This is a genomic window from Pseudescherichia sp., assembly GCF_031987975.1.
GTDB lineage: Bacteria > Pseudomonadota > Gammaproteobacteria > Enterobacterales > Enterobacteriaceae > Pseudescherichia.
In genome coordinates, this window is the sequence record NZ_DALZYX010000006.1 from 115343 (window position 1) to 228982 (window position 113640).

The 113640-nt window shown below is 55.5% G+C and carries 106 protein-coding genes, 1 tRNA gene, 2 pseudogenes and 1 riboswitch (1 of these 110 running past the window's edge); of the genes and pseudogenes, 60 read left to right on the plus strand and 49 right to left on the minus strand.

The window, feature by feature from the left end:
* Window positions 1-23: 23 nt before the first annotated feature.
* Together RTN40_RS12185 and RTN40_RS12190 are read right to left on the minus strand one after the other, a co-directional pair.
* On the minus strand, window positions 24-1001 hold the full coding sequence (locus RTN40_RS12185) for a 5'-nucleotidase (RefSeq protein WP_312228693.1): 978 nt from the start codon (window positions 999-1001) through the stop codon (window positions 24-26).
* Window positions 1002-1057: 56 nt separating this feature from the next.
* Window positions 1058-2035 (minus strand): HrgA protein, encoded by a 978-nt coding sequence (locus RTN40_RS12190; protein ID WP_312228694.1) that lies wholly within the window; start codon window positions 2033-2035, stop codon window positions 1058-1060.
* Window positions 2036-3288: 1253 nt separating this feature from the next.
* Between RTN40_RS12190 and RTN40_RS12195 the strand changes: the two genes are divergently transcribed.
* From RTN40_RS12195 to RTN40_RS12205, 3 genes are read left to right on the plus strand one after another with little or no spacing between them, the layout of a single operon-like run.
* A complete protein-coding gene (locus RTN40_RS12195) occupies window positions 3289-4602 on the plus strand; it encodes a hypothetical protein (protein ID WP_312228695.1) in 1314 nt (437 codons plus the stop codon).
* A 15-nt stretch (window positions 4603-4617) separates the two neighbouring features.
* Window positions 4618-5574 carry a glycosyltransferase gene (locus RTN40_RS12200; protein WP_312228696.1) on the plus strand — a complete coding sequence of 319 codons (957 nt, stop codon included), beginning with the start codon at window positions 4618-4620 and terminating at the stop codon, window positions 5572-5574.
* A complete protein-coding gene (locus RTN40_RS12205) occupies window positions 5571-5972 on the plus strand; it encodes a GtrA family protein (RefSeq protein ID WP_312228697.1) in 402 nt (133 codons plus the stop codon). The genes RTN40_RS12200 and RTN40_RS12205 overlap by 4 nt, the downstream gene beginning before the upstream one ends.
* Window positions 5973-6031: 59 nt before the next feature.
* Here RTN40_RS12205 and RTN40_RS12210 read toward each other — a convergent pair whose 3' ends face one another.
* A complete protein-coding gene (locus RTN40_RS12210; RefSeq protein ID WP_312228698.1) occupies window positions 6032-6457 on the minus strand; it encodes a DcrB-related protein in 426 nt (141 codons plus the stop codon).
* 360 nt (window positions 6458-6817) lie between these two features.
* Between RTN40_RS12210 and RTN40_RS12215 the strand changes: the two genes are divergently transcribed.
* From RTN40_RS12215 to RTN40_RS12235, 5 genes are all read left to right on the plus strand, one after another.
* Window positions 6818-7360 (plus strand): hypothetical protein, encoded by a 543-nt coding sequence (locus tag RTN40_RS12215; RefSeq protein ID WP_312228699.1) that lies wholly within the window; start codon window positions 6818-6820, stop codon window positions 7358-7360.
* 73 nt (window positions 7361-7433) lie between these two features.
* Window positions 7434-8159, plus strand: coding sequence for a molecular chaperone (locus RTN40_RS12220; protein ID WP_312228700.1), 726 nt, complete (start codon window positions 7434-7436; stop codon window positions 8157-8159).
* Between the two features lie 62 nt (window positions 8160-8221).
* Complete coding sequence (locus tag RTN40_RS12225) at window positions 8222-10654, plus strand: fimbria/pilus outer membrane usher protein (RefSeq protein ID WP_312228701.1); 2433 nt, start codon at window positions 8222-8224, stop codon at window positions 10652-10654.
* Window positions 10629-11549 carry a fimbrial protein gene (locus tag RTN40_RS12230; RefSeq protein WP_312228702.1) on the plus strand — a complete coding sequence of 307 codons (921 nt, stop codon included), beginning with the start codon at window positions 10629-10631 and terminating at the stop codon, window positions 11547-11549. The genes RTN40_RS12225 and RTN40_RS12230 overlap by 26 nt, the downstream gene beginning before the upstream one ends.
* Before the next feature lie 271 nt (window positions 11550-11820).
* A complete protein-coding gene (locus RTN40_RS12235) occupies window positions 11821-12510 on the plus strand; it encodes a helix-turn-helix domain-containing protein (protein WP_312228703.1) in 690 nt (229 codons plus the stop codon).
* 486 nt (window positions 12511-12996) lie between these two features.
* Here RTN40_RS12235 and RTN40_RS12240 read toward each other — a convergent pair whose 3' ends face one another.
* Window positions 12997-14034 carry a hypothetical protein gene (locus tag RTN40_RS12240; RefSeq protein ID WP_312228704.1) on the minus strand — a complete coding sequence of 346 codons (1038 nt, stop codon included), beginning with the start codon at window positions 14032-14034 and terminating at the stop codon, window positions 12997-12999.
* Between the two features lie 163 nt (window positions 14035-14197).
* Between RTN40_RS12240 and yghU the strand changes: the two genes are divergently transcribed.
* The gene (gene yghU, locus RTN40_RS12245; protein WP_312228705.1) at window positions 14198-15064 is read left to right on the plus strand and encodes a glutathione-dependent disulfide-bond oxidoreductase; all 867 of its coding nucleotides are present in this window, start codon (window positions 14198-14200) and stop codon (window positions 15062-15064) included.
* Between the two features lie 130 nt (window positions 15065-15194).
* Window positions 15195-16172 (plus strand): sensor domain-containing diguanylate cyclase, encoded by a 978-nt coding sequence (locus RTN40_RS12250; protein ID WP_312228706.1) that lies wholly within the window; start codon window positions 15195-15197, stop codon window positions 16170-16172.
* Here RTN40_RS12250 and RTN40_RS12255 read toward each other — a convergent pair.
* The 3 genes from RTN40_RS12255 to RTN40_RS12265 form a co-directional block, all read right to left on the minus strand.
* Complete coding sequence (locus tag RTN40_RS12255) at window positions 16169-17809, minus strand: methyl-accepting chemotaxis protein (RefSeq protein WP_312228707.1); 1641 nt, start codon at window positions 17807-17809, stop codon at window positions 16169-16171. The genes RTN40_RS12250 and RTN40_RS12255 overlap by 4 nt on opposite strands.
* Before the next feature lie 683 nt (window positions 17810-18492).
* Complete coding sequence (gene yghX / locus RTN40_RS12260; protein ID WP_312228708.1) at window positions 18493-19389, minus strand: YghX family hydrolase; 897 nt, start codon at window positions 19387-19389, stop codon at window positions 18493-18495.
* A 71-nt stretch (window positions 19390-19460) separates the two neighbouring features.
* Window positions 19461-19982 (minus strand): ESA_00282 family adhesion-associated protein, encoded by a 522-nt coding sequence (locus RTN40_RS12265; protein ID WP_312228709.1) that lies wholly within the window; start codon window positions 19980-19982, stop codon window positions 19461-19463.
* Window positions 19983-20085: 103 nt separating this feature from the next.
* Between RTN40_RS12265 and RTN40_RS12270 the strand changes: the two genes are divergently transcribed.
* From RTN40_RS12270 to RTN40_RS12280, 3 genes are read left to right on the plus strand one after another with little or no spacing between them, the layout of a single operon-like run.
* A complete protein-coding gene (locus tag RTN40_RS12270; protein ID WP_312228710.1) occupies window positions 20086-20499 on the plus strand; it encodes a hypothetical protein in 414 nt (137 codons plus the stop codon).
* The gene (locus RTN40_RS12275) at window positions 20483-20944 is read left to right on the plus strand and encodes a cytoplasmic protein (protein WP_312228711.1); all 462 of its coding nucleotides are present in this window, start codon (window positions 20483-20485) and stop codon (window positions 20942-20944) included. The genes RTN40_RS12270 and RTN40_RS12275 overlap by 17 nt, the downstream gene beginning before the upstream one ends.
* Window positions 20945-20987: 43 nt before the next feature.
* Window positions 20988-21884: an SDR family oxidoreductase gene (locus RTN40_RS12280; protein ID WP_312228712.1), complete on the plus strand. Its 897-nt coding sequence runs from the start codon at window positions 20988-20990 to the stop codon at window positions 21882-21884.
* A gap of 59 nt (window positions 21885-21943) precedes the next feature.
* On the opposite strand, the gene exbD is transcribed toward RTN40_RS12280, so the two are convergent.
* From exbD to RTN40_RS12300, 4 genes are all read right to left on the minus strand, one after another.
* The gene (exbD, locus tag RTN40_RS12285; RefSeq protein WP_312212107.1) at window positions 21944-22369 is read right to left on the minus strand and encodes a TonB system transport protein ExbD; all 426 of its coding nucleotides are present in this window, start codon (window positions 22367-22369) and stop codon (window positions 21944-21946) included.
* Between the two features lie 6 nt (window positions 22370-22375).
* Complete coding sequence (exbB, locus tag RTN40_RS12290) at window positions 22376-23110, minus strand: tol-pal system-associated acyl-CoA thioesterase (protein ID WP_312228713.1); 735 nt, start codon at window positions 23108-23110, stop codon at window positions 22376-22378.
* Between the two features lie 161 nt (window positions 23111-23271).
* On the minus strand, window positions 23272-24801 hold the full coding sequence (locus RTN40_RS12295; RefSeq protein WP_312228714.1) for a glycoside hydrolase 43 family protein: 1530 nt from the start codon (window positions 24799-24801) through the stop codon (window positions 23272-23274).
* Between the two features lie 12 nt (window positions 24802-24813).
* Window positions 24814-26193 carry a glycoside-pentoside-hexuronide (GPH):cation symporter gene (locus RTN40_RS12300; RefSeq protein WP_409418530.1) on the minus strand — a complete coding sequence of 460 codons (1380 nt, stop codon included), beginning with the start codon at window positions 26191-26193 and terminating at the stop codon, window positions 24814-24816.
* 331 nt (window positions 26194-26524) lie between these two features.
* Between RTN40_RS12300 and metC the strand changes: the two genes are divergently transcribed.
* Both metC and yghB read left to right on the plus strand, forming a co-directional pair.
* Window positions 26525-27712 (plus strand): cystathionine beta-lyase, encoded by a 1188-nt coding sequence (gene metC / locus RTN40_RS12305; RefSeq protein ID WP_312228716.1) that lies wholly within the window; start codon window positions 26525-26527, stop codon window positions 27710-27712.
* Between the two features lie 131 nt (window positions 27713-27843).
* Window positions 27844-28503: a DedA family general envelope maintenance protein YghB gene (gene yghB, locus RTN40_RS12310; protein ID WP_312228717.1), complete on the plus strand. Its 660-nt coding sequence runs from the start codon at window positions 27844-27846 to the stop codon at window positions 28501-28503.
* A 55-nt stretch (window positions 28504-28558) separates the two neighbouring features.
* On the opposite strand, the gene RTN40_RS12315 is transcribed toward yghB, so the two are convergent.
* Window positions 28559-29449, minus strand: coding sequence for an AraC family transcriptional regulator (locus tag RTN40_RS12315; protein ID WP_312228718.1), 891 nt, complete (start codon window positions 29447-29449; stop codon window positions 28559-28561).
* 193 nt (window positions 29450-29642) lie between these two features.
* On the opposite strand from RTN40_RS12315, the gene yqhD reads away from it, so the two are divergent.
* From yqhD to RTN40_RS12330, 3 genes are all read left to right on the plus strand, one after another.
* Entirely contained in the window at window positions 29643-30806 is a 1164-nt protein-coding gene (yqhD, locus tag RTN40_RS12320; protein WP_312228719.1) for an alcohol dehydrogenase, read from the plus strand.
* A 104-nt stretch (window positions 30807-30910) separates the two neighbouring features.
* Window positions 30911-31738 (plus strand): 2,5-didehydrogluconate reductase DkgA, encoded by an 828-nt coding sequence (gene dkgA / locus RTN40_RS12325; RefSeq protein ID WP_312228720.1) that lies wholly within the window; start codon window positions 30911-30913, stop codon window positions 31736-31738.
* A gap of 192 nt (window positions 31739-31930) precedes the next feature.
* Window positions 31931-33403, plus strand: coding sequence for a DASS family sodium-coupled anion symporter (locus RTN40_RS12330; protein WP_312228721.1), 1473 nt, complete (start codon window positions 31931-31933; stop codon window positions 33401-33403).
* A 2-nt stretch (window positions 33404-33405) separates the two neighbouring features.
* Here the strand turns inward: RTN40_RS12330 and RTN40_RS12335 are convergent.
* The 5 genes and pseudogenes from RTN40_RS12335 to RTN40_RS12355 form a co-directional block, all read right to left on the minus strand.
* Window positions 33406-35644: pseudogene (locus RTN40_RS12335) on the minus strand (YgiQ family radical SAM protein); the annotation flags it as partial.
* A 62-nt stretch (window positions 35645-35706) separates the two neighbouring features.
* On the minus strand, window positions 35707-37119 hold the full coding sequence (gene ftsP, locus RTN40_RS12340; RefSeq protein WP_312228723.1) for a cell division protein FtsP: 1413 nt from the start codon (window positions 37117-37119) through the stop codon (window positions 35707-35709).
* 51 nt (window positions 37120-37170) lie between these two features.
* Window positions 37171-37908, minus strand: coding sequence for a 1-acylglycerol-3-phosphate O-acyltransferase (locus RTN40_RS12345; protein ID WP_312228724.1), 738 nt, complete (start codon window positions 37906-37908; stop codon window positions 37171-37173).
* Window positions 37909-38090: 182 nt separating this feature from the next.
* Window positions 38091-40349: a DNA topoisomerase IV subunit A gene (gene parC, locus RTN40_RS12350; RefSeq protein ID WP_312228725.1), complete on the minus strand. Its 2259-nt coding sequence runs from the start codon at window positions 40347-40349 to the stop codon at window positions 38091-38093.
* Window positions 40350-40467: 118 nt separating this feature from the next.
* A complete protein-coding gene (locus RTN40_RS12355; protein WP_312228726.1) occupies window positions 40468-40875 on the minus strand; it encodes a NirD/YgiW/YdeI family stress tolerance protein in 408 nt (135 codons plus the stop codon).
* Window positions 40876-41024: 149 nt separating this feature from the next.
* On the opposite strand from RTN40_RS12355, the gene qseB reads away from it, so the two are divergent.
* From qseB to RTN40_RS12375, 4 genes are all read left to right on the plus strand, one after another.
* Entirely contained in the window at window positions 41025-41684 is a 660-nt protein-coding gene (qseB, locus tag RTN40_RS12360) for a quorum sensing response regulator transcription factor QseB (protein WP_312228727.1), read from the plus strand.
* A complete protein-coding gene (qseC, locus tag RTN40_RS12365) occupies window positions 41681-43030 on the plus strand; it encodes a quorum sensing histidine kinase QseC (protein ID WP_312228728.1) in 1350 nt (449 codons plus the stop codon). Before qseB ends, qseC begins: the two co-directional genes overlap by 4 nt.
* 107 nt (window positions 43031-43137) lie before the next feature.
* A complete protein-coding gene (locus RTN40_RS12370; protein WP_312228729.1) occupies window positions 43138-43719 on the plus strand; it encodes an NAD(P)H-dependent oxidoreductase in 582 nt (193 codons plus the stop codon).
* Window positions 43720-43749: 30 nt separating this feature from the next.
* Window positions 43750-44064, plus strand: coding sequence for a putative quinol monooxygenase (locus tag RTN40_RS12375; RefSeq protein WP_312228730.1), 315 nt, complete (start codon window positions 43750-43752; stop codon window positions 44062-44064).
* A 42-nt stretch (window positions 44065-44106) separates the two neighbouring features.
* Here the strand turns inward: RTN40_RS12375 and RTN40_RS12380 are convergent, their stop codons facing one another.
* From RTN40_RS12380 to RTN40_RS12390, 3 genes are read right to left on the minus strand one after another with little or no spacing between them, the layout of a single operon-like run.
* The gene (locus RTN40_RS12380; RefSeq protein WP_312228731.1) at window positions 44107-45294 is read right to left on the minus strand and encodes a glycoside hydrolase family 88 protein; all 1188 of its coding nucleotides are present in this window, start codon (window positions 45292-45294) and stop codon (window positions 44107-44109) included.
* Window positions 45295-45326: 32 nt separating this feature from the next.
* Complete coding sequence (locus RTN40_RS12385) at window positions 45327-46580, minus strand: oligosaccharide MFS transporter (RefSeq protein ID WP_312228732.1); 1254 nt, start codon at window positions 46578-46580, stop codon at window positions 45327-45329.
* A gap of 43 nt (window positions 46581-46623) precedes the next feature.
* Window positions 46624-48435, minus strand: coding sequence for a DUF2264 domain-containing protein (locus RTN40_RS12390; protein ID WP_312228733.1), 1812 nt, complete (start codon window positions 48433-48435; stop codon window positions 46624-46626).
* Window positions 48436-48603: 168 nt separating this feature from the next.
* Here RTN40_RS12390 and RTN40_RS12395 point away from each other — a divergent pair.
* Window positions 48604-49421 (plus strand): annotated as a pseudogene (locus RTN40_RS12395) (AraC family transcriptional regulator).
* A gap of 5 nt (window positions 49422-49426) precedes the next feature.
* On the opposite strand, the gene RTN40_RS12400 reads toward RTN40_RS12395, so the two are convergent.
* The 7 genes from RTN40_RS12400 to nudF form a co-directional block, all read right to left on the minus strand.
* On the minus strand, window positions 49427-49765 hold the full coding sequence (locus RTN40_RS12400; RefSeq protein ID WP_312228734.1) for a DUF1869 domain-containing protein: 339 nt from the start codon (window positions 49763-49765) through the stop codon (window positions 49427-49429).
* A 10-nt stretch (window positions 49766-49775) separates the two neighbouring features.
* Window positions 49776-50108, minus strand: a complete 333-nt coding sequence (locus RTN40_RS12405) for a DUF1971 domain-containing protein (protein WP_312228735.1) — start codon at window positions 50106-50108, stop codon at window positions 49776-49778.
* 135 nt (window positions 50109-50243) lie between these two features.
* Window positions 50244-52136, minus strand: a complete 1893-nt coding sequence (gene parE, locus RTN40_RS12410; protein WP_312212082.1) for a DNA topoisomerase IV subunit B — start codon at window positions 52134-52136, stop codon at window positions 50244-50246.
* Between the two features lie 41 nt (window positions 52137-52177).
* A complete protein-coding gene (gene yqiA, locus RTN40_RS12415; protein ID WP_103820782.1) occupies window positions 52178-52753 on the minus strand; it encodes an esterase YqiA in 576 nt (191 codons plus the stop codon).
* On the minus strand, window positions 52753-53580 hold the full coding sequence (cpdA, locus tag RTN40_RS12420) for a 3',5'-cyclic-AMP phosphodiesterase (RefSeq protein ID WP_312212080.1): 828 nt from the start codon (window positions 53578-53580) through the stop codon (window positions 52753-52755). The genes yqiA and cpdA overlap by 1 nt, the downstream gene beginning before the upstream one ends.
* A gap of 28 nt (window positions 53581-53608) precedes the next feature.
* Window positions 53609-54031 (minus strand): DUF1249 family protein, encoded by a 423-nt coding sequence (locus tag RTN40_RS12425; protein ID WP_312212219.1) that lies wholly within the window; start codon window positions 54029-54031, stop codon window positions 53609-53611.
* Window positions 54028-54660 carry an ADP-ribose diphosphatase gene (gene nudF / locus RTN40_RS12430; protein ID WP_312212079.1) on the minus strand — a complete coding sequence of 211 codons (633 nt, stop codon included), beginning with the start codon at window positions 54658-54660 and terminating at the stop codon, window positions 54028-54030. The genes RTN40_RS12425 and nudF overlap by 4 nt, the downstream gene beginning before the upstream one ends.
* A 204-nt stretch (window positions 54661-54864) precedes the next feature.
* Between nudF and tolC the strand changes: the two genes are divergently transcribed.
* The 3 genes from tolC to RTN40_RS12445 all read left to right on the plus strand — a co-directional run bounded on the left by tolC (window position 54865) and on the right by RTN40_RS12445 (window position 58350).
* Entirely contained in the window at window positions 54865-56328 is a 1464-nt protein-coding gene (tolC, locus tag RTN40_RS12435; protein WP_409418528.1) for an outer membrane channel protein TolC, read from the plus strand.
* 181 nt (window positions 56329-56509) lie between these two features.
* Entirely contained in the window at window positions 56510-57184 is a 675-nt protein-coding gene (locus RTN40_RS12440) for a DUF1190 family protein (protein ID WP_312228736.1), read from the plus strand.
* Between the two features lie 5 nt (window positions 57185-57189).
* Window positions 57190-58350 carry a glutathionylspermidine synthase family protein gene (locus RTN40_RS12445; protein ID WP_312228737.1) on the plus strand — a complete coding sequence of 387 codons (1161 nt, stop codon included), beginning with the start codon at window positions 57190-57192 and terminating at the stop codon, window positions 58348-58350.
* A gap of 47 nt (window positions 58351-58397) precedes the next feature.
* Here RTN40_RS12445 and ygiD read toward each other — a convergent pair whose 3' ends face one another.
* Entirely contained in the window at window positions 58398-59186 is a 789-nt protein-coding gene (ygiD, locus tag RTN40_RS12450; protein WP_312228738.1) for a 4,5-DOPA dioxygenase extradiol, read from the minus strand.
* Window positions 59187-59382: 196 nt separating this feature from the next.
* On the opposite strand from ygiD, the gene zupT reads away from it, so the two are divergent.
* Window positions 59383-60159, plus strand: a complete 777-nt coding sequence (gene zupT, locus RTN40_RS12455; RefSeq protein WP_312212074.1) for a zinc transporter ZupT — start codon at window positions 59383-59385, stop codon at window positions 60157-60159.
* Window positions 60160-60212: 53 nt separating this feature from the next.
* Here zupT and ribB read toward each other — a convergent pair whose 3' ends face one another.
* Entirely contained in the window at window positions 60213-60866 is a 654-nt protein-coding gene (gene ribB, locus RTN40_RS12460; protein ID WP_312228739.1) for a 3,4-dihydroxy-2-butanone-4-phosphate synthase, read from the minus strand.
* 105 nt (window positions 60867-60971) lie between these two features.
* A riboswitch (FMN riboswitch) is annotated at window positions 60972-61132 on the minus strand.
* 134 nt (window positions 61133-61266) lie between these two features.
* On the opposite strand from ribB, the gene ubiK reads away from it, so the two are divergent.
* Complete coding sequence (gene ubiK / locus RTN40_RS12465) at window positions 61267-61599, plus strand: ubiquinone biosynthesis accessory factor UbiK (RefSeq protein ID WP_312228740.1); 333 nt, start codon at window positions 61267-61269, stop codon at window positions 61597-61599.
* A 51-nt stretch (window positions 61600-61650) separates the two neighbouring features.
* Here the strand turns inward: ubiK and hldE are convergent, their stop codons facing one another.
* The 3 genes from hldE to RTN40_RS12480 are packed head-to-tail and all read right to left on the minus strand — an operon-like array spanning window position 61651 to window position 67297.
* A complete protein-coding gene (gene hldE / locus RTN40_RS12470; RefSeq protein ID WP_312228741.1) occupies window positions 61651-63075 on the minus strand; it encodes a bifunctional D-glycero-beta-D-manno-heptose-7-phosphate kinase/D-glycero-beta-D-manno-heptose 1-phosphate adenylyltransferase HldE in 1425 nt (474 codons plus the stop codon).
* A gap of 46 nt (window positions 63076-63121) precedes the next feature.
* Window positions 63122-65974: a bifunctional [glutamate--ammonia ligase]-adenylyl-L-tyrosine phosphorylase/[glutamate--ammonia-ligase] adenylyltransferase gene (glnE, locus tag RTN40_RS12475; protein ID WP_312228742.1), complete on the minus strand. Its 2853-nt coding sequence runs from the start codon at window positions 65972-65974 to the stop codon at window positions 63122-63124.
* Window positions 65975-65995: 21 nt separating this feature from the next.
* Window positions 65996-67297 (minus strand): inorganic triphosphatase, encoded by a 1302-nt coding sequence (locus RTN40_RS12480; protein WP_312228743.1) that lies wholly within the window; start codon window positions 67295-67297, stop codon window positions 65996-65998.
* A 209-nt stretch (window positions 67298-67506) separates the two neighbouring features.
* On the opposite strand from RTN40_RS12480, the gene RTN40_RS12485 reads away from it, so the two are divergent.
* Entirely contained in the window at window positions 67507-68124 is a 618-nt protein-coding gene (locus tag RTN40_RS12485) for a TIGR04211 family SH3 domain-containing protein (protein ID WP_312228744.1), read from the plus strand.
* A gap of 67 nt (window positions 68125-68191) precedes the next feature.
* Complete coding sequence (locus RTN40_RS12490) at window positions 68192-69433, plus strand: multifunctional CCA addition/repair protein (protein ID WP_312228745.1); 1242 nt, start codon at window positions 68192-68194, stop codon at window positions 69431-69433.
* A gap of 18 nt (window positions 69434-69451) precedes the next feature.
* Here RTN40_RS12490 and bacA read toward each other — a convergent pair whose 3' ends face one another.
* Entirely contained in the window at window positions 69452-70270 is an 819-nt protein-coding gene (bacA, locus tag RTN40_RS12495) for an undecaprenyl-diphosphate phosphatase (protein WP_312228746.1), read from the minus strand.
* A gap of 107 nt (window positions 70271-70377) precedes the next feature.
* Window positions 70378-70746 carry a bifunctional dihydroneopterin aldolase/7,8-dihydroneopterin epimerase gene (gene folB / locus RTN40_RS12500; protein WP_312212066.1) on the minus strand — a complete coding sequence of 123 codons (369 nt, stop codon included), beginning with the start codon at window positions 70744-70746 and terminating at the stop codon, window positions 70378-70380.
* 107 nt (window positions 70747-70853) lie between these two features.
* Between folB and plsY the strand changes: the two genes are divergently transcribed.
* Window positions 70854-71486, plus strand: a complete 633-nt coding sequence (gene plsY / locus RTN40_RS12505; RefSeq protein ID WP_312228747.1) for a glycerol-3-phosphate 1-O-acyltransferase PlsY — start codon at window positions 70854-70856, stop codon at window positions 71484-71486.
* Window positions 71487-71522: 36 nt separating this feature from the next.
* On the opposite strand, the gene tsaD is transcribed toward plsY, so the two are convergent.
* Window positions 71523-72536: a tRNA (adenosine(37)-N6)-threonylcarbamoyltransferase complex transferase subunit TsaD gene (gene tsaD / locus RTN40_RS12510; protein WP_312228748.1), complete on the minus strand. Its 1014-nt coding sequence runs from the start codon at window positions 72534-72536 to the stop codon at window positions 71523-71525.
* A gap of 240 nt (window positions 72537-72776) precedes the next feature.
* Here tsaD and rpsU point away from each other — a divergent pair, with 240 nt between their 5' ends.
* The 3 genes from rpsU to rpoD all read left to right on the plus strand — a co-directional run bounded on the left by rpsU (window position 72777) and on the right by rpoD (window position 76871).
* Window positions 72777-72992 (plus strand): 30S ribosomal protein S21, encoded by a 216-nt coding sequence (gene rpsU, locus RTN40_RS12515; protein WP_001144069.1) that lies wholly within the window; start codon window positions 72777-72779, stop codon window positions 72990-72992.
* A 136-nt stretch (window positions 72993-73128) separates the two neighbouring features.
* On the plus strand, window positions 73129-74874 hold the full coding sequence (dnaG, locus tag RTN40_RS12520) for a DNA primase (protein WP_312228749.1): 1746 nt from the start codon (window positions 73129-73131) through the stop codon (window positions 74872-74874).
* A gap of 149 nt (window positions 74875-75023) precedes the next feature.
* On the plus strand, window positions 75024-76871 hold the full coding sequence (gene rpoD / locus RTN40_RS12525; RefSeq protein ID WP_312228750.1) for an RNA polymerase sigma factor RpoD: 1848 nt from the start codon (window positions 75024-75026) through the stop codon (window positions 76869-76871).
* A gap of 60 nt (window positions 76872-76931) precedes the next feature.
* On the opposite strand, the gene mug is transcribed toward rpoD, so the two are convergent.
* Window positions 76932-77438, minus strand: a complete 507-nt coding sequence (mug, locus tag RTN40_RS12530; protein ID WP_312228751.1) for a G/U mismatch-specific DNA glycosylase — start codon at window positions 77436-77438, stop codon at window positions 76932-76934.
* Window positions 77439-77563: 125 nt separating this feature from the next.
* Here mug and RTN40_RS12535 point away from each other — a divergent pair.
* A tRNA-Ile gene (locus RTN40_RS12535) sits at window positions 77564-77639 on the plus strand.
* Between the two features lie 132 nt (window positions 77640-77771).
* Here the strand turns inward: RTN40_RS12535 and tssD are convergent.
* Genes tssD through RTN40_RS12550 form a run of 3 tightly spaced genes read right to left on the minus strand, consistent with a single transcriptional unit; the run spans window position 77772 to window position 79128 of the window.
* Window positions 77772-78269, minus strand: a complete 498-nt coding sequence (gene tssD, locus RTN40_RS12540) for a type VI secretion system tube protein TssD (RefSeq protein WP_312228752.1) — start codon at window positions 78267-78269, stop codon at window positions 77772-77774.
* A 2-nt stretch (window positions 78270-78271) separates the two neighbouring features.
* Window positions 78272-78757 (minus strand): hypothetical protein, encoded by a 486-nt coding sequence (locus RTN40_RS12545; RefSeq protein ID WP_312228753.1) that lies wholly within the window; start codon window positions 78755-78757, stop codon window positions 78272-78274.
* A gap of 8 nt (window positions 78758-78765) precedes the next feature.
* Window positions 78766-79128: a tlde1 domain-containing protein gene (locus RTN40_RS12550; RefSeq protein WP_312228754.1), complete on the minus strand. Its 363-nt coding sequence runs from the start codon at window positions 79126-79128 to the stop codon at window positions 78766-78768.
* A 632-nt stretch (window positions 79129-79760) separates the two neighbouring features.
* Between RTN40_RS12550 and RTN40_RS12555 the strand changes: the two genes are divergently transcribed.
* On the plus strand, window positions 79761-80075 hold the full coding sequence (locus RTN40_RS12555; RefSeq protein ID WP_312228755.1) for a hypothetical protein: 315 nt from the start codon (window positions 79761-79763) through the stop codon (window positions 80073-80075).
* Here RTN40_RS12555 and RTN40_RS12560 read toward each other — a convergent pair.
* Entirely contained in the window at window positions 80072-80452 is a 381-nt protein-coding gene (locus RTN40_RS12560; RefSeq protein WP_312228756.1) for a helix-turn-helix domain-containing protein, read from the minus strand. The two genes, RTN40_RS12555 and RTN40_RS12560, sit on opposite strands and share 4 nt — an antisense overlap.
* A 111-nt stretch (window positions 80453-80563) precedes the next feature.
* Here RTN40_RS12560 and RTN40_RS12565 point away from each other — a divergent pair, with 111 nt between their 5' ends.
* From RTN40_RS12565 to RTN40_RS12575, 3 genes are all read left to right on the plus strand, one after another.
* A complete protein-coding gene (locus RTN40_RS12565) occupies window positions 80564-81613 on the plus strand; it encodes an NAD(P)-dependent alcohol dehydrogenase (RefSeq protein ID WP_312228757.1) in 1050 nt (349 codons plus the stop codon).
* Between the two features lie 111 nt (window positions 81614-81724).
* Window positions 81725-82015 (plus strand): DUF6516 family protein, encoded by a 291-nt coding sequence (locus RTN40_RS12570; RefSeq protein WP_312212054.1) that lies wholly within the window; start codon window positions 81725-81727, stop codon window positions 82013-82015.
* Window position 82016: 1 nt separating this feature from the next.
* A complete protein-coding gene (locus RTN40_RS12575) occupies window positions 82017-82376 on the plus strand; it encodes a glycosyl transferase family 1 (protein WP_312228758.1) in 360 nt (119 codons plus the stop codon).
* A gap of 63 nt (window positions 82377-82439) precedes the next feature.
* On the opposite strand, the gene RTN40_RS12580 is transcribed toward RTN40_RS12575, so the two are convergent.
* Window positions 82440-83489, minus strand: a complete 1050-nt coding sequence (locus tag RTN40_RS12580) for an NAD(P)-dependent alcohol dehydrogenase (protein WP_312228759.1) — start codon at window positions 83487-83489, stop codon at window positions 82440-82442.
* A gap of 130 nt (window positions 83490-83619) precedes the next feature.
* On the opposite strand from RTN40_RS12580, the gene RTN40_RS12585 reads away from it, so the two are divergent.
* From RTN40_RS12585 to RTN40_RS12595, 3 genes are all read left to right on the plus strand, one after another.
* Window positions 83620-84381, plus strand: coding sequence for a PD-(D/E)XK nuclease family protein (locus RTN40_RS12585; protein WP_312228760.1), 762 nt, complete (start codon window positions 83620-83622; stop codon window positions 84379-84381).
* An 11-nt stretch (window positions 84382-84392) separates the two neighbouring features.
* Window positions 84393-85034, plus strand: a complete 642-nt coding sequence (locus RTN40_RS12590) for a hypothetical protein (protein WP_312228761.1) — start codon at window positions 84393-84395, stop codon at window positions 85032-85034.
* A gap of 75 nt (window positions 85035-85109) precedes the next feature.
* Complete coding sequence (locus RTN40_RS12595) at window positions 85110-86279, plus strand: DNA repair protein (RefSeq protein ID WP_312228762.1); 1170 nt, start codon at window positions 85110-85112, stop codon at window positions 86277-86279.
* A gap of 5 nt (window positions 86280-86284) precedes the next feature.
* On the opposite strand, the gene RTN40_RS12600 is transcribed toward RTN40_RS12595, so the two are convergent.
* Window positions 86285-87055, minus strand: a complete 771-nt coding sequence (locus RTN40_RS12600; protein WP_312228763.1) for a siderophore-interacting protein — start codon at window positions 87053-87055, stop codon at window positions 86285-86287.
* Between the two features lie 171 nt (window positions 87056-87226).
* Between RTN40_RS12600 and RTN40_RS12605 the strand changes: the two genes are divergently transcribed.
* On the plus strand, window positions 87227-87745 hold the full coding sequence (locus tag RTN40_RS12605; RefSeq protein WP_312228764.1) for a PadR family transcriptional regulator: 519 nt from the start codon (window positions 87227-87229) through the stop codon (window positions 87743-87745).
* Here RTN40_RS12605 and RTN40_RS12610 read toward each other — a convergent pair.
* Window positions 87742-89304 (minus strand): methyl-accepting chemotaxis protein, encoded by a 1563-nt coding sequence (locus tag RTN40_RS12610; RefSeq protein WP_312228765.1) that lies wholly within the window; start codon window positions 89302-89304, stop codon window positions 87742-87744. The two genes, RTN40_RS12605 and RTN40_RS12610, sit on opposite strands and share 4 nt — an antisense overlap.
* Window positions 89305-89557: 253 nt before the next feature.
* A complete protein-coding gene (locus tag RTN40_RS12615) occupies window positions 89558-91078 on the minus strand; it encodes a methyl-accepting chemotaxis protein (RefSeq protein WP_312228766.1) in 1521 nt (506 codons plus the stop codon).
* Window positions 91079-91511: 433 nt separating this feature from the next.
* Between RTN40_RS12615 and ygjG the strand changes: the two genes are divergently transcribed.
* Together ygjG and RTN40_RS12625 are read left to right on the plus strand one after the other, a co-directional pair.
* Window positions 91512-92891: a putrescine aminotransferase gene (gene ygjG / locus RTN40_RS12620; RefSeq protein ID WP_312228767.1), complete on the plus strand. Its 1380-nt coding sequence runs from the start codon at window positions 91512-91514 to the stop codon at window positions 92889-92891.
* 148 nt (window positions 92892-93039) lie between these two features.
* Window positions 93040-95058, plus strand: a complete 2019-nt coding sequence (locus RTN40_RS12625; RefSeq protein WP_312228768.1) for an NADPH-dependent 2,4-dienoyl-CoA reductase — start codon at window positions 93040-93042, stop codon at window positions 95056-95058.
* 44 nt (window positions 95059-95102) lie between these two features.
* Here the strand turns inward: RTN40_RS12625 and rlmG are convergent, their stop codons facing one another.
* The gene (gene rlmG, locus RTN40_RS12630; protein WP_312228769.1) at window positions 95103-96239 is read right to left on the minus strand and encodes a 23S rRNA (guanine(1835)-N(2))-methyltransferase RlmG; all 1137 of its coding nucleotides are present in this window, start codon (window positions 96237-96239) and stop codon (window positions 95103-95105) included.
* 86 nt (window positions 96240-96325) lie between these two features.
* Between rlmG and RTN40_RS12635 the strand changes: the two genes are divergently transcribed.
* From RTN40_RS12635 to sstT, 4 genes are all read left to right on the plus strand, one after another.
* A complete protein-coding gene (locus RTN40_RS12635) occupies window positions 96326-96829 on the plus strand; it encodes a YgjP-like metallopeptidase domain-containing protein (RefSeq protein WP_268109169.1) in 504 nt (167 codons plus the stop codon).
* Window positions 96830-96896: 67 nt separating this feature from the next.
* The gene (locus RTN40_RS12640) at window positions 96897-97898 is read left to right on the plus strand and encodes a Gfo/Idh/MocA family oxidoreductase (protein WP_312228770.1); all 1002 of its coding nucleotides are present in this window, start codon (window positions 96897-96899) and stop codon (window positions 97896-97898) included.
* Between the two features lie 249 nt (window positions 97899-98147).
* Entirely contained in the window at window positions 98148-99116 is a 969-nt protein-coding gene (locus RTN40_RS12645; protein WP_312212040.1) for a TerC family protein, read from the plus strand.
* Window positions 99117-99324: 208 nt separating this feature from the next.
* Window positions 99325-100566 carry a serine/threonine transporter SstT gene (sstT, locus tag RTN40_RS12650; protein ID WP_312228771.1) on the plus strand — a complete coding sequence of 414 codons (1242 nt, stop codon included), beginning with the start codon at window positions 99325-99327 and terminating at the stop codon, window positions 100564-100566.
* A 119-nt stretch (window positions 100567-100685) separates the two neighbouring features.
* Here the strand turns inward: sstT and RTN40_RS12655 are convergent, their stop codons facing one another.
* Together RTN40_RS12655 and uxaC are read right to left on the minus strand one after the other, a co-directional pair.
* On the minus strand, window positions 100686-102173 hold the full coding sequence (locus RTN40_RS12655; protein WP_312228772.1) for an altronate dehydratase family protein: 1488 nt from the start codon (window positions 102171-102173) through the stop codon (window positions 100686-100688).
* A 17-nt stretch (window positions 102174-102190) separates the two neighbouring features.
* Entirely contained in the window at window positions 102191-103603 is a 1413-nt protein-coding gene (gene uxaC / locus RTN40_RS12660; protein WP_312212037.1) for a glucuronate isomerase, read from the minus strand.
* 468 nt (window positions 103604-104071) lie between these two features.
* On the opposite strand from uxaC, the gene RTN40_RS12665 reads away from it, so the two are divergent.
* The 10 genes from RTN40_RS12665 to RTN40_RS12710 all read left to right on the plus strand — a co-directional run bounded on the left by RTN40_RS12665 (window position 104072) and on the right by RTN40_RS12710 (window position 110821).
* Window positions 104072-105376, plus strand: a complete 1305-nt coding sequence (locus tag RTN40_RS12665; RefSeq protein ID WP_312228773.1) for an MFS transporter — start codon at window positions 104072-104074, stop codon at window positions 105374-105376.
* Between the two features lie 135 nt (window positions 105377-105511).
* Window positions 105512-106288 (plus strand): transcriptional regulator ExuR, encoded by a 777-nt coding sequence (gene exuR, locus RTN40_RS12670; protein ID WP_312212035.1) that lies wholly within the window; start codon window positions 105512-105514, stop codon window positions 106286-106288.
* A 252-nt stretch (window positions 106289-106540) separates the two neighbouring features.
* Window positions 106541-107203 carry a DedA family general envelope maintenance protein YqjA gene (gene yqjA, locus RTN40_RS12675; RefSeq protein WP_312212034.1) on the plus strand — a complete coding sequence of 221 codons (663 nt, stop codon included), beginning with the start codon at window positions 106541-106543 and terminating at the stop codon, window positions 107201-107203.
* Between the two features lie 22 nt (window positions 107204-107225).
* Window positions 107226-107588 (plus strand): EnvZ/OmpR regulon moderator MzrA, encoded by a 363-nt coding sequence (gene mzrA, locus RTN40_RS12680; RefSeq protein WP_312228885.1) that lies wholly within the window; start codon window positions 107226-107228, stop codon window positions 107586-107588.
* Between the two features lie 151 nt (window positions 107589-107739).
* Window positions 107740-108108, plus strand: coding sequence for a DUF1090 domain-containing protein (locus RTN40_RS12685; protein WP_312228774.1), 369 nt, complete (start codon window positions 107740-107742; stop codon window positions 108106-108108).
* A 32-nt stretch (window positions 108109-108140) separates the two neighbouring features.
* A complete protein-coding gene (locus RTN40_RS12690) occupies window positions 108141-108452 on the plus strand; it encodes a YqjD family protein (RefSeq protein WP_103821300.1) in 312 nt (103 codons plus the stop codon).
* A 2-nt stretch (window positions 108453-108454) separates the two neighbouring features.
* Window positions 108455-108853, plus strand: coding sequence for a phage holin family protein (locus RTN40_RS12695; RefSeq protein ID WP_312212032.1), 399 nt, complete (start codon window positions 108455-108457; stop codon window positions 108851-108853).
* Window positions 108854-108888: 35 nt separating this feature from the next.
* Window positions 108889-109149: a YqjK-like family protein gene (locus RTN40_RS12700; protein ID WP_103821416.1), complete on the plus strand. Its 261-nt coding sequence runs from the start codon at window positions 108889-108891 to the stop codon at window positions 109147-109149.
* Window positions 109150-109364: 215 nt separating this feature from the next.
* The gene (locus RTN40_RS12705) at window positions 109365-109757 is read left to right on the plus strand and encodes a DoxX family protein (protein ID WP_312228775.1); all 393 of its coding nucleotides are present in this window, start codon (window positions 109365-109367) and stop codon (window positions 109755-109757) included.
* A gap of 77 nt (window positions 109758-109834) precedes the next feature.
* The gene (locus RTN40_RS12710; protein ID WP_312228776.1) at window positions 109835-110821 is read left to right on the plus strand and encodes a glutathione S-transferase family protein; all 987 of its coding nucleotides are present in this window, start codon (window positions 109835-109837) and stop codon (window positions 110819-110821) included.
* A gap of 15 nt (window positions 110822-110836) precedes the next feature.
* On the opposite strand, the gene RTN40_RS12715 is transcribed toward RTN40_RS12710, so the two are convergent.
* Window positions 110837-111754: a LysR family transcriptional regulator gene (locus RTN40_RS12715; RefSeq protein ID WP_312228777.1), complete on the minus strand. Its 918-nt coding sequence runs from the start codon at window positions 111752-111754 to the stop codon at window positions 110837-110839.
* Window positions 111755-111858: 104 nt separating this feature from the next.
* On the opposite strand from RTN40_RS12715, the gene RTN40_RS12720 reads away from it, so the two are divergent.
* On the plus strand, window positions 111859-112557 hold the full coding sequence (locus RTN40_RS12720; protein ID WP_312228778.1) for a pirin family protein: 699 nt from the start codon (window positions 111859-111861) through the stop codon (window positions 112555-112557).
* A 44-nt stretch (window positions 112558-112601) separates the two neighbouring features.
* Here the strand turns inward: RTN40_RS12720 and RTN40_RS12725 are convergent, their stop codons facing one another.
* On the minus strand, window positions 112602-113640 hold the 3' portion of the coding sequence (locus RTN40_RS12725) for an L-serine ammonia-lyase, iron-sulfur-dependent, subunit alpha (protein ID WP_312228779.1). Its footprint extends 266 nt past the window's final position; only the last 1039 of its 1305 coding nucleotides appear in the window; its start codon lies off the right edge, out of view; the stop codon is at window positions 112602-112604.

The window sequence follows — 113640 nt, forward strand, 5'->3', positions numbered from 1 at the left end:
CGGGGCAATGACATTGACATAAATTAAGCTGGTTTGACTGACAATATTTGCTGATATAATGGCGAGCGAGAAGCATAAGGTACTCGACCTGAAGGGACATATACTGATGCTGGCTCAAGGTGGACATCTTGATCATCAAAAAATATATGAGGATTGAAAGCTTTAAGTATTTTTGTTTTCTCAACCCCACCTAGAAAGAATGCCTCATCAACATTTATCCCCCAAGCTCTTAATGTTTTTATAACTCGTAGCTCGGATGGGCTATTTCTTGCTGTAACAAGAGCAATTCTTATCGGTGAATAATCTACTCTTGCAGGTAATCGGTCTTGTAATCTCGCTATTTTTTTTAGCAGCATTGCATAAGGACCTTCCGCCAATGGTTCATTTTGCTTAGCATTTTCTTGTGCATGGAAACTGTTTATTCCTTTCGTTTTATAAACAATCTCACTGGACTCATCGAATAAGACAGCATCACCATCAAAGGCAATTCTTACCTGATCTTGCGGATATTTTATAGATTCTTTTGGCGGTTCCTTTAAAATAGCTACTGCACAGGCGTTTGAGTCGATAACACGCTGTGCATCATCAATACTGGTTGTAAGAAAAAGATCCACATTGAAAGCCTCAAGATAATCAACCACCGTTTCGCCACCTGTGAATACTGACCTTGTTATATCTACTCCTTTTTTTCTTATATTGTTCAATATCATAAGTCCTGTATCAGGACTATTTCTTGACATAACCACCACTTCAACAAGAGGAGATTTGTCAACTTCTTTTTTATACTTATTTAGCCCCAGCAAAGCCTCTACCAAGGGAAATCCAGTTCCAGGAAGCAACTCATCATTCTCATGCAAAAGCATGTAGTCTCTGTATTGCTCAATTGCTTTTTCTGGATTGTTGGAACAGAATTCCTTAAAAAGATTATCTGATTCCTGCATATCAAAAAGTGCTGTTGAGCTAATGCCAATGACCAGTGTATTAGTCAAATCATAAGCCATAACAATCTCCTAAGACCTTTATTAGTTAACATTTACAATTGATTAATAGAAAAAATCTATTCATATTCAATACCCCATTCGTTTATTTTTAATTTTTTGTTTAACGAGAATTGGTTTATCAAATCAATATATTCTTTAAAGTCTGAATTCAATTCAATAAGGCGATTAATAGTTTGCCAATCTAAAGTTATTTTTTCTTTTGCTTGAAGAAGGACCTGACTTTCAGACGGATTATGTACATCGAGGAGGATAACGCCAATACCGTGTGCCGCATTCAGAACAGTTAACTCATCAATACAGTTATTCTCAATGCTTGCAGCTACAAGATAACCATAGTGAGACCATGACGAGTTAGAAACGGTCTGAAAGTATGCCTCTCTCACATTCGAAATAACTAAAGATTTTTTTACTTCAAAAGACCAAAGAAAAGCACGTTTACCACCAAGAATTGAAACCGCATCCTTAGCCAAGGACGACCAATTATGACCAACATCCTGGATCCCAATAACATCTGGATGTATCCACTTATTACTCTTGAAGGCTCCTTTTTTGGATTTCTTTTCATCTACACGACGAACATGCACGTTCAATGAACTCGAAGTATACTCGCTTAAAAGAGGATATAATTCATGCTCAGAATAAAATTCGCCATGGGGGTCAGAAACGTCAGCATCATCCGTGACAAAGATATCTTTATTTAATTGTATGCCCTTTGCCTCATCATCTGACCAAAGATACTTTCTAGGTTTTCCTGCAGTCACATTAATATGAGCATTTCTCTTAATCAGAGAAGGTCTTTGGGCACCTATCTCTGCCGCTACCTGGGAGATCAGGTCTTCATCACTCAAAAGATGTTCTGATGAAGCAAGTTTCTTTTCTGCGTATTCAGGAAAGCTTTCGCATACCTTGATTGCCAACTGCCTGACGGTAAACGGAACATTAGGTCTTGCCTTAAGTACGTACAAAGTCATACCAATCAATGATTTAAATTTATGATTAACAAGAAAATCTAAGTCAGCTTTTATTTTGTTCACACCTTATCCTTTTGTACTTCAATGAGACCAAGAGCTTGGAACAGCAGAAGTCTTCTCCATTTTCTCCAACTATATCAAAATTACTCTACGCAGTAGTAACCTTAGTTACTGTAATTGCTTTAAGTGAGGTTTACCGTGACTATCTCAAACTTTCAATATGTTCACGATCTAGCCTATGTCATGAAATATCAAGAGCTTTCGAATAAAACAAACTTATCTTAGTTAACCTTAACCTGAGGACGTCAGCTGTTGCAGCTCATAACTAGCAGAATCAGCCTAGATATCTCTGAAGAGCTAATTGCTTTAACTTGCTCATGATGAAGTTCTCTCACCTAACGCAATATAGCTGATAGAACTTGGATACGAAGGTGGGCCATTTTAAACCATGGCAATTTGATGGTAGGAGTATGGTAGCTTCGAAACGCTGTGTTTGAACCTCATCTAAGGCTTGTAGCACCAAACTTAAACATTTTTTCTCAAGGTAAACCAGTAAAAAACTGTTAGTGCTGATGGATCGTTTGGCCTCTTTTAAAGGGATTGAAAATCCCCGTGTCCTTGGTTCGATTCCGAGTCCGGGCACCACTCTTTCTTAACCCTCGCCTTCGGCGGGGGTTTTTTCGTTCTGGAAAACGGACTCTTCATCGAACTCCGTTCGATTACTCGTCGCATCCCTGCGACTCGCCCTGCGGGCCAGCGCAAGCGCTGTGCAAAAACGCTCCCGGCGTTTTTGTCCGAGTCCGGGCACCACTCTTTCTTAACCCTCGCCTTCGGCGGGGGTTTTTTCGTTCTGGAAAACGGACTCTTCATCACACTGCGTTTTGGTACTTGTCACATCCCTGCGAGTCACCGTGCCCTGGCTCCAGTAAATCATTCTGGTTCTGCTTATCCATAATGAAAATTATATTACGATAATATTTATCAGTTCACACACATCACAGCGAAGAGCGTTTTACAGAATTTATTAATACGCCAATATTACAGCAAAGCATCTTTCCAACCTCCTCACTTATAACGCCATTAGCATTACAAGATTATGAAATATTCGCTTTCTTTAATCTTTTTCAGTTAATATCATCTATTTCTTTATGAATCTTTTCCTGGCACTGAGGCTATAGGTAACTTGTTGCGGAAATTACCCCCGGGAGAGCGATACTACCAACTTTACCAGGCTGCAAAATGCTTGCCTGAATGGCTCGCCTATGGGATGATATGCAGCCTTAAGCTCCCGACATTCCTCAAGATTAGATAACCCCATGCCAATTTCAAAAAGTTGTATAAAAGCAGCGATTCCACAAGTTGTTTTGGCCGCGCTAGGACTGATAATCACCTTACGGGCATTCTTTCCTGGATTAGTCAGCAGCGACGCGTTGGATCAATACCAGCAAGCAACAAGTTTTATTTTCAATGATTGGCACCCGCCGATCATGGGTTTTATCTGGGCCATCACTAATGACTGGATACCCGGACCATTTGGGATGCTGTTACTTGAATGTTTTTTGTATTGGGGAGCTTTGTTACTCCTGTCCCTCTCCATCCCGCAGGCCCATAGAAAGCTCTCAATAGCTGTTCTTATCGTTGGCTTTATGCCGTTTACCGTCGGTACACTTGGCCATATCTGGAAAGATGTACTTCATGGAGTCACCTGGCTCTGTGCCGTAGGGCTTATTGCCGTGGCCGATGCCCGAAAGGAAGGAAAACAGAAAAAGCTTCTGCTTCTGGCTGGATTTTTACTCCTGATTGGCAGCATGACCCGCTTCAACGCCGTATTTGGTCTGTTACCACTGGTGTGGTTGCTTTTCAATAAAAGCAAAATAGCCGTAGCGAAAAAGTGGGCCGTCATTTTTTTCATTTTCCCAGCATTTACGGTTCTCTCAACTACGGCATTTAACTACGGTTTTTTAAATTCTGCGAAATCTCATGTCTACCAGTCACTGATCGTTTTCGATATTGGCGGGATTTCCCACTTTACTGAGAAAGACTATTTCAAAGAAGACTGGAAGAGCGATGAAAAAAGCGAGTTCCTTTCAACCTGCTACCATGCTAGCGCATGGGACGGTTACGCCTGGGGGCCTTGCGGTTTTGTTCTCCAGAAATTACACACTTCCGGATCCTGGACTGACGGCTCGTTAATGAAAAAGTGGCTTAGCGCCATTTATGAGGAACCGGGTGCCTACCTGCAGCACCGATTCGGAAATTACATGAGGCTGTTATGGCATCCAAATTCCGTATTGGAAGACCAGACGGCAAATAATACGCTGGGCTTTAAGTATGAAAAAACAGGTCTGTTCAGAGTGCTTCAGACAACGACGAACTTACTTAAACATACGCCCTTCTTCAAACCTGGATTCTGGCTTATCGCCTCCTTGCTATTTACGCTGTATGGCCTGTATGCCCGTAAAAGTTTTTCCAGAGATATTTTTCTTGCATTGAACATGTCAAGCTTCTTATATCTTCTTGCGTACCTTGTTGTCGGGGTTGCCTCAGATTTTAGATATGCATACTGGTCAATTCTGGCAACGTCGGCAAGCGTGCCGTTTATCTTACTGTACAAAAAAACAACGAAATAATCTAATGAGGTTAGCATGTATTACCGTGGTCAGCATGTGGCGTTAATCGTTCCCTGTTACAACGAAGAAGCAGCAATCGAAACAGTCGTTCATGGATTTCGTAATGCCATGCCAGAGATTGATGTCTACGTTTTTGATAACAACTCGACGGATCGAACAGCTCAGGTTGCGACAAATGCCGGAGCCAAAGTCGTTTCTGTGCAGCTGGCAGGTAAAGGAAATGTTGTACGCCGCATGTTTGCCGATGTCGATGCTGACATTTATGTCATGGTCGATGGAGATGCTACGTATGATGCAGGAGCAGTTCGTAGCCTTGTCGATAAGCTACTGGATCACCATCTTGATATGGTGGTCGGCTGCAGAGAAACTAAAGAAGAAATTGCAGGTGAGGCTTACAGACACGGCCATCAGTGGGGCAACTATGTCCTGACGAAAAGCGTTGTTAAGATGTTCGGCGGTAATTTCACCGACATGCTCTCTGGCTACCGGGCTTTCACGCGGAGATATGCAAAATCATTCCCTGCCCTTTCCAATGGTTTTGAAATTGAAACTGAGCTAACCGTGCACGCTCTGGAACTTCGCATGCCGTATGGCGAGATAATGACCGCCTACGGAGCGCGTCCGGAAGGATCTGTCAGCAAGCTGTCTACCTACCGGGACGGCTGGAGAATATTAAAAACGATCGGCAAGCTCTATGTTAGCGAACGCCCTTTTGCCTTTTTTGGGATTTGTGGCTTGGTTCTGGCATTGATATCGATACTGCTTGGGGTCCCGTTGCTGATGGAATATCTGCGTATTGGACTTGTGCCACGGTTACCAACGGCCGTACTGGCAGCATCGATTATGATGTCTGCGGCGTTATCATTCGTCTGCGGATTAATCCTGGACAATGTGACCCGGGGTCGGCATGAGATGAAACGACTGGTCTATCTCGGGATCCCCTTACCCCGCGTGGATGCAGAGAAAAAATGAGAATTCTGAGAGAATTTTTTTTCTTCGGGATTAGTGGCGTCATCGGTTTCTTAGTTGATACCGCGGTGCTTTACCTGTTACGCGACTATTGCGGGCCATTCATCGCACGTGGTTTCTCATTTTTCGCGGCAGTTTTCGTGACCTGGCTTTTCAATCGCGCTATTACGTTCAAACAAAAGCGCTCAGGGATGAAGCCGAAAAACGAATTTTTTTCATATCTATTTCTTATGCTGGGCGGGGGCGTAGTGAATTATGGCGTCTACAGTTGGCTTATCACCGCATACAAAATAGCGCTGGAAAACCCAATTATTGGTGTTGCAGCAGGGAGTATCGCTGGCATGGTGGTCAATATCGCGACGTCAAAATTTATCTTGTTTCGCAAAGATATCGACTCGTAACCTGTCCAGCAGCCGCCGTCGCTAAGCAGACGGCGGCCTTACTCAAGCGTTCCTCTACGTTATTCCAGATCTAGCGTCGCCTTCACGCACTGCCAGAAGATTTCATCCTCCAGACTAAATGCCCGCTGCATGACGCAGGTCACTATGACGATCCGATTTCCGGACAGCAGCACGGCCACCTGCCGCTGATGACAGACGCCATCCTGGTGAGGATAGAGTGCAGAGGTTTCCCTTACAGGGCAGCCCGGCAGATGGGGTAACGTCGTGCTGACGGGCTCTGTCTGTTCAAAATGCGCGATCTTCGTCGCCAGCATGGCATACTCTGCTGCTAGCTCTTCATCGAAAGTACGCCCGTTCGATACGCGCCCACGGGTCACCACCAGAGAAGCGGATCTGTGCGCGTTTTTTATAACGTGCATGGTGCGGTCAGACCATCCTTCCCCTTTGAGCACAAACCGGCCATCATTCATCTGATAAATTGTCATGATGATTTACCTCCTGTTAATTGCTCGGGAAAAGAGCATAATAGTGAGCGTTAATGATTACGTTCTCTCCCGGTGTGAAGTGCTAGCTAGCCAAACATACCATTCAGTTAAAGGATAAGCGCTAAAACGCCTTCTCGATCAACAAAAGAAAATGTCTTAAAAAGGACAATAATTAAGTTCAAAGATGGCATTTTTTATTTAAACCGTCGCGTCAAAATATGTATTTAAAACTGAAATTAAATTAACCACCATTGACTCCTCCCCCCTGTACTTTTGAGTACATTCAAAATGCTTTCGTGAAAATGGGGATGAAGATATCCTCACCCGGCTATATTTTACGTGTATCTTGATGAGGGATTTATGAAACAAAAAATAATTTCTATGTTAATTGGCTCAGCTGCCATCTTATCTTCTGCATCTTCTTTCGCGGATAGCGGAACCGCTAATATTCATTTTAAAGGCACGGTAGCTAACATGAGCTGCACAGTTCAGGTTAATAACGCATCCGGAGATGCCTCTCTGGAAATGGGAACGATTGACATATCTAAAGTAGCCGTAGGGGGTGCCAGCGATCCTTATGCATTTGAAGTTGAGCTAACGGGTTGCCCATCAAGCATGCAAGGTGCTGAAGTTACCTTTATGGGTACGCCATCTACGGATAATCAATATTTCTCCGTGAATGGTACTGATGATAGTCTTGGCCTGGCCATATCAGATACAACCAGTGGAGAAAGTGCAACTACCGCCCCAGTTTTACCCAACGTATTGGATCCGTACGGCATGCGTAAAGATGGTACAAACGGCTTTAAAGGAACTTATACTGCACAGCTAGTTAAATTGAAAGAGGGTGTTACCAATACATCCTTTGATGTCTCCACCTCAGTTAACATTGCCTATATGTAATATTTTTATTTGAGTGGCGTGTTTATAGGACAAATACGCCACTTTTTTACATACTACAGTTGCGAAAAATTTTATGATTACCTTTAGTAAAATTCTGGCGCTTCCTCGCCATCTTTTCACGTTATCTATTCTATTTATACCAATGCTTGGCCAGGCATCCGTTACGTTGGGAAGCACCAGGCTGGTATACCATGAGTCAGACGACAGTATTACTCTTCAGCTCAATAACTATGATAACCAGCCCTATCTGCTTCAGTCCTGGGTAGCGCTTACGCCTGATAACCTCTCTTCAACGCAGACGGCAAACCAAAATGTACCGTTTATCGTTACGCCTCCCCTTTTCAGGATGAATGGCGGAGACAAGAATGAACTCAATATTGTAAAAACCTCCGTATCATTACCGAGCGATCGCGAGTCGATTTTTTATCTTAATGTAAAAGCTATCCCGGGGCATTCAGACAAAGCTGGCAACAGCCTGATGATTGCTGTCAAATCCACGCTCAAGCTATTTTATCGTCCGGCCTCTCTCTCCGATGAAGGAGTTGAAGCAGCATGGGGCCAACTGGTTTTCGTACAAAACGGTGGGCAGCTAACGGTCTCTAACCCCTCCCCCTACTTCATTACGTTTTATTCCCTTACGGCAAATGACGCCCCGATTAAGGTGGGTAAAAATGCCATGATCCCCCCTTTTGCTCATCAGACCTATGCCCTGACGGCTCACCACGTCAGTAACGTTTCCTGGCAGACAATCGGTGATTTAGCGCAGGTATCAAAAACTTATACTCAGGCGCTGCCCTGAAACGGGTTTTGGTCGCTATTGTGATGAGAGCGAATACCGTTACGTTTTATGCCGGATTCCTGATGCTGTTCATCCCATTTTCCGCCCGCCCGGCAAACTACACGTTTAGTGCTGATGAACTGGAAAACACCTCACAAACCACGGTCAAAAATATCGATGTCGCCCAATTCAATCACGTTACCTGGCTGCCAGGCATCTATTACGTTTCCGTGAGACGCAACGGGCAGGCATACAACAAAATGAAGATCAAATTTATCGCGAAAGAGAAGGGTTTGACACCACTGTTAACGCCCCGCCAGTGCCAGCTCCTCGCGCTGGATCTCACGCTTGCTAAAGGCCCTAAAATAGCTTCTGCCGATTTGCTGGACATAACCACGCGTTTTCCTGGCAGCAGTGCGCAGCTTGATCTTAGTAAGCTGCAGTTAGCTATTAATATTCCGCAAATTTATCTGATACAAAACGATGATGCCGATTTTAATGTGCCACCGCTGCAATGGGACGAAGGGATTAATGCTCTGCTGTTAAACTATGACGTGAGCGGCAGCCAGGTCAGTACAGACGACAGCGCGTTCCACGCCGGGGATCGCTTTTTGAAGCTCAACGGAGGGCTGAACCTGGGTGCCTGGCATATCAGAAGCCAGGGTACGCTTGATAAGCCTGAAAATGGGAAAACAAGCTGGGATGCGAATGATAGCTGGCTTCAGCGTGATATCGCAGCCATTCGTAGCACGTTATATATCGGAAACCGCTCAAGTGACGCCACGCTATTTGATGGCTTCTCGTTTACCGGTGTGTCGCTCTCGTCAACGGACAATATGCTTTCCGATAAGTTACAGGGTTATGCCCCCGTCGTCCGCGGAATTGCCAGAACGGCAAATGCCCGAGTTCGCATAAGCCAGAACGGCAGCGTGATCTATCAAAGCTACGTGCCTGCCGGTGCATTTGAGATTAAGGATATCTATCCGCAGTCGGGCGCCGGAGAACTACTGGTTAGCATTAAAGAGACCGATGGCAGCGAGCATCACTTTTATCAGCCCTGGGGAAGTGTGTCGGTTATGCAGCGGCCAGGGCATTTGAAATACTCCCTGGAAATGGGCCGCTATGATAACAGTGGGCAGTCGGAACATCCCCGGTTTTATCAATCTGCTCTGTTCTATGGTCTGCCCTACTCCATGACGCTGTTTGGCGGTATTCAGCTTGCTGAAGAGTATACTGCCGTCGATCCTGGGTATGCTGTAAGCGTGGGAAAATTAGGCGCGCTCTCTTTAGATGCGACGATGATGGAAAACCGTCTGTCCAGAAACCGGATAACGCATGGCAAAAGCTACCGGCTGCAGTATGCCGCCAGCCTGGTTCCCACCCGCAGTGATATTACCTTGTCCTGGGCCTTCTCTCCTGATGAAGGTTATCTCTCCTATACCAACGCCTTGCAAAATCGGAATGACGATAGCGCAACCTATTCCAGCCAGAAAAGCAAAATACAATTAGCCGTTAATCAGCCGATCTTCGACTCCGCCTCCCTGACGCTCAGCCTGTGGAAAACAGAGTATTGGCATAACTCTGCGGATAAAAATCTGTCGCTGGGTTACAACCAGACCTGGCACAATCTGACCATTAGCGCTGGCTGGAGCTGGACGCAGAACGAGGATGGCAGTTCCGATCAGCAGCTGGTGGCTAACGTGCAAATCCCGCTCTCTGCGCTATCGGATAGCGCATGGCTGAATACCGGTATCAGCGTTCAGCGGCCGGGCGCGCCCTCGCAAAGCCTGGCGGTGAACGGGGATAACACACTTGATGATAATGACCTGGCGTGGAATATAGGTGCCTCCCAGGGTAATAGCGAAAGCCGCAGTTTCAACGCCAGCGGTGATTATAAGTCCCGCCACGGTGAGTATCAGGCCAGCTATAGCGACAGCGCCGACAGCCAGAAACTGACCTGGCGCGCACAAGGCTCGTTTCTGGCATCGGCCTATGGCATTACCGCAGGTCAACCCTTTGATAGCACAGACACGTTGGCGCTTATTAGCGCTCCTGATACTGAAGGATTAAAAGTTGCAGGCAGCCCCGGCGTGGCTACCGATGGCTCGGGTCTGGCCATGGTATCAGGGCTTCAGCCCTACCGGGATAATACCCTCACACTTGAACAAGAAGGAATCGCTGGCGATACCACCCTCGACAACACGGGTGTCCATTTGACGCCTACGGATGGTGCAGTCGTTCTGGCGCAGTTTACTGCCCATACGGGAAAAAAGCTGCTTGTTACCCTACGCCGGCCTGATGGCACGCTGGTGCCGTTCGGTGCCACTGCCACTGCGGGTGGGCAAAGTAATGAAGGCATCGTTGACGATCGCGGTCAGCTCTTTTTGTCCGGCGCCCCCGTCAAGGGCGAGATTGTCGTGAGCTGGGGCGATCCGCATCAGCAGTGCCGCGCGGGTTACCAACTCCATCTACAAAAAGGGAGGCATCTCTATGAACTTAATCTGGTTTGTGCGTAGCTTAGCCGGAACAGCCATGGCCATTCTGTTCTGGTCATCCTGTGCTATCGCAGAGTGCGAAGTGACTCAAACCAACGTGATGCGATTCACTCTGCCCACTATCAGCCTGTCTGGCGGAGAGAGTAACGGCAGCATTCTGGCTCAGGTGACCCAGCAGATCCCTGCCGATCCCGTTAAATCTGGGGTTTCCTGTCATTCCGGCGGGACGATGCGAGTGTTTGCTACCCGGCCGCTGGTAATGGATAACGAAACCTTTGCTACAGGCGTGCCCGGGATTGGCTACAGGTTATTTATCGATAACCAGCCGGTACCGTGGAAACATTCTATAGCCTGCGAAGGAGAAGCATGTCAGCCGAGCTGGCCGACGTCGTCTCAAGTGGAATTGCAGCTGGTACGGACGGCTTCTCATGCCGCTGCTGCGGGTCGCATCAGACCTGGCATCTACGGTATTGTTCGTGGCGACAGGGGTAAGCCTGCCCTATTAATTACTCTTGCTCAAGGTATCGTTATTGAAAACTCGGGATGTAATCCCCGGGTTCAAACGGTAAATTTAGGTACCGTCGGTACCAAATCTTTCCCTTCTTTGCTTACATCATCGAATCGGGTACCGTTTCGGGTGGAGTTCAACTGCCCACTTCCTCTGCATCTGGGTGCAATATGGGAAGGAGAGAGGGATCGGTTTGGGTTATTAAAACCGTTAGCAGGCAGAGGACGGGCCGAGGGCATAGGTATTCGTTTACGAGATGATAGCGGCGCTTCTATAACCCTTGCGCATCCGCTGACTGCTCAACAGCATGATAAGGCACTCAATTTCAGCGCTGAAATGGTGCGCACTGGAGAGGTATCGTCTGGCAAAGTTGACGCTATCGCAACATTACATCTCATTTACAAATAGCAGCGAGTTATGTATTAAATTTTATTAATCTTTCTCGTTATTTTCAGATCCCCCGGCTTATTACAATGCCTGTATAATCTCTTAAGCTCATGATAAAAAGTATTGCCATAGAACTTTAAATAGGGATTTCCTTATAAATAACAGTAACAGGAATTATTACCCACTCTCAATTATCTGCTTTTTTCACTAGCAACTCATATTGTGTAAGATTGACAAAAGCACAACGTTCTATATTATCTGAACACGTACCACCCTAATAAATGGAGTCTCGATGAAAACGCAGATAACTGACAATGATGTCTTTGACCACTACTTTAGTTTCGCAGTTAAATCAAAGCCAATGAAGGCTATTGAAACAATTTTTTCACACGTACTACCCTATGGAAAAAAGATATTATTAAAAAAAGGCAAGCATTACCGGCTTAATGAAGAAGATGAGGGTGTAGGGGTTATACTCATTACTGACGGACTGGTTTCTGCTATCAACGCTGACTCCGGCCATTTTATTTCTACTCTCTACCCTCCCACTATCATCGGCTTAAGCCACGGATACGGTGCATATTATAACGTCCCGGGAACGATACGAAGCACCTTGCATGCAGAAACAGACGCCACTTTATATTTCGTTCCATTGCAACTGTTTGTTAATACAGCAGATAGAAAAGAGCTATGGCATCATGTCGCCAGAATTTTAGCACATCGGATAATAGCCATGGTCAATAAAGAAAGATCTTATATCGGCATGGATTCCTATAGCATTATAAAATCCGTGATTCAGGAGGTATGGCTTTATCCAGACACCTATCGTTCGCAAATAAGCCTGCCAAAGTTCATTCAAAAAAGATCGGGTCTTTCACGCAGTAGAATTATGAAAATTCTTTTTGATCTCAAACTTGGCGGCTATATAAACATTACGAATGGGAAACTCCTTTTTGTCGGCAAACTCCCTTCATCCTATTAAGGTATTCTGATACCCTATCTCCCCTCAGGATTTAAGAGGTTTTCTGGTAGAGTTCATTCCGCGATGGCGTTCTCTCTGTGCTTAATGGAACTAATATAGTGTATAAAAAAACAAACTGCTCTAAATTGCACTATTAGCGGACCCTGCACACGGCACCCGCCAAAATAACATTACGTTTTTATGACTGACTCAGAAATTAGCCGATCGGTTGTCTGATATACAACGCTATATCCAAACTCTCATCTGCTGGCAGAGCACCCTTTATCAGCTCTTTGTCCTGATGCTGCGCCACTGGGGGATGATCACATGATATCAATATTAGTATCTACCCCAATGTTACCCGGCACATAAAAATAGGAATAAAAATAAATTGTTTATCATAAAAGTAAGTCAGGCCCAAATAAAACCGCCAGCAAAACAATAAAACATGCTGGCGGTTAAAATCGACGCGTAAATAACTCATAATTACATAAAATCAAGCTATATCTAACTAACGCTCACAATCTCAGGTGGGCATTCATTCACCAGGGCAACACCGCTGTTTCCAAACTGATCGTAGAAATATATTTTCACCGATCCGTTATGATCCTGCCCACTGTCGTCTCCCTGCAAATCGTAGTAACTGGCAATAAAGCTAATGTCCCCCTCTTGCTGATCTACGCTAACCGTCGCTTCGATCATTGGCGTTCCGCTGCCCGCCCCTTCACGAAAGTTGATTTCAACGTCATAGCTGCTTTTGCCCGGCGATACTGAAGGAAAATGTGTGTTTTGAATCTGGTCATATTCTGGTTTTTCCTTGACCATATAGTAGGACAATGGCTCCAGAGCAGTACTGTCTGCCGCATGCTGACCATCAAAAGCTATGATTTTAAAGTAATCATCATCAATATAAAGAGCATACAAATCAGAATGAAAACCAGAGCCACTTGATTGGTTATGATTTACATGAACGGGAACAGAGTTTAACCTCTCAATTATATTTAGCGCCGTCCGCCGTCCGCCATGATTGCCATACAGCCTTTCCGGATAGCAGCAGATTTGCACATTCGTTTTTATACCTGAACCGAGCCTCGACGTTTCATAAACCACCGTTTGTGGGGATTTGTTTCTATATGAAATATAATCTAAACGTAACGCTACGCTTTCGGACCAGCCGCCCACGTTTATGCTACGGTCAGATTGCAGATAAAATGAATAGGTGTAATCATAAATCCCATTATCAACAGACGCACCACTTCCAGAGGATGATTGGAGGGAAGGATCGAACACCGAATTGTATTGTCCCTTATCTACCTCCGCCAGATATTTTAGGCTTCCGCTATCTGTATTATTAATCAACTGGAGGACGCTCAGCACCTCATCGCTATCGGGACCGGGTTGCGCTGCATCGAGAAGCGTAAAAGAGAGGCCTACAGTGAGTAAAACCTGATGCCGGCCATTCACAAACAGGTGGGCTTGGGTACTATTCGAATACTCAGACCATATTTTTATATTGCTGATTGAATCAACGTTTTCCCATGACATAATTTCCTACCTCATTAAGTGATAAAACACACTGTTGCCTTTTATGCTAAGCATAGGCATCGCGTTATTTGCGTAAAGTGTCTGTTTTACACAGTACCAACCAAAATCCCGGCAGCCTCATGCCTGCTACACTGCTTATCACATCAATGAAAGGGGAATCGCTATGTCAGACAACAGCTATCAGCCACCGAAAGTGTGGACGTGGGATAAATCCGGCGGCGGCGCGTTTGCCAATATTAACCGTCCGGTCTCCGGCTCGACGCATGAAAAAACGCTGCCGGTGGGCAAACACCCTCTGCAGCTCTACTCTCTTGGCACGCCGAACGGCCAGAAGGTCACCATTCTGCTGGAAGAGCTGCTGGAGAGAGGTGTCAGCGAGGCGGAGTACGATGCCTGGCTGATCCGCATCGGCGAGGGGGACCAGTTCTCCAGCGGCTTTGTTGAGGTAAACCCGAACTCAAAGATCCCGGCCCTGCGCGACCACAGCACCACGCCGCCAACCCGCGTCTTTGAGTCCGGTTCGATTCTGCTCTATCTGGCGGAAAAGTTTGGCCACTTCCTGCCAACAGATCCGGCAGGCCGCGCCGAAACCTTGAACTGGCTCTTCTGGCTGCAAGGGTCTGCGCCATTCCTCGGCGGCGGTTTCGGCCATTTCTATAGCTATGCGCCGGTAAAAATTGAGTACGCTATTAACCGTTTCACCATGGAGGCTAAGCGCCAGCTCGACGTGCTTGATAAGCAGCTTGCACAACACACATTTATTGCGGGAGACGAGTATACCATTGCCGATATGGCTATCTGGCCGTGGTACGGCAACGTCGTGCTCGGTAACGTTTACGACGCGGCAGAGTTTCTTGATGCCAGCAGCTATACCAACGTGCTGCGCTGGGCAAAAGAAGTGGCTAAGCGTCCCGGCGTACAGCGTGGCCGCATCGTTAATCGTACCAACGGACCGCTTAACGAACAGCTGCATGAACGCCACGATGCCAGCGACTTCACCAATAATACGGAAGATAAACGCCAGAGCTAATGCTTACCGACCGGGCATATCCCGCCCGGTCATCTTTTTGGCTCGATTAATCTTCTCTTTTTCACCTACTGTATTTACAACAAAAAAATAACTAGTAAGAATGCTTTTTATTTATACCTAATCGGTGGGTATGTCTGAACTCGCGCTTAAGCAGCAGATCCAGAATCTGAAGAAGCACAATGCCCGTCTGGTGCGGCTGGCGCGTGACGCTCGCAGCAAGCTCAGCGCAGCGCTGGACGGTACTGGTCTCTGTCTGTGGCAGCTGGACGTGCCCAGCGGCAAGCTTATTATCTATAACCGTCGCTGGGGTTCGATGCTAGGCTACCAGCCGAAAGAGTTGAGTGCGCACTTTGAGGTCTGGAAAGAGCATCTTCACCCCGACGACAGAGATCGGGTGCTGGATGCCTTCTACGGCCATCTGCACGGCAAAACCCCCTTTTATGAAGCGCTACACCGGATGCAGCATAAAAATGGCACCGTCACCTGGGTGCTGGATCGGGGACGCGTCAGCGAGTGGGACGACAGTGGCCAGCCGCTGAAGGTCACCGGCACGCATATCGACATGACCAAAGAGAAACAGTACGAGGAGCAACTCGCCCTGCTGGCAAACCACGATCCCCTTACCGGCCTTGCCAACCGCCATGCTCTGATCCAGCATTTCGAGGCGTTGAAAATAGCGGGCGCGCTCTGCGTGGCGTTTATCGACCTTGATGATTTTAAGACCGTGAATGACACCTTCGGCCACCGTAGCGGGGATGAACTGCTGATGCAGCTTAGCCAGCGTCTGCGTGAGACCTGCCCATCGGGAACGATTGTCGGGCGGCTTGGCGGGGATGAGTTTGTGCTGCTGCTGCCCTTTACGCTGAGTGATATCCAGGTGAGCAATGCCGCACGCGACTGTTTACAGGCAGCACTGACGCCGTTTGAACTGGATAACGGCACCGCAAACGTCGGCGCCTCGATCGGCATTGAGCAGGCACTGCCGCAGGATGATTTTGTCAGCGCGCTGGTTCGCGCCGACCAGGCGATGTATCAAATTAAGCATGCCGGTAAAAACGGCGCGGCACTGGGTGCCACACCGCTCGCGGGGTCTACTAAAAGCGTTTAGAACGCGACCCACTCATCTTCTGCCGGAGCCGCCACTGCCGCACGACGCATCGCAGGCGCGTTTACTGGCGCTGCCGCCATTTCCCGATCGTTAGCAGAGAGACGGAACCGCTGTACCGAACGCTGCAGCTCTTCGGTCTGACGCTCAAGGGCTGCTGCTGCTGCAGAAACCTCCTCCACCAGCGAGGCATTTTGCTGCGTTACGCTATCCATCTCGGTAATGGCAACACCTACCTGGGAGATGCCTTTGCTCTGCTCGGCAGACGCGCTGGCAATCTGCTTCATAATAGTGGTCACTTCCGTTACCGCCCGCAGAATGCCCTCCATCGTGGTGCCAGCGTCATTAACCAGCTGCGCCCCCCTATCGACCCGGCTGACAGAGTCGTTTATCAGCGACTCAATCTCCTTCGCCGCATCGGCGCTGCGGCTGGCAAGATTACGCACTTCACCCGCTACCACGGCAAAGCCACGTCCCTGTTCGCCCGCTCGTGCCGCCTCCACCGCCGCATTGAGCGCCAGAATATTGGTCTGAAAAGCGATGCTATTGATGACCGTGGTGATCTCAGCAATCTTCTTCGAGCTATCCGAGATGTCGTTCATCGTGCCGATCACCTCATCGACCAGCGCGCCACCTTTGCTTGCTCGCGTTGAGGCAACGTCCGCAAGCTCGCTGGCCTGACGTGCGTTGTCGGCATTCAGTTTAACCGTCGCGGTCAGCTGCTCCATGCTGGCTGCCGTCTCTTCCAGCGCCGCCGCCTGCTCTTCCGTACGGGAAGAGAGATCGTTATTGCCACTGGAAATTTCAGTCGCCCCACGCCAGATATTGTCGCTGCCCTGGCGAATAGAGCTGACAGCCTCACGCAGACTATCCTGCATCGCGCGCAACAGTGGTACCAGCTGACCCACACAGTTGCGGCCCAGATCCTGTACCGGCTGGCTGAGATCGCCCTGGGCAATAATGCGGAAGTGCTCACGGATGGTTGCCAGCGGTTTCACCAGCATGGCGACCAGATAGCGATCGGTGAAGAGTAGGATCAGCAGGCCGAGGATCACCGCTGCCAGAATCAGGGTGCGGGTCACGTTAGTCTGTCCGTCTACCATGACCCGGGTATCATCAAGCCTTGCGCTGGCGGCAGCGTTAAAGGCTTCTGCCGCCGCACCAAACGCGCGGCTTAGCGCTGGCGTCACGTTACTCGACTGCTGGCGATACGCCTCCAGCGCCCCCTGCTGTGCCAGCTGAACCTGCGGCGTCACGCCCTGATCCAGCAGCGCCTGCCAGCTGGCAAGCGTCTGAGCAGAAACCTTCGGATCCATCGGTCCCGGTGAGATGGCTTTCAGCGCCTCCAGCTTCGTTTTCATGTTATCCAGCGCCACTTGCACCTGTGAGAAATCCGCGCTGCCACCGGCGGCTTTCGTCTCCAGCACGCGTGACAGGCGAGTGACCACGCGGAAGTACTGATCGTTGCCCTGGCTCAGCAGCGTCATCTGGGTAACCAGCTGGCGATCAATGTCATTTCCTTCAGCGACTTTCGAGAGCGAGAAAACGCTATACAGTCCGACACCCGACCATAGCAGGCAAAAGACGCCGAGGATAACCAGCAACACCAAACGAATGGTGAAGTTTTGCAGCATACGCATAATTAATTCCTTGCCGATAAGGGGGATACTTATTGTCGCAAGCGACGTAGCAGGGTTATCGGCATGTTAATGACAATATGTATAGTGACACGTAATTTTTTTGATCAAAAAACGTGCTGTGGATTGCCTTGCTTAAAACAAGGTTTAACGGAGCATAATAGTTTACGCTCTGCGTTTACGCTTATAAATTTAAAAGAAAAAACGCATCATTAAGAATAATCTTAATTGCAACGCACTGAAAAATAAGCACAAAAAAATGATGCCTTTGATATCTTTTTTGTCATGACTTTATTCAGCAATGCTGCAATTATATTTATGACCATAAATCTTTATAAGCTTTAGTCAAAAAAAATGCATACCTTCAAATAGCATTAATCCTTTCGCTTCATATCGCATAACATATTTAAAAAATGATTCTTTGTTATTTCCTTTCTTTTTTAATAAAGCGAATAAATTCATCTTTTATTGTTCGCTGCTGCGTCAAAAAGCCAAACCAATCCTCATCAGACCGCGCCAGTCCTGACTTTATGCCTGCAGGCAAAACTTCTCTTAACCAACTGGAATCTATCCGCGCTAATGAGCAAATCTTAAACACGCTATTTTCGCCAGCAAACGATTTTGCTGGCGAAGCAGGAAACGATCACAAACCATACTATTTTAGCGGCGCTAAACTGTTACTTAACTTAACTATTATCTGTCAGGTATAATTTAAACCAGTCAAGGGTACGCTGCCACGCCAGCTCCGCGGCAGGCTGGTCATAGCGCGGCGTGGAGTCATTATGGAATCCATGGTTAACGCCAGGGTAGATATAAGCCTTATAGACCTTATTGTTCGCTTTTAGTGCCTGTTCATAGGCCGGCCAGCCTTCGTTGATGCGCGTGTCTAGTTGAGCGTAGTGCAGTAAAACAGGTGCGTTGATTTTTGGAACATCGGCAATCGGAGCCTGTCGGCCATAGAAAGGCACGGCGCAGGCCAGTTCCGGATAGGCCACCGCCGCCGCGTTCGCCACACCACCGCCGTAGCAAAAACCGGTAATGCCAACCTTACCGGTGGCGTCAGGGTGCCGCTGCATAAACTCCACCGCTGCAAAGAAGTCATTCATCAGCTTAGTGGGATCCACCTTCTGCTGAAGCTCCCGGCCTTCGTCATCGTTACCCGGATAACCCCCTACGGAGCTGAGACCATCCGGAGCCAGCGCAATATATCCCGCTTTGGCAACGCGACGCGCTACGTCCTCAATATAGGGATTCAGGCCCCGGTTCTCATGTACCACCACCACGGCAGGCGCTTTACCTTCCACTTTAGTCGGCTTGACCAGATAACCGCGCACTTCACCATGCCCGTTCGGTGAGGGATAGTGAATATACTCCGGTAAAATATCCGGATCGGTAAACTCTACCTGGGTGGCCAGCGCATAGTTCGGCTTGAGCAGATTGAACAACGCCAGCGCGGTCATGCCGCCTACCGCGTAGCGGGTCGCCAGCTGTAAAAACTCGCGTTTGGAAATCTTGCCGTGGGCGTAGTAGTCGTAGTAATCGAGCAGTTCCTGCGGGAAGTCTTTGGCGGTCAGACGCGTCATCGTTGCTCTCCGATAAGTGAATGCTTTTTAAGCAAAGCATAATGCAACGCGTTTGTCAGTCACCAGAAAGATTACTCTGCAGGAAAGGTTTTCACCTCAGTGGGATCAATTTCCGGCCGTTGATATTCGGGCCATACCAGTACCACCAGCCCCGGGTAGGCCTCGAGGCTAAACTCACGAAAGCACTGGCGTAAATTAAGCACCTCCAGATCGGCATGGGAAACCTTCTCCCCGTTGAGGCAGCGCTTTTTAATATTGTCGTAATAGCGGTACACCGCTGAATTGAGATCGCTACAGCGACGCTGAGCCTCAAATAAACCTGGCGTACCATTCAGTTCCGCCATGTTCATTCGCTTAATGGTGGCATGCAGAAAATCAATATATTCATGATTTACCCGCCAGTACCACACGGGCGTAATGGCATTCATCAGTATGGAAAAATGATCTTCGCCCTCCTCTTTCGTTAAGGGTGTTGGCTCGGCAGAGGGACCTATTTCTCTCTCTGGCGAGCTGTTATTGAACCCACGCATCATTAAAAGTACGCCGCCAGTAAGCAGCAGCAGGGCGATAACAGAATAGAAAATACTGTTCATTAGCAGGCTCCATTTTTTTTGATTTTAAAATTGCGCCATGATATTGTCAACGCAACTCACGCCCGCCCCACCTCCACCCCGTTGAAATCACAGGATATTATCAATGCTGCCCGAGAATCTTGTCCCGGCACGTTTTCACGTTTCCACGGTGAAAACGGACACGGGAGAAGCAGAAAAAGATGTCAATTTAGCCCAGGGGAAAAGAACGCTCGCCGATTATGAAAGCGATATATTAACCAATGTTAGCCCTGCCCGGCAATCACGTAATATGCTGCTGGAAGAGCGCGATCGTCATATAAAAGACAGATTATATCGGGTGGCAAAAATTGAATCCTTTAGCCGATTGCTGAACGATCTTCAGGCCACAGGTGACGTTGATTCCCAGCTTTTAAGTCAAATAATCGCGAAAAAAACCATTGAGATAAATGATGTGGGAAATGAAATTTGGCTTAATCTCATTACCCACGAAAAAGATACGCCTATGTTTTATACGCTACAGGATGATTCATGTGAATAAAGATATTGAGAATAACAATGTCTATTTGACTTTGGATGAGACAAAGACCGATGAATTTATCTTAAAGCAAAACCTGGATGCGTTAATTCACAATAAAAATGAGACCATCCAACGTATTGCCAGAGAGTCAATCTCTATTCCAGCAGCGCTGATTAGGCTGAAATGGCAGAACCGTCGTGAGATCTACGCCCTACAGGTTAAAGAAGAGATCTACGGAGCAGCAATCGATGAAATCATCGCTCTGCATCCCGACTTACGGGAAAAGATCATGACAAAACTTGAAACTCACTACCAGCATATTCTGGAACGTGAAGTCGCCACGCTGCGACTCACCCGCAAGCTTGCCGACGGCGAATATCGCACCAGGAGCGTCAACAGAGTCGCGCTTCAGGAGGAGGAGCACAACCCTACGGAATCGTCCGGTTCGCCTGCATTTCCCGCATAAGCATCTATCCTTAATCTGCATGTATCACAGATGGAGACGACTTATGGCAAACGATCAGACGAAAATTCAGGACCCTACTACCCAGTATTACACTGAGGGATACCCGAAACAGAAACAGCCCGCTCCAGGGGTGCAGGCTAAAATGGATCCCGTTCCAGACTGTGGCGAGAAGAGCTATGTCGGTAGCGGCCGTCTTAAGGATCGTAAGGCGCTGGTGACAGGAGGTGACTCCGGCATCGGACGCGCTGCCGCCATCGCTTACGCGCGTGAAGGCGCTGATGTCGCTATCAACTACCTGCCCGCAGAGGAAGAGGATGCGCAGGAGGTTAAAGCGCTGATTGAAGCTGAAGGGCGTAAAGCGGTGCTGATTCCAGGCGACCTGACGGATGAGACCTTTACACGCTCGCTGGTGAATCAGGCGCGTGATGCCCTGGGCGGCTTAGATATCCTGGCACTGGTTGCCGGTAAACAGACTGCTGTGGAAGATATTGCCGATCTCACCTCGGAGCAGTTTGAGCAGACCTACAAAACTAACGTCTTCTCGCTATTCTGGATCACCCAGGAGGCGTTAAAGTTCCTCCAGCCGGGCGCCAGCATTATCACCACCTCATCGGTAGAAGCCTATCAGCCAAACGCAACCCTGCTGGATTATGCTTCCACCAAGGCGGCCATTCTTAACTTTACCCGTGGGCTGGCAAAACAGGTGGCGGAGAAAGGCATTCGCGTGAACAGCGTTGCGCCAGGCCCTGTCTGGACAGCCTTGCAAATCTCCGGCGGCCAGCCGCAGGAGAAACTGCCGAAGTTTGGTCAGTCAACGCCGCTTAAACGCGCCGGACAGCCTGCTGAAGTTGCCGCTATTTACGTTTATCTGGCGAGCCAGGAGTCGAGCTACGTGACCGCCGAAGTACACGGCGTCACTGGCGGGATGCATTTAAGCTAATTCTTGCGTCCAACAAAAAAGGGGCCGCGCGGGCCCCTTTTTTTATCCACACGCCACGCTTATTTCGGGCGCGTTACCTCTTCACCTACCAGGCCAATCTTCAGATAGCCTGCCTGATGCAGGGTGTCCATCACCTTCATCATCGTCTCATAGTCTACGGTTTTATCCGCACGGAAGAAGATGGTGGTGTCCTTCTTGCCTTCGGTCAGGGCGTTCAGTGCATTGACCATCGTCTCATCGGTCACCGGATCGTTGCCGATAAACATGCTGTTATCTGCTTTTACCGACAGGTAGACCGGTTTTTCCGGACGCGGTTGCGGCTGGCTGGAGGAGGCCGGTAAGTTTACCTTCACGTCAACGGTAGCCAGCGGGGCGGCCACCATGAAAATAATCAGCAGCACCAGCATGACGTCGATAAACGGCGTCACGTTGATCTCATGCATTTCACCGTTATCGTCCAGATTTTCATTAAGACGCATTGCCATACGGAATTAACCTAAACGTAATTTCTGTGCGGAGTGAACTGGCGCAGCCGACGGGCTGGCAGCCAGGTCGAGATCGCGGCTCTGTAACAGCAGCACCTGCGCGGCGACGTCGCCCAGCATGGCTTTATAGCCGCCGATAGAGCGGGCAAAGATGTTGTAGATTACAACCGCCGGGATAGCGGCGACCAGACCGATTGCCGTCGCCAGCAGCGCTTCGGCGATGCCGGGTGCAACGACCGCAAGGTTGGTGGTCTGCGTTTGGGCGATGCCGATGAAGCTGTTCATGATGCCCCATACGGTACCGAACAGGCCGATAAACGGCGAGATTGCGCCGATGGTCGCAAGGAAGCCATTACCACGGCCCAGATGACGGCCAACGGCGGCAACGCGGCGCTCCAGGCGGAAGCCGGTGCGCTCTTTAATACCTTCGTTATCTTCAGAACCAGCGGATAGCTCAAGCTCGTTCTGCGCTTCGTTTAGCAGCTGCGTACTGAGACTGTTGGTGTGGAAGCCCGCGGCGATTTCGCTCGCCTGATCCAGGGTGCGCGCTTCGCTTAACAGCTTCTGCTCGCGCTTAAGACGGCGCTTATGCGAGAACATCTCCACGCTTTTGCTGAAGAAGATCGCCCAGGTGACAATGGACGCCAGAATCAAGCCAATCATCACCAGCTTCACGACGATATCGGCATGGTGATACATACCCCAAACGGAGAGATCCGTCTGCATCAAATTATTACCCACTCTGTATCTCCGGACGCAAATCACAAAATCTGAGCGTAATAATATCAAAACAGCATCGAATTGATAGTAGTTCTCATTAGTATTTACATAGTGGCGTAATTTTGGCAAAGTTTCCTTGCGCTTACGCAGTAAAAAATACCGTAAGCGCAATTTTCAGAAAATTATCGGACCTCCAGCACAAAATTATCAAAGCTGCATGCGCCAGGATCCTGTGCATCTGTCGTAGCAGCGGCAAAGATCCCTACCTTAGCGCCTACCCATTTTCCCTTGCCTGCGGCAAAGGTGCGCTGGACTGGCTGCCACGCCCCGTTATCTTCACGCCAGGCAAACTGGCAGACGCCGCCCTCCCCTACGTTCACTTTTAGCTCACAGGTTGCGCCAGAGAGCGTATGTAGAGCCTGGCGCTGCTCCCTGATGACGCCTGCATCGCTCATCCAGCCGTGGATATAGCAGAGCTGATGGCGCTCCTCGTGACGGACAATAACCAGCGCCGCGTAGCGTTCACCATAGATAATCAGCCCGCCGAAATTCTCAGGATTTGCGCCGTTGAGCGTTGCGCGCGTGCGGGCAACAAAGGCAAATGCGGGAAACTTTTGCAGCAGCAGCTGCGGGGCGGCGTAGAGCGTTCGCTGACCGGCAAACTCGGGCAGCGGGATACAGCGCAGCTGAAGCCCTTCCCTGGCCGGAACCAGCCAGTTGGGCTGGGGATTGGCCTGCCACTGCCACTGTAGCCCAGGCTTACCGGTGGCAAAATCGTCGCTGGTCTGCGGCGCATAGGGCGTCACCGCAGGCAGGCCGCCTGGCTTTTGCCAGCGCAAAACCGGCTGCCCAGCGCCTGCCTCACCAAGAGGTTCACCTATACGCGGCCAGCCATCCTCGCCCCATGACATCGGCTGGAGATGCACAATGCGGCCATAGAGGTGCGCATCTTGAAAATGGACAAACCAACACTCGCCGTTTTTCAGCTCTACCCATCCCCCTTGATGAGGGCCGTTCACAGCGGTACTTCCCTGAAAGAGCACGTTTCGTGCCTCCCACGGCCCGGTGATCTCAGGCGCGCGCAGCACCGCCTGCCAGCCGGTCTCCACCCCGCCCGCCGGCGCGAAGATATAGTAGAGGCCGTTGCGCTTATAGACCTTAGGTCCCTCCAGCGTCGGTAGATCGCAGCTGCCATCATAGATAATCTGCCCCTCTCCCTGTAACGCCGTACCGTCTGGCTTCATCGAGAAAAGCTGTAGCTTATGCTTAATGCCGCTGCGGCTATGGGCAAAGGCGTGAACCAGCCAGGCGCTACCGTCCTCATCCCAGAAGGGACAGGGATCGATCCAGCCTTTAGCGGGCTGGACGCAGTGCGGCTTGCTCCACTCTCCCCACGGATCCCGGGTATGGCACATGAAAATCCCTTCGTCAGGGGTGCTGAAAAAGACCCACAGGCGATCGTCATGCCAGCGCAGAGAGGGTGCCCACACCCCTTTTCCGGGCTGCATGACATCGTAGCCGGGAAGATCGAATGAGGTGAAGACATGGTTGACGATCCGCCAGCTGACCAGATCCGTTGAGTGCAGCACGGGCAGCCCGGGCATATGGTTAAAGCTCGACGAGACCATAAAGAAGTCATCCCCGACGCGGACGATGTCCGGATCGGAGTAGTCAGCGCAAAGGATCGGGTTTTGATAGGTATCCAGAGTCATAATGCTGCTCCCTTATGCGTTTTTCAGTTCGTCGCCCACCAGCACCGGGCGGTCGCTTGCTGCGGGACGGGCAGCCTGCTCACGGGCTGCCAGATCGCGCTGGATGGTGGCCATCATGGTGTCATCGAGCTTGTAGAAGCGCGCGAGCCACCAGAGGATCAGATAGGAGATCGATGGCCCCAGGGTCAGCAGGCCGACAATACCGGCGGTGGCCAGCGGCGTCTGCTCGGCAACGCCCGCCTGATAGCCAAACAGCCCCAGCGCAAACCCGACGGCAGCGCCCGCTACGGCCATCCCCATCTTTAAGGCAAAGAGATTACCCGAATAAGATAAACCGGTAATGCGATGGCCGAATTTCCATTCACCATAGTCTGCCGCGTTGGCCATCATATTCCATTTAAAAGGCTGGTACATTTGATGGAAAAAGCCGACCAGGAAATAGAGCGGGAAGACCACCGCCAGCCAGGTGGGCGGAATAAAGAACATCACCACGCCGGTAAATACCAGCAGCAGGTTAATATTTTTAAACAGCGAGACGGCACGATAGCGTTTAGCTAAATAACCGGCCGCGAGGCTGCCAATAATGGTGCCGACCACGCTGGTAGAGACAAAGGCCGATTTCATCATCGTTCCTGCCGCAGTCTGCACGCCGCCCATCATTAAATAGGTAGCATAATAGAGCGTCGCCGCGCTGCGCATTACCCCTGCCATACTGGAAAAGAAAGTGATAATTGCCACAATGCGCCACTGATCGTTTGCCAGCAGGCAGCGAATATCCTCCCGCACGCTGTTCTGGGTCTCTACTACCGGAGCGACGCGCTCTTTGGTAGAGAAAAAACAGAACAGCAGCATGACAATGGCAATCGCGCCCATAATGCCCATTGTGGCCTGGAAACCAAACTGTTTATCCTCTTTACCCAGCCAGTCCACCAGAAACAGGGTGGCGACCGACACCATCAGCCCGGCAGCGGATGAGATGGTAAAGCGATAGGACTGCGCCGACAGGCGATCCTTCTCATCGCGGGTAATGACCCCGCCCAGCGCGCAGTAGGGAATATTAATAAAGGTGTAGCAGAGCATTAACAGGGTGTAGGTAATATAGGCGTAGATCAGTTTTCCGGATGCGCCAAAATCGGGCGTCGTAAACGTCATGACGGCCAGCACCGCATAGGGCACGGCAAACCAAATAAGCCAGGGGCGGAAATGCCCCCAGCGGGTTTTCACCCGATCGGCAACAATGCCGGTTAGCGGATCGGTAATAGCATCGAGGATACGGGTTACTAAAAACATCACCCCCACCGCTGCCGCAGAGAGGCCGTAAATATCGGTATAAAACCAGGTTAAAAACATGGTCACGGAGGAGTAAACAATGCCGCAGGCGGCATCCCCCATCCCAAATCCTAATTTTTCTGCAATCGACAACTTTGTATTATTTGCCACAATCAATCTCCCACAGAATTAGCCTGCGCCAATCTAAGGCTATTTTTTTGCTGCGGCCTATTGCTAAATTTCACTCCCCTTTTATGTTTTTTAATAACTGATACAGATATCACACATCTTTGCTTTTGGTATTACATGTTGCGCCAAAGCTGTCTACCACTGCCTCGTTTACTGACGGGAAGGCAAAAAAAATTTCCCTCATTTCTGGCAAATGACGGGGTCAATTTCTGCCGGGCCGTGGTAGTCTGGACATCCAGACGTATAAAATCAGGATAGTGTGAAGATGACAGCGAAGCACATCGATACCGCGCTGGTGAATGCCGGGCGCAGCAAAAAATATACCCAGGGTTCGGTGAACAGCGTGATCCAGCGAGCCTCGTCGCTGGTTTTTGAAACGGTAGAAGCCAAAAAGCAGGCAACGCGCGGGCGCGCTAAAGGCGAGCTGTTCTATGGCCGCCGGGGGACGTTGACCCACTTCTCTCTGCAAGAGGCCATGTGCGAACTGGAGGGCGGGGCTGGCTGCGCGCTCTTCCCCTGCGGCGCTGCCGCCGTGGCTAATACTATCCTCGCCTTTGTTGAGCAGGGCGACCATGTCCTGGTGACCAATACCGCCTATGAGCCTACCCAGGACTTCTGTAGCAAAATTCTGGCTAAGCTCGGCGTGACTACCGGCTGGTTCGACCCGCTGATCGGCGCGGATATTGCCAACCTGATCCAGCCCAACACAAAAGTGGTGTTCCTTGAGGCGCCAGGCTCCATCACCATGGAAGTCCACGACGTCCCGGCCATTGTCGAGGCGGTAAGACGCGTTGCGCCAGAGGCGATCATCATGATCGACAATACCTGGGCGGCGGGCATTCTGTTTAAGGCGCTGGAGTTTGGGATCGATATCTCTATCCAGGCCGGGACCAAGTACCTGATTGGTCACTCGGACGCGATGGTCGGTACGGCGGTCTCCAATGCTCGCTGCTGGGACCAGCTGCGTGAGAATGCCTATCTGATGGGCCAGATGCTGGATGCAGACACTGCCTATATGACCAGCCGCGGCCTGCGCACCCTGGGCGTGCGCCTGCGCCAGCACCATGAGAGCAGCCTGGCCATTGCCGAGTGGCTGACGACGCATCCACAGGTAGCGAAGGTCAACCACCCTGCCCTGCCTGGCAGCAAGGGCCACGAATACTGGAAGCGGGACTTTACCGGCAGCAGCGGACTCTTTTCGTTTGTGTTAAACAAACGCCTGAGCAACGACGAGCTGGCGGCCTATCTCGACAACTTCAGCCTGTTCAGCATGGCCTACTCCTGGGGCGGCTTTGAATCGCTGATCCTCGCCAACCAGCCGGAACACATTGCCGCTATCCGTCCTGAGGGTGAGATTGACTTCACCGGAACGCTGATCCGCGTGCACATTGGTTTAGAAAACGTTGACGATCTGATTGCCGATTTAGCGGCAGGATTTGAGCGTATCGTGTAAAGTGTATGAGGCTGGTACAGATTTAGACAAAACCAGTGGAATTGTCTGCATTTCTTGCGTTAACGATCAAGGTGCTGCGGGCATTTCGGGAGTACAATAAGCCTTAATTATGCGGTTCCACAGGAATGTCCATGGCTGTTATTCAAGAAATTATCGCTGCGCTCTGGCAACACGATTTCGCAGCGTTAGCGAATCCACATGTTGTTGGCGTTGTTTACCTGGTTATGTTTGCAACGCTGTTTTTGGAAAATGGACTGCTTCCTGCCTCATTTTTGCCCGGTGACAGCCTGCTGCTCTTGACCGGGGCGCTGATCGCCCGTGGCGTGATGGACTTCGTCCCGGCGCTGGTCATTCTGACGACTGCCGCCAGCCTCGGCTGCTGGCTGAGCTATATCCAGGGCCGCTGGCTCGGAAATACGCGGGTGGTTAAAAGTTGGCTGGCGCAGCTGCCGGCGAAGTATCACCAGCGCGCGACCTGCATGTTTGACAGGCATGGCCTGCTGGCGCTGCTGGCCGGGCGCTTTCTTGCCTTTGTGCGCACCCTGCTGCCAACCATGGCCGGTATCTCCGGGCTGTCGAACCGCCGCTTCCAGTTCTTTAACTGGCTGAGCGCCCTGCTGTGGGTGGGTGTGGTCACCGGTCTCGGCTATGCCCTGAGCATGATCCCCTTTGTGAAGCGCCATGAGGATCAGGTCATGACCTTCCTGATGATCCTCCCGGTCTTCCTGCTGGTGGCTGGACTGCTGGGTACGCTGGTGGTGGTGATTAAGAAGAAGTACTGCAACGCCTGATCTCTTCGCGATGGTAAATGCCGGATGGCGCTGCGCTTATCCGGCCTACATAAATTTATACTCCCCTAATCCGTGCCGCATCCTCTCCCGGCGTCACGCCAAAGTAGCGTTTGAACTCACGGCTAAACTGCGAAGGACTTTCGTAGCCGACGCGTATCGCTGCCGCGCTGGCCTTCATCCCGTCGTGGATCATCAGCATCCGCGCCCGGTGCAGGCGATAGGTCTTCAGATATTGTAGCGGTGAGGTGCTGGTCACCGATTTAAAGTTATGGTGGAACGCCGACACGCTCATGTTGGCTTCGGCGGCCAGCCGATCCACGCTCAGGTTCTCGGTGTACTGACTCTCGATACGTTTCAGCACCCGGCTGATGAGGCTGAAGTGGGTCTGACGACTGACCAGCGCCAGCAGCGCCCCGCCGCACGGCCCGGTCAGCACATGGTAAAGAATTTCGCGCACGATCTGCTTACCCAAAATCCGCGCATCCAGCGGTCGGGCCATCACGTCCAGCAAACGTTCGATGGCGCAGAGGATCTCCCCCGACAGCGTGGCCGAATTAATGCCGCTTGCCGCCATCGCCGGCTGGAAGTGTTCATCCTCGCCGATGTCCATCAGCAGCTCCTGCAGCTGCAAAATATCAACGTTCAGGCGGATCCCGGCCAGCGGCACCTCTGGCGTGGCGAAGGTCTCACACTCAAAGGGCAGCGGTACGGTAAGTAACAGATATTCGTTAGTGTCGTAGCGAAAAACGCGATCGTTGATATAACCGATTTTATGCCCGGAAAAGAGGATCACAATCCCAGGCTGGTACATCACCGGCGTACGCGTCCCCGGCTGGGTGCCATAGAGCAGACGCACGTCGGGCAGCAACGCACTCAGTTTGTTTTCATTATCTTTCAGCTGCTTAATCTGTTGCGTCAGCTGATGGCAGATCGCGTCGCGGTTCATTTCTTTGCTTCTCCAGGACGATGTTTAGCTATGCCAAGTGTGCGCGTTTTTGTGCGTTTTCTCCAGCTTGCGGGAGAAATGGGCAAGAGATCGGCAGGAATATGCATTGAGAGCGCCGGGTACGGAGACCACAATATTCCCCAGCAGGCAGCCCGCTGCCGTTTATCTTTTCACCGATACAAGGGAAAGCGTCATGAATAACTTTAATCTGCATACCCCCACCCGCATCCTGTTTGGTAAGAACGCCATTGCCGATCTGCGCGACCAGATCCCGGCAGGCGCACGCGTGCTGATCACCTACGGCGGCGGCAGCGTTAAAAAAACCGGCGTGCTGGATCAGGTCTATAGCGCGCTGAACGGTCTCAACGTGCTGGAGTTTGGCGGCATTGAGCCGAACCCCTCTTACGAAACGCTGATGAAGGCCGTCGCCATCGCCCGCGAAGAGAAGATCACTTTCCTGCTGGCTGTGGGCGGTGGTTCGGTGCTGGACGGCACGAAATTTATCGCCGCCGCTGCGCACTATGCTGACGGCATCGATCCGTGGCACATCCTGCAAACCCGCGGCAGCGAAATTAAAAGCGCGATCCCGATGGGCTCCGTGCTGACCCTGCCGGCCACCGGCTCCGAATCTAACAAGGGCGCGGTTGTTTCCCGTAAAGCCACCGGCGACAAGCAGGCGTTCCACTCTCCGTTCGTTCAGCCGGTATTTGCTATTCTCGACCCGGTCTACACCTACACCCTGCCGCCGCGCCAGGTAGCGAACGGCGTGGTTGACGCCTTTGTCCATACCGTTGAGCAGTACGTGACCTACCCGGTCGATGGCAAAATTCAGGATCGCTTCGCGGAAGGCATTCTGCTGACGCTGATCGAAGATGGCCCGAAAGCGCTGCAGGAGCCGGAAAATTATAACGTGCGCGCCAACGTGATGTGGGCGGCGACCCAGGCGCTCAACGGCCTGATCGGCGCGGGCGTGCCGCAGGACTGGGCTACCCATATGCTGGGCCACGAGCTGACGGCAATGCATGGCCTGGATCACGCCCAGACGCTGGCGGTGGTGCTGCCCGCGCTGTGGAATGAAAAACGCGACGCCAAACGCGGCAAGCTGCTGCAGTACGCCGAGCGCGTCTGGAACATCACCGAAGGCAGCGACGATGAGCGTATCGACGCCGCTATTGCCGCTACGCGTAGCTTCTTCGAGCAGATGGGTGTCCCGACCCGCCTCTCCGGTTACGGCCTCGACGGCAGCTCCATCCCTGCCCTGCTTGAGAAGCTGAACGAGCACGGCATGACCCAATTAGGCGAACATCAGGATATTACCCTCGACGTCAGCCGTCGCATCTATGAAGCCGCGCGCTAAAGGTTTTTTCTTCTGTGACTTTCGTTTTTGGGCTTTTCGTCCAGACTTAAGTCACTCAACTCCACCTGGGCCAGCCCGGGTGGAATTCATATAAGGAGGAATGCATGGCAAATCCAACCGTGATTAAGCTTCAGGACGGCAACGTAATGCCGCAGCTGGGCCTCGGCGTATGGAAAGCGGGCAACGAGGAGGTCGTCTCCGCCATTCATAAGGCGCTGGAGGTGGGCTATCGCTCGATTGATACCGCTGCGGCCTACAAAAATGAAGAGGGCGTCGGCAAGGCTATCGAAAGCGCGGGGATCCCGCGTAGCGATCTGTTTATCACCACGAAGCTGTGGAATGACGATCAGACCCGCCCTCAGGAAGCGTTGCAGACGAGCCTCGACAAGCTGAAACTCGATCATGTTGATCTCTATCTGATGCACTGGCCGGTACCGGCTATCGATCATTACGTTGAAGCGTGGAAAGGAATGATCAAGCTTCAGGAGCAGGGGCTGGTGAAGAGCATCGGCGTCTGTAACTTCCAGATAAGCCACCTGCAGCGTCTGATCGATGAAACTGGCGTGACGCCGGTGATCAACCAGATTGAACTGCATCCGCTGCTGCAGCAGCGTCAGCTTCATGCCTGGAACGCCACCCATAAGATCCAGACCGAGTCCTGGAGTCCGCTAGCCCAGGGCGGCGAAGGGGTCTTTGACCAGAAGATCATTCGCGAACTGGCGGACAAGTACGGTAAAACCCCGGCGCAGATCGTGATCCGCTGGCACCTGGATCAGGGCCTGGTGGTGATCCCGAAATCGGTCACCCCGGCACGCATTGCGGAAAACTTTAAGGTATGGGATTTCCGCCTCGATAAAGACGAGCTGAGCGAGATCGCGAAGCTTGATAAGAGCAAGCGCCTCGGCCCGGATCCGGACCAGTTCGGCGGCTAAGCACCTCTTTACGCTTGTAACCCGGCCTGCGTGCCGGGTTTTTTATTGCCTTATTCCCTGCAAAAGAAACATCCTGCAACAATTCCATACGACTATTAGGTGTATTTTTTACGCACCTGGGTGCAGCATATCCCTTACATAACCCATTGATTATTCATAGAATCCATTTCTTACTAATATTTCATCCGCACGATGAATAAGGATATGACAGTGGCGGAAACAAAATCCTCGGGCGTCCGATGGCTCCCACTCATCATCATCGTTGCCGCTGCGGCGGCTCTCTGGCAGCTGACTCCTCCTTCCGGTCTGAGCATGGCGGCATGGTGTTCGGCCATTATCTTTGTGGCCACCATCGCCGCCATTGTGGCGAAGGTGCTGCCGATTGGCGCGGTGGGCATTATCGGCATCACCGTCTTTGCGCTGGCCTACGCCGCCGGGGATACCACCGCCAGCGGGGCCATTACCACGGCGCTGAGCGAACTGAACAGCTCGCTGATCTGGCTGATCGTCGTTGCTTTTATGATCGCCCGCGGCTTCATCAAAACCGGTCTCGGGCGGCGGATCGCCCTGCAGATGATCCGCCTGCTGGGTAAACGCACCCTTGGGCTGGCCTACGGGCTGGCATTTGCCGATCTGATCCTCTCTCCGGCGATGCCCAGCAATACCGCCCGCTGCGGGGGCGTGATCTATCCCATTGCTGACTCGCTGGCACGCAGCTTTGACTCCCGCCCGGATGACGAATCACGCAGTAAAATCGGCACCTTTCTCATCACCTGCATCAGCAACGTTAACGACGTCACCGCCGCGCTGTTTATGACCGGCTACACCGGCAACCTGCTGGCGGTGAAGCTCGCCGCCAACGCTGGCGTGACCCTGACATGGGGCAGCTGGTTTATGGCGGCCCTGCTGCCCTGTCTGGTATCGCTGCTGATCGTCCCGCTGCTGGTCTACTGGCTCACCCGCCCGGAGATCCGCCATACGCCGGACGCCCCGGCGCTGGCCCGTCAGGAGCTGGCGCAGATGGGTAGCATGTCACGCGGCGAGTGGCTGATGCTCGGCACGGTGGTGGTTCTGCTGGTGCTGTGGATTTTCGGCGACGCACTCGGGGTTGACCCGACGACGGCGTCGTTTGTGGGCCTCTCTGTCCTGCTGCTCTCCGGCGTGCTGAGCTGGGAAGATGTAAAGAGTGAAAAAGGGGCGTGGGATACGCTGATCTGGTTTGCGGCGTTGCTGATGATGGCCAACCAGCTGAAAAAGCTCGGGTTCACCACCTGGTTTGGCAACCTGATTGGCGACAGCCTCGCCAGCTCGCTGCACGGTACCAGCTGGGTCGTGGTTTTACTGCTGCTGAACGCGGCCTACTTCTATACCCACTACTTTTTTGCCAGCGGCAACGCGCAGATTGCCGCTCTCTACGCGGTGTTTCTCGGCGTCGGGCTGCATCTGGGGATCCCTGCTGCGCCCTGCGCGCTAATGCTGGCGTTTACCAGCAGCCTCTACTGCTCCCTGACCCAGTACACCCATGCTCGTGGCCCGATCCTGTTCGGTGCGGGCTACGTACCTACCGGGGTCTGGTGGCGCACGGGGTTTTTGGTCAGCCTCTTCAACCAGGCGGTCTTTATTAGCGTCGGACTCGCCTGGTGGAAGGTGATTGGGCTGTATTAACCCTTAGCGCCTGCCTTGCCGCGCATTTTATTGCCTGCCGGCGTCTGACGCTGGTGGGCAATAGGTGTGTGCTTGGTGAGCGCCGGGCGGGTATGACGATTCTGACGCTTTGCTTCCCGCATTTCGTCCAGCGTTGGTGAAGGCACCAGGCAGTCGCGACGGCTACCGATCAGGTGCTTCTTACCCATATCTACCAGCGCCTGACGGATCAGCGGCCAGTTTTTCGGATCGTGATAGCGCAGCAGCGCCTTATGCAGACGGCGCTGTTTATCACCCTTCGGCACCACGACGTTCTCACTCTTGTAGCCAATCTTGCCGAGCGGGTTCTTCCCGGTGTAGTACATGGTCGTTGAGTTGGCGAGAGGCGACGGATAGAAGTTCTGCACCTGATCGAGGCGGAAGCGGTGTTTTTTGAGCCACAGAGCCATGTTCACCATGTCTTCATCCCGCGTTCCCGGGTGGGCAGAGATAAAGTACGGGATCAGGTACTGCTCTTTACCGGCCTGCTTTGAGTAGGTGTCAAACAGCTCTTTGAAGCGATCGTAGCTGCCCATCCCCGGCTTCATCATCTTCGACAGCGGGCCTTCCTCGGTATGCTCCGGAGCAATCTTCAGGTAGCCGCCCACGTGATGGGTCGCCAGCTCTTTGATGTAGCGCGGATCCTCCACGGCGATGTCGTAGCGTACGCCGGATGCGATAAGGATCTTTTTGATCCCCTTCAGATCGCGGGCGCGGCGGTAGAGGTTGATCGTCGGCTCATGGTTGGTATCCATATGCGGGCAGATATCCGGATAGACGCACGACAGGCGGCGGCAGGTCTGCTCTGCGCGTGGCGACTTGCAGCGCAGCATATACATGTTGGCCGTCGGGCCGCCAAGATCGGAGATCACGCCGGTAAAGCCGGGCACGGTGTCACGAATGGCTTCGATCTCGTTGATGATCGACTCTTCGGAGCGGCTCTGGATAATGCGGCCCTCATGCTCGGTGATCGAGCAGAAGGAGCAGCCGCCGAAGCAGCCGCGCATGATGTTGACCGAGAAGCGGATCATCTCATAGGCCGGAATGCGGCTGTTGCCGTAGGCCGGATGCGGCACGCGCTTGTAGGGCAGCGCAAAGACGCTGTCCATCTCTTCGGTAGAGAGCGGAATCGCCGGCGGGTTGATCCAGATGTAGCGGTCGCCATGCTTCTGCATCAGCGCCCGCGCGCAGCCTGGGTTGGTCTCATGGTGCAGAATGCGCGAGGCATGGGCGTAGAGTACCTTGTCAGCCTTCACCTTCTCAAATGAGGGCAGCAGGACGTAGATCTTCTCCCACGGCTTTGGACGCGGCGGCTGAATAACGACGGCTTTCGCTTCGGCTTTCTTCGGTTCAACAGGTTTGTTGTCGGCGCACGGCAGGTCGTCCCCGTAAGGATGGGGGATCGGGTCAATCTTGCCCGGCATATCAATGATCCGGGAATCCACCCCGCTCCAGCCCGGCAGCGCCTCTTTGACCATAATCGCGGTGTTGCGCACGTCGCGGATGCTGTCCACCGGCTCGCCCTGCGCCAGACGATGGGCCACCTCCACCAGCGGACGTTCACCGTTGCCGAAGATCAGCATATCGGCTTTGGAATCCACCAGCACCGAGCGACGCACGGTATCAGACCAGTAGTCGTAGTGCGCGGTACGGCGCAGGCTCGCTTCAATACCGCCCAGGATCACCGGCACATCTCTCCACGCCTCCTTACAGCGCTGGGTATAGGCCAGCGTGGCACGGTCCGGGCGCTTGCCCGCCACGTTATCCGGCGTGTAGGCGTCGTCATGGCGCAACTTACGATCGGCAGTGTAACGGTTGATCATCGAGTCCATGTTGCCTGCGGTGACGCCGAAGAACAGGTTTGGCTTGCCGAGGCGCATAAAGTCCTCTTTGCTGTTCCAGTCCGGCTGGGCAATGATGCCGACGCGGAAGCCCTGCGCCTCCAGCATGCGTCCGCAGATCGCCATCCCGAAGCTCGGATGATCAACATAGGCATCACCGGTAACCAGAATGATGTCGCAGCTGTCCCAGCCAAGCTGATCCATCTCTTCACGTGACATAGGCAAAAACGGCGCGGGGCCAAAACAGGCAGCCCAATACTGCGGCCATGAGAAGAGGTCGCGATCCGGCTGGATCAGGGAAATAGCGCTCATAATGCTTCCGGGGTGGTTAAAAAAAGATCGTCAAAGGGCGGCGATTATACGCTCTAAAATTACATAAAATGAAGGGGAATTATGCGAAGTTTGTTAATGCCCGGTGGCGCTGCGCTTACCGGGCTTACAGGTTTATGGTGCCGGGTTGACCAACAGCTGACCGATGGATCCCCGATCCGACATCTCTAGCGTCTGGCTAAAGTACTGGAACGGGAAGTGCGGCCAGGAGGGCTGCCCGTAGTAGACCAGCAGCTCAACCTGCCCATCCACCCAGACGGTATCCTTCATGCCCCGATCCTCCGGGAACGGCATGGCGCCGTTGACGTTGCGGATCAGGAAGCTGACGCCCTCAATATGGAACGACTGCGGCGTGTCGGCGCGCACCGTCCAGCGCTCCCAGGTACCCTGCTGGGCAGTAATATCGATGCGCTTGATATCCCACAGCTGACCGTTGATACCTGGATCGTCGCCGAGGGCGATATCCCGGCTGCGTACCGCCGCGCCGCTCATCAGATCCGTCGGCAGCAGCCGCAGCGGTAGCGTATCGGTCACCAGCGGCAGCAGCCCGGTAGGACGTAACGTCAGTACCAGGGTGGAGATGAGGATGCTCGATGGTTCAAAGAAGCCGCGGATGCGGTCAACAATTCCCGCCGCCTCGCCACAGGTGATGGACACTTCATCGCCGTCGGTCATATTGACGAGAATTTCACGTCGTTCGCCGGGAGCCAGCGAGAGCTGCTTCACCGATACCGGCGCGGGTAAAAAACCCTGGTCGCCGGAAATAACGTGCAGCGCCCGGCCATCGCTCATCTGCAATTGATAGCGGCGGGCGTTGGAGGCGTTCAGCAGGCGCAGACGCACCCAGCCGCGTGACACCTCGACATAGGGACTCTGCGCGCCGTTGACCAGCAGCGTATCGCCCACGAAGCCGCCGCTGCCAGGCTCGCTGTACTCCGGCGTGCCGAAGTTATCCAGCCGCTTGTCCTGAATAATAATGGGAAAGTCATCCACACCGTAGTGATTGGGGATCGGCAGAGATTTACTTACCTCATCCTCAATCAGCCACATGCCCGCCAGCCCGTTATAGACCTGCTCGGCGGTGCGGTTTGGCGTGTTGGCGTGATACCAGAGCGTCGCCGCACTCTGGCGGATCGGCAGCACCGGTGCCCAGTCGGCGCTGGGAGACATCATTCGCGCCGCGCCGCCGATCAGCGGGCCGGGAACCTGCAGGCCGCTGATGGTCATGGCGACGTTCTCTTGCAGCCGGTTGCTGTAGATCATCTTCACGTCGTCGCCGCTCCAGACGCGGATGGTCGGCCCAAGATAGCGGCCATTGATGCCCCACACCTGGGCACGCGTGCCTGGCGTAAAGGACCAGTGCGTCCGCTGCAGAGTCAAAAACAGCGGCTGCCCACGACGCGATTCAACGAGCGGCGGCACGGGCAACGGCTGCTGCTGCCCGGCGGCGTTAGCCTGCAGCGGAACCGCGCCTACACAAAGCGCAGCGCCGGAGGTCTGGATAAACTGACGCCGACTGAGTGACATATCTTGCTCCCTGTAAAACGGACTAAAGCGCGTATAAAAGCACGGCTACCCTTATCGCTTGTCAGCGGCTTCGCGGGCGGCAACTTCGCTATCAAGCTCGGCGATCTTCTCCGCCATCAGCGTCCGGCAGTGGGTAGCCAGTTCGCGTACCTGTTCTTTACCAAACTGGCTGGTGTCCACCGGCGGTAACATCTCGACAATCACCAGGCCGTTATTCAGTCGGTTAAGGTTAATTTTGTTGGAGGTGTTTGAAACGCATACCGGAATGATAGGCACGCCAGCAGCAATAGCAGCATGGAACGCGCCGGTTTTAAACGGCAGCAGCCCACGTCCGCGGCTACGGGTGCCTTCCGGGAACATCCAGATAGAGATATCGCGCTTCTGGATATGCTTGACCACCTGAGCAATAGTCCCGTGCGCTTTGGCACGGTTATCGCGGTCGATCAGCAGGTTACCGGTCAGCCAATAGAGCTGGCCAAAGAACGGGACCCACAGCAGGCTCTTCTTACCCACGGTAACGGTGCGCGGCTGCACAATGCTGGCTGCGGTGACCATATCGTAGTTGTTCTGGTGGTTACCGATGTAGATCGCATTGCCATACGTCGCCGCATCAGGCGGCAGGCGCAGCTCTACTTTAATGCCCATCACCGGGGCCAGGCGACCAAACAGATGGCCAAAGGTGGCGACGTGCTTTGGATTCCGTGGGCTAAACAGGCAGTAGATACAGCCAAAGATACAGACCAGGATGCTGTAAATTACAACAATGATTACGCGTAAAATGAATAGCATAGCTACCTCGAAAGCCCGGACACCCGCCCATTATAGTGTAGCGGCTGACGGTGCACGGCTTTGTTCCATCGGGTCCGTGAAAAGGCGTATTGTCAATCGTAACCTGCGATTTAACAATGACTTTACAGGAAATTTTATGGGTAGCTCCCCCTTCGTCTGGAAGGGGGAGAAGCGCACAGGGATTACTCTTCGCTGTCGCCAGCCGTTGCCCGGCGCGGCGAGTCGATCTCTACCTTGTCGATACGCTGGAGTCCGCGCATCAGCGTCCCACGGCGGCCACGCTCGCCGTGCACCTTCTGCAACTCCTCGGGACGCATTTTGATTTTGCGCTTGCCAGAGTGCAGGGTCAGCGTACTCTGCGGCGGCAGAATAAAGAGGTGCGCCAGGCTATCCTCTCCCTTCGCCGCTTCGGCTGCTGGAATGCTGATGATCTTATTCCCTTTACCTTTCGACAGCTGCGGCAGATCGCTAATCGGGAACATCAGCATGCGCCCGGCAGCGGTGATCGCCAGCAGCAGATCGCTGTCGTCAACAATCTCCAGCGGCGGCAGCACGTGCGCGTTTTCCGGCAGGGTAATCAGCGCCTTACCGGCACGGTTGCGGGCAATCAGATCGTTGAAGGTACAGACGAAGCCGTAGCCTGCATCGGAGGCCATCAGCAGCTTCTGCTCCTCAGCGGCCATTACCATATGCTCAACGGTGGCACCCGGCGGCAGCGTCAGCTTGCCGGTCACCGGTTCGCCCTGCCCGCGCGCCGACGGCAGCGTCAGCGGATCGACGGCGTAGCTGCGTCCGGTGGTGTCGATAAAGACCACCGGCTGGTTGGTTTTGCCTTTTGCTGATGCTTTCCAGCTGTCGCCCGCCTTGTAGCTCAGACCCTGGGCATCGATGTCATGACCTTTGGCACTGCGTACCCAGCCCATCTGCGACAGCACGATAGTGACCGGTTCGGATGGCAGCATGTCATGCTCGCTCATCGCCTTCGCCTCTTCACGCTCGTGCAGCGGTGAGCGGCGATCGTCGCCGAATGCATCGGCATCGGCCTGCAGCTCTTTCTTCAGCAGGGTGCTCATTTTGCGTTCTGAAGCGAGGGTGCTCTGCAAACGGTCGCGCTCTTTCTCCAGCTCGCTCTGCTCGCCACGGATCTTCATCTCTTCCAGCTTCGCAAGGTGGCGCAGCTTCAGCTCGAGGATCGCTTCAGCCTGGGTTTCGCTGATGCCAAAGCGCGACATCAGCACCGGCTTGGGTTCATCTTCACCGCGGATGATCTCAATCACCTCGTCGATGTTGAGGAACGCCACCAGCAAGCCTTCAAGGATATGCAGGCGCTTGAGCACCTTCTCAAGGCGATGGTTCAGGCGGCGGCGCACGGTATCACGGCGGAATGCCAGCCACTCGGTGAGGATCTCCAGCAGGTTTTTCACCGCCGGACGCCCGTCGAGGCCGATCATGTTCAGGTTGATGCGGTAGCTCTTCTCCAGGTCGGTGGTGGCAAACAGGTGGTTCATCACCTGATCCATATCCACCCGGTTGGAGCGCGGCACCACCACCAGACGAGTCGGGTTCTCGTGATCCGATTCGTCACGCAGATCGTCTACCATTGGCAGCTTTTTATTGCGCATCTGGGCAGCGATCTGCTCCAGCACGCGCGCCCCGGAGACCTGGTGCGGCAGCGCGGTGATCACTACCGCGCCATCCTCTTTTTTCCACACCGCGCGCATGCGCACGGAGCCGCGGCCGTTCTGGTAAATTTTGCGGATCTCTGCCCGGGAGGTGATGATCTCCGCCTCGGTCGGGTAGTCCGGCCCCTGGACGATATCCAGCAGCTGATCGAGGGTAGTCTTCGGCTGGTCGATGAGGGCGATTGCCGCCTGCGCCACTTCGCGCAGGTTGTGCGGCGGGATGTCCGTCGCCATGCCAACGGCGATGCCGGTGGTGCCGTTCAGCAGAATGTTTGGCAGGCGGGCAGGCAGCATCTTCGGCTCCTGCATCGTGCCGTCAAAGTTAGGCACCCACTCAACCGTACCCTGCCCCAGCTCGCCCAGCAGCAGCTCGGCATATTTGGAGAGGCGCGACTCGGTGTAACGCATCGCCGCGAAGGATTTCGGATCGTCCGGTGCGCCCCAGTTCCCCTGGCCGTCAACCAGCGGATAGCGGTAGGAGAACGGCTGGGCCATCAGCACCATTGCCTCATAGCAAGCGCTGTCGCCGTGGGGATGGTATTTACCCAGCACGTCGCCCACGGTACGGGCAGATTTTTTAAACTTCGCGCTGGCGTTGAGGCCCAGTTCAGACATGGCGTACACGATACGCCGCTGCACCGGCTTCAGGCCGTCGCCGATAAACGGCAGCGCACGGTCCATGATGACGTACATGGAGTAGTTCAGGTAGGCATTTTCAGTGAATTCATGTAGCGCGAGGCGCTCTGCCATATCGCTCATTACGTGTGATTCCTCAGCGTTTGCACCCAATTATTCAGGGGCAATATTACCGCAGATTTTACCTTATCTGCCCTGCTGAGTCACAAGAAAAAGGCCGGATAACCGGCCCTTCAGACAATTACTTGGCGAGCTTGGTGATTTGCTTCACTTCGATCTCAAACTCGTTCCAGTCTTTGTCAACTTTACCCTGAATTTCAACCTGATCCTGCGGCGTCACGTTCTGGCCGTTCCAGCGTTTTTGATCGATTTCCACGTTGACCGTACCGCTGGCATCGCGGAAGACGTAGCGATCGTCAGAGAGACGCTCGGTAATGTTACCCCGCAGCTTCACCCAGCTGTCATCTTTCAGATCTTTCGCCTTCGCGGCAGTCGTCGGGCTGACGCTGTTATCCACAAATCCGCCCTGCTGGGTCTGGTTTTGCGTCTGGGGTTGTGTGGCCGATGGCCCGCTGAAGCCACCCTCTGCGGCGAAAACGGGGGCGGAGGCCATCATGGCGATGGCGGCAATAGCAGCTAATTTTTTCATCGTATATCTCCTTTTTGTCTGGTGTCATGCTCCATTAAACAGGGTAGATCTTAACGAGTTCTTAAGCAGAAAATTTAAATTTTTTTACTGTACAGCCGTAGGTTACAGGAGGTTTACTGCGTAAAAGTGGGCACGGCATGGAGAGGCAGATGCGAATTTTACTGGTGGAAGATGACAAGCTGATAGGCGACGGTATCAAAGCCGGGCTGGGTAAAATGGGCTTCACCGTTGACTGGTTTACCTCAGGCGGCATAGGCAGAGAAGCACTCTATCGTGCCCCCTACGATGCGGTGATCCTCGATCTGACGCTACCAGAGATAGACGGGCTGGCCATCCTACGCGACTGGCGCCAGGCGGGCCGCAGCGAGCCGGTGCTGATCCTGACCGCACGTGATGCCTTAAACCAGCGCATCGAGGGTTTACGCCTCGGCGCGGATGACTATCTGTGTAAGCCCTTCGCCTTGATAGAGGTTGCGGCGCGGCTTGAAGCGCTGATCCGCCGCAGCCACGGCCAGACCCACAGCGAGCTGCGCCACGGCAACGTCACGCTCGATCCCACTCGTCTGGTCGTGCTCATGGATGGCGAAACCCTGATCCTCAAGCCAAAAGAGTTTGCCCTGCTGGAGCTGCTGATGCGCAACGTCGGGCGCGTGCTGCCGCGCAAAGCGATAGAGGAGAAACTCTACAGCTGGGATGACGATGTGTCGAGCAATGCTGTTGAGGTGCATATCCATCACCTGCGCCGCAAGCTGGGCGCAGAGTTTATTCGCACCGTGCACGGCATTGGTTACACCCTGGACAACGTATGAAGCTGACGCAACGCTTGAGCCTGCGGGTCCGGCTCACCCTCATTTTTTGTCTGCTGGCGCTGGCCGCCTGGCTGGTCGCCAGCGTGGCAGCCTGGCAGCAGACCACCCACAGGCTTGATAAGCTCTTCGATACCCAGCAGATGCTCTTTGCCAAACGTCTTCTGGCGATGGATCTCGATAACGTCCCTGCCCCGCTGCGCCAGGTCCGTACGTCGGAAAAGGTCCGGCATGGTCATCTTGATGATGACGCGCTGGCTTTTGCCATCTACTCCCCCGACGGCAAACTGCTGCTGCACGATGGTGAGAACGGCCAGGATATTCCGTATCACTACCGCCGGGACGGCTTTAGCAACGGGCAGCTGCAAGACGATAACGATGCCTGGCGGCTTCTGTGGCTCACGGCCCCTGACGGGAAATATCGCATCGTGGTGGGCCAGGAGTGGGAGTATCGTGAAGATATGGCTATGGATATCGTTACCTCACAGCTTACCCCCTGGCTGGTGGCGCTACCGCTGATGCTGCTCTGCCTGGCGGTGCTGCTCAGCCGAGAGCTGCGTCCACTGAAGAACCTGGCCCGGACGCTGCATCAGCGTGCACCGGATACCACCGATATGCTTCCTACCGACGCTATTCCATCGGAGGTGCGACCTTTGCTGGACGCGTTAAATAACCTCTTTGCCCGTACTCAGCAGATGATGACTCGCGAGCGGCGCTTTACCTCCGACGCGGCGCATGAGCTGCGTACCCCTCTTGCCGCGCTCAAGGTCCAGGCTGAAGTGGCGCAGCTCTCGTGGGACGACGCCGAAGGTCAACGGCGTGCGCTTATCCAGCTGCATACCGGTATCGACCGCGCGACACGGCTGGTGGATCAGCTTCTTACCCTTTCGCGCCTCGACTCGCTCGATAACCTGGACGATGTTGAGCAGATCGCTCTGGCGGATCTTTTGCAATCGGCGGTGATGGATATTGATGCCTCGGCACACCGGGCAGGCATTGCGATCCACCTTGCTATCGATGCGCCGGAGGTAACGCGCCCCGGACAACCGCTGCTGCTCAGCCTGCTGGTGCGTAACCTGCTGGATAACGCAGTGCGTTACAGCCCGCGCGGTAGCCGGATTGACGTCACGCTGGAGCCGTGCTGCTTTACCGTTCGCGATAATGGACAGGGCATTCCGCCTCAGTCGCTGCCGCGTCTCGGCGAGCGTTTTTATCGTCCGCCGGGGCAGCAGGAGACCGGCAGTGGCCTGGGGTTATCGATTGTGAAACGTATCGCCACGCTGCACAACATGGCGGTGACGGTGGACAATGCAGCGGAAGGTGGGGCAGTGGTTCGAGTAAGCTGGTAGCCGCATTATTGCTATATAAGCAAAAGTCTTTGCACATTTTGCTCATTTTTCTCTCTAGTCGAGGTCGTTAGAATAGTCGGCAAATTCGTTTTCTATCGGGACAAAAAATGAGCAACATCTTAATTATCAACGGCGCTAAAAAATTCGGCCACTCTAACGGCCAGTTAAATGACACCATGACCGACGTTGCTGCCAGCTTCCTCCGCGACAGCGGGCACGATGTAAAAGTCGTCCGCACCGACGGCGACTACGACGTGAAAGAGGAAGTGCAGAACTTCCTGTGGGCCGATACCGTGATCTGGCAGATGCCGGGCTGGTGGATGGGCGCGCCGTGGACGGTGAAAAAGTACATTGATGACGTCTTCACCGAAGGTCACGGTTCCCTGTACGCCAGCGATGGTCGTACCCGCTCTGACGATGCGAAAAAATACGGTTCCGGCGGCCTGATTCAGGGCAAAACCTACATGCTGTCGCTGACCTGGAACGCCCCGCTGGACGCGTTCACCGACAAAGAGCAGTTCTTCCATGGCGTAGGCGTTGACGGTGTTTACCTGCCGTTCCACAAGGCAAACCAGTTCCTCGGAATGGACGCGCTGCCGACCTTTATCGCTAATGACGTGATCAAAATGCCGGACGTGCCTCGCTATACCGCAGAATATCGCAAGCATCTTGCGGAAATTTTTGCTTAACTGTCAGACGGTACAAAGAAGGAGTTGACCATGTTGACAGTGATTGCAGAGATTCGCACCCGTCCGGGCCAGCATCATCGCCAGGCCGTACTGGACGAGTTTGCGAAAATTATTCCAACCGTATTAGAGGAAGCGGGCTGCCACGGCTATGCGCCGATGGTAGATACCGCCGCCAACGTGAGCTTCCAGACCACCAATCCGGACTCTATCGTGATGGTGGAGCAGTGGGAGACCGTGGCTCATCTTGAAGCGCATCTGCAAACCCCACACATGAAAGCGTGGGGCGAGGCGGTAAAAAGCGACGTGTTAGAGACCCATATCCGTATTCTGGAGCAAGGGGTTTAGCTGTGTTGCCCGGTGGCGTTGTGCTTACCGGGCCTATAATTATTACCAGTAGAGCTTCCAGCTCTGGCTAAACCGCATCAGCGCCTCGACGTAGAAGTAATCCCCCCAGCTGGCACACTCATCCACCCCTTTATTGCTGGCGAGATGGTACACCGAGTGCTTCAGCAGCCCGTTACCGGGTTCGTTAACCCCCATCAGATAGTGCTTATTCAGCGACGACATAATGTGCATCGCCCACTGCTGATAGCGAGCGCGATCGGGATCGCTTACCGGCAGCTGCTTCACCAGCTCCAGCAGGCCACAGACGGCAATGGCGGCGGATGAGGAGTCCCGCAGCGCATCGCTGCCCACCAGGGCCAGATCCCAGTGGCAGACGCCATCCTCCGGTAGGCGGTTGAGGAAGTAGTTCGCCAGCCTTTTAGACAGCGCTACCATCGTTTTATCGCCGGTGTAGAGGTAGCTTAGCAGGAAGCCATAGATCCCCCACGCCTGCCCCCGCGACCAGCACGAGTCGTCGGCATAGCCCTGCTGGGTATTGCCGTAGCGCGGCGCACCGGTTTGTACATCCATGTAGTAGGTGTGGAAGGTCGATGCATCGTCGCGGATCAGATACGCCGCCGCCTGCTGAACGTGGGCCTTCGCCGCCTCGGCAAAGCGCGGATCGCCGGTCTGCTCGCTGGCCCAGTAGAGCAGCGGCAGGTTCATGTTGCAGTCGATGATCATTCTCCCCGCCTGCTGCGGATCGGTAAGATCGCCCCACGCCTGAATGATCTGCGCCTTTTCATGAAACCGTTCCAGCAGCGCCTCGGCGGCCTGGATCGCAAAGCCGCGCGCGTCGCGGTTGCCGGTCAAGCGCCAGGCCGCCACGCAGGAGAGCGTATAGAGGAAACCGAGATCGTGGGTGTTGGTATCCTGACGTCCGGCAATGCGCAGCCCGAAGGAGCGCACGTGCTTCTCCGCCAGCGCACGATACGATGCCTCACCGCTCATCTCCCACGCCAGCCACAGCTGGCCGGTCCAGAAGCTGGTGGTCCACTCCACGTTATCGGTTAACGGGTAGTAGCCTTTGACGCAGGTTTCGGCTGGAAACTTTTCACCGAACTCCGTTAAATGACGGCTTATCAGTTCGAGGGCCTGACGACGAGCGGTAACCAGCTCATCCTGAAAGGCGCGCTCATCCACCAGCGCGGGAACCTCTCCCAGACGCTCCTCAACGATACGATTTAACATATTCCGGTCCTTCTTCTTAATGAATGAATAATCTACCCGGCGACATTGACCGCAGGCGCGCCGCGCCGCTTGCTCTGGCAGGCCGACAGGGTAAAGGCAGAGATAAGGGTAAAGGTGAGGGCTATCGCGCCCATGATGATATAGGTCTGCTCAAAGCCAATTTTGTCGTAGAGGATCCCCGCCGGGGATGAGACCACTACGTTGCCGACGTAGAGCATCGCCTGGTAGCCCAGCAGGTACATGGTGGCGTTCACGCGTTTATCGAAATGCTCAGCGATATATTTAAAGACCGACACCAGCAGGAGGCAGATCTCCAGACCGTAGAGCGGTTTGAGCACGGAGATCAAGAGGTGGGAATCACACAGCCCGGAGATAATCAGCCGCGCACCGACCACCAGCCCGACAATCAGCAGCCCGCGTTTGGCCCCGACGTAGTTCACAAACATCGGGATGATCATGTACATGACAAACTCCATCCCCGACTGCACGGTGCCCAGATAGCCAAATACGGCGTTGCCCTGGTGCACATCCTCAAAGAAGGTGACGAAGTAGCGGGAGAACTGCTGCTCGGCGATAAACATCATCCACGCCACGCCCGCCACGTAGAGGCAGAAGGCCCAGAACTTGCGGTTTTTCAGCAGGGCATAGACGTCGGCGGGAACGATCTTCTCCTTCGCCAGTACCTCTCCTGCACGCTCGGATCGCGTATCGACCTTCAGGCTAACCAGCACGATCAGCATCACGATGGAGGCGACGCTGCCCATGATGAAGTTGTAGGCCGGAGAGAGGTTAAACAGCAGGCCGGAGAAGGAGGAAGCTACCGCCCAGCCCAGCGATCCCCACATGCGGATCTGGCCGAACTCCATGCCGTTCAGGCGGCTGTAGCGATCGGTATAGGATTCGCAGGCCGCAACGCCCGCGTACCAGGCAAAGCTTAAATAGATGGCGCCGACCACGATCCCCAGCAGCGTATTGGAGAGCAGCAGCGGCTGGTAGACGTAGATAAAGAACGGGGCCATCAGGGCCGAGACGGCGACAACGAAATAGAGCAGGTATTTGCTCATGCCGATCTTATCCAGAATGTAGCCGTAGATCGGCTTCAGGATCACCGAGAAGATACCGTTAACGGCAAATACCGTACCGATCACCGTTCCGCTTAGGTTAGCCTTTTGCCCGAGCCAGATGGCCAGCAGACCAATACTGGCTGACCAGGTAAAGAAGTAGAGAAAGATAAAGGAGCTGATTTTGTAATATTCAGTCCGGCTGTTTTTAATTATTTTTTCCATACTATCCTCGACGAAGGTATGTAAGGGTAAGAGAGGTTTTTATTTATAACGTGATGACTAAATCGGTTTTCATCGCGGGATGACGCACCGTCAGCGTCCCGTCTTCTAAACGTACTGCCGCCACGGAAGCGATATCGCTCTGCTCTGGATCGCCCGCGATAGCGGTACAGCAGAGCCAGTGACGCCCCGGCGTCAGGGTGGCGGTTAATACCGGGATCGCCGCACACTCGGCAAACATCACGCTGCTGTTGGGCGGTGTAATGACGCAGTCGCCGTGGCGCTCAAGGCCAAACGAGAGGTCGTAGATCGCGCTGCTACCGTTGGTGGCGTGAACCACGCAGCCGGAGGCCAGCGTCTGATGCGCGGCTTTCATCACCGCGAAACCGCCCTCCACGCTGTTCAGATGACGCACGGTGTCGATACAGTGCAGCCGCAGATGGCCTTCGCCGCAGGGGATCAGCCAGGTGGCCACCTGTACGTCGTGCCAGGGCGACCAGCGCGAGAAGATGTACGCTTCGCTGACGACGGTCTCCTCACAGCCGCGGCGGCCCCGATAGTACCCATCCCCCTCAGCGAGCAGCAGCATACTGTCGCAGGCGGCATGCTTGATGCCGTAACGCCCGCGCTCAATGGTGAAGCCGAAGCGGCTGGAGTAGGCAAACTTGGTGTATTTCGCCTCGGTATTGACGTAGTTGTTCAGCTCAAGCTGGCCGGAGGCGAGCATGCAGACGTGCCGCGAGGCGTCGCTGTGCATCAGGATCTGCCCGGCATGCGGGAGCGCCCGCCGTGCCGCCAGCGCTGGCAAGTTCTCCTCCTCTACCTGCCAGAACGGATGCGTTTCAGGCAGAGCGAGGATCAGAAACACCTTCAGCGCCCAGTAGGGCGAGCCGGGAGAGTTGTAGTCTTCGCACATGGCGAGGTTCGGATAGGCAAAGCCGAGAGTGAGAATGCCGTCCCGGTCAAAGATAGGCTGCGTCAGCCACCAGCGCAGGTGGCGGAGAACAATCCCCTTCACTATGCCCGGCGTGAACACCTCTAGCCCGCTAAAGGCTACCGCGCTCCAGAAAGCCACCATCGCAAAGCGGTAGGTCAGGCTGCGGCCAAAGGGCACCGACTCTCCCCCCGCCGCCGACATGTAGATAAAGTCCTGGGCGAACAGCTGCGCCCTCTCCCGCAGGGTGGCGGCGCGTTGGGGATCGTCTTCAGCGTTCAGCGTGGCGTAGATCAGCCCGTAGAAGTGAAATGCCATCGAGATGTAGTAATCCTTAGGTCGCCCCGGACCGTCTGAGTACCAGCCGTCTCCAAGGTAGTAAGCCTCCATCATCGCAAAGCGCCGCTCTACCGCCTGCCGATCCCAGGGCAGCCCGGCGCGTTTAAAGCCGAGCTGCACCATGATGGCAAAGTAGTTCCAGTTGCTGTCGGGCATTTCGGCATCAGTAATTTGGTTCAGCCAGGCGTGGAGGTTCTCCTGCTCGCGCGGCGTGAACCAGGCCAGCAGACGATCCTGCATCAATGCCAGGCCCAGGCCATAGGCCGCCATCTCCACCAGCCGCTGATCGTAAGGCCCGGTTTCGCCCCAGTAGCCTGGGCTGTGCGGATCGGTCCCCTGCTTGATGGCGGTGATGTATTTCGCGCTGAGCGGCGTCTCCTCCCCGGCGGCCAGCAGCGGAAACAGGCCCCACAGCGCTCGCGACAGCCCCTCCATGTTGGCAATCTCAACGCTGTAGTGGGCGCAGGTGTTGCCTAGCGCGAAGCGTGACTGCCCCTCGGGAAACTGCTTATCCAGCGCGCCCAGCATCTCCGTGACCAGATCAACAACGTCCTGCCGGGATGACAATACATTTGATGTTTCCATTTCCGCATCAGCCTCTTAACAAAGTGGCTCAAGGATAGTGAATCGCTGGCGCGTAGAAATGTTAGCCACGTCACAGCCGGGAAAGATGGGTAAACTCGCAGTTGAGAAAATTTAAAAAGGTGGTTTATAAAGGCGTGCAGAGGGGTAAAAGTTGAGTTTTATTGCACTATGCGCGATGAGCCAAAGTCTGACTATCTGGAGCTGATTACCTTAAACGATGCCGTCGTGTCGTTCAGCCGTCTGTTTGCCAATACCGTACGCTATCACCACTGGCATCAGTGTCTGGAGATCCTCTACGTTGAGGAGGGCTTCGGGGTGGCGATCGTCGATAACCGTCACTACACCATGCGTCCGGGGCGGCTCTTTTTCTTTCCGCCCTTTACTCTGCACAAGGTGATGGTGGATGAGCAGGCCGAGGCGATCTATCGGCGCACCATTATCCATCTCGATCACCATGCGGTGCTGAAGGCGCTGCGCGATTTTCCGCAGGCCCAGCAGCGATTATACAAACTCTCCCGACGAGGCGGCCCGGCGTGGGTGGCGGACGTTGCCGCCTGCCATAGCCATATCGACTATCTGTTTAGCTGCTACTCGCAGCCGATGAACAGCGAAAGCATCGCCAGCCTGCTCATCAGCCTCTTTGCCATGCTGCCTGCCGATCGCGACGGCGCGCCCGGCGACAGCCGCAGCATTGCCAGCCAGGCGATGTTCTGGCTGGAAGCCTCGACGCACTGGCGAACGAGCTGGGGAAATCGCGCAGCTACGTCTCGCGGAAATTTCATGCCGAAACGGGCGAGAAGATCCATGACTACCTGAACACCCTGCGGCTGCGCAAGGCCTGCGAGTGCCTGCTGCACAGCGACGAGAGCGTCCGTGACATCGCCGCGCGGGTGGGCTTTTCCGACGTGACCTGGTTTATTAGCTCGTTTAAAAAGGGCATTGGCGAGACGCCGCTCCAGTACCGGAAGAATCACTCGGCGGCGTAAGGTATTTACCAGCCGCAGACGTTGGTCTCTTCGTCCGATTCATAGCCGCGCACGATATTAATCAGATCCTTCACCGTGTCCGCCGCCGTGGTGGCGTCTTCTAATTCAGCAAGGCGGGAAAAGTCTTTATCGGCCGATACGCCGTTGTTGTTGTTGGTTACCGTCAACGTAAAACCTTTCTCGCTTTCACTTTTATCCGCCAGCGTGTTGATAAGCTCCGCCACCGCCGCGTGGGCGATAGCCGGCACGTAGAGCGACATGGGTTTCAGATAAACTTTCTCTGCCGTCGCGCCGCTGCCGCCGTGTGTAATTGCTAAGGAGTAGCCTCTGTTATCTATGGTCATGATATTTACCTCAACCTTCAATGAGCACTTTAGGATCGACCCAAAAATCGACGTTAAATACCGTATCGTCAGACAGAGCTTCGATGCAGTGCCACTTCTCTGCCGGAAAGACGCCAAACTGCCCTGCTTCAATGGTCAGGGTCTCCACCGGCTCCGGGCTGGTCTCATCAGCGTACCCGTAGTAGCGGATCGTTCCCTGCATCACGCAGAGGCGCGGGTTAACCCCCTGGCGCGTGCCCGCATCCAGATGCCGTTGCCAGATGGAGGCAGGCGCGGTCTCTTTGGTCCACAGGGGTGTCGATCGAACGTGAACGTAGTGGGTGGGTATGACAATGCGCTGCATGTTTCATCCTCTTGTTAAGTGGTTGTCGGGCGAAACTTATGTTGCAGATCATATACCTGTTAAAAGGGGAAGTTGAGTCACCTAAAGGGGTAGCGCAGGGGGTAAAAAAAAGCCCCGCATCGCGGGGCTGGTTTATCAGGCTTCGATATCGGCCATATCGCCTTTTTCCTGTAGCCAGTTGCGGCGATCTTCCGAACGCTTTTTGGCCAGCAGCATATCCATGATAGCGTTGGTGCGCTGATCGTCATCGTCGCTAATGGTGAGCTGCACCAGGCGGCGGGTGTTCGGATCGAGCGTGGTCTCGCGCAGCTGCATCGGGTTCATCTCCCCCAATCCTTTAAAGCGCTGAACGTTAGGCTTGCCCTTCTTACGCTTCAGCTGCTCCAGCACGCCCGCCTTCTCCTCTTCGGTCAGGGCGTAGTAGACCTCTTTGCCCAGATCGATACGGTAGAGCGGCGGCAGCGCCACGTAGACGTGACCATGCTTCACCAGGGTACGGAAGTGCTTCACAAACAGCGCGCAGAGCAGCGTGGCGATGTGCAGGCCGTCGGAGTCTGCATCGGCGAGGATGCAGATCTTGCCGTAGCGCAGCTGAGTCAGATCTTCACTGTCCGGATCGATGCCGATAGCCACCGAAATGTCGTGCACCTCCTGCGAGGCCAGCACTTCGTCAGAGGAGACCTCCCAGGTATTAAGGATCTTACCCTTCAGTGGCATAATCGCCTGAAACTCACGGTCGCGGGCCTGTTTGGCCGAGCCGCCCGCCGAGTCACCTTCGACCAGGAACAGCTCGGTGCGGTTGAGATCCTGCGCGGTACAGTCTGCCAGCTTGCCGGGTAGCGCCGGGCCGCTGGTGAGCTTTTTACGCACCACCTTCTTTGCCGCCCGCAGACGACGCTGGGCGCTGGAGATCGCCATCTCGGCCAGCATCTCTGCCGCCTGTACGTTCTGGTTCAGCCACAGGCTGAAGGCGTCCTTCACCACGCCGGAAACGAACGCCGCGCACTGGCGCGACGACAGGCGCTCTTTGGTCTGCCCGGCAAACTGCGGATCCTGCATCTTCACCGACAGCACGTAGGCGCAGCGGTCCCAGATATCCTCCGCCGACAGCTTGACGCCGCGCGGCAGGATGTTGCGGTATTCGCAAAACTCGCGCATCGCATCCAGCAGTCCCTGACGCAGGCCGTTAACGTGCGTCCCGCCCTGCATGGTCGGGATCAGGTTAACATAGCTCTCAGTGAGCAGCTCGCCGCCCTCCGGCAGCCATAGCAGCGCCCAGTCCACCGCCTCGGTGTCACCGGCAAACGCACCGATAAAGGGCTTCTCCGGCAGGGTCGGCAGGCCGTTAACCGCTTCGGCAAGATAGTCGTTAAGGCCATCGGCGTAACACCAGCGCTGCTCGCTGTCGTTGACCTTATCCTTGAAGATAATCTCCACGCCGGGGCAGAGCACCGCTTTGGCCTTCAGCACGTGGGTCAGGCGCGATACCGAGAAGCGCGGGCTGTCGAAAAAGCTTTCGTCAGGCCAGAAGTGAACGCTGGTTCCGGTAGTGCGCTTCGGCGTGCTGCCGACCACGGAGAGATCTTTTACCTTGTCGCCGTTGGCGAAGGCGATGTTGTAGACCTTGCCGTCGCGCTTGACGTTGACTTCAACGCGCTTTGACAGGGCGTTAACCACCGAGATCCCCACCCCGTGCAGGCCGCCGGAGAACTGGTAGTTTTTGTTCGAGAACTTACCGCCCGCGTGCAGGCGGCAGAGGATCAACTCAACCGCTGGAACGCCCTCTTCCGGATGGATATCCACCGGCATACCGCGCCCGTCGTCGATGACTTCCAGCGACTGATCGGCATGGAGGATCACCTCCACGCGTTTGGCGTGTCCGGCCAGCGCTTCGTCCACGCTGTTATCAATAACTTCCTGACCAAGATGGTTAGGACGAGTAGTGTCGGTATACATCCCCGGGCGGCGGCGGACCGGCTCAAGCCCGGTTAATACCTCAATGGCATCAGCGTTATAGGATTGCGTCATGGTGTATTCGTAGATAGTGACAGCATCGTCCCCTGCGAGGCTCAGTGCAGCCCGAGGAAATCGATAATCTGTGAAAAGTGATCGTCAAAGCCCACAAAGGCATGGTTTCCGCCCTCTTCAACCGTCTGGCGGCACGAGGCGTAGTAGGCAACGGCCTGGCGGTAGTCCAGCACTTCATCACCCGTTTGCTGAAGCAGCCAGATTAAATCTGCCGCCTCCAGCGGATCGATCTGCATGGTTTTGAGATCGTAAATATGGCGTGACTCTAGCACATATTGCTGTCCGGTGTAGGGGTTCTCGTTGCGGCCAAGATAATCGGCCAGTAGCTCAAACGGACGCACCGCCGGATTGACCACCACCGCGGGCAGCATAAAGCACTGAGAAAGCCAGGTGGCATAGTAGCCGCCAAGCGAGGAGCCAACCAGCCCAAGCGGCTCACCGCCGTGTCCCAGCACCAGCGACTCCAGCAGTTCGGCGGCATCCGCTGGATAGGGCGGCAGCTGCGGCACGACCATCTCAATGTGTGGATGGTGCTCCGCCAGCCACTGCTGTAGCGCCACGGCCTTTGCCGAACGCGGCGAGCTGTTAAACCCGTGTAGATAGAGAAGCGTCGCCATCAGTAGCCTTCTGATGCCGTATCAGGGCTGAAGCGGCTGCTCTGCAGGCGGCTGACTTCGGTATGCAGCGTGCCGTCGGCGTTAAGCTCCAGCCAGCGCCAGCCTGGGGCGATGGTATCCAGGGTAAAGTTAGCGCAGTGCGGCTTAAACTGAACGCAGGTCGAAGGCGTCGCCAGCAGGCGGCGGCCGTTCCAGTCGAGATCCTGCTCCTGATGAATGTGGCCGCACAGCAGGTGCTTAACCCGTGGGTAGCGCACCAGCACGTTGTCCAGCTCCTGCGAGTTACGCAGGCTGTGCTGATCCAGCCAGCTGCACCCCGCCGGCAGCGGGTGGTGATGCAGCAGCAGCAGCGTGTAGCGCTCCGGCGACTCCGCCAGCTTTTTCTCCAGCCACTCCAGCTGAAACTCACTCAGTTCACCGTGCGGTACGCCAAAGACCTGGCTGTCGAGCAGCAGTATCTGCCAGCTGTCACCGGCGAAGACCCGCTTGGCACCCGAAATACCGGCCTCCTGCAGCGCGCTGTACATTGCGGGCTGAAAGTCGTGGTTGCCGGGCAGCCAGACGCAGGGCACATCAAAGCTGGCGATACCCTCAGCGAAGTGCTGATAGGCCGCAGCGGTGTGATCCTGTGCCAGATCGCCGGTGGCGACGATCAAATCGCAGTGACGCCGTTCGGCCCGGATGGCTTCCAGTACCGCCTGATAACTCTCCCAGGTATTGACCCCTAACAGCGTTTCATGCTTTTCGGCAAACAGGTGAGTATCGGTTATTTGTAAGATCCTGATACTGGACTCACCCGCCAGATTCAGGTTTAACAGGCTTTCCAAATGGTGTCCTTAGGTAGGTTTCACGATGCTAACAAACCGGAATCGCCATTGCTCCATGTGCTAAACAGTACCTAAGCCAGTCGGCCAGAAACTGATTAATTTGATGCTTTTCGTCGCGTTGGTGCAACTTTTTATTCGGGTAATCATACCGCGCTTTGAAGCGAAAGATCTGCTGGCTTGAACACACTTCAGCGACCATAGCATCGTGATAGAGGCGTACCGTTAACGACGGCATGCTCCAGTAGCTGATCGCCGGTGCAGTCTGCACAATTTCCACCAGCGTAGTGTAGCGGGTTGATTCTGTAATCGTTAATCGGTATTGCGCATTGGCCACCTGATAGCTCACTGTTTCGCCGGGTGCGTCATTGCGTGGCAGCAGGCGGCGTAGCTGGGCGAAGTTGGTCTCGCACAGGCGCATCATTTCAGGAAAGTCAGGTGTGTAACGCTTCATTTTTTCCACTCAGTTCTCAACTTTTCGTAGTGCAGCTGCAGCCATTGCAGGGCGATGACCGACGCGGCGTTGTCTATTTTCCCCTCTTCAACCCACTGGTAAGCCTGCTCCCGGCTCACCACATGAACACGAATATCTTCGTTTTCGTCCACCAGGCCATGTATACCTTTGGCCTGCGTGGCATCCACTTCGCCAACCATTAACGATAAGCGCTCGCTGGTGCCGCCGGGGCTGGCCAGATAGCTCATAAACGCTTTTACCTGGCCAACCTGTAGGCCGGCCTCTTCTACGGCTTCGCGACGAGCAACGTCTTCAACGCTCTCGCCCTCTTCGATCATGCCAGCAACCAGCTCCAGCAGCCAGGGGGTTTCACTGGTGTCGTAAGCTGGAATACGGATCTGCTCAATCAGCACCACCTCGTCACGCACCGGGTCATAGGGTAGCAAGACGGCGGCATGGCCGCGCTCAAAAATTTCCCGGGTTACTTCTCCACTCATCTCACCATTAAAAAGCCGATGGCGGAAGCGCCAGCGCTCCAGCGAAAAAAAACCGTTATAGAGTGTTTCGCGTGCAATAATTTCTACATCATTTTTAGTGAAAGTCACTGCTGATGGCTCGGGTTTTTTCATGGTTTCATCCTGCTGGCAAATAATGACGAAATTATGGATTTCCAGTCTGTAAGACTGCCGTTTCCCATGCTATATGGTAGATTGGTGCAAATTAACGCCGGATGGCACTTAACGCCAACCTTTTGCAGCGGCACTTTCTGCTAGAATCGGCCTTATTTTTTTAATTTCATTAGCGCTAACAAAGCTTCGTAACAAGGAATGCAAATGAAGAAATTGCTCCCCATGCTTATCGGCCTGAGCCTGGCCGCTTTCAGTACGATGAGTCAGGCAGAGAACCTGCTTCAGGTTTATCAGCAAGCGCGTTTAAGTAACCCTGAACTGCGCAGATCTGCCGCGGATCGCGATGCCGCATTTGAGAAAATCAACGAAGCGCGCAGCCCCTTACTGCCCCAGCTCGGTTTGGGCGCAGACTACAGCTACAGCAACGGGTTCCGCGACCAGAATGGTCTCAATACCAATACGACCAGCGCTACGCTGCAGCTGACTCAGACCCTGTTTGATATGTCGAAATGGCGTGCCCTGACCCTGCAAGAGAAATCGGCAGGCATTCAGGACGTCACGTACCAGACCGATCAGCAGACGCTGATCCTTAACACCGCTACCGCCTATTTTAACGTATTAAGCGCCATCGATGCGCTCTCTTATACCGAGGCACAAAAACAGGCTATCTATCGCCAGCTGGATCAAACCACCCAGCGCTTCAACGTGGGTCTGGTTGCCATTACTGACGTGCAGAACGCCCGCTCTCAGTATGACACCGTGCTGGCGGACGAAGTGACCGCCCGTAACAATCTGGACAACGCCGTTGAGCAGCTGCGCCAGGTTACCGGCAACTATTACCCGGAGCTGGCATCGCTGAACGTTGACCGTTTCCAGACCGACAAGCCGCAGCCGGTTAATGCCCTGCTGAAAGAGGCCGAAAGCCGTAACCTCTCTCTGCTGCAGGCTCGCCTTGCCCAGGATCTGGCCCGCGAGCAGATTCGCCTGGCGCAGGATGGCCATCTGCCAACCCTGGATTTAACCGCCTCATCCGGCGTCTCTGACACCTCCTACAGCGGCTCCCGCACCAGCGGTGCCCAGGGCGCGGCCTACGACGACAGCAATATCGGCCAGAACAAGGTTGGCCTGAGCTTCTCCCTGCCGCTCTATCAGGGTGGTCTGGTGAACTCCCAGGTGAAACAGGCGCAGTACAGCTTCGTTGGCGCAAGCGAGCAGCTGGAGACCGCACACCGCAGCGTGGTGCAGACCGTACGTTCATCTTATAACAATGTGAACGCCTCTATCAGCAGCATTAATGCTTACAAGCAGTCCGTGGTCTCGGCGCAAAGCTCGCTGGATGCAACCGAAGCAGGCTACTCGGTAGGTACCCGTACCATCGTTGACGTGCTGGATGCCACCACCACGCTCTACAACGCCAAGCAGCAGCTCTCCAGTGCGCGTTACAACTATCTGATTAACCAGCTGAACATCAAATCTGCGCTCGGTACGCTGAACGAGCAGGATCTGCTGGCCCTGAACGGCGCGCTGGGTAAACCGATCTCTACTACGCCGGAAGCCGTCGCTCCGTCAACGCCTGAACAGGATGCCCGCGTGCAGAACAGCGCGCCGGACAGCAACGGTAATAATGGCAACGGCAACGGCCTGCTTAACGCTGCCCTGCCACGCTAACCGTAGCGTAAATTAGCTGAGAAAACGAGATGGGGGCGTCTGCCCCCGTTTCAACGTAAGACAACGTAAAGATCCCTGCTTCAGGCCTGCATTCCGGCCTGTTCCGCTTCAATTTCGACCACTCATCCTCTATCCTGAGCAGTAGCTACCTCGCTTTAACTCTGGGTATTAAAAGAGACATATGAAACGGACAAAAACGATTAATCATGCGACGTTCCGCAAAAGCTGGGGCGCTCGCCATCTCACTCCCGTCGCCTTCGCCCTTACCGCCGCGTTTATGCTGGCGGGCTGCGAGCAGAGCGATGAGACGGTATCCATGTACCAGAATGCAGACGACTGCGCGACTGCCAATCCGGGCAAAAGCGCAGAATGTACCACCGCGTACAACAACGCCCTGAAAGAGGCCGAACGCACCGCGCCAAAATACGCCACGCGTGAAGACTGCGTAGCCGAATTTGGTGAGGGCCAGTGCCAGCAGGCACCTGCCCAGGCGGGCGTCGCGCCAGAAAACCAGGCTCAGGCCCAGCAGAGCAGCGGCAGCTTCTGGATGCCGCTGATGGCGGGCTACATGATGGGACGTCTGATGGGCGGCGGTGCAGGCTTCGCCCAGCAGCCGCTGTTTAGCTCGCGTAACCCGGCCAGCCCGGCCTACGGCCAGTACACCGATGCCTCCGGTAAAGGCTACGGCGCAGCCCAGCCAGGCCGCACCGCTACCGTTCCTAAAACCGCGCTGGCCCCGAAACCGGCTACCACCACCACGGTGACGCGCGGCGGCTTTGGCGAGTCGGTTGCCAAACAGTCCACCATGCAGCGTAGCGCTGTTGGCACCTCTTCCTCGCGCTCAATGGGTGGCTAAGCTTCATGGAAAGAGTCACCATTGCCGAGCGCCCGGACTGGCGCGAAAAAGCGACCGAGTACGGCTTCAACTTTCACACCATGTACGGCGAGCCGTACTGGTGTGAAGAGGCCTACTACAAGTTCAGCCTTGCACAGATTGAAAAGCTCGAAGAGGTCACCGCCGAGCTGCATCAGATGTGCCTCAAGGTGGTGGAGAAGGTCGTTGCCAGCGATGAGCTGATGGCCAAATTTCGCATTCCGAAACACACCTGGAGCTTCGTGCGTCAGGCGTGGCAAACGCAGCAGCCGTCGCTCTACTCGCGCCTCGATCTGGCATGGGACGGCGTCGGTGAACCCAAGCTGCTGGAGAACAACGCCGATACCCCTACCTCACTGTACGAAGCCGCGTTCTTCCAGTGGATCTGGCTGGAAGATCAGCAGAACGCGGGCAAGCTGCCGCCGGAGAGCGATCAGTTTAACAGCCTGCAGGAGAAGCTGATCGAGCGCTTCGGCGAGCTGCGCGAGCAGCACGGCTTCAACCTTCTGCATCTGGCCTGCTGCCGTGACACCGTTGAGGATCGTGGTACGGTCCAGTATCTGCAGGACTGTGCCGCCGAAGCGGGCGTCGCGACTGAGTTTCTCTATATCGAAGATATTGGGCTGGGCGAAAAGGGTCAGTTTACCGATCTCCAGGATCAGGTGATCAGCAACCTGTTTAAGCTCTACCCGTGGGAGCATATGCTGCGGGAGATATTCTCCACCAAGCTGGAAGATGCTGGCGTGCGCTGGCTGGAGCCGGCCTGGAAGAGCATTATCTCCAACAAAGCGCTACTGCCAATGCTGTGGGAGATGTTCCCGGATCATCCGAACCTGCTGCCTGCTTACTTTGCCGAAGACGATCATCTGCCGCTGAAGAAGTACGTTATTAAACCGATCTTCTCCCGTGAGGGAGCCAACGTCTCCATCGTGGAAAACGGCCAGACTATCGAGAAGGTAGAGGGTCCCTACGGTGAAGAGGGCATGATTGTCCAGCAGTTCCACCAACTGCCAAAATTTGGCGACAGCTATGTGCTGATCGGCAGCTGGCTGATCAACGATCAACCCGCCGGGATTGGTATTCGTGAGGATCGGGCGTTGATCACCCAGGATCTCTCCCGCTTCTATCCGCACGTCTTTGTAGAATAAGCCGTTATGCCGGGCGGCGCTTACGCTTGCCCGGCCTGTCTATACGGTTATCCCACCTGCACCGACAGCATGCTGATGCTGCCCATCTCCATCCCTTCTACCGGGATAGTCACCGGCTCCGCGCCATCCCACGCGCCGAGCACGTAGAGCAGCGGCAGGAAGTGTTCCGGCGTCGGGTTCGACAGCGAGCCTCCCTCGTGTTGCAGATAGTTAACCAGCGGATGCTGCTCCGCTGGCCCTTGCCAGGTCAGGTTAGCCTTCACGTAGTCATTGAACGACTCCGCCCATGCATAGGGCGTGCTCTCCCCGCGCCAGCGCGCGGTACGCAGGTTATGCACCACGTTGCCGCTCGCCACCAGCATAATGCCCTCATCGCGTAGTGTCGCCAGCTTGCGGCCCATCTCCAGGTGCCAGGCGGCGGGCTGAGCGCTATCTATGCTTAGCTGCACCATCGGCACGTCGGCATCCGGATACATCTTGATTAACACGCCCCAGGAGCCGTGATCAAAGCCCCACGCCTCTTTGTCCAGCGCAACCGGGATCGGAGCCAGCAGATCCACCAGCCGCTGCGCCAGTTCCGGAGAGCCGGGAGCCGGATAGTGCGTGTCATACAGCGCCTGCGGGAAGCCGCCAAAGTCATGAATAGTTTTTGGTGTCTCCATCGCCGTTACGCCGGTGCCGCGGGTAAACCAGTGGGCGGAGATCACCACGATCGCTTTCGGGCGCGGCAGCATCTGTCCCAGTTCGCCCCAGGCGCGGGTATAGAGATTATCTTCCAGCACATTCATCGGGCTGCCGTGGCCCAAAAACAGCGCTGGCATACGAGACGCAGACATGATGATATCCTCAGAAAAAGTGTCATTTTGATAAAACCAGAGTACGCTTTTTGCGGGGGGGATGAACTCAGATAAGCGTGATGAAGATCATCAGATAATTTGAATGTAAGAAATGCGTAAATAGCGTATTACCCTCTCGCTTTGCGGGACAATAATCAATAATATTAATGAGAATCATTATCAAAAGGAGTTCTTAATGTCGGTCCCGTTGATTCTGACCTTATTAGCCGGTGCGGCCACCTTTATCGGCGCTATCCTCGGCGTGCTTGGCCAGAAGCCTTCCAACCGCGTACTGGCTTTTTCGCTGGGGTTTGCCGCCGGGATCATGCTGCTGATCTCGCTGATGGAGATGCTCCCCGCCGCGCTGGGTACCGAGGGGATGTCGCCAGTGCTTGGCTACGGCATGTTTATCGTTGGCCTGCTGGGCTACTACGGCCTCGATCGCCTGCTGCCGCACGCTCATGCTCAGGATCTTATGCGCGCCAGCGTCAAAACGCTGCCGCGTAATATTAAGCGTACGGCGATCCTGCTGACCCTCGGCATCAGCCTCCACAACTTCCCTGAAGGTGTGGCCACCTACGTGACGGCCAGCAGCAACCTCGAGCTGGGGCTGGGCATCGCTCTGGCGGTGGCCCTGCACAATATTCCCGAGGGGCTGGCGGTCGCCGCGCCGGTTTATGCTGCCACAGGCTCAAAGCGTAAGGCGGTGATGTGGGCAGGCATCTCAGGGCTGGCGGAAATCCTTGGCGGCGTGCTGGCGTGGCTGATCCTCGGTAGCCTGGTATCGCCGGTCGTCATGGCGGCCATCATGGCGGCGGTCGCCGGGATTATGGTGGCGCTGTCGGTGGATGAGCTGATGCCGCTGGCGAAAGAGATCGATCCCAACAACAATCCCAGCTACGGCGTGCTGTGCGGCATGTCGGTGATGGGGCTAAGCCTGGTGCTGCTGCAAAGCATCGGCTTTGCCGGTTAGTCAGAAATAACAGAGCCGGGCATGCCCGGCTCTGTTTTATGCTTCGTCAGCGCTTAGCTGGCTTTGCGTTCCTGCTCGCGGCGATAGGCCACCAGATCTTCGATGGTCACAACGGCCATCTCATGGGCTTTAGCAAATTCGATGCACTCCGGCGCGCGCGCCATGGAGCCGTCATCGTTGGTCAGCTCACAGAGTACGCCCGCTGGCTTGAAGCCAGCCAGGGACACGAGGTCAATGGTCGCTTCGGTGTGGCCGCCACGGGTCAGCACCCCACCCGGCTGCGCGCGCAGCGGGAAGACGTGGCCGGGACGGTTCAAATCGGACGGTTTGGCGTCGTCAGCAATAGCGGCGCGTATGGTGGTCACGCGGTCAGCGGCAGAGACACCGGTCGAAACGCCGCTAGCGGCTTCGATAGTCACGGTGAAACCGGTGCCGTAGGCGCTGGTATTGTTCTCTACCATCATCGGCAGGTCGAGCTGTTTACGGCGATCTTCAGTCAGGCAGAGGCAGACAATACCGCTGCCGTGGCGAATGGTCAGCGCCATCTGCTCAACGGTCATGGTTTCTGCGGCGAAGATCATATCGCCTTCATTTTCACGGTCTTCATCGTCGAGCACCATCACTCCGCGCCCGTTGCGCAGTGCGTCTAAAGCGTGTTCCACACGTTCGAATGGCGTGCCAAAAGAGGAAAGCAGCGTCTGATTCATGGTAATAAAAACCTCATTAAAATTATGGTTACCAGAATCAGGGCAGTCTTAGGAGTACCGCAAGCGGCAAAAAAATAACGTGAGCGGGCGCGAACCCGACTGGATCGTTACTCTCTCCCATCCGGACTTTAACCGTCGGCCCCGGAATTACACCGGATCTGCTGACCTCCATACATGACATGATAAATCGCATGGAGCGCTCGCGGGCTTTCAGCCTGAGCTGATTTACCGCCGGTGGGGAATTTCGCCCCGCCCTGAGAATAAGCGGATTAACTATAACGCTATTGATTATCTCCGGCAATCCATTCACCGTAACAATTCTGCTTTCACGCGGCATAATCCACGTTACACTAAACCACGCTACACTAATGTTAATACTTACCAGTTCAGGGAAACGACTATGATTGACCCGAAAAAAATTGAACAGATCGCCCGCCAGGTTCATGAGTCAATGCCGAAAGGCATTCGTGACTTCGGTGAGGATGTAGAGAAGAAGATCCGCCAGACGCTGCAATCCCAGCTGGCGCGACTCGACCTGGTGAGCCGTGAAGAGTTTGATGTCCAGACGCAGGTTCTGCTGCGCACCCGTGAGAAACTGACCGCGCTGGAGCAGCGCATCAGCGATCTGGAGAACCGTCCTGCGGCCGCGCCCACTGAACCGAACCAGGCGCAAGAGCTGCCGAGCGAAGTGAAACCCGCACCGGCTATCCCGCCGGTGGAGAATATTGACTGATCCTTTAGTCGGTATTGCCCGGTGGCGATAACGCTTACCGGGCCTACAGGATCAGTTTTTCTGGATCTTCTTGATGATATTGGTGGTTGAGCAGCCGTCTTCGAAGTTCAGCACCTGCACGTCGCCGCCGTTAGCCCACACCTCTTTGCTACCCGCGATATCTTCCGGCTTGTAGTCGCCGCCCTTCACCAGCAGATCCGGCAGGATCCCGGCGATCAGGCGCTGCGGCGTATCTTCTTCGAACGACACCACCCAGTCCACGGCTTCCAGCGCACCGAGCACGATCATGCGCTGCTCAAGCGGGTTAACCGGACGCGTCGGCCCTTTCAGGCGGCTGGTGGAAGCATCGCTGTTCACCGCCACGATCAGACGATCGCCGAGCTTACGCGCGTTAGCCAGGTAGGAGACGTGGCCCGCGTGCAGAATATCGAACACGCCGTTGGTCATCACCACTTTCTCGCCGCGCTTGCGTGCCGCCGCCACCGCCTGCTTCAGCTCCGCTTCGTTCATCACGCCGAAGCCGGTTTCTGACCGACCACGTACGGCGTTCTCCAGCTCGATAGGCGAAACGGTAGAGGTGCCGAGCTTACCGACCACCACGCCTGCCGCAGCGTTAGCAAAGTAGCAGGCCTCTTCCAGCGAGTTTCCCGCCGCCAGCGTGGCCGCCAGCACGCCAATGACCGTGTCGCCCGCGCCGGTCACGTCATAGACCTCCTGTGCCTGGGTCGGCATGTGCAGCGGCGCTTTGCCCGGCTGCAGCAGGGTCATCCCCTGCTCGGAGCGCGTCACCAGCAGCGCGGAGAGATCGAAATCGGCGATCAGCTTCATGCCGCGCGCGACGATCTCCTCTTCGTTTTTACACTTCCCGGCCACCGCCTCAAACTCAGAGAGGTTTGGCGTCAGCAGGGTTGCGCCGCGATAGCGCTCGAAATCGTTGCCTTTCGGATCGATAAGCACAGGCACGTTGGCTTTGCGTGCCAGGGCGATCATCTGCTGCACGCTGGCCAGCGCACCTTTGCCGTAGTCGGAGAGGATCAGCGCGCCGATGTTGCCCAGCGCCTGGTTAATGCGCTCGTGTAGCGGCTCGGGATCCACGCCCTCAAACCCCTCTTCAAAGTCGAGGCGGATCAGCTGCTGGTTGCGCGACAGTACGCGCAGCTTGGTAATGGTAGGATGGGTCGGAACGGAAACGAAGTCGCACTTGACGTTAACGTCGGCCAGCGTTTTGCTCAGCGCGCGCGCGGCGTCATCAATGCCGGTCAGGCCAACCAGGCGCGAGTGTGCGCCGAGAGAGGCAATGTTCATCGCCACGTTCGCCGCGCCGCCAGGCCGCTCTTCAACCGCATCGACCTTAACCACCGGTACAGGCGCTTCCGGTGAGATACGGCTGGTCGGGCCATACCAGTAGCGATCTAACATCACGTCACCGACGACCATCACCCCTGCACGTTCAAACTCTGGCAGCGTTACTTTCATTCCTGTCCCCCTGGAGATACAAAATTTGCGCGCGATAATATCATACTTAACTTTGCACGCACGGTTTTAGCAGCCACTTCTGCCAGCTGGCACTGACCTGCTCCCGCTCTTCGGCAAACTCCGTTTCCGGCACGTGCCCGGGCTGCTCCTGCAGCGCCAGATGGTGCAGCGCATCGCGCAGCGTGGTGTAGGCATGGGTCAGCGCCTGCGCCTCTTGCTCATCCATAATGGCGTTCTGCGCCAGCAGCTCAAGGATACGTACGTTATCGGACCAACGCGTCAGCTTTGGCTTCTGGTGAGCGTGGCCCAGCACCAGATACTGAGCGATAAATTCAATGTCGGTAATCCCGCCCGCGTCGGCCTTCAGATCGAAACGCTCGCGGTGCTTGTTGCCGAGATGAGCGCGCATCTTCTCGCGCATCTCACGCACCTCGGTTTGCAGCTTCTCGCCGTCGCGGGGCGTCATCAAAATGGCGCGGCGGATCTCGTCGAAGCGGGATTTCAGCTGCGGATCGCCATATACCACCCGGGCGCGAACCAGCGCCTGATGCTCCCAGGTCCACGCCTCGTTCTGCTGGTAATCAGCAAAGGCATCGGCGGTGGTAACCAGCATCCCCGCTGCGCCAGAAGGCCGCAGGCGGGCGTCCACCTCGTAGAGAATGCCCGACGAGGTGCGGGTGCTGAAGAGATGCATGATGCGCTGGGCGAGGCGCAGGTAGAACTGACGACCATCGATCTCTCGCTCGCCGTCGGTCATTACGTCTGCCGGGCAGTCGTGCAGGAAGACCAGATCGAGATCGGAGCTGTAACCCAGCTCCCAGCCGCCGAGCTTGCCATAGCCCACAACCGCAAAACCATGTCCCTCCCGGTCGCGCAGGTGCGTTGGCTGACCAAAGCGCGCCACCATCTGAGTCCACGCCTGCTGGACCACCGCGTCAATCATCGCCTCCGCCAGCCAGGTTAAGTGATCGCTCACTTTCATTACCGGCAGCGTACCGGCAATGTCCGCCGCTGCCACGCGCAGCAGCTGGGCCTGCTTAAACTGGCGCAGGGCCTCCAGCTGCTGCTCTTCATCCTCCTCCGGCACGCGAAGCAGATACTGGCGCAGTTCGTCCCGGTAGGCGTCCATCGCCGTCGGCTGATAGAGCGTATTGGGATCCAGCAGCTCATCCAGCAGCAGCGGATAGCGCGCCAGCTGGCTGGCCACCATTGGCGAGGCGGCGCAGAGAGAGATCAGATGCTTGAGCGCGCCGGGGAACTCACTCAGCAGCTCAAGATAGGTGGTGCGAGTGACAATCCCGGTCAGAAGCGGCATCAGCCGCGCCAGCGGTACCGGGGCGTCAGCACGGGGGCAGACCTCGCTGAGCAGGTGTGGCATCAGGTGATCGAGCACCTGGCGGCCGCGCGGGCCGATGGTCCGGCGGGTCAGCTCCCGGCGAAAATCGGCGATCAGCGCCACCACACGGATGCGATCGCTATCGGAGAGATGGGCCAGCACCGGCGTAGCGTCATCGTCTTCCAGCGTATCCTGCCACAGCTCCCGCCACTGCTCCGACAGCTGCTCGTCCTGGGTGTCGGTATCGTCATCGCCAATCAGCTCATTAAAGACGCGGCGCACGGCGGCCATGTGCCGATCCAGGGTTTCGCTGAGCGCCTGCCAGTCCGCGACGCCCATTGCCCAGGCCAGCCGGGCGCGGTTAAGCTCATCCCCCGGCAGGGTCTGGGTCTGCTCGTCGTTGATGCTTTGCAGCAGGTTCTCCAGCCGCCGCAGCCAGAGGTAGGCCGCCCGCAGCGTATCGGCATCCCCCGCCGGCAGAAGATGAAGCTGCTCAATGGCGGTCAGCGTCGGCAGCAGCGAGCGCTGCTGAAGCGACGGCTCGCGTCCGCCGCGGATCAGCTGGAAGACCTGAACGATAAACTCCACCTCGCGAATACCACCGGCCCCCAGCTTAATGTTGTCTTTCAGGCCACGCCGCCGTACTTCGCGAGCGATCATGCTTTTCATATTGCGCAGCGACTGGATGACGCTGAAATCAATATAGCGGCGGAAAATAAAGGGCCGCAGCATGGTCCGCAGCTCGCTGGCATAGACGCCGTCGTTGTCGCCCATGATGCGGGCCTTGACCATCGCGTAGCGCTCCCAGTCGCGCCCCTGCTCCTGGTAATAATCCTCCAGCGCGGCAAAACTCAGCACCAGCGGGCCGCTATCGCCAAAGGGACGCAGGCGCATATCCACCCGGTAGACAAATCCGTCCTGAGTGGGCTGGTCCAGCACCTTAATCAGCTTTTGACCAAGGCGGGTAAAGAACTGGGCGTTGTCCAGCTCGCGACGCCCACCGTGGGTTACGCCGTTCTCCGGCCAGGAGAAGATGAGATCGATATCCGAGGAGAAGTTCAGCTCGTTCCCCCCTAGCTTGCCCATGCCAAGGATCAGCAGCGGCTGCGGCGTGCCGTCGGCGCTGCACGGCGTGCCCCACTCCCGACAGCAGGCGGCATAGAGCCAGTCGCGGGCGCTGACGATCAGCGTCTCCGCCAGGACGCTGAGCTGCTGGAGGGTACTCTCCTCCGGCATCAGCCGCAGGGCCTGCGCCCAGGCGATGCGCACCATGATGCGGCGGCGAAACAGACGCAGCTCGCGCATCAGTGTGGCTTCATCACTGACATCAGCCAGCGCTTGCTGGAGCCATACCGAATAAGACTGCCACTCCTCCGCCTGCGGCGGCTCGCTCTCCAGCGCCGTCAGCCACTCGGGATGTGCGGCAATGCTGTCATGCACAAAATCACTAAAAGTAAGCACTGACTTCGCCTCTGCGCTAAGCGTGGAGGCGGAGAGTGTATCCGGCAGACGCTCAACGAGGGTCTGCCAGTGCTGCTGAAGCGGCGAAGAGAGCGGCATCATAAGGGGGATCCTTTGCCTGAGTTAGCGTTTTCCGCTGTGCAGCCAGAACGGCTCTTGCACAATGGCTTCGTTACGGAAGTGTTCAATTTCAATACGCTGGCGGGTTTTAATGGCGTGCTGTAAACCCTGCCAGTTCTCCAGCCATGCCCGGGCGCGGACGCCGTCGTAGTAGCCAGCCAACAGCAGCATGCTGTCGATGTCGCGTGCCAGGCGCGGAAGCTGGTCCTGGTACTTGTCTATCAGCGGCTGGGCAAAGTTACGTTTCAGCTCGGCGGCATGGCGCGACAGGTTGATATCAGCAAAGCGCTTAAACGAGTCGTTGATTTTGGCCTGCGCTTTATCATCAAGGAAGGTTCGCCAGGCGCGGGTCACCAACCACTCGGTCAGGGCCAGCTTTGCCGTGGCGATCTCCGGGCTATACACCGCCGTGGCGGCCGAAACTGCTGAGGTAATGGTCGCCTCGGACTGGGTCAGCAGATCGCGTAAGCGAGCGCTCGCTTTGCGCGGCACAATGCCGCCGAACAGCATCAGGGTGTGACGCACCAGCGCAATCGCGGCCAGCGTCTCCGCCTGCGCGTGTTTCTCGCCGCGGACCCACAGCTCTTCGTGATACTGCCACTGGGAGAGAGCCAGCTCCAGCGCCGCCTCCAGCCCCTGCTCTACGCTCGCCTTCGGCGCAACGGTCAGGATCTCCGTTGCCCGCAGCAGGCGCGGCGGATTGCCTTTCGCCAGATGGTAGCCCCGAGCGGCCTTGCTCAGGCTGCCCTGGCGCAGGCCGGTCTGGGTCACCAGCTGGCGCGCCAGCTTTAATACGTCTTCAGCCGCGCCGTTCAGCAGCTCCAGCTCCAGTTCGCATATCGGTTCAGCCAGCTCATTGGCCTTCACCTCCCCAAGATCAAGCGCAATCTCAATCCGGCTATCGCCGACGTTAACCAACCACTTCTCGCGGTCAAAGTGGGTGCTGAACAGGGGGCTAACGCGCTCGGCGAGATCCGCTGGCAGACCGCCCTCCGGCCACGCCTCCGCCGGGAAGCGGGCAAGATCCAGCTCCGGCTTGTCAATGGCCACGTTGTACTCCGGACGCTGATGCAGGCCGCCCACGGTACGTCCGGCGGTTTTGATCGTCATCTCATAGCGATCCTGCGCGCCACGAATGCGCAGGCCCATATCGTGGCTGCGCAGCCAACCTTCCGGCGTCTCATAGTAGATGTTAAGCAGCGTCGCAGGCGCAACGTGCTCATCCGTAAGGGTGTGCAGATGGTTACGCAGGGCATCCACACGGGATGGGTCAACGATAAATTTCAGTTCGATCTCTTGAGTCATGGCCTTGTACTTATGGTTATGTCACATCAGCGGAATTTTCGGCGAACTTACGCCCTCGATGTTTGTCAGTAGATAGTATTTTGCGCCAAATTTCCACGGTGCGGATCGTTTGCGACCCAGATGATTCTGATTGATACCGAATACTTTGCGTCGTCAGACTGATGCCACTACTATCGTTCCACTTTTTTTACGACAACAAATGACTGCTAATGCCTAAATTACGCCTGACCGGACTGTTTTTACTTGTATGCGTTTCTGCCGTGGCCCATGCCGAAGAAAAGCGTTACGTTTCGGATGAATTGAATACCTGGGTTCGTAGCGGCCCGGGTGATAACTATCGCCTCGTGGGTACGGTTAACGCGGGCGAAGAGGTTGCGCTGCTGCAAACCAACGGTGACTCAAACTACGGTCAGGTGCGTGACAGCAGCGGTCGTACCGCCTGGATCCCGTTGAAGGAGCTGAGCAGCGAGCCAAGCCTGCGCACCCGCGTGCCGGATCTGGAGAATCAGGTTAAGACCCTGACCGATAAGCTGACCAACATCGATAATACCTGGAACCAGCGCACCGCCGACATGCAGCAGAAGGTTGCCCAGAGCGACAGCGTGATCAACGGCCTGAAACAAGAGAACCAGCAGCTTAAAAATCAGCTGATTGTCGCGCAGAAGAAGGTAAATGCCGCGAACCTGCAGCTGGACGACAAACAGCGCACCATCATCATGCAGTGGTTTATGTATGGCGGGGGCGTGCTCGGCGCGGGGCTGTTCTTAGGCCTGGTACTGCCGCACATCATCCCCAGCCGCAAGCGTAAAGACCGCTGGATGAGCTGAACCGGATTAGCCATTTTCTCTACACTTAACGTATCATCAGTTAAAAGTATGTTAGGAGAGTGGCGTAGTGAAGAGTTATCTGGTCGGTGGTGCTGTTCGGGATGCGTTGTTAGGGCTACCGGTTAAAGATAAAGACTGGGTGGTAGTGGGTGCAACTCCTCAGGAGATGCTGGATGCGGGCTACCAGCAGGTTGGCCGCGATTTTCCGGTGTTTCTCCACCCAAAAAGCCGGGAAGAGTACGCCCTGGCGCGTACCGAGCGGAAATCCGGCTTTGGCTATACCGGCTTCTCCTGCTATGCCGCGCCCGACGTCACCCTCGAGCAGGATCTGCTCCGCCGCGACCTGACCGTGAACGCTCTCGCCCAGGACGCCGACGGTAAGATCATCGACCCCTACCATGGCCTGGCGGATCTCAAGAGCCGCACCCTGCGCCATGTCTCTCCGGCCTTTGGCGAGGATCCTCTCCGCGTGCTGCGCGTGGCGCGCTTTGCTGCCCGCTATGCCCATCTCAGCTTCCGTATTGCCGACGAAACCATGGCCTTGATGCGCGAGATGACCGCCGCCGGCGAGCTGGAGCACCTGACGCCGGAGCGCGTCTGGAAGGAGACGGAAAACGCCCTCGCCAGCCGCAACCCGCAGGTCTACTTTATGACGCTGCGCGAGTGCGGTGCGCTAAAGGTGCTGTTCCCGGAGCTTGATGTTCTGTTTGGCATCCCTGCCCCGGCAAAGTGGCATCCGGAGATCGATACCGGCATCCACGTGCTGATGACGGTCTCAATGGCGGCGATGCTCAGCCCGGATATCGACGTGCGCTTCGCCACGCTCTGCCACGATCTTGGCAAGGGCCTGACGCCACCGGCGCTGTGGCCGCGCCACCACGGGCACGGCCTGGCGGGCGTCAAGCTGGTCAGCAACCTGTGCGAACGCCTGCGCGTGCCTAATGAGCTACGCGATCTGGCTAAGCTGGTGGCGGAGTTTCACGACCTGATCCACACCTTCCCGATCCTTAAACCGCAGACCATCGTCAAGCTGTTCGACTCCATTGACGCCTGGCGCAAGCCCCAGCGCGTGGAGCAGATCGCCCTGACCAGCGAAGCCGACGTGCGCGGGCGCACCCACTTTGAGGCCAGCGACTATCCGCAGGGGCGACTGCTGCGCGAAGCGTGGGAAGTGGCGAAGGCGGTATCGACTAAAGAGGTGGTGGCAGCAGGCTTTAAGGGGGCTGAAATTCGCGAGGAGCTGACCCAGCGGCGAATTGATGCAGTCGCGAAGTGGAAAGCAGCGCGCTGCCCTCAGCCACAGGTGTGAGGGCAGCCGCCTTAACGCTTAAAAGAAGACGACGTAGACCGCCGCCGCCACAATAAAGCGGTAGATAGCAAACGGAATAAACGAGATCCGCTTAATCAGCTGCAGGAAGGTTTTGATCGCCACCAGCGCCACGATAAAGGCGGTGATAAAGCCAACGGCAAACATCGGGATATCGGCGGCCGTCAGGAAGTGATAGCTCTTGTAGAGATCCAGCGCGGTAGCACCCATCATCATCGGCACCGCCAGCAGGAACGAGAACTCCGACGCGGCATAGCGGCTTACGCCCATCAGCATCCCGCCGGAGATGGTCGCGCCGGAGCGGGAGAAGCCCGGCCACAGCGCCAGACACTGGAAGCAGCCGATCATAAAGGCCTGACGATAGGTCATATCATCCAGCCCCGGCGCACGCGGGGTTTTCGGCTTCAGGCACTCAGCGGCAATCAGCAGGAAGCCGCCGACCACCAGGGCGTACATCACGTTGATGGGGTTAAACAGGCTCTTGATCGTGTCATGGAACACCAGCCCCAGCACCACCGCCGGGATCATCCCCAGCAGGATGTGGATCAGCGTTAAGCGCCCTTTGCCTTCGCCCTCGTGCGGGGGATGACCAAAGTGGATGCCGATCAGGCCAAACAGGCGACGCCAGAACATCACCACCACCGCAAGGATCGAACCCAGCTGGATCACCACCTCAAAGGTTTTAGCCGTATCACCTTCGAACCCCAGCAGGTGTCCGACGATAATCATGTGACCGGTACTGGAGACCGGCAAAAACTCCGTTAACCCTTCGACGACGCCCAAAATGGCCGCCACCAGCAGGGAGTGCATATCGCTCATCACTTAAACCCCTAAAAGACATAAAAAAACGGCTTACGCATCCCCAAGCCGCGAAAAGACACACACGTGAGACCTGTATAGTGCCGGTTGGTTTAATAATTATGAATTTAAATGTTTTCTTTCAGACTATTGCCACGCTCAATGATTACCCCGACGTTGGCCGCCCGCGCTACCGCCCCCGGCTTGCTGACCTTAATACGCAGCCAGGGCGAGTTGAACCGGCTCAGGAGCAGATCCGCCACCTCTTCCGCCACCCGCTCCACCAGCGCAAAGCGCTGTCCCTCAACGTGGCTCACCACTGCATCGGCAATGTCGGCATAGCTCAGGCAGTCGTTGACGTCATCGCTTTTCGCCGCTGCCCGGTTATCCCATGCCATTTCGATATCGAACACCAGTTTCTGCTCGATAGTCTGTTCCCAGTCGTAAACACCGATTGTGGTGATTACCGAAAGTTGCTCTATAAATACAATGTCCATCACGCACCGTCCGCTTTTTGGCTAACCTGGATACCACTTTCAAAAAATTATGCGTATTATCCACGGATGCTGAGAATAAAACGACATTTTCAAAACGGAACAGCGTTATGAGTGCAATCGCGCCTGGAATGATCCTCCTCGCGTACCTTTGCGGCTCAATCTCCAGCGCCATTCTGGTCTGCCGCATCGCGGGTCTGCCTGACCCTCGCGAGAGTGGCTCCGGCAATCCCGGAGCGACCAACGTCCTGCGAATTGGCGGCAAGAGTGCAGCCGTAGCGGTACTGATTTTTGACGTGCTGAAAGGCATGCTCCCGGTGTGGGGCGCTTATGCGCTGGGCGTTACCCCCTTCTGGCTGGGGCTGATTGCTATCGCCGCCTGTCTGGGCCACATCTGGCCGGTTTTCTTTGGTTTTAAAGGCGGAAAAGGCGTGGCTACCGCGTTTGGCGCGATTGCGCCGATTGGCTGGGATCTTACCGGCGTCATGGCCGGCACCTGGCTGCTGACTATTCTTCTGAGCGGCTACTCCTCTCTGGGGGCCATCGTCAGCGCGCTGATCGCCCCGTTCTATGTCTGGTGGTTTAAGCCCCAGTTTACCTTCCCGGTCTCGATGCTTTCCTGCCTGATTCTGCTTCGTCATCACGACAATATTCAGCGCCTGTGGCGTCATCAGGAGACTAAAATCTGGACCAAGCTGAAGAAAAAGCGCGAGAAAGATGAGGAAGTGAAGGAAGAAGAGTAGGCCCGGCCAGCAGAGCGCCACCGGGCTAAAAGGCAATTATGCCGCCGGTAGCTCCGCCAGCGGCCAGCGCGGACGCACGCTCACGCTGAGATCGGCCAGGCTACCCGCCTTCAGACGCACCATGCCCGCATAGGCGATCATCGCCCCATTATCGGTACAAAACTCCGGTCGCGCATAGAAGACTTCACCCCGACGCTTCTGCATCATCTCTGCCAGCTTCGCTCGCAGCGTACGGTTGGCGCTCACGCCGCCCGCCATCACCAGCCGCTTAAAGCCGGTCTGATCCAGGCCGCGCTTGCACTTGATCATCAGGGTATCCACCACCGCATCCTCAAAGGCGCGGGCGATATCCGCCCGGGTCTGGTCGTCATTACCGTTGTTACGAATGGTATTGGCGGCAAAGGTCTTGAGACCGGAGAAGCTGAAGTCCAGACCTGGACGATCGGTCATCGGACGCGGGAAAACAAAGCGCCCTTCCGTGCCGTCAGCCGCCATTTTCGACAGCATTGGCCCGCCGGGATAGTCCAGCCCCAGCAGCTTCGCCGTCTTATCGAACGCCTCACCGGCGGCATCGTCAATGGATTCCCCCAGCAATTCATACTGGCCGATACCGGTCACGCTAATCAGCTGCGTATGGCCGCCGGAGACCAGCAGCGCCACAAACGGAAACTCGGGCGGATTCTCTTCCAGCATCGGAGCCAGCAGATGCCCTTCCATATGGTGAACCGCGATGGCCGGCACGTTCCAGGCGAACGCCAGCGAGCGTCCTACCGTTGCGCCGACCAGCAGCGCCCCGACCAGGCCAGGGCCTGCGGTATAGGCCACAGCATCGATATCTTTAGCGGCCAGATTTGCCTCTTTCAGCGCGGCCTGGATCAGCGGCACGGTTTTGCGCACGTGATCGCGGGAGGCCAGCTCCGGCACCACGCCGCCGTAGTCAGCGTGCAGTTTCACCTGACTATACAATTGGTTGGCTAAAAGCCCGTTTTCATCATCGTAGATGGCGATGCCGGTTTCATCGCAGGATGTTTCAATTCCCAATACACGCATGGCTATTCTTTACCTCTTTGCAATACCGCGCAGTGTAGGGTCATGGACGGTGGTTGTAAAACTATTGTTCAACCCAGACGCAGAGGTCGTGTATACTCCCCCTCCTTATGAGAGCGCCCTTGTAAAAAGGGCTGCGGTGCTTTACAAAGCAGCAGCATTTGCAGTAAAATTCCGCACCATTTTGAAATAAGCTGGCGTTGATGCCAGCGGCAAACCGAATTAATCAAAGGTGAGAGGCACATGCCGGTAATTAAAGTACGTGAAAACGAGCCGTTCGACGTAGCTCTGCGTCGCTTCAAGCGTTCCTGTGAGAAAGCAGGTGTTCTGGCGGAAGTTCGTCGTCGTGAGTTCTATGAAAAACCGACTACCGAACGTAAACGCGCCAAAGCTTCCGCTGTGAAACGTCACGCGAAGAAACTGGCTCGCGAAAACGCACGCCGTACTCGTCTGTACTAATTAGCTGAGGGTGTTGACCCTCAGTTTACAGACAGAGTTGTAGTTGTAAGGCCGTGCTTCCGAAAGGAATGCGCGGCTTATTTTCGTTTATAATCTGACATACCTTAACGCATCACGCTAAAGGTAGACGGGGCCTATGGCTGGACGAATCCCACGAGTCTTTATTAATGACCTGCTGGCACGCACCGACATCGTCGATCTCATCGACGCGCGGGTGAAGCTGAAAAAGCAGGGCAAGAATTTTCACGCGTGCTGTCCGTTCCATAACGAAAAAACCCCCTCTTTCACCGTGAACGGTGAGAAACAGTTTTACCACTGCTTCGGCTGCGGCGCCCACGGCAACGCCATCGACTTTCTGATGAACTACGACAAGCTTGAGTTCGTCGAGACCGTTGAAGAGCTGGCGGCGATGCACAACCTCGACGTGCCGTATGAAGCGGGCAACGGTCCAAGCCAGATTGAGCGCCACCAGCGGCAGACGCTCTACCAGCTGATGGACGGGCTAAACGCCTTTTATCAGCAATCTCTGAACCAGCCAGCGGCTGAACCTGCGCGCCAGTATCTGGTCCAGCGCGGCTTAAGCAGCGAAGTGATTACCCGCTTTGCCATTGGCTATGCTCCACCCGGCTGGGACAACGTTTTAAAGCGCTTTGGCGGCAACGGCGAGAATCGCCAGTCGCTGACCGACGCGGGCATGTTAGTCACTAACGATCGCGGGCGTACCTACGATCGATTCCGCGAACGCGTGATGTTCCCTATCCGCGACAAACGTGGCCGGGTGATTGGTTTTGGTGGTCGTGTCATGGGTGATGGCATGCCGAAATACCTCAACTCCCCGGAAACCGATATTTTCCATAAGGGCCGCCAGCTGTATGGCCTTTATGAAGCGCAGCAGGATAACCCTGAGCCGCCGCGCCTGCTGGTGGTCGAAGGCTATATGGACGTGGTCGCGTTGGCGCAGTACGACATTAATTATGCCGTCGCCTCGCTGGGTACTTCCACCACCGCCGAGCATATCCAGCTGCTGTTCCGCGTCACCAACAGCGTGATCTGCTGCTACGACGGCGACCGTGCAGGCCGTGAAGCCGCATGGCGTGCGCTGGAGACGGCGCTGCCGTACATGACCGACGGACGTCAGCTACGCTTTATGTTTCTGCCCGACGGCGAAGATCCGGATACGCTGGTGCGTAAAGAGGGCAAGGCGGCGTTCGAAGCGCGGATGGAGCAGGCTCAGCCGCTCTCCACGTTTCTGTTTAACAGCCTGATGCCGCAGGTAGACCTGAGCACCCCTGACGGTCGCGCGCAGCTGAGCACGCTGGCGCTGCCGCTGATAAGTCAGGTACCGGGCGAGACGCTGCGTATCTATCTCCGGCAGGAACTGGGTAATAAATTAGGCATTCTTGACGATAACCAGCTTGAACGTTTAATGCCGAAGCAGTCCGAAAGTGGTCAGCCACGCCCGGCACCGCAGCTAAAACGGACTACCATGCGTATACTGATAGGATTGCTGGTGCAGAACCCGGAGCTGGCTCCGCTGGTGCCACCGCTGGACGGTCTGGATCCGGCGAAGCTACCCGGACTTGGCTTATTCGTCCAGTTGGTCAACACTTGTCTGTCGCAGCCAGGTCTGACCACCGGACAGCTTTTAGAGCAGTATCGCGGCACAAATGAGGCCGCCACCCTTGAAAAACTGTCCATGTGGGACGATATAGCAGATAAGGATATCGCAGAAAAGACCTTCACCGATGCGTTGAACCATATGTTCGACTCGGTGCTTGAGCTACGGCTCTCTGAATTGATCGCGCGGGCGCGGACCCACGGGTTAACCCCCGCCGAGCGCGAAGAGGTGCGTGTGATTAACGAAGCGCGCGCCCGGAAGTGAATTTAACGGCTTAAGTGCCGAATAGCGATCGGGTAGATCCCGACAGCCGCTTCGAGGGCAGCGGCAAAAATATAAGCACGCCTTCGCTTTAAAGGTTGGCAGCACCACCGCCGACACCAATCAAACGAATTAAGTGTGGATACCGTCTTATGGAGCAAAACCCGCAGTCACAGCTGAAACTTCTTGTCCAACGTGGTAAGGAGCAAGGCTATTTGACCTATGCCGAGGTCAATGACCATCTGCCGGAAGATATCGTCGACTCCGACCAGATCGAAGACATCATCCAAATGATCAACGACATGGGCATTCAGGTGATGGAAGAAGCACCTGATGCCGACGATCTGCTGCTCGCTGAAAACTCAAATAACACGGATGAAGATGCGGAAGAAGCAGCGGCTCAGGTTCTGTCGAGCGTTGAATCTGAAATCGGGCGCACCACTGACCCGGTACGTATGTACATGCGCGAAATGGGTACGGTGGAGCTGCTGACCCGTGAAGGCGAAATCGACATCGCAAAACGCATTGAGGATGGTATTAACCAGGTTCAGTGCTCCGTTGCCGAGTATCCGGAAGCGATCACCTATCTGCTGGAGCAGTACGATCGCGTTGAAGCGGAAGAGGCACGCCTTTCTGACCTGATCACTGGCTTTGTTGATCCGAATGCCGAAGAAGATCTGGCTCCGACCGCGACGCACGTTGGCTCTGAGCTTTCTCAGGAAGAGCTGGATGACGACGAAGACGAAGATGAAGACGAAGACAGCGACGACAGCAGCGATGACGATAACAGCATCGATCCAGAGCTGGCTCGCGAGAAATTCGGCGAACTGCGTGCACAGTACGAAGTTACCCGCGACACCATCAAAGCGAAAGGCCGCAGCCACGCAGCCTCTCAGGAGGAGATCCTTAAGCTCTCCGAGGTGTTTAAACAGTTCCGTCTGGTGCCGAAACAGTTCGACTACCTGGTAAACAGCATGCGCGTCATGATGGACCGCGTGCGCACCCAGGAGCGCATCATCATGAAGATGTGCGTTGAGCAGTGCAAAATGCCGAAGAAGAACTTCATCACCCTCTTCACCGGCAACGAAACCAGCGAGACCTGGTTCAATGCTGCGCTGGCGATGAACAAGCCGTGGTCCGAGAAGCTGCAGGACGTGGCTGAAGACGTGCATCGTGGCCTGCAGAAGCTGCAACAGATTGAAGAAGAGACCGGCCTGACCATCGAACAGGTCAAGGATATCAACCGTCGCATGTCCATCGGCGAAGCGAAAGCGCGTCGTGCGAAGAAAGAGATGGTGGAAGCGAACCTGCGTCTGGTTATTTCTATCGCTAAGAAGTACACCAACCGTGGCCTGCAGTTCCTCGACCTGATTCAGGAAGGCAACATCGGCCTGATGAAAGCGGTTGATAAGTTTGAATACCGTCGTGGCTATAAGTTCTCGACCTATGCCACCTGGTGGATCCGTCAGGCGATCACCCGCTCTATCGCGGACCAGGCGCGTACCATCCGTATCCCGGTGCATATGATTGAGACCATCAACAAGCTCAACCGTATCTCCCGTCAGATGCTGCAGGAGATGGGCCGCGAACCGACGCCGGAAGAGCTGGCCGAGCGTATGCTGATGCCGGAAGATAAGATCCGCAAGGTGCTGAAGATCGCCAAAGAGCCAATCTCCATGGAGACGCCGATTGGTGACGACGAAGATTCGCATCTGGGTGATTTCATCGAGGATACCACCCTCGAGCTGCCGCTGGACTCTGCCACTACCGAGAGCCTGCGTGCCGCAACGCACGACGTACTGGCTGGCCTGACCGCCCGTGAAGCGAAAGTGCTGCGTATGCGTTTCGGTATCGATATGAACACTGACCACACTCTGGAAGAGGTGGGTAAGCAGTTCGACGTTACCCGTGAACGTATCCGTCAGATCGAAGCGAAAGCGCTGCGTAAGCTGCGCCACCCGAGCCGCTCTGAAGTGCTGCGTAGTTTCCTCGACGATTAATCGTTACCGTTAAAAGAAAAGCCCTCTCCGGAGGGCTTTTTTATTGGCTGTGATTTACGCCTACAATCCCCTTGCCACTAATGCCTGATCCAACTCCCTATATGACTCCACCAGCTTATCCAGCGTCGCACGGTTTAAGCCGCTGGGGTTCGGCAGCACCCATACTTCGGTGGCACCGATAGTAATGTTCTGTTTCCCCCATGCCACGCCGCGCTGGCTGAATGCCTGCTCAAAAGCCTGCTTGCCGAGGATCGCCAGCGCGTCCGGCTGGTAGTCCTCAATTTTCTTGATCAGGTCCCGTCCGCCGGTACGCAGCTCGTGCAGCTCCACCTCACTGGCCTGCACCGTTGGGCGCTCCACCAGCATGGTGATGCCACAGCGGGTATCCAGCAGCCGCTGCTCCTCTTCCGGCTTCAGCAGCTGCTCCGTAAAGCCCGCCTGGTAGATCACCTTCCAGAAACGGTTACCGGGATGCGCGAAGTGGAAACCCGTGTGGGCCGACGATTTGCCTGGATTGATGCCGCAAAACACCACCCGCAGGCCCGGCGCGAGAATATCGTTTATCATCATTGCTCCAGGTGAATTGTCCAAAATTTAGGTATAACGGGTTGATTATAGGTTGTTTACAAAAGCACCATGTACACCCGAATGACTGGATTGCAGCCACCAGTTACATTATAATCCCTCGCCACGGCCCCTTAGCTCAGTGGTTAGAGCAGGCGACTCATAATCGCTTGGTCGTTGGTTCAAACCCAACAGGGGCCACCAAATCGAGAATGGATTAGTACCAGGTATAGCTAATTAATCCAGAGAAACCCGCGCCCTATCGAGGTTTGCGGGTTTTTTTATTGCCTGGAGTGTATCGCTCGTGCCAACCATACGGCCACTGCCTGGACTGAATTAGGCAGCAAGTGTTGGACGCTTAGCCCAGCTATCGGAGTGCATTATATTACCATCCAGATAATGCCATGTAATTTTCTCGTACCGAAACTCAACAATTTCCATATGATTAAATTTTTCTTTGTTGGCGTCTTTAATATCCAGCATGACAGGCATCACATTCACCACTTTCACATTTTCCAGCAGAACGTTGAAATATTCTTCCTCCTGCCCTGCATCATTGATACGATAAAATTTCAGCTCGGCTGATTTCAACGCCTGCCCGGTGGTTAGCGCCTTATAAAGATAAGGTGAAGATGAATCAATTTCTTTTTCAATCATATACGCCATATGCTGCCGAAGGCCAGTTTGCTTGCCGCTGGCGTTATCTGTGGGAGTACTTACCCTATGATGCAGTCCTAGCGCTTCAATACTCCCCTCCCGGTCCTTAACATCCGCTGAACCTGTAATAACGTTACCGCCGTCATCTTTCAAAAATAGATAAACAGGAATGGCCATTACTAATTATCCTCATTAAACCCGTTTGATTCACCAATGACATTCACCATGGTGTCAATACATGCTTTACTGGATGGCACTTTATAGAGTGCCCGGATGGCATCGGCGATATATTGATTAAGCTGGATCTCTGTCATGCTGTAAAACGGTAGCCCACATACAACTTCCTGACTGAGCGGGGTGTAACGCTCGGTCATGATGTTGAGAACAGCAACAGGATTATGTGGGATTGCCATTCCTACCGCCTCACTCAGTGTTTCCGCTGAATCAGCATCGCTGCCGGGAGCCAGTAACGCGGCAACCCTGAGCCAATCCGCACCACCTTTTCCGATCTCTCTGGTGACAAATTGCCATTCAGCTTCGTCATTGTCATACAGGCTTGATATGACGGCCTGTGCCCCCTTTTGCTTTATCTGCTCCGTTAATTGCTGTGTGGTGGGATGTGCCGCTACAATTATTGGAATAAAAAGCAAAGAACAGGCGAACACTATTTTCCTCATTGAGTTACCACCAGTATTGTATCACTGCTGTTTAGGATTTTTAGCCGGAGAGCCTCACCATCAATAATGATGCAACCTTTAGATGCAGTGTGCGCCCCGGATCTCATCCCACCATGAATTCGAAACTCACTGCGGCCATATGTATTTGTTCCCAGAATAGGGTCAAGAATAATGGTAACTTTTGTGACGGTGTCGTGAGCACCAGCAATCCTGTAATGTCCTTGAGGAATGGGACCAACGCTACTCTCACGCTCCATAGCGGGATTGTTTTCCCCCTGCCCTAGTCCACTATATCCTTTGGCAAAAAATGCTCCGTTATGCCTAAGCACGCCTGTGCTCTGACTATATTCCCAGCTCATGTAAATGCTCCTTGTTAATTGAAGCCATATTTCTTCAATCTCACTGTAAGCCTCTAGTAAGTTGCCGCCCAGCGCCGTCAGCTGGTGCTCCCCCTTCGGCAGCACATGTAAGTCATCATGCTAGCCATGTCAGCATGTTAAGTCTTTCGAACTAACCAAACTAACCAAACTAACCAGCCCCAATTAAAATCAGTCTTAGTGGCAACGCAGATAGCGTTATAGATACATCAATGCGCAGGAAGAGGCATTTTTTCCATTAGGCTAACACTCCTACTTTCTACGCCTGCATGACACTATTAATTAGGCTAAAAATGCTATTTTTTAATTATACTTTCTGGGAAAATATGGCTATTTAACACAAAGGAAATTTTCTGAGTTTTTGTCTATCCCATTCTTTAAATTATTGCAAATGTTATACCTGTCTCATAAAGGACCCATTTCCGCTTAGATATTTCTTTGCGGAAAGTATAAGGGTATTTAAAATTTTAACTACAGGGTAGTAAATACAGTAACAGGCCAAACATGGAGCAAGATCCGAATAAAATATGCAAAAACAGCGGGTTTTTAAAAAACGTTACATTCTCATACCGATTTTAATATTTCTCATATGGTTAGGATGGATTGTGTTTTTCATGACCTTCCCGGTAGAGCATGATTTATACAAGAAAGTTAAAGTTAACAACGCAGTAAACCTTTACGTTACCCAAGCTAGCGCAGGTGCTATGACATCATTTTCGTATCATTACTATCTGTATGATGCCAAAAAGAGCGATGCCGATTTTATGGATCATGTAAAAAATGAAACTGCGTTTATGGTAACCAATGATGACAAAGCCATCGCGGAGGTAAAAGAGGGGCAGCTCTACCTGCGCGTGCATGGCAATGTTTACTCATTCAGGAACGTGAGTGATAGCGTCGGGATTTACCTTGATGCCTCACCCTACTAAGCACCAGACTGCAAATTCTTCTCCATCTCATCCAGTGCCGCCTGGTTCTCCAGCCCCCACTGGTACATCTGCTCTATCGGTTCGGCAAAGTTCTTGCCCAGCGCAGTCAGTCGGTAATCTACCTTCGGCGGAATAACGTCATAGACATGCCGGGCGATGAGGCCGCGCTGCTCCAGCTCCTTCAGCGTTTGAAACAGCATCTTCTTGGAGATGCCCTCCAGGCTGCGCTGTAACTCCCCGGTACGCGCACGCTCGCCGGGCCAGTGGTAGAGCGCATGTAGCACCATCGTGCTCCATTTGACAGAGAAGAGATCCATCAGGCGGCGCGGAGGCGAGTCCGCATAAAACATCAGCTTGCCATCTACCCATGCAGGCATAATGAACTCTCCAGTTTACGGTCACCATTTGGTGACTACTATCAATACAGAACCAACTTTATTAAAGTCTGCCGCCTTCCTTGAATAAAAGCACCCTAATTCAGAGGCACGATGAAAATTAACGCATTAGTCGCGACGGACGCGGCGCAGCCCCTCTCCAGCAGCCAGATTGCGCTACGCCCGCTGCAACAGCAGGACGTGAAGATTGAGATCCTCTACTGCGGCGTCTGCCACTCCGATCTGCATATGGCACGTAACGAGTGGGCGGTGAGCCGCTATCCGCTGGTACCGGGCCATGAGATCGTTGGCCGCATCGTCGAGACCGGCACAGGGGTCGATAAGTTTAAAGCGGGTGATATCGTTGGCGTCGGCGTGATGGTTGACTCCTGCCGCGAGTGCCACTTCTGCAAGCAGCAGGAGGAGCAGTACTGCGAGGCAGGCTTCACGGCAACCTATAACGGCATAGATAAATATACCGGGGAGAGCACCTGGGGCGGCTACGCGCAAAACGTGGTAGTCGATCAGGATTTCGTGGTCTCGGTACCGCAGCACCTGCCCCTGTCGGGCGTGGCACCGATGCTCTGCGCGGGCGTGACGGTCTGGTCCCCGCTGCGCCACTATAACGTTCAGGCTGGTATGCGCGTTGGTGTCGTCGGCCTTGGCGGTCTGGGCCACATGGCCGTTAAGCTGGCAAGCGCGCTGGGTGCGGAATTAACTCTGTTTACCACCTCCCCGGAAAAAGGTGAGGATGCCCGCCGTCTCGGGGCACGTCATGTGGTTGTCTCCCGCGATGCCGCACAGATGGCAGCAGCCCAAACCACGCTGGATCTCATTATCGACTGCGTGGCTGCCCCACACGATCTCGATCCCTATCTGGCTACCTTGAAAACCAACGGTCGGCTGGTGCTGGTGGGCATTCCCGATCGTCCGCACCTGTCTCCTAACGTCACGCCGATGGTGTTCCGCCGCTTGAGCATCAGCGGCTCGTCGATCGGTAGCATCAAGGAAACTCAGGAGATGCTGGATTTCTGCGGCAAGCACAATATTACCGCCGACGTTGAGATGATCGCTGGGGAAGAGATCGAAACAGCCTTTGCGCACATGCTGAAAGGCGACGTGAAGTACCGGTTCGTGATCGATATGCAGCGAACCCGCTGGTAACGATTATCCTGGCATTTTGATAAGCAGGATGCGCTGATGAGAATCTGTTGTAATCATTGACAACAGACCTTCATGTTGTAATAATTTCCAACACGCATGGAGAGCGATTGAATGTCAGCAAAACTGTATAAGAAATTTACACGTTATCTGGATGAAAATGCATATATACAAGTACTTATATGGGAAGTCGATCCAGCCATTTTAGGAAGCAAACATGGTTTTAAGTACAGCATGGCCTATGTAGTCTCTGGTACTTGTGTGATGCGTTACGATAACGAGCGCGGCAAAGGCGATCATAAACACATTGGCGTTCATGAGTTCAATACGACCTTTATAAGTATCGACGGGCTGTTTGCTGATTTCCTTTCAGACGTCGAAACCATCCGTAAAGAGAAGGCATAACATGAAAATCGTAACGATTAAAATCGAAGCTATAAAAGATTTTTCGGCGAACGTGCTGTCTGCTCTGAACGCCGCAGCAGCAGGGGAACGAGGCGTGGGTGATGATGTGATTTCGTTTCCTTCATGGGAGGTGATGCATAAGACATTATCGCCCAACAGAATGGGAATATTACTCGCTATGGCTGGCTTCGGTGAAATGACGATCCGCGACATTGCTGCTCGGGTAGGTCGCGATATCAAAGGCGTCCATACGGATGTTACCGCCCTGCTGAATAATGGCTTACTGGAGAAAGGCGTTCGCGGCACGCTGTTTCCCTATGATGCGATCCATTTTGATTTTACTATCAGCGCCGCTGCTTAAAGAGATAAACGTACTGCCGCCCTCCATCACCAGAAGGCGGCATTTTGCCGGGTGGCGCTGCGCTTACTCGGCCAGCGTAGCGCTGTCGATGACGAAGCGGTACTTCACATCGCCTTTGATCATGCGCTCCCAGGCTTCGTTGATCTCATCGGCGCGGATCATCTCAATATCGGCCACAATCCCGTGCTCGGCGCAGAAGTCGAGCATCTCCTGAGTTTCCGGGATACCGCCAATCATCGAGCCGGCAATCGAGCGGCGCTTCATGATCAGGCTAAAGACTTCCGGGGATGGATGCGGGGTAGCCGGTGCGCCCACCAGGGTCATGGTGCCGTCACGCTTCAGTAAGGCGGTGAAGGCGTCGAGGTTGTGCGGCGCGGCCACGGTGTTGAGGATAAAATCAAAGCTCTTGGTGTGGGCCTGCATCTCTTCCGGGTTGCGGGAGACGACAACTTCATCCGCACCCAGCGCTTTTGCCGCTTCACGCTTGGACTCGGAGGTGGTGAACGCCACCACGTGCGCGCCCATCGCGTGTGCAATCTTGATCCCCATGTGACCCAGCCCGCCGATGCCGACCACGCCCACTTTTTTACCTGGGCCAGCCTGCCAGTGGCGCAGCGGTGAGTAGGTGGTGATCCCGGCGCAGAGCAGCGGCGCAACGGCGGCCAGCTGATCTTCCGGGTGTTTGATGCGCAGCACGTAGCGCTCGTGTACTACAATCTGCTGCGAATAGCCGCCAAGAGTATGGCCTGGGGCATCCTCCGTCGGACCGTTATAGGTGCCGACCATATGGTCGCAGTAGTTCTCCAGCCCTTCCTCACAATCTTCGCAGTGCTTACAGCTGTCAACGATACAGCCTACGCCAACCAGATCGCCCTCATTATGCCCGGTGACCTCTGAGCCAACGGCGGTAACGCGGCCAACGATCTCATGACCCGGAACGCAGGGGAACAGCGTCCCGGCCCACTCGGCGCGGGCCTGATGTACGTCCGAATGGCAAACCCCACAGTAGGCGATGGCAATCTGTACATCATGCGGGCCTGGCTCGCGACGGCTGATGTCCATCGGCTCGAGCGCCTGTGCGGCGGATAGTGCACCAATTGCTTTAATTTTCATGGTAATAGCCTCTAACGGAAGTAGACAGCGGTGAATGCGGTCATGTAAGAAAATTATGTCGCTAAAAATTCTACTCGGCTGGCATAATCTGACCAGTCAATAACGCTTAATACGCTTATGAGTTGGATTCATGAATGATAGTTCCCCTTCCCTCGCCGCGTGGCTGCCGCATTTTTTTGCCCAATGGCCGCGCCAGGGACTGGATACCCAGGCCAGAGAATCGCCCACCGTTGCAGTAGACACACAACAGCTTAGCGCCTTTTTTACTGACATAGAGCAGCCTCTTGCCGCTCTACGGCACGGAACCTTTACCTTCGATCCGTGGGAAGTGGCGAAGCTTGGCCGGAACGAGATGCGTAATAGCGCCGTGCTCGCCTGGCTGCTCGATCCGCACGGCAACCACGGTTTTGGCGATCTGCCGTTAAAGGCGCTACTTAGCGCCGTTCGGGAGTGCGGCAACGCAAACTTCCCGCAGAACGTTACCCGCTACTGTCGCGTAAACGTGGAGAAGTACCCCACCGGGGATGCAACCAACCGTGTTGATATCGAAATTGATGCCGATAACTTCTTTATGCTGATCGAAGTGAAGATAGGCGCTTACGAGCAGAAAGATCAGATTAGCCGCTACATCGGCGAGGCGAAAAAACGCGCCGGTGAGCACCCCTGGGCGGTGGTCTATCTCACCCCACAGGGACGCGTGCCGCTTAGCGCTGGCGAAGAGGCTGACGTTACCGACGTGCCCTGCCTCTCCTGGCGTCGCCTGGCTAGCGTAATGACTCAGGCGATGGAACCCACCCGGCGGCAGATTTTTGCCGCAGCGGAGATTTCCCCCGCTCGGCTGATAGCCGCCCATGCTGCATTTTGCTTTCTTGACCGTATGCGTCAGTTTTAACAGGAACTGTTATGTCACCCACCAATAATGAAGAGCGTCAGGCAGGTAATCTCCTGCTTTCCCAACTGAAGATGTTTAACGAAGCTACCGTCTTCTTTAAACGGCAGCTCAACCCGGCGATTTGGCAAGGGATCGACCTCTGCGCCAACGATTTTATTTCGAAGAAAGGTTGGGGCGGAAAAGCTGACTATGCCAGGTCTGGCGTTTTCTGGTTAGCGCCAAAAAAATGGGATATTGACGGCACTGATTACAAATATTTTTATGAGAGCTTTAGTACCCGGAGCGATCAACACGATTATGAACTGGCACTGCTCACCGGCTGCTGCGCAGAGCAGGAACATTTTTTTGGCTTTCGCTTTCATCCTTCGAAAGCCATTTTTGGCCCCGACAAAAATCTCAAGTCGATGATCAGCAATATTGACCCGGCCCTCCGCATGGAATTAGACAATCTTAACTTCCGGGACTTAGGCAAAGGTATGTTCTTCCTGCCGGTTACGCTCGATATCAACATGATGGCCGAATGCTGGCAGGATAACGGCGAGTTCCCACCCGATCATGAACTCTTTGCCCCACTGCGCAACGCCCTGGAGACCCTGGAAAAAGCCATCTCGATTTTTGATACTATTTTTGCCGCGGCGAATGATAATCTCTAGCGAAACGGTACTATTTCCTGTTCTCTTAACAACAACTACGCTTGAGTTAACTACCCAGGCGCACAGCGAAACGCCATGAACAAACCTATCAAACGGCTTGAGATCATAAAGAACGCCATTGAGCTGGAGGATGAGGTCATCATCCATAGCCAGCTTGGCTGGCTGCAAAGCAACGCTCAGGATCCTGAGCTGGCGTTTATCGTTGCGGCGCTGGAGCAGAAAAACTACTCCGCGGCGTTACAGGCTATCGCCGCCTGGCTACAGAGCCAGCGGGCAGTGACCCAGTGGCACGATCCGCAGGTAGCAGCCAGCAAGCTGGAGCTTAAGGCGCTGGAGGAGCAGATGCGGGAGCTGATCGATAAGCGCAACGCCCGCATTCAGATCCTCGACGACTTTAACGACAGCTATATGAAACGTCTCGGGCCGCTAATGACGCAGATCCTGCGCCTGCGTCAGGCGCTGGCGGAGGCCACGCTGCGCAGGCAACAGGCAGAGGCCCGGCGACGGGAGGCGGACTACCTGCGCTGCCAGCAGTATATGGCTCAGGCCGTTGAAGAGCTGGCTTCATTAACCCAGCGCTGGCGTAGCCTGCCTGCCAGTTCATCGCAGGCGGCGGAGACTCGCCGTCGCGTCCAGCAGCAAAACGCTCTGATCGCCTCTCTGCTGGCGGAAGCCCAGGAGCTGGAGAAAGGACTCACCCGCGAAGAGGAGCCGGCCCGCCAGGCGCGGGACGAGGCGCGTCAGGAGTATGAGGAGTACCAGGAGCAGCAGCACGATGCTCAGGCACGCTTTAGCTTTGAGCAGAGGCTCTCTCAGGACGAGCGTCAGGAGCTGAAAAAGCTGTGGCGGCAGGCGAGTAAGCTGTGCCACCCGGATCTGGTGGATGCCGAGCTGAAAGATGAAGCTAACGCCATGATGGTCCAGCTTAACCAGGCCCGGCAGCGCGGCGACGTAGCCGCCGTCCGCTCGCTCTTCGCCCGTCTGCAAAAAGGGTTGGGACCGCTGATGGCCAGCGACAGGCTCAACGATCTGACCCGTCTGCGGGCAAGGATTGCAGAGGTCAAGGGGCATATCACCGGGCTGCTGGCGGAGCTTAGCAAGCTGGAGGGCGAGAGCGCCTGGCAGCTGGTCTCTTCCCTACAGGATCAGGAGGGGTATTTCGTGCAGCAGGAGAAAGCCCTGGCGGAGGTGCGCACCTCGCTGGAAAGACAGGTCAGCGAGGCGCAGTACGACGCGGTTGCCTGACGCCGTTATTTATCGTGCCAGTAGGCGGCAGCACGTACCAGCTGCGGATCGATAGCGTCAGTCTCAAATCGGCGGCTGACGTTTTTCACAATCTTCCCTTCCCCGGTGAGCCAGATAAAGTAGTCCTCCTGCGGGACGCTCACCTGCGCCAGACGCTGGTTTAGCACCTCTTCGCTGTGGCCAACAATCCACTCGATAGCAAACTCATCCAGATGCGCCAGATAATCCTTATAGCGCTCGTCGCCAATGGTGACAATGGCCGTCACCTGCGGACGTACCGCCAGCTGACGCAGCGCTTCCAGGCGACGGCGCAGGGCGGGCATGCCGCTCTCGTCGCAGGCGTAGAGCTGCCAGGCGTAATCTTCCGGCACCACCAGTGAACCACGCGGCCCGCCGATGGTCAGGGTATCTCCCACCTGCGCGTTCTCGGCCCAGCGGCTGGCGACGCCGCCGTCGTGGATGAAAAAGTCGAGGCTCAGCTCGTGACGGGCTTCGTCGTAGAGCGGCGTATAGTCGCGCGAGGCCGGGCGCACGCCGTCGCCCCAGACAATGCCCTCTTCCGTTACCGTCGGCGGCACAAACGTCTGTCCCGGCTCAGGGAAAAATACTTTCGTGTGATCGTCAAAGCCCCGGCTGTTAAAGCCCGCCAGCGCCTCTCCCCCCAGCACGATGCGCTGGAAACCTGCGCCGATGCGCTCCACGCGCAGCACCGTCAGTTCGCGGAAGCGCAGCTCGTTGCGCACGCGCTGCGGATAACGTCGATCTTGTTTCGTCATGTTAGCCATCCCAAGTGGAATACGATATATCTAAATAAATTTTAAATGATAATGATTGCTACTTAGGAAGAATGCAAGAATTTTTTTGATAGCGTTAGACAAGCAGTCATTCCGCCATGTAGACTTACTTTAGACATAATTTAGATATATCAATTAAAGAAGGTTAGAACCATGCGCCATACCCATGAAGATCGTCCCCACCATCATCACGGCCACGGCGGACGCCGTCAGCGCTTCTTCGGCCACGGCGAGCTACGGCTGGTGGTATTAGATATCCTGACCCGCAACGCCAGCCACGGCTATGAGCTGATCAAAGAGATCGAAAACCTGACCCAGGGCCACTACACCCCCAGCCCCGGCGTGATCTATCCGACCCTCGACTTCCTGCAGGAGCAGGCGTTCATTGAGATTAGCGAAGAGGAGAGCGGGCGTAAGAAGATTGCCATTACCGAGGCAGGCCAGCAGTGGCTGGAGGAGAATCAGGAGCATCTCCTGCATATTCAGGAGCGGATCAAAGCACGTGGCGTCGGGCACCAGCTGCGTAAAAATCCGCAGATGAAACGCGCCCTGGATAACTTCAAGGCCGTGCTGGATCTGAAGGTGAACCATGAAGAGATTAGCGCCGCCCAGCTGAAGCAGATCATTGGCGTGATCGACCGGGCAGCGCTGGAGATTTCCCAGATGGATTAAGCGGTCGCCTCTGTATGGCTGATGCGGAACACCTTGATCAGCCCCTTCAGATGCTGGGCCTGATCGTTCAGCGACGCCGCTGCCGCCACGGACTCCTCTACCAGGCTGGAGTTCTGCTGGGTAGTGGCGTCGATCAGGCCAATAGCGCTGTTAATCTGCGAGATCCCTTCCGTCTGCTCATGGCTGGCATGGCCGATCTGCCGCAGGATGGTGTCCATCTCTTCAACGTTACTCACCATGCCGTTGATCAGCCCGCCTGCTTTTTCCACCAGCGCCATGCCTTCTCGCGCCTGGGTCGTGGAGTCTTCAATAAGCTGGCGGATCTCATTCGCCGACGAGGCGCTTTTCTGCGCCAGCTGGCGAACTTCACCGGCTACCACCGCAAAACCGCGCCCGTGTTCGCCTGCGCGTGCGGCTTCAACCGCCGCGTTGAGCGCCAGAATATTGGTCTGGAAAGCGATAGCGTCAATCAGGTTGATGATGTCGGACATGCGGCTGGAGGTGTCATTAATGACGCGCATCTTCTCCGTCACCTGCTTCATCATCGCGCCGTTGTTTTTTACCACCGTCGCCGCGTCAGCGGAGAGCTGAGTCGCTTCGGTAGTATGGCTGGCGGTATTTTTCACCGTGGCGGTGATCTGCTCCATTGAGGCCGCGGTCTGCTCCACGGAGCTGGCCTGCTCTTCGGTACGGGCCGCCAGGTCCTGGTTACCGGCAACGATCTGCGCGGCGGCGCTGGAGATATTCTCTGACCCGAACTGCACCTCCTGCACAATTTCCAGCAGGCGGGTCTTCATGGCCATCAGGGCATTCAGCAGCACGCCGGTCTCGTCCCGATGTTTAACGTCAATCGAGTGGGTGAGATCCCCGGCGGCAATCGCCTCCGCCAGATCCACCGCCTGCCGCAGCGGGCGGGTAATGGCACGCACAATAAAGGTTCCCATCAGCACGGCGATAGCGATACCGATCACTGTCAGCAGGATCAGCATCAGGCGGTTAGTGTTAAAGTCGCTATCCACCTGTTTACCCGCCTCGCGCATCCGCGCATCCTGAATCGCGATCAGCTCCAGAACCTTCTGCGTATAGGCGTTCTGGATGGGCACGGTAGTATTCATCATCTCCTGAACGGCCGCTTCCCGGTTGCCGACTTTTACCGCCTCTAAAATACGAAAGCGGGAGTCGAGGTACTGCTGCCGTATTCCGCGCAGCTCGGTGAGGATCTTCTGCGCCTGCGGCTCGTCCAGCTGTTTCGTCAGCGAGTCCAGCAGCACCGTGATTTCGCCGCTGATGGCGGTCAGCTGCTGCTGCATGCTTTCACTCCACTTCCCTTCGCTATCCAGCAGCATCAGCTGTTGGGTGCTGACGAAGGTCTGAAATCTTTCGATAAGGTGGTTGGCTTTTACCGTGGTGGGATAATCACTGTTCACGATAGTCTGCATGCCGTTATTTGCACGATTCAGGCTAAATAGTGAGAGGCAGGAACTTGCAACCATTAAGAGAATAAAGAACCCGAACGCCAGAAATAACTTTGTGCCGATCTTTACGTCATGTAAGAACATATATACTCCATCAAGGTGATTATCTCTATGACGATCACGTTATCGGTAACGGTTCCGCTAACTTTATGACTTTGATCGTTTTTATACTGGATAATTCCGGTGATGGATAGGCGGAGGCTATTAATTGTGGATCATCGATCGTTATATGACCGTAAGTAGCACGATTTAACAAATAGATTAAAAATTAATTACACCATCGCAAAAAAACCGCCTGATTGATAACAACCAGGCGGCTTAAATTAAAAGTGGTTAATTAATGCAGGACGGTAACGGCATCTTCCAGGCGGTTAGCGCGATGCTTAACCATCGCAGAGATCTGTGCACTCTCCTCCACCAGCTCGGCATTTTTTTGCGTGATGCCGTCCAGCTCGGCCACCGCCCGGGTTAGCTCCGACAGCCCGGTAGCCTGCTCAGAGGTAGAGTGGCTGATCTGGGCAATCAGACGCGTGACGTTTTTCACCTGCTCCACGATATCATCCATAGTACGCCCGGCGGCGTGAACCTGATCCGCGCCGGACTGCACCTTACTGGCGCTGGCATCAATCAGCTTGCGGATATCATTCGCCGCGTTGGCGCTGCGGTTTGCCAGGTGACGAACCTCCCCGGCCACCACGGCAAAGCCTTTGCCCTGCTCCCCGGCGCGAGCCGCTTCAACCGCCGCGTTGAGCGCCAGGATATTGGTCTGGAAAGCGATATCATTAATAAGCGAGGTGATAGAGCCGATACGCTGCGTGCTGTCAGCAATGTCATCCATGGTTTTCACCACCGTCTGCATCGCCTCCCCGCCTTCGCTCGCGGCCGTGCTGGCCTCCATCGATAGCTTATCGACTTCGGCAGCGGTTTCGGAGTTGCTCTGTACCGAGGCCGCCATCTGGTTCATGGTTGCCACGGTCTGCTGAACGTTGGTGACCGTCTGGCGGGTGCGGTCGTTGAGATCTTCATTGCCCTGTGCCAGGCGATCGCTGCCGTTACGCACGCTGGCTACCTGACTGGAAATATCATTAATTAACCAGCGGCACATCAGGCCCAGCTGGCCGACCGCGCGCAGGGTGAGACCCAGCTCGTCGCTGCGGTTCAGATGATCGACGCTGTTCCGCTCGCCAGTGGCGACCTTCAGCGCCTGACGCGCCACGTTCTCTACCGGACGGACAATCTGCTGTTCAAACAGCCATGTGCCGAGCAGCATCACCACCGCGCTGGCCGCCAGCGCGCTCCATCCGGCATGGCTTAGCATGAGCGAGGCCGCCAGCAGCGCAAACAGCACCGCCATCACCCCACGGACCCGCCAGCGCAGCGGCATGGCTGGCAGTCTGCCGAGCCAGCCCTTACGCACCACCAGACCTTTGTGGATGCGCCTGTTGCAGCGTCCTTCATTCAGCGCCTTGTAGAGCGGCTCAACTGCGGCAATCTCTTCTGGCGTTGCCCGGTTACGGATCGACATATAGCCCGTTGTTTTGCCGTTGCGCACCACCGGCACCGCGTTAGCCCGCACCCAGTAGTGATCGCCATTTTTACGGCGGTTTTTGACGATCCCACTCCACGGCTCCCCCTGCTGGAGCGTGTACCACATGTCGGCAAAGGCCGCTTTCGGCATGTCCGGATGGCGTACCAGATTGTGCGGCTGACCCAGCAGCTCGTTGAGCGTATAGCCGCTTACCTGAACAAAGGTGTCGTTAGTGTGGGTCATGTAGCTTTGCAGATCGGTGGTGGACATCAGAGTGGTGTCATCGTCCAGCGGGTACTCGTTCTGGGTGACATTGCGTTGAGAGGACATGGCGGGCATTCCTTGCAGGTGTTATATGTTAATTTTTTGGACTAATCTTTTTTCGGCGGTAAAAAATTTATCTTTAGTTGTTAAAACCGATCGCGATCGCAAAATGATGCTAAACCGCACTTTTTATACGCTTTTCTAATATATTGATTTAGAATACTTTCGCTGAGAAACTACCTAAAAAGGCTTATTCGATCTGCCCGCTTTTGCGGCATCTTCTGCACTAATCTGGTGCAGATAACCACGTAAGCCCGCAAAATAGCTCGTAAAAAGCCCAGCGGTTATCTACGGTTGACATAATTTGGCATGATTAAATTTTGTGCAGCCCTGTTTTGACCTGGCGTTTATCCCGATTTTTGCTACCCATGCCGAAGTGGCGTAATCCCTGCAATAATTTATGCAGTATCGCGTGATACGCCATCCCCGGGAGCTTATTTTGAACAGGTTACCTTCCAGCGCATCGGCCCTCGCCTGCAGCGCACACGCCCTGAATCTCATTGAGAAGCGAACGCTTGATCATGAGGAGATGAAAGAACTTAACCGAGAGGTGATTGATTACTTTAAAGAGCATGTAAATCCTGGATTCTTAGAGTACCGCAAGTCTGTTACTGCTGGCGGGGATTACGGAGCCGTAGAGTGGCAAGCAGGAAGTCTGAATACGCTTGTCGACACCCAGGGACAGGAGTTTTTAGACTGCCTGGGTGGATTTGGCATCTTTAACGTGGGGCACCGTAATCCAGTTGTGGTTTCCGCCGTACAAAATCAGCTCGCGAAACAACCGCTTCACAGTCAGGAGCTGCTCGATCCGCTCCGGGCCATGCTGGCAAAAACCCTCGCTGCCCTTGCACCGGGCAAACTCAAGTACAGCTTCTTTAGCAATAGCGGCACCGAGTCCGTGGAGGCTGCCCTCAAGCTGGCGAAGGCGTATCAGTCGCCGCGCGGGAAGTTTACCTTCGTCGCCACCAGCGGCGCATTCCACGGCAAGTCCCTCGGAGCGCTGTCAGCGACGGCGAAATCTGCCTTCCGTAAACCCTTTATGCCGCTGCTGCCGGGCTTCCGCCATGTTCCCTTTGGTGATATTGAGGCCATGCGCACGCTGCTATCCGAGTGCCATAAAACCGGCGATGACGTGGCGGCAGTGATCCTCGAGCCGATTCAGGGCGAAGGCGGCGTGATCCTGCCGCCAACGGGATACCTGCCTGCCGTGCGTAAGCTGTGCGATGAGTTTGGCGCGCTGCTGATCTTTGATGAAGTCCAGACCGGCATGGGCCGTACCGGTAAAATGTTTGCCTGCGAGCATGAGAACGTGCAGCCCGATATCCTCTGCCTTGCTAAGGCGCTTGGCGGCGGCGTGATGCCTATCGGCGCGACGATTGCTACCGAAGAGGTCTTCTCGGTGCTGTTTGACAACCCCTTCCTGCACACTACCACCTTTGGCGGCAACCCGCTGGCCTGTGCCGCGGCACTGGCAACCATTAACGTGCTGCTGGAGGAGAACCTGCCGGCGCAGGCCGAGCAGAAAGGCGACATGTTGCTGGATGGCTTCCGCCTGCTGGCGCGTCAGTACCCCGAGCTGGTGTACGACGTGCGCGGCAAAGGGATGCTGATGGCAATTGAGTTTGTCGATAACGAGAGCGGATATAACTTTGCCAGCGAGATGTTCCGCCAGCGCGTGCTGGTGGCGGGTACGCTGAATAATGCAAAAACAATTCGTATCGAACCGCCGTTAACCCTGACGGTTGAGCAGTGCGAGCAAGTGCTGAAAGCCGCCGGGCTGGCGCTGGCGGCGCTGAGCGTCTCGACTGAAAAAGCCTAACTACGTTGGTCCCCGTCTGCGGATGGGGACCGACGCCATTCTTTGAATCTCATCACAACTGTTTCACGCCCCTTTTCCCTTTTATCCTGCGACCGCTAAATTAGAACTCATCCGACCACATAACAATAATTTTATACTGGAAGAGACAATGCGCTATTCGTCGCTGTTTGCCCCCCTCGATCTGGGCTTTACCACTCTAAAAAACCGCGTGCTGATGGGCTCAATGCATACCGGCCTCGAAGAGCGTCCCGACGGCCCTGAGCGCCTCGCCGCCTTCTACGCCGAACGTGCTCGACACGGCGTGGCGTTGATTGTCACCGGCGGCGTGGCTCCGGCGCTCTCCGGCGTAACGATGGCGGGCGGCGCGGCGCTGTGCGATGCCAGCCAGCTTCCACATCACCAATTGGTTACCGGGGCGGTGCATCAGGAGGGAGGTAAAATCGCCCTCCAGATCCTGCACACCGGGCGCTACAGCTATCAGCCGCAGCTGGTGGCTCCCTCGGCTATTCGGGCGCCCATTAACCGATTTACCCCCCATGCCTTGACCCACGATGAGATCCTCGCCCTGATCGACGATTTTGCCCGCTGCGCCCTGCTTGCCCGGGAAGCGGGCTACGACGGGGTGGAGATCATGGGTTCTGAGGGATACCTGATTAACGAGTTTCTCGCGGCCCGTACCAACCAGCGCGAGGATGAGTGGGGAGGCGATTATAGCCGCCGAATGCGTTTTGCTACTGAGGTGGTACGCGCCGTACGCCAGCGCGTGGGGAACGATTTTATTATTATCTACCGCCTGTCGATGCTTGATCTGGTTGAGGGCGGCGGCACCTTCGAGGAGACGGTGCAGCTGGCAAAAGCCGTGGAGGCAGCTGGCGCAACTATCATCAATACCGGGATCGGCTGGCACGAGGCGCGCATTCCTACCATCGCCACGCCGGTACCGCGCGCTGCCTTTAGCTGGGTGACGCGCAAGCTAAAGGGCCACGTCTCGGTGCCGCTGATCACCACCAACCGGATTAACGATCCCGGCGTTGCCGACGAGGTGCTGGCGCGCGGCGATGCGGATATGGTTTCCATGGCCCGCCCCTTTCTGGCCGATGCGGAGATCCTGTCGAAGGCGCAGAGCGGTCGCGAGGCGGAGATCAATACCTGCATCGGCTGCAACCAGGCCTGCCTCGATCAGATTTTTGCTGGCAAGGTCACATCCTGCCTCGTCAATCCCCGCGCCTGCCATGAGACGCTGATGCCGATCGTTCCGGCAGTAAAAGCGAAAAAGCTGGCGGTGGTCGGTGCAGGTCCTGCGGGTCTGGCCTTTGCGGTGAACGCTGCCCAGCGCGGCCATCAGGTGACGCTGTTTGATGCTGGAGCAGAGATCGGCGGCCAGTTTAATATCGCTAAACAGATCCCTGGCAAAGAGGAGTTCTACGAAACGCTGCGCTACTACCGGCGGATGATCGATATGACCGGTATCCGCTTGCAGCTTAACCGGCTGGTGGGCGCAGAGGATCTTATCGACTTTGATGAGACGATCCTCGCCTGCGGCATTGAGCCACGGATCCCGCCGATCGAGGGGATCGATCATCCGAAGGTGCTGACCTACCTGGCAGTGCTGCGCGACAAGGTGCCGGTGGGCGCGAAGGTGGCGATCATCGGCTGCGGCGGCATCGGCTTTGATACTGCCATGTACCTGAGCCAGCCGGGAGAGCCATCCAGCCAGAACATTGCCGAGTTTTGCGTGGAGTGGGGAATCGATACCAGTCTGCAACAGGTGGGCGGGCTGCGTCCCGAGGGAGCGCTGCAGCCTAAAAGTCCAAGGCAGATTGTGATGCTTCAGCGCAAGCCAGGTAAACCCGGCGAGGGGCTGGGGAAAACCACCGGCTGGATCCACCGCGCTACGCTACTGTCGCGTGGAGTGAAGATGATCCCGGCGGTGAGCTACCAGAAGATCGACGACGAGGGGCTGCACGTACTGATCGACGGCGAACCGCAGCTGCTGGCGGTGGATCACGTTGTACTCTGCGCAGGTCAGGAGCCGCGCCGGGATCTGGCCGATCCGCTGTACGCGGCGGGAAAAACGGTGCATCTGATTGGCGGCTGTGACGTGGCGATGGAACTGGACGCCCGCCGCGCCATCGCCCAGGGGACAAAGTTAGCGTTGGCAATTTAACACATGCCCGGTAGCGCTGAGCTTACCGGGCTAACTTCCAAAAATTAACGCCTGCGCGCCAGCTTCACCGCCTTCAGCACCACAAACTTGCTGTTGGTAGCAATGGTAGTGCAGTTGCCAAAGATCTTCTTCAGCTTGTGGAAGTAGTCGAGGTGACGGTTGGCGACAATATACAGCTCGCCGTTAGTTTTCAGGCAGCGGCGGGCGTGGTGGAACATCTCCCAGGCGATATGATCCGTCAGGGCGTGTTTCTGATGAAACGGCGGGTTGCAGAACACCGCGTTGAAGCGGTACGGCTCCACGCCGGAAAGCGCGTTGTTGATCATAAATTCACTGCGATCCAGCGCCTCGGGCAGATTGGTCTCAACGTTCAGGCGGCTGGAGGCCACCGCCATCGGGGATTCATCCACAAATACCACCTGCGCCTCAGGGTTCTTCTCCAGCAGGGTCAGGCCAATCACGCCGTTACCACAGCCGAGATCGACAATCTCCCCCTCCAGGTTTTCAGGCAGGTGCTGAAGGAAGAAGCGCGCGCCAATATCCAGCCCGGTACGGGAGAAGACGTTAGCGTGGTTATGGATAGTCCACGGCGTACCGTCCAGCTTCCAGCTCAGGGTCTCCGGCGCATCGTTCAGCGCAGGCGCATTGAAGGTGCAGTTCACCAGCCGTGCCTTTTTCCATGCCAGCGTGGTGGTGGTCGGGCCGAGAACCTTCTCAAACAGCTCCAGCGTAGAGTTGTGAATATCGCGGGCCTTGGTGCCGGCGATGATCCGCGTCTCTGGCGTCACGACCTTACGCAGAGCGCGCAGCTGCTGCTCAAGCAGTGCGAGGGTTTTCGGGATCTTGATCAGCACCACGCCCGGCGCGGCCGGATAGGCGGCGGTGCTGTCGAGAAAGGTCACGCTGCCCTCATCCAGCTCGTTATGACGCAGGTTCTCCCGGGTCGCCAGCTCGCTCAGGTAGGAGTCGCCAATGCTGAACGGCTTATGCTCCACCAGCGCGCAGGCCAGCGCACCAAAGTGATCGTTAAAAATCAGGACCGGGCCGCTGATTTCGGTTTCGTCCAGCTGCTGCAGCAGATACTCATCGGCCGCTTCCCACGCCTGCAGCGGGTTGACGTCGTCCGTTTCCGGAAAACGCTTTAAGTTTAGTGAACGGAAACCGTTGTCTGAATGGCTCATCGGCCCTCCTGGATGGTAAAATTCGGTGTTCTCCCCTGAGCGGGGGCGTGAGTATACCCTTTTTTAACTCTTATCGCGGGGCAATATTGAGCAATCTTCTCTATCTTCAGGGCTATCCGGAAAATCTGCTGGCCCAGGTGCAGTCGCTCATTGCGCAAAACCGTCTCGGTGAGGTGCTGGAGAAGCGCTATCCGGGCCAGCACAGCGTCACCACCGACAAGGCGCTGTATAGCTATATCCAGGATCTCAAAAGCGAGTTCCTGCGCAACGCGCCGCCGATCAATAAGGTGGCCTACGACAACAAGATCCACGTTCTCAAGAACGCTCTGGGTCTGCATACCGCCGTCTCCCGGGTACAGGGCGGCAAGCTAAAAGCCAAGGCGGAGATCCGCATCGCCACCGTGTTTCGCAGCGCGCCGGAGCCGTTCTTGCGCATGATCGCTGTCCACGAGCTGGCGCACCTGAAGGAGAAGGAGCATGACAAAGCCTTCTACCAGCTCTGCTGCTATATGGAGCCGCAGTACCACCAGCTGGAGTTCGACACTCGCCTGTGGCTGACGCACCGCTCGCTTAGCGATTTTGCGCAATAGCGCACTCGTTTTGTCATCCTGACATGCTACATTGGGTGGACTGTCCCCGATGGAGCATAAAGGATTTATGATACGTTTCGCAGTCGTTGGCACCAACTGGATCACCCGCCAGTTCGTTGATGCCGCCCATGAGACCGGCAAGCTAAAGCTGACCGGCGTTTACTCCCGCAGCCTTGAGCAGGCCGAGCACTTTGCCAGCGATTACCCCGTCGAGCACCTCTTTACCTCCCTCGACGCCCTGGCTCAGAGTGACGCTATCGATGCGGTCTATGTCGCCAGCCCGAACTCCCTACACTTCCCGCAGACCCAGCTCTTTTTGCGGCATAAAAAGCATGTGATCTGCGAGAAGCCGCTGGCTTCAAATCTGCAGGAGGTCGAGGCGGCCATTGCGGTTGCGCGGGAAAACGGCGTGGTGCTGTTTGAAGCCTTTAAGACCGGCGCGCTGCCCAACTTTCAGCTGGTGCAGCAGTCGCTGCCGAAGGTAGGCAAGCTGCGGAAGGTGTTCTTTAACTACTGCCAGTACTCCTCGCGCTATCCGCGCTACCTCAACGGTGAGAATCCCAATACCTTTAATCCGGCTTTCTCTAACGGCTCGATCATGGATATCGGCTTCTACTGCCTGGCATCGGCGGTCGCGCTGTGGGGCGAGCCGCAGAGCGTGCAGGCCACCGCCAGCCTGCTGCCGAGCGGCGTGGACGGTCACGGCGTAGCGGTGCTGAACTATGGCGACTTCAGCGTCACCCTACAGCACTCAAAGGTTAGCGACTCCTCGCTGGCGAGCGAGATTCAGGGGGAAGATGGCGCGCTGGTGATTGAACAGCTTTCCGAATGTCAGCGGGTATCGTTTGTGCCCCGCGGCGGTAAGCCGCAGGAGATCACCCAGCCACAGCATATCAACACCATGCTCTATGAAGCGGAGCTGTTTGCCCAACGGGTGGATGAGAACGCGGTTAACCACGCTGGCCTGGAGGTGAGCCGCATTACTGCGAAGCTGCTCACCGAGATCCGTCGCCAGACCGGCGTGGTTTTCCCGGCGGACGCCGCCGCCCAGCTCGACCTGCCGGCGTAAAGGTATGTAAAACCGGAGGGGGCTGACGTTGACGCCCTCTCTACTCTGACATATTTTGTTACTAGCAAAGGGGAGTAACTTCTTCGCCGGCAGGTCGTCATTACGATGCGTTTACGCATCCGGTCGCTGGGCATCCTGAGAAGGATGTAAGTGAGACCTTGCCGAAAGGCGAGGCCCTGTGCATCTAAAAACAAGCGGCTGCCGTCTTTCGACGTTGGCCGTTTTTGTTTTTACTGCAAGGAACTCTCTATGAATAGTGTCGGCACACCGCTCCTGTGGGGCGGATTCGCTGTAGTCGTTGTGATCATGCTGGCTATCGACCTTCTGCTTCATGGCCGTCGTGGCACCCATACCATGACCATGAAACAGGCGGCCGGTTGGTCGATCCTGTGGGTCACCCTCTCACTGCTGTTTAACGCTGCTTTCTGGTGGTATCTCGCTTCGACCGAAGGTCGGGCGGTAGCCGATCCACAGGCGCTCGCCTTCCTCACCGGCTACCTGATTGAAAAGGCGCTGGCGGTGGATAACGTCTTTGTCTGGCTGATGCTATTTAGCTACTTCTCTATTCCGCCTGCCCTGCAACGCCGGGTGCTGATCTACGGCGTGCTGGGCGCAATTGTGCTGCGTACCATCATGATCTTTGCCGGTAGCTGGCTGATCTCCCAGTTCGAGTGGCTGCTCTACGTCTTCGGTGCCTTCCTGCTCTTCACCGGGGTCAAAATGGCGCTGGCGAAAGAGGACGAGGCCGGGATTGGCGACAAGCCGATGGTGCGCTGGCTGCGCGGCCATCTGCGCATGACCGATACCATTGAGAACGAGCACTTTTTTGTGCGGCACAACGGCCTGCTGTATGCCACGCCGCTGCTGCTGGTGCTGATCCTCGTCGAGCTGAGCGACGTGATCTTCGCCGTTGATAGCATCCCGGCGATCTTTGCCGTCACTACCGACCCGTTTATCGTGCTGACCTCGAACCTGTTCGCGATCCTCGGCCTGCGTGCGATGTACTTCCTGCTGGCAGGCGTGGCGGAGCGCTTTGCGATGCTGAAGTATGGTCTGTCGGTGATCCTGGTGTTTATCGGTATCAAAATGCTGATTGTCGATTTCTACCACATCCCAATCGCCATCTCACTGGGCGTAGTGGGTGGGATCCTGGCGGTGACCCTGCTGATCAACGCCTGGGTTAACCATCAGAACGACAAGAAGCAGCGAGTCTCATAATGATTACGCCGGGCGGCGTGAGCGCCGCCCGGAAAAATGTAAATACTTAGTTAAAAAATATGACGCAACACGTAAAATCCAGCACGTTGCACTTCCCCTCGATAGTTCTTTCCATATACTCAACCAGGCAAACATTCAGTTACATCCGGACATAAACGTGACATAGAGCACATTCCGGCTGGAACGCAATTTCACTTAAGGAACTATCATGGCGACACAACCGTCTGGCCTGCTCAAGCATATTATGCAGGGCAGTCTTGTTAAACAGATCCTTGTCGGGCTGGTGCTCGGTATTCTGCTGGCGTGGATCTCTAAACCTGCGGCGATTGCCGTGGGTCTGCTGGGTACTCTCTTTGTAGGCGCACTGAAAGCCGTCGCGCCGGTTCTGGTCCTGATGCTGGTGATGGCCTCTATCGCCAACCACCAGCATGGGCAGAAAACCAGTATTCGCCCTATTCTCTTTCTCTATCTGCTGGGCACCTTCTCCGCCGCGCTGACAGCGGTAGTGTTCAGCTTCCTGTTCCCTTCAACGCTGCATCTGGTTACCGGCGCAACGGAGATCACGCCGCCGTCAGGCATCGTTGAGGTGCTGCGCGGCCTGCTGCTGAGCATGGTCTCTAACCCGGTCGACGCCCTGCTGAACGCCAACTACATTGGTATTCTGGTCTGGGCCGTCGGTCTGGGCTTCGCCCTGCGCCACGGCAACGAGAGCACCAAGAATCTGATTAATGACTTCTCGAATGCAGTGACCTTTATGGTGCAACTGGTGATCCGTTTCGCGCCTGTCGGTATCTTTGGTCTGGTCGCCTCTACTCTCGCCACCACCGGTTTTGACACCCTGTTTGGCTATGCCCAGCTGCTGACGGTGCTGATCGGCTGCATGCTGCTGGTGGCGCTCATCATCAACCCGCTGCTGGTGTTCTGGAAGATCCGCCGTAACCCCTATCCGCTGGTGTTCATGTGCCTGCGCGAAAGCGGGGTCTACGCCTTCTTTACCCGCAGCTCGGCGGCCAATATCCCGGTTAATATGGCGCTGTGCAAAAAGCTGAACCTGGACCGCGACACCTACTCCGTCTCCGTGCCGCTGGGCGCAACCATCAATATGGCAGGGGCGGCCATCACCATCACGGTGCTGACCCTGGCGGCGGTAACAACGCTGGGCATCCCGGTGGATCTGCCTACGGCGCTGCTGCTGAGCGTGGTTGCCTCCCTTTGCGCCTGCGGTGCCTCCGGCGTGGCGGGCGGCTCGCTGCTGCTGATCCCGCTGGCCTGTAATATGTTCGGTATTCCGAACGATATCGCCATGCAGGTAGTGGCGGTGGGCTTTATCATCGGCGTTCTGCAGGACTCCTGCGAGACGGCACTGAACTCCTCTACCGACGTGCTCTTTACCGCCGCGGCCTGTATGGCAGAAGACGAGCGCCTGGCGAAAAACGCGCTGCGTAGTTAAAAACAAAAGCCCGGTGGCGGCTACGCCTTACCGGGCCTTCAAAGTCAAACGGTCACCTTCGGGTGACCGTTTTTATTGCGCGTAGGTCGGGTAAGCGTTAGCGCCACCCGACAAAACGCTTACAGCGTAACGCCACTTTTGAAGATAGCCAGCTCGCGGAACTCGTTGCGCTCGTTGCAGGTCTGTTTGCCGTTAGCGATCTCAACGATGGTATCCACGAACTCGGTCAGCACCTGCGGCATCAGTTTGCCGTGGATCAGCTGACCGGCGTCAAAGTCGATCCAGTGCTTTTTCTTCGCTGCCAGCTCGCTGTTGGTGGCGATTTTCACCGTCGGCACAAAGCCGCCGTAGGGCGTACCGCGACCGGTAGAGAAGAGCACCATATGGCAGCCCGCCCCAGCCAGGGCGCTGGTAGCAACGGCATCGTTACCCGGCGCGCTCAGCAGATTCAGGCCGTGGGTTTTCAGACGCTCGCCGTAGCGCAGCACGTCAACCACCTGGCTGGCACCCGCTTTCTGGGTACAGCCCAGCGACTTCTCTTCCAGGGTTGTAATGCCACCCGCTTTGTTGCCCGGCGATGGATTCTCGTAGATCGGCTGGTTGTGGGCGATAAAGTACTGTTTGAAGTCGTTCACCATGGTGACAGTTTTTTCAAACGTGGACTCATCGCGGCAGTGGCTCATCAGGATCTGCTCGGCGCCAAACATCTCCGGTACTTCAGTCAGCACGGTGGTGCCACCGTTGCCGATCACATAGTCCGAGAAGCGACCCAGCATCGGGTTGGCGGTGATGCCGGAGAGACCATCAGAGCCGCCGCACTCGAGGCCAAACTTCAGCTCGCTCAGCTTGCCCGGTTCGCGTTTATCATTACGCATTGCGTTATAGAGCTGGTGCATATGCTCAAGGCCCGCTTCCACTTCGTCTTCCTGGTGTTGGCAGACCATAAAGTGGACGCGGTCCGGGTCGAAGTCGCCCAGCGTTTCGCGGAAGGCATCAACCTGGTTGTTCTCACAGCCGAGGCCAATCACCAGCACCGCACCCGCATTCGGATGACGCACCATGTTTTGCAGCATGGTGCGGGTGTTGACGTGGTCATCCCCGAGCTGCGAGCAGCCGTAGGTGTGGCTGAACAGGAAGACGCCGTCGGTGCCTTCAGCATTCTGCGTCTCTTTTAAGAAACGGGTCTGGATCTGGCGGGCGATGCCGTTGACGCAGCCGACGGTTGGCAGGATCCACAGCTCGTTGCGGATACCTACCTCACCGTTGGCCCGACGGTAGATCTCAACGTCGCGATCCGCCGCCTGCGCCTGCACAGCCTGAAGATCGGGTTGATAGCTATACTCGTCCAGATCGCTCAGATTGGTGCGCGCATTGTGAGAGTGAATGTATTCACCCTCCGCGATATCTGCCGTGGCGTGACCAATAGGCAGACCGTATTTCACCACGTTTTGCCCCTGCGAAATGGTCTGCAGGGCAAACTTATGCCCGCGTCCCACCGGCTGGCGCAGCCGTACGGTGTGGTTATCGACAGAAATTTCCGCGCCTTCCGCCAGGTCAGCCAGCGCGACTGCGACGTTATCTAGCGAATGGATCTTGATGTATTGCATATCAACCTCAAACGGCCTTAGTTCAGTTCAATCGCGAAGTAATCACGCGCATTGTTAAAGCAGATATTTCTCACCATCTCGCCCAGCAGCTGGATATCTGCCGGTGCTTCCCCGGCAGCGACCCAGCGGCCAATCATCTGGCACAGGATGCGGCGGAAATATTCGTGACGGGTATAGGAGAGGAAGCTGCGGCTATCGGTCAGCATCCCTACGAAGCGGCTTAACAGGCCAAGCTGTGCCAGCTGGGTCATCTGACGCTCCATGCCATCTTTCTGGTCGTTAAACCACCAGCCGGAGCCGAACTGCATCTTGCCCGGCATACCTTCACCCTGGAAGTTGCCGATCATGGTGCCCAGCACTTCGTTGTCGCGCGGGTTCAGGCAGTAAAGAATGGTTTTTGGCAACAGATTCTCTTCGTTCTGCTTGCTGAGCAGCTTAGACAGCTCTTCCGCCAGCGGACGGTCGTTAATGGAGTCGAAGCCGACGTCCGGTCCCAGCAGTTTGAACTGACGCAGGTTGTTATTACGCAGCGCGCCAATGTGGTACTGCTGTACCCATTCGCGGCGGGCATATTCCGCACCCAGCCAGACCAGCACGGCGGTCTTAAACTGCGCGACTTCGCGCTCGCTCAGGGTCTCGCCCGCCAGACGACGGGCAAGGATGCTATCCAGCTCGGCTTCGCTCGCCTCGGCAAACAGCACCACGTCCAGCGCATGGTCAGAGACTTTACAGCCGTGGGCGGCAAAGTGATCCAGACGCTTAGTCAGCGCGGTTTGCAGATCGCTAAAGCGGCGGATATCGGTATCGGAGACTTCCCCCAGCTTCGCCATGTAGTCGTTAAAGGTCGCCAGCTCAATGTTGAACGCCTTATCCGGACGCCAGCTCGGCAGCACTTTGATGCTGAAGGAGGTGTCTTTCGCCACGCTGGCATGGTGCTCCAAAGAGTCGATCGGATCGTCAGTGGTGCCGACCATCTTCACATTCATCTGCTGCATGATGCCGCGGGCGGAGAATTTGTCCTGGGCCAGCAGCGCGTTGCCCTGCTCCCAGATCTCATCGGCGGTCGCCGGAGAGAGCAGCTTACCTGTAATACCAAACGGGCGGCGCAGCTCGAGGTGTGTCCAGTGGTATAACGGGTTACCAATGGTGTGCGGCACGGTGGCTGCCCACGCGTCAAACTTTTCGCGGTCAGAGGCGTCGCCGGTACACAGGCGCTCAGGCACACCGTTAGTGCGCATCGCACGCCACTTATAGTGATCGCCTTTCAACCAGATGTCATACAGGTTTTTGAAACGGTAGTTATCCGCAATCTGCTGCGGCGGCAGGTGGCAATGATAGTCGAAAATCGGCTGATCTTTCGCGTAATCATGGTACAGACGGCGAGCAAATTCAGTATCCAGCAGGAAATCTTCGGTCATAAAAGCGGTCATTATCGTCTTCCTCTAAACGAGAGCGTTAGATGCGTACGTTCAATGCTGACAAAGTTATCACACCAATTTCTATAGACCGAAGATATTTTCGTGAGTTAGATCAATAAACGCTGACAAAAAATTTACCCTTAAGGGAGTAAACTCGCCGCCAGCCCGCGCCAGCTCTGGCTTTGCTGACGCGGCATAATGCCCACACAGAGAAAAGCACTTTTGTGATGTCACTCACCTTTTAAAGTTGTATGACAAGTTATCTTTCCTGCCGTCGCAGAACATACACCGACGGAATGCATTACAGGTGATTAATCACTGAGTTTACCGGTACGGATACCGATTTGTGCACGCACACTGATGGCAAGGTCCGGGCCGTTTCGGGAGATATTCCCGGCTACGCCCCCCGTTACACCTCCCCCGGCTCGATCCGGAGGAGGGGCCGCCCAAGGCGGAAATAACATAACGATGAGGTTTTACATGCGTAAAATTAAAGGTTTACGTTGGTACATGATAGCGCTGGTGACGCTGGGCACCGTGCTGGGCTACCTGACCCGTAACACCATAGCCGCGGCTGCGCCAACGCTAATGGAAGAGCTGCACATCTCCACGCAGCAGTACTCTTATATCATCGCGGCCTATTCCGCCGCCTACACCATCATGCAGCCGGTTGCAGGCTATGTGCTGGATATCCTCGGTACTAAAGTTGGCTACGCTGTCTTCGCCGTAACCTGGGCAATCTTCTGTGGTGCGACAGCGCTGGCAGGCAGCTGGGGTGGTTTAGCGCTGGCCCGTGGTGCAGTCGGTGCCGCTGAAGCCGCCATGATCCCGGCCGGCCTGAAAGCTGCGTCCGAGTGGTTCCCGGCGAAAGAGCGTTCTATCGCTGTAGGCTACTTTAACGTCGGTTCCTCTATTGGTGCGATGATTGCGCCGCCGCTGGTGGTATGGGCTATCGTCATGCACAGCTGGCAGCTGGCTTTCATTATCTCCGGCGTGTTGAGCTTCGCCTGGGCGATGGCCTGGCTGATCTTCTACAAACACCCGCGCGATCAGAAAAAATTAACCGAAGAAGAGCGTGGCTATATCATTGGCGGTCAGGAAGCACAGCATCAGACCAACAACGGTAAGAAGATGTCCGTCTGGCAGATTCTGGGCACCCGTCAGTTCTGGGGTATCGCCCTGCCGCGTTTCCTGGCAGAGCCAGCCTGGGGTACCTTCAACGCCTGGATCCCGCTGTTCATGTTTAAAGTCTACGGCTTTAACCTGAAAGAGATCGCCATGTTTGCCTGGATGCCCATGCTGTTCGCAGACCTCGGCTGTATCGTTGGGGGTTATCTGCCGCCGCTGTTCCAGCGCTGGTTTGGCGTGAACCTGATCGTCTCCCGTAAAATGGTGGTGACCATGGGTGCGGTGCTGATGATCGGCCCAGGCATGATCGGCCTGTTCACCAGTCCGTATGTCGCTATCGCCCTGCTGTGCGTCGGCGGCTTTGCTCACCAGTCTCTGTCTGGTGCGCTGATCACCCTCTCCTCTGACGTGTTTGGCCGTAATGAAGTGGCTACCGCCAACGGCCTGACCGGTATGGCGGCCTGGACAGCGAGCACCATGTTTGCTCTGGTGGTCGGTGCGCTGGCTGACACCATCGGCTTCAGCCCGCTGTTCGCCGTGCTGGCAGTGTTCGACGTGCTGGGGGCTATCGTTATCTGGACCGTGCTGAAGAGCAAGTCCGCAGCGGAACTCGAAGAAGAGAAGCGAGCCGTTGGTGGTCCTGCCACCCAACACTAAGCACATTCAGTAACGCATCACGCGTTTACCAAAAGCCGCCTGTACTATTCGGGCGGCTTTTTCGTTACTGGTATGGTGGGAATTTAGGAAAAGTGGTATAACAAATCTATCTATCCTGTCTCGCCTGGAGCACAAATGGAAATCACCGAATCACGCCGTTTATATCAGCAGCTGGCCGCTGAGCTAAAGAGCCGCATTGAGGACGGCGTGTACCTTGTCGGTGACAAACTGCCCGCCGAGCGCTTTATTGCCGATGAGAAGAGCGTTAGCCGCACCGTGGTGCGCGAAGCGATCATCATGCTGGAGGTTGAGGGCTACGTCGAGGTGCGTAAAGGCTCCGGTATCCATGTCATCTCTAACCAGGCGAAATATCAGCAGATCCCCGACGAATCCATGGAGTTTGCCAACTACGGCCCGTTCGAGCTGTTACAGGCCCGCCAGCTAATCGAGAGCAATATTGCCGAGTTTGCCGCTACCCAGGTGACCAAGCAGGACATCATGAAGCTGATGGAGATCCAGGACAAGGCGCGTCAGGAGAAATGCTTCCGCGACTCTGAGTGGGATCTCCAGTTCCACGTTCAGGTGGCGTTGGCCACGCAGAATACCGCCCTGGCAGCAATCGTGGAAAAAATGTGGACTCAGCGTACGCACAACCCGTACTGGAAAAAACTGCACGATCACATTGATGCGCGTACGGTGGATAACTGGTGCGACGATCATGACCAAATCCTTAAGGCGCTGATTCGTAAGGATCCGCACGCGGCCAAGCTGGCGATGTGGCAGCACCTCGAGAATACTAAGCTGATGCTGTTTAATGAAACCAGCGATGACTTTGAGTTTAACGCGGACCGCTATCTGTTTGCTGAAAATCCGGTGGTCCACCTCGATACCGCAGCAAGCGCGGTGAAATAACACTCTTCTCTTTTAAAGCGTAGGCGTAGATGCGCCTGCGCTGTTCAATCAATGACATAACGGGGTCAGAAACCGTATAGAGTGTCAGCCTTTGTAAATACCTTTGTCACCCCCCTCCTCGGCAAGCAAAATCAATTCCTAAAATACGTATTTTCAGTGACGCAGATCTCTGGCGTTTGTTACAATTAGATGCAATTTCTCTCCAGCGGCGTTAACCCCGATATTCGTTAACCGATGTACCAGGAACACTGAATGGAACTACTTACCCAGTTACTGAACGCTTTATGGCACCAGGATTTCGAAACGCTGGCGAATCCTTCCATGATCGGCATGCTCTATTTTGTTTTGTTTATGATTCTGTTTCTGGAAAACGGCCTGCTGCCAGCGGCATTTTTACCGGGGGATAGCCTGCTGGTGCTGGTAGGCGTGCTGATTGCAAAAGGGGCGATGGGCTATCCGCAAACCATACTGCTGCTGACCGCTGCCGCCAGCCTCGGCTGCTGGGTGAGCTATATACAGGGGCGATGGCTGGGCAACACGCGGATCGTGCAGAACTGGCTGTCACACTTGCCCGCACACTACCATCAGCGGGCGCACCATATGTTCCATAAGCACGGACTCTCCGCGCTGCTGGTTGGCCGCTTTATTGCCTTTGTGCGTACGCTGCTACCGACGATTGCCGGTCTCTCCGGCCTGAACAATGCCCGCTTCCAGTTCTTTAACTGGATGAGCGGCCTGCTGTGGGTGGTGATCCTGACCACCTTTGGTTATCTGCTGGGCAAGACGCCCGTGTTTCTCAAATATGAAGATGCACTCATGTCCTGCCTGATGCTGCTGCCGGTGGTTCTGCTGGTAGTTGGGCTGGTTGGCTCGCTGTTCGTTTTATGGAAGAAAAAATATGGAAATCGGCAGTAATCCACGTTCGCGACGCGTGCTGATGCACCAGTGCGCCTTTGCGCTGGCAACCATTATGCTCTTTACCCTGCTCTTCTCTGCCTGGGCCACCCTGCAGCAGCGTGAGTCAACGCTCGCCATTCGCCCGGGTAACCAGAGCGTCAGCGTGCCGGATGGTTTCTCCGTCTGGCACCACCTTGACGCTAACGGCATCCGTTTTAAAAGCATTACGCCAAAAAATGACACCCTGGTCATCACCTTTGACTCCAGCGCGCAAAGCGCTGCAGCGAAAGTGGTCTTAGACCGCACCCTGCCGCAGGGATACATCATTGCCCTTCAGGACGATGACGACCAGACCTCCGCATGGCTCACCCGTCTGCGGGATACGCCTCACCGTCTGGGCTAACCTTCTACTAATCCGAATCTTTTCACTTACTTTGGTGATCTTCGCGTTTACTTACTATGCTTGAGTAGACGGGAACAGTGTCACTCTTTTACTGACTGCATTACCGGCATTTCATGGTGATATGCCGCTAAAACAAGGGAAAGTTATAAGAATGAGATACCGCATCGTACTGGCGTTAAGCCTTTTTTCTTTAAGCGCCGCTTCGCAGGCCGTATCGCTTTGCCAGGAGAAAGAACAGGATATCCTGCGCGAAATTAGCTACGCCGAGAAGCATAACAATCAGAGCCGCGTTGACGGCCTGAACAAGGCGCTTACGGAAGTAAAAGCCAACTGCACTGACAGCAAGCTGCGCGCAGACCACCAGAAAAAAATTGCTGAACAGAAGGAAGAGGTTGCTGAACGCCAGCAGGATCTGACTGAAGCACAGCAAAAAGGCGATGCGGATAAAGTGACCAAACGTGAACACAAGCTGAGAGAGGCGCAGGAAGAGCTGCGTATGCTTGAGGCCCGTGATTATTAAAGGAAGTTACCACTCGCTCACTGGAGAGAACTATGTCTAAGTCTAAAGATACTACTGCCGATCATCTGCGCGCTGAGTTGAAATCCCTGACGGATACCCTGGAAGAGGTGTTAAGCAGCTCCGGGGACAGATCGAAAGAAGAGCTGAGTAAGCTGCGTACCAAAGCAGAACGTGCCCTGCACGAAAGCCGCTATCGTCTGGGTGAAACCAGCGATGTTATTGCCAAGCAAACCCGTGAAGCCGCCACGCGCGCCGATGAATATGTGCGCGAGAACCCGTGGACTGGTGTAGGGATTGCAGCTGCCGCCGGTGTGGTGCTGGGCGTGCTGCTGACGCGACGCTGATTATGGCTGACTTACGTCAAACAAGCGGGCCAGGAAAAAGCGTCCTGGGTATTGGGCAACGCATTATGACCATCCTCGTTGAGATGGTGGAAACGCGTTTGCGGCTGGTTGTGGTGGAACTGGAAGAAGAGAAAGCAAACGTCATCCAGATGCTCCTGATGTTGGGGCTTACCATGCTGCTGGCTGCCTTTGGCCTGATGAGCCTGATGGTTCTCATCATCTGGGCTATCGACCCTCAATACCGTCTTAACGCGATGATCGCTACCACTGTGGTTCTGCTGGTAGGCGCTATCATCGGCGGTTTCTGGACGCTGCATAAGGCTCGACAATCAACATTCCTGCGCCATACGCGCGGTGAGCTGGCTAACGATCGTTCTCTGCTGGAGGAGGATAAAAAGTGAGCAGTAGTAAAGCGGAGCGTCTCAAACGCAAAGCGATGCTGCTAAGCCAGATCCAGCAGCAGCGCCTCGATCTCACCGCCAGCCGTCGCGACTGGCTGGAGACGACGGGCGCTTACGATCGCGGCTGGAATACTTTTCTTAGTATGCGATCGTGGCTGTTGGTGGGCAGCAGTCTGATGGCGGTGCGGACCGTGCGTCACCCCAACATGCTGCTGCGCTGGGCGAAACGCGGGTTTGCCGCGTGGAGTACCTGGCGTCTGGTACAGTCCACTATCAAGCAGCAACGCCTGCGTTAATCACCTACACCCACGATGCCCGGTGGCGCTACGCTTACCGGGCTTACTCCTTTTTTAATCCCTCAGATTATTTGATAAAGATTAACAGTTTTCCTTGCTAACAATCCCTCTCCGCCGCGTTTATTATCCTCTCCATCGACAGCAAACAGGCAGCAAACGCCCGTCAGCGCTGGAAAAATGACATTAGCGGCCTCTGCGGCCTCATGGAGAGTAAAATGAAAAAATTAGAAGATATTGGTATTCTGGTAGCGCGTATTCTGATGCCAATTCTGTTTATTACCGCTGGCTGGGGCAAAATTTCTGGTTATGCAGGCACTCAGCAGTATATGGAAGCGATGGGCGTACCTGGCTTCATGCTGCCGCTGGTTATCCTGCTTGAGTTTGGCGGCGGTCTGGCAATTCTGTTTGGTTTCCTGACCCGTACCACCGCGTTGATTACCGCCGTCTTTACGCTGCTCACCGCGTTCCTCTTCCACAGCAACTTTGCGGAAGGCATGAACTCCATTATGTTCATGAAAAACCTGACCATCGCAGGCGGTTTCCTGCTGTTGGGTATTACCGGTCCGGGCGCATTTAGCATCGACCGCGTGCTGAATAAAAAGTGGTAAGGCTTCTATACTGATAGCAATTCAAGGCGGGGAGATATCTCTCCGCTTAACCTTTTCCCGGCAGTAAGGAGAGCACCATGGGACAGCTTATTGACGGCGTCTGGCATGACGTCTGGTACGACACAAAGTCAACCGGCGGACGTTTTAAACGCTCGGAGTCCGCGTTCCGTAACTGGCTGACCGCCGACGGCGAAGCCGGCCCGACGGGCGAAGGCGGTTTTGCTCCCGAGAAAGATCGCTACCATCTTTATGTCTCCCTCGCCTGCCCATGGGCGCACCGGACGTTGATTTTCCGCGCGCTAAAGGGTCTTGAACCGTTTATCGACGTCTCAGTGGTTAACCCGCTGATGCTGGAGAGCGGCTGGACCTTTGATGATAGCTTCCCGGCGGCCACCGGCGACAAGCTCTATCAGCACGATTTTCTCTACCAGCTCTATCTCCACGCTGACCCACACTATACCGGGCGCGTTACCGTGCCGGTGCTGTGGGACAAGAAAAATCACACTATCGTCAGCAATGAGTCTGCGGATATTATTCGCATGCTTAATACTGCGTTTGACGCGCACGGCGCGAAAGCGGGCGACTACTATCCGCCAGAGCTGCGGGCGCAGATTGATGAGCTGAATAGCTGGATCTACGACAATGTGAACAACGGCGTCTACAAAGCCGGGTTCGCTACCAGCCAGGAAGCCTACGACGAGGCAGTAGAGAATGTCTTTGCCTCGTTGGCGCGGCTGGAGCAGATCCTCGGCCAGCACCGCTACCTGACCGGTAATCGTCTGACCGAGGCGGATATTCGCCTGTGGACGACGCTGGTACGTTTTGATCCGGTCTACGTCACGCACTTCAAGTGCGATAAGCACCGGATCAGCGACTACCTGAACCTGTACGGATTCCTGCGGGATATCTACCAGATGCCGGGCATTGCCGAAACCGTGGACTTTGCCCACATTCGCAACCACTACTACCGCAGCCATAAGACCATCAACCCGACGGGGATTATCTCTATCGGCCCATGGCAGGATCTGGATGAGCCGCACGGGCGCGATACCCGCTTCGGCTAAGCTATCAGGGCACCCTCAGGGTGCCCTTTTTATTGCCTGGTTCCCTGCAAAAAGCTTAGGGATCTCCCGCAGGCACCAGGCCTTCGCCTCGCCCATGCTGTCGCGCCGCCAGGCCATAATGATATCCACCTCGCTGGTGGATTCCGGGCTGACCACCCGCAGACGCCCTTCGGCGATATCCTGCTCCACCAGCGGGTAAGGCATGGTGGCTACGCCTAGCCCGGCCAGCAGCGCGTTGCGCTTATCCTCCAGGCTGCTCACCGTCAGGCGCGGCTGCTTGTCCAGCAGCTGTACGGTAAGCACTGGGCGCTCGCGGGCGGTATCGGCTACCGCGACGCCGCGATATTTCACCCGCGTCACCTCAGAGAGTGGCTCCGGCTCCTGGTGAATAGGATGATCCGGCGCGGCGACGTAGACGTTGAGGAGCGTGTAGAGCTTGCGCGAGTTGATCTCTGACGACGAGCGGAAGTGCATATCCGGGGCGATAACGATATCCGCCCGGCCCTGCTCCAGGCGCTCCCATGCCCCCGCCAGCACTTCGGTAATAATGGAGAGCTGGGTATTGGCTTTCGTTGCCAGCCTCTCCACCAGCGGGAAAAAGGAGGGCGTTGGCACCAGCGCCTCGCTCACCAGCGTCAGGTGTGTCTCCCAACCGCGAGCCAGCGCTTCGGCGTCGGTGGTGAGCTTGTCGGCGGCCTCCAGCAGGACGCGTCCCCGCTCCAGCAGCATGCGCCCAACGTTGGTAAATTTTGTTCGGTGTCCGGAGCGGTCGAAGAGCACGACGTCCAGCTCTTCCTCTAACTTCTGCATGGTATAGCTCAGCGCGGAGGGCACCCGGCCCAGTTCATCCGCCGCTGCGGCAAAACTGCCACGCCTGTCGATGGCGTCCATGACGCGTAATGCTTCGAGCGTCAACGCTCTCTCTTTAGCCATTTCGTTCTCATTCAGGAAATTTGAACATACCGGGCAGAATATCTGGCTAACATTGCAGCGTCCATACCTTTACCATTGATTTAGTGTAAAGAGAGGTCAGAATTATGATTACTACCAGAACAGCCAAACAGTGCGGACAGGCAGATTTCGGATGGCTGCAGGCCCGTTATACCTTCTCCTTTGGACACTACTTCGACCCTAAACTGCTGGGCTACGCCTCCCTGCGGGTGCTGAACCAGGAGGTTCTGGCCCCCGGCGCGTCATTCCAGCCGCGTACCTACCCTAAGGTGGATATTCTTAACCTGATCCTTGAGGGAGAAGCCGAGTACCGCGATAGCGATGGTCACCATGTACAGGCGAAGGCGGGTGAAGCGTTGCTGATAGCGACCCAGCCGGGGATCAGCTATAGCGAGCATAACCTAAGCAAAGATAAATCCCTGACGCGGATGCAGCTCTGGCTGGACGCCTGCCCGGAGCGGGAGAACCCGCCAATGCAAAAAATGGCCATTACAGGTCAGCAGCAGCTGCTGGCCTCCCCTGACGGGCATGATGAAAGTATGCAGCTACGTCAGCAGGTCTGGCTGCACCATATTGAGCTGGACCAGGGCGAGCAGGTTAGCTTCCAGCTGCACGGTCCACGCGCCTACCTGCAGTCGATTCATGGCAGGTTTCATGCCCTGACGCCGCAGGAAGAGCACAAGGCGCTGACCTGTGGCGACGGGGCGTTTATTCGCGACGAGGCGCAAATTACGCTGGTAGCGGACACGCCGCTGCGGGCGCTGCTGGTTGATTTACCTGTTTGACCCTGAAACGCCGGGCGGCGCTGCGCTTGCCCGGCCTACGGTTTTTAGACTTTGTGTGCCATGATGTCGATAATCTGCCGGTCGGTTGCCTGCATCGCCCGGCAGGCCAACGCACAGAGGTTAGCGATCGACTGTTCTACATCGTGCGCCACAATCCCCTCATTGCCGGTCACGGCAGTTTCATCCAGCGCCATCAGCACCGCTTTCCACGCTGACGAGACGCTGGTCGAGACTTTCATGGCGCAGCTGTTGGATGCGCCATCGCAGATCATTCCGCTGACGTCGCCGATCATGCTGCTGATAGCCCTGGCGAGGGTGTCATAGCGTCCGTCCATCAGCCACGCCATCCCTGCCGCCGCCCCCATAGCCGCCGTTGTCGCGGCGCAGAGTGCCGACAGGCGCGGAAGCTGATTATGAATGTAGATCGCGCTGAGATGGGAAAGCATCAGCGCCTGGGCCAGCTGCTCGTCACTCACACCTAAAAACTCAGCGACCACCACAACCGGCAGCGTGGCGGCGATCCCCTGGTTGCCGGATCCCGAGTTGCTCATGGCTGGCAGCGCCGCGCCGCCCATTCGTGCATCCGAGGCGGCGCTGGTACGGATCACAATCGCCGAAGAGAGATCGTTCCCCAGCAGGCCGCGATCGCGCTGTTTTTGCAGCGTGGTGCCAATATGCAGACCCCACTCCTGCGCCAGCCCCTCCCGGGAGAGCGTGTCGTTGATGCGAGCGGCATCGAGAATGAAGCGGATCCGCTCAAACGGAGCCTGCTCGATGAAGATAAGAATGTTGCGCAGCGTGGTCTGTGACAGCGCCGCCAGCGGATCCTCACCGCTCTCGCTCTCATGGTCACGGCGCTGGAAAACCGTCTCGCCCTGCTTTTCGATCCTTACGATGCGGGTATGATCGCCCTCGATCGTCGCGCTGGCCTGGCTGTCCGCCGTATAGACACAGGCACGGGCATAGAGGATCTCACTGCACGGCTCCTGTACCCTGACGCTTACCCGCCCCTCGACCAGCATCGCTTTGGCATTTGCGATTGCCGCTGGCGACGCGGCTTTTAGCACTTCCAGCCCGGCGGCG

What these genes read in the sequence shown, in the direction of transcription:
- RTN40_RS12185 (WP_312228693.1), bottom strand. Translation starts at nt 1,001, where the DNA reads ATGGCTTATGATTTGACTAATACACTGGTCATTGGCATTAGCTCAACA.
- RTN40_RS12195 (WP_312228695.1), top strand. Translation starts at nt 3,289, where the DNA reads ATGCCAATTTCAAAAAGTTGTATAAAAGCAGCGATTCCACAAGTTGTT.
- RTN40_RS12200 (WP_312228696.1), top strand. Translation starts at nt 4,618, where the DNA reads ATGTATTACCGTGGTCAGCATGTGGCGTTAATCGTTCCCTGTTACAAC.
- RTN40_RS12205 (WP_312228697.1), top strand. Translation starts at nt 5,571, where the DNA reads ATGAGAATTCTGAGAGAATTTTTTTTCTTCGGGATTAGTGGCGTCATC.
- RTN40_RS12210 (WP_312228698.1), bottom strand. Translation starts at nt 6,457, where the DNA reads ATGACAATTTATCAGATGAATGATGGCCGGTTTGTGCTCAAAGGGGAA.
- RTN40_RS12215 (WP_312228699.1), top strand. Translation starts at nt 6,818, where the DNA reads ATGAAACAAAAAATAATTTCTATGTTAATTGGCTCAGCTGCCATCTTA.
- RTN40_RS12220 (WP_312228700.1), top strand. Translation starts at nt 7,434, where the DNA reads ATGATTACCTTTAGTAAAATTCTGGCGCTTCCTCGCCATCTTTTCACG.
- RTN40_RS12225 (WP_312228701.1), top strand. Translation starts at nt 8,222, where the DNA reads ATGCTGTTCATCCCATTTTCCGCCCGCCCGGCAAACTACACGTTTAGT.
- RTN40_RS12230 (WP_312228702.1), top strand. Translation starts at nt 10,629, where the DNA reads ATGAACTTAATCTGGTTTGTGCGTAGCTTAGCCGGAACAGCCATGGCC.
- RTN40_RS12235 (WP_312228703.1), top strand. Translation starts at nt 11,821, where the DNA reads ATGAAAACGCAGATAACTGACAATGATGTCTTTGACCACTACTTTAGT.
- RTN40_RS12240 (WP_312228704.1), bottom strand. Translation starts at nt 14,034, where the DNA reads ATGTCATGGGAAAACGTTGATTCAATCAGCAATATAAAAATATGGTCT.
- yghU (WP_312228705.1), top strand. Translation starts at nt 14,198, where the DNA reads ATGTCAGACAACAGCTATCAGCCACCGAAAGTGTGGACGTGGGATAAA.
- RTN40_RS12250 (WP_312228706.1), top strand. Translation starts at nt 15,195, where the DNA reads ATGTCTGAACTCGCGCTTAAGCAGCAGATCCAGAATCTGAAGAAGCAC.
- RTN40_RS12255 (WP_312228707.1), bottom strand. Translation starts at nt 17,809, where the DNA reads ATGCGTATGCTGCAAAACTTCACCATTCGTTTGGTGTTGCTGGTTATC.
- yghX (WP_312228708.1), bottom strand. Translation starts at nt 19,389, where the DNA reads ATGACGCGTCTGACCGCCAAAGACTTCCCGCAGGAACTGCTCGATTAC.
- RTN40_RS12265 (WP_312228709.1), bottom strand. Translation starts at nt 19,982, where the DNA reads ATGAACAGTATTTTCTATTCTGTTATCGCCCTGCTGCTGCTTACTGGC.
- RTN40_RS12270 (WP_312228710.1), top strand. Translation starts at nt 20,086, where the DNA reads ATGCTGCCCGAGAATCTTGTCCCGGCACGTTTTCACGTTTCCACGGTG.
- RTN40_RS12275 (WP_312228711.1), top strand. Translation starts at nt 20,483, where the DNA reads ATGATTCATGTGAATAAAGATATTGAGAATAACAATGTCTATTTGACT.
- RTN40_RS12280 (WP_312228712.1), top strand. Translation starts at nt 20,988, where the DNA reads ATGGCAAACGATCAGACGAAAATTCAGGACCCTACTACCCAGTATTAC.
- exbD (WP_312212107.1), bottom strand. Translation starts at nt 22,369, where the DNA reads ATGGCAATGCGTCTTAATGAAAATCTGGACGATAACGGTGAAATGCAT.
- RTN40_RS12295 (WP_312228714.1), bottom strand. Translation starts at nt 24,801, where the DNA reads ATGACTCTGGATACCTATCAAAACCCGATCCTTTGCGCTGACTACTCC.
- RTN40_RS12300 (WP_409418530.1), bottom strand. Translation starts at nt 26,193, where the DNA reads ATGGGGGATGCCGCCTGCGGCATTGTTTACTCCTCCGTGACCATGTTT.
- metC (WP_312228716.1), top strand. Translation starts at nt 26,525, where the DNA reads ATGACAGCGAAGCACATCGATACCGCGCTGGTGAATGCCGGGCGCAGC.
- yghB (WP_312228717.1), top strand. Translation starts at nt 27,844, where the DNA reads ATGGCTGTTATTCAAGAAATTATCGCTGCGCTCTGGCAACACGATTTC.
- RTN40_RS12315 (WP_312228718.1), bottom strand. Translation starts at nt 29,449, where the DNA reads ATGAACCGCGACGCGATCTGCCATCAGCTGACGCAACAGATTAAGCAG.
- yqhD (WP_312228719.1), top strand. Translation starts at nt 29,643, where the DNA reads ATGAATAACTTTAATCTGCATACCCCCACCCGCATCCTGTTTGGTAAG.
- dkgA (WP_312228720.1), top strand. Translation starts at nt 30,911, where the DNA reads ATGGCAAATCCAACCGTGATTAAGCTTCAGGACGGCAACGTAATGCCG.
- RTN40_RS12330 (WP_312228721.1), top strand. Translation starts at nt 31,931, where the DNA reads ATGAATAAGGATATGACAGTGGCGGAAACAAAATCCTCGGGCGTCCGA.
- ftsP (WP_312228723.1), bottom strand. Translation starts at nt 37,119, where the DNA reads ATGTCACTCAGTCGGCGTCAGTTTATCCAGACCTCCGGCGCTGCGCTT.
- RTN40_RS12345 (WP_312228724.1), bottom strand. Translation starts at nt 37,908, where the DNA reads ATGCTATTCATTTTACGCGTAATCATTGTTGTAATTTACAGCATCCTG.
- parC (WP_312228725.1), bottom strand. Translation starts at nt 40,349, where the DNA reads ATGAGCGATATGGCAGAGCGCCTCGCGCTACATGAATTCACTGAAAAT.
- RTN40_RS12355 (WP_312228726.1), bottom strand. Translation starts at nt 40,875, where the DNA reads ATGAAAAAATTAGCTGCTATTGCCGCCATCGCCATGATGGCCTCCGCC.
- qseB (WP_312228727.1), top strand. Translation starts at nt 41,025, where the DNA reads ATGCGAATTTTACTGGTGGAAGATGACAAGCTGATAGGCGACGGTATC.
- qseC (WP_312228728.1), top strand. Translation starts at nt 41,681, where the DNA reads ATGAAGCTGACGCAACGCTTGAGCCTGCGGGTCCGGCTCACCCTCATT.
- RTN40_RS12370 (WP_312228729.1), top strand. Translation starts at nt 43,138, where the DNA reads ATGAGCAACATCTTAATTATCAACGGCGCTAAAAAATTCGGCCACTCT.
- RTN40_RS12375 (WP_312228730.1), top strand. Translation starts at nt 43,750, where the DNA reads ATGTTGACAGTGATTGCAGAGATTCGCACCCGTCCGGGCCAGCATCAT.
- RTN40_RS12380 (WP_312228731.1), bottom strand. Translation starts at nt 45,294, where the DNA reads ATGTTAAATCGTATCGTTGAGGAGCGTCTGGGAGAGGTTCCCGCGCTG.
- RTN40_RS12385 (WP_312228732.1), bottom strand. Translation starts at nt 46,580, where the DNA reads ATGGAAAAAATAATTAAAAACAGCCGGACTGAATATTACAAAATCAGC.
- RTN40_RS12390 (WP_312228733.1), bottom strand. Translation starts at nt 48,435, where the DNA reads ATGGAAACATCAAATGTATTGTCATCCCGGCAGGACGTTGTTGATCTG.
- RTN40_RS12400 (WP_312228734.1), bottom strand. Translation starts at nt 49,765, where the DNA reads ATGACCATAGATAACAGAGGCTACTCCTTAGCAATTACACACGGCGGC.
- RTN40_RS12405 (WP_312228735.1), bottom strand. Translation starts at nt 50,108, where the DNA reads ATGCAGCGCATTGTCATACCCACCCACTACGTTCACGTTCGATCGACA.
- parE (WP_312212082.1), bottom strand. Translation starts at nt 52,136, where the DNA reads ATGACGCAATCCTATAACGCTGATGCCATTGAGGTATTAACCGGGCTT.
- yqiA (WP_103820782.1), bottom strand. Translation starts at nt 52,753, where the DNA reads ATGGCGACGCTTCTCTATCTACACGGGTTTAACAGCTCGCCGCGTTCG.
- RTN40_RS12425 (WP_312212219.1), bottom strand. Translation starts at nt 54,031, where the DNA reads ATGAAGCGTTACACACCTGACTTTCCTGAAATGATGCGCCTGTGCGAG.
- nudF (WP_312212079.1), bottom strand. Translation starts at nt 54,660, where the DNA reads ATGAAAAAACCCGAGCCATCAGCAGTGACTTTCACTAAAAATGATGTA.
- tolC (WP_409418528.1), top strand. Translation starts at nt 54,865, where the DNA reads ATGAAGAAATTGCTCCCCATGCTTATCGGCCTGAGCCTGGCCGCTTTC.
- RTN40_RS12440 (WP_312228736.1), top strand. Translation starts at nt 56,510, where the DNA reads ATGAAACGGACAAAAACGATTAATCATGCGACGTTCCGCAAAAGCTGG.
- RTN40_RS12445 (WP_312228737.1), top strand. Translation starts at nt 57,190, where the DNA reads ATGGAAAGAGTCACCATTGCCGAGCGCCCGGACTGGCGCGAAAAAGCG.
- ygiD (WP_312228738.1), bottom strand. Translation starts at nt 59,186, where the DNA reads ATGTCTGCGTCTCGTATGCCAGCGCTGTTTTTGGGCCACGGCAGCCCG.
- zupT (WP_312212074.1), top strand. Translation starts at nt 59,383, where the DNA reads ATGTCGGTCCCGTTGATTCTGACCTTATTAGCCGGTGCGGCCACCTTT.
- ribB (WP_312228739.1), bottom strand. Translation starts at nt 60,866, where the DNA reads ATGAATCAGACGCTGCTTTCCTCTTTTGGCACGCCATTCGAACGTGTG.
- ubiK (WP_312228740.1), top strand. Translation starts at nt 61,267, where the DNA reads ATGATTGACCCGAAAAAAATTGAACAGATCGCCCGCCAGGTTCATGAG.
- hldE (WP_312228741.1), bottom strand. Translation starts at nt 63,075, where the DNA reads ATGAAAGTAACGCTGCCAGAGTTTGAACGTGCAGGGGTGATGGTCGTC.
- glnE (WP_312228742.1), bottom strand. Translation starts at nt 65,974, where the DNA reads ATGATGCCGCTCTCTTCGCCGCTTCAGCAGCACTGGCAGACCCTCGTT.
- RTN40_RS12480 (WP_312228743.1), bottom strand. Translation starts at nt 67,297, where the DNA reads ATGACTCAAGAGATCGAACTGAAATTTATCGTTGACCCATCCCGTGTG.
- RTN40_RS12485 (WP_312228744.1), top strand. Translation starts at nt 67,507, where the DNA reads ATGCCTAAATTACGCCTGACCGGACTGTTTTTACTTGTATGCGTTTCT.
- bacA (WP_312228746.1), bottom strand. Translation starts at nt 70,270, where the DNA reads ATGAGCGATATGCACTCCCTGCTGGTGGCGGCCATTTTGGGCGTCGTC.
- folB (WP_312212066.1), bottom strand. Translation starts at nt 70,746, where the DNA reads ATGGACATTGTATTTATAGAGCAACTTTCGGTAATCACCACAATCGGT.
- plsY (WP_312228747.1), top strand. Translation starts at nt 70,854, where the DNA reads ATGAGTGCAATCGCGCCTGGAATGATCCTCCTCGCGTACCTTTGCGGC.
- tsaD (WP_312228748.1), bottom strand. Translation starts at nt 72,536, where the DNA reads ATGCGTGTATTGGGAATTGAAACATCCTGCGATGAAACCGGCATCGCC.
- rpsU (WP_001144069.1), top strand. Translation starts at nt 72,777, where the DNA reads ATGCCGGTAATTAAAGTACGTGAAAACGAGCCGTTCGACGTAGCTCTG.
- dnaG (WP_312228749.1), top strand. Translation starts at nt 73,129, where the DNA reads ATGGCTGGACGAATCCCACGAGTCTTTATTAATGACCTGCTGGCACGC.
- rpoD (WP_312228750.1), top strand. Translation starts at nt 75,024, where the DNA reads ATGGAGCAAAACCCGCAGTCACAGCTGAAACTTCTTGTCCAACGTGGT.
- mug (WP_312228751.1), bottom strand. Translation starts at nt 77,438, where the DNA reads ATGATAAACGATATTCTCGCGCCGGGCCTGCGGGTGGTGTTTTGCGGC.
- tssD (WP_312228752.1), bottom strand. Translation starts at nt 78,269, where the DNA reads ATGGCCATTCCTGTTTATCTATTTTTGAAAGATGACGGCGGTAACGTT.
- RTN40_RS12550 (WP_312228754.1), bottom strand. Translation starts at nt 79,128, where the DNA reads ATGAGCTGGGAATATAGTCAGAGCACAGGCGTGCTTAGGCATAACGGA.
- RTN40_RS12555 (WP_312228755.1), top strand. Translation starts at nt 79,761, where the DNA reads ATGACCTTCCCGGTAGAGCATGATTTATACAAGAAAGTTAAAGTTAAC.
- RTN40_RS12560 (WP_312228756.1), bottom strand. Translation starts at nt 80,452, where the DNA reads ATGCCTGCATGGGTAGATGGCAAGCTGATGTTTTATGCGGACTCGCCT.
- RTN40_RS12565 (WP_312228757.1), top strand. Translation starts at nt 80,564, where the DNA reads ATGAAAATTAACGCATTAGTCGCGACGGACGCGGCGCAGCCCCTCTCC.
- RTN40_RS12570 (WP_312212054.1), top strand. Translation starts at nt 81,725, where the DNA reads ATGTCAGCAAAACTGTATAAGAAATTTACACGTTATCTGGATGAAAAT.
- RTN40_RS12575 (WP_312228758.1), top strand. Translation starts at nt 82,017, where the DNA reads ATGAAAATCGTAACGATTAAAATCGAAGCTATAAAAGATTTTTCGGCG.
- RTN40_RS12580 (WP_312228759.1), bottom strand. Translation starts at nt 83,489, where the DNA reads ATGAAAATTAAAGCAATTGGTGCACTATCCGCCGCACAGGCGCTCGAG.
- RTN40_RS12585 (WP_312228760.1), top strand. Translation starts at nt 83,620, where the DNA reads ATGAATGATAGTTCCCCTTCCCTCGCCGCGTGGCTGCCGCATTTTTTT.
- RTN40_RS12590 (WP_312228761.1), top strand. Translation starts at nt 84,393, where the DNA reads ATGTCACCCACCAATAATGAAGAGCGTCAGGCAGGTAATCTCCTGCTT.
- RTN40_RS12595 (WP_312228762.1), top strand. Translation starts at nt 85,110, where the DNA reads ATGAACAAACCTATCAAACGGCTTGAGATCATAAAGAACGCCATTGAG.
- RTN40_RS12600 (WP_312228763.1), bottom strand. Translation starts at nt 87,055, where the DNA reads ATGACGAAACAAGATCGACGTTATCCGCAGCGCGTGCGCAACGAGCTG.
- RTN40_RS12605 (WP_312228764.1), top strand. Translation starts at nt 87,227, where the DNA reads ATGCGCCATACCCATGAAGATCGTCCCCACCATCATCACGGCCACGGC.
- RTN40_RS12610 (WP_312228765.1), bottom strand. Translation starts at nt 89,304, where the DNA reads ATGTTCTTACATGACGTAAAGATCGGCACAAAGTTATTTCTGGCGTTC.
- RTN40_RS12615 (WP_312228766.1), bottom strand. Translation starts at nt 91,078, where the DNA reads ATGTCCTCTCAACGCAATGTCACCCAGAACGAGTACCCGCTGGACGAT.
- RTN40_RS12625 (WP_312228768.1), top strand. Translation starts at nt 93,040, where the DNA reads ATGCGCTATTCGTCGCTGTTTGCCCCCCTCGATCTGGGCTTTACCACT.
- rlmG (WP_312228769.1), bottom strand. Translation starts at nt 96,239, where the DNA reads ATGAGCCATTCAGACAACGGTTTCCGTTCACTAAACTTAAAGCGTTTT.
- RTN40_RS12640 (WP_312228770.1), top strand. Translation starts at nt 96,897, where the DNA reads ATGATACGTTTCGCAGTCGTTGGCACCAACTGGATCACCCGCCAGTTC.
- RTN40_RS12645 (WP_312212040.1), top strand. Translation starts at nt 98,148, where the DNA reads ATGAATAGTGTCGGCACACCGCTCCTGTGGGGCGGATTCGCTGTAGTC.
- sstT (WP_312228771.1), top strand. Translation starts at nt 99,325, where the DNA reads ATGGCGACACAACCGTCTGGCCTGCTCAAGCATATTATGCAGGGCAGT.
- RTN40_RS12655 (WP_312228772.1), bottom strand. Translation starts at nt 102,173, where the DNA reads ATGCAATACATCAAGATCCATTCGCTAGATAACGTCGCAGTCGCGCTG.
- uxaC (WP_312212037.1), bottom strand. Translation starts at nt 103,603, where the DNA reads ATGACCGCTTTTATGACCGAAGATTTCCTGCTGGATACTGAATTTGCT.
- RTN40_RS12665 (WP_312228773.1), top strand. Translation starts at nt 104,072, where the DNA reads ATGCGTAAAATTAAAGGTTTACGTTGGTACATGATAGCGCTGGTGACG.
- exuR (WP_312212035.1), top strand. Translation starts at nt 105,512, where the DNA reads ATGGAAATCACCGAATCACGCCGTTTATATCAGCAGCTGGCCGCTGAG.
- yqjA (WP_312212034.1), top strand. Translation starts at nt 106,541, where the DNA reads ATGGAACTACTTACCCAGTTACTGAACGCTTTATGGCACCAGGATTTC.
- mzrA (WP_312228885.1), top strand. Translation starts at nt 107,226, where the DNA reads ATGCACCAGTGCGCCTTTGCGCTGGCAACCATTATGCTCTTTACCCTG.
- RTN40_RS12685 (WP_312228774.1), top strand. Translation starts at nt 107,740, where the DNA reads ATGAGATACCGCATCGTACTGGCGTTAAGCCTTTTTTCTTTAAGCGCC.
- RTN40_RS12690 (WP_103821300.1), top strand. Translation starts at nt 108,141, where the DNA reads ATGTCTAAGTCTAAAGATACTACTGCCGATCATCTGCGCGCTGAGTTG.
- RTN40_RS12695 (WP_312212032.1), top strand. Translation starts at nt 108,455, where the DNA reads ATGGCTGACTTACGTCAAACAAGCGGGCCAGGAAAAAGCGTCCTGGGT.
- RTN40_RS12700 (WP_103821416.1), top strand. Translation starts at nt 108,889, where the DNA reads ATGCTGCTAAGCCAGATCCAGCAGCAGCGCCTCGATCTCACCGCCAGC.
- RTN40_RS12705 (WP_312228775.1), top strand. Translation starts at nt 109,365, where the DNA reads ATGAAAAAATTAGAAGATATTGGTATTCTGGTAGCGCGTATTCTGATG.
- RTN40_RS12710 (WP_312228776.1), top strand. Translation starts at nt 109,835, where the DNA reads ATGGGACAGCTTATTGACGGCGTCTGGCATGACGTCTGGTACGACACA.
- RTN40_RS12715 (WP_312228777.1), bottom strand. Translation starts at nt 111,754, where the DNA reads ATGGCTAAAGAGAGAGCGTTGACGCTCGAAGCATTACGCGTCATGGAC.
- RTN40_RS12720 (WP_312228778.1), top strand. Translation starts at nt 111,859, where the DNA reads ATGATTACTACCAGAACAGCCAAACAGTGCGGACAGGCAGATTTCGGA.